At 71.5% G+C, this 88,953-nt stretch carries 82 protein-coding genes, 1 tRNA gene and 1 rRNA gene (1 of these 84 only partly in view); 18 read left to right on the top strand and 66 right to left on the bottom strand.

Annotation, left to right across the window (positions count from 1 at the left end):
• The 4 genes from ITJ54_RS10790 to ITJ54_RS10775 all read right to left on the bottom strand — a co-directional run.
• Positions 1–291, bottom strand: a 16S ribosomal RNA gene (locus tag ITJ54_RS10790); the annotation flags it as partial.
• Between the two features lie 550 nt (positions 292–841).
• Positions 842–2,086 (bottom strand): 23S rRNA (adenine(2503)-C(2))-methyltransferase RlmN, encoded by a 1,245-nt coding sequence (gene rlmN / locus ITJ54_RS10785; RefSeq protein WP_194628099.1) that lies wholly within the window; start codon positions 2,084–2,086, stop codon positions 842–844.
• Positions 2,087–2,187: 101 nt separating this feature from the next.
• Positions 2,188–3,150, bottom strand: a complete 963-nt coding sequence (locus tag ITJ54_RS10780) for a C40 family peptidase (RefSeq protein WP_194628098.1) — start codon at positions 3,148–3,150, stop codon at positions 2,188–2,190.
• A gap of 172 nt (positions 3,151–3,322) precedes the next feature.
• Entirely contained in the window at positions 3,323–4,219 is an 897-nt protein-coding gene (locus tag ITJ54_RS10775) for an AraC family transcriptional regulator (protein WP_194628097.1), read from the bottom strand.
• A 123-nt stretch (positions 4,220–4,342) separates the two neighbouring features.
• Here ITJ54_RS10775 and ITJ54_RS10770 point away from each other — a divergent pair, with 123 nt between their 5' ends.
• The gene (locus ITJ54_RS10770; protein WP_194628096.1) at positions 4,343–5,140 is read left to right on the top strand and encodes an SDR family NAD(P)-dependent oxidoreductase; all 798 of its coding nucleotides are present in this window, start codon (positions 4,343–4,345) and stop codon (positions 5,138–5,140) included.
• Positions 5,141–5,242: 102 nt separating this feature from the next.
• On the opposite strand, the gene ITJ54_RS10765 is transcribed toward ITJ54_RS10770, so the two are convergent.
• The gene (locus ITJ54_RS10765; RefSeq protein ID WP_194628094.1) at positions 5,243–6,001 is read right to left on the bottom strand and encodes an SDR family NAD(P)-dependent oxidoreductase; all 759 of its coding nucleotides are present in this window, start codon (positions 5,999–6,001) and stop codon (positions 5,243–5,245) included.
• A gap of 125 nt (positions 6,002–6,126) precedes the next feature.
• Here ITJ54_RS10765 and ITJ54_RS10760 point away from each other — a divergent pair, with 125 nt between their 5' ends.
• Positions 6,127–7,686, top strand: coding sequence for a hypothetical protein (locus ITJ54_RS10760; RefSeq protein ID WP_194628092.1), 1,560 nt, complete (start codon positions 6,127–6,129; stop codon positions 7,684–7,686).
• Here the strand turns inward: ITJ54_RS10760 and ITJ54_RS10755 are convergent.
• The 6 genes from ITJ54_RS10755 to ITJ54_RS10730 all read right to left on the bottom strand — a co-directional run bounded on the left by ITJ54_RS10755 (position 7,676) and on the right by ITJ54_RS10730 (position 13,896).
• Positions 7,676–8,590, bottom strand: a complete 915-nt coding sequence (locus tag ITJ54_RS10755) for a phosphogluconate dehydrogenase C-terminal domain-containing protein (protein WP_194628090.1) — start codon at positions 8,588–8,590, stop codon at positions 7,676–7,678. The genes ITJ54_RS10760 and ITJ54_RS10755 overlap by 11 nt on opposite strands.
• Positions 8,587–9,432 (bottom strand): sugar phosphate isomerase/epimerase family protein, encoded by an 846-nt coding sequence (locus ITJ54_RS10750; RefSeq protein ID WP_194628088.1) that lies wholly within the window; start codon positions 9,430–9,432, stop codon positions 8,587–8,589. The genes ITJ54_RS10755 and ITJ54_RS10750 overlap by 4 nt, the downstream gene beginning before the upstream one ends.
• Positions 9,429–10,232, bottom strand: coding sequence for a triose-phosphate isomerase family protein (locus ITJ54_RS10745; protein ID WP_194628087.1), 804 nt, complete (start codon positions 10,230–10,232; stop codon positions 9,429–9,431). Before ITJ54_RS10745 ends, ITJ54_RS10750 begins: the two co-directional genes overlap by 4 nt.
• Positions 10,229–10,711 carry a ribose-5-phosphate isomerase gene (locus ITJ54_RS10740; RefSeq protein WP_194628085.1) on the bottom strand — a complete coding sequence of 161 codons (483 nt, stop codon included), beginning with the start codon at positions 10,709–10,711 and terminating at the stop codon, positions 10,229–10,231. The genes ITJ54_RS10745 and ITJ54_RS10740 overlap by 4 nt, the downstream gene beginning before the upstream one ends.
• Before the next feature lie 66 nt (positions 10,712–10,777).
• On the bottom strand, positions 10,778–12,499 hold the full coding sequence (locus ITJ54_RS10735) for a dihydroxyacetone kinase family protein (protein WP_194628083.1): 1,722 nt from the start codon (positions 12,497–12,499) through the stop codon (positions 10,778–10,780).
• On the bottom strand, positions 12,496–13,896 hold the full coding sequence (locus ITJ54_RS10730; RefSeq protein WP_194628081.1) for an MFS transporter: 1,401 nt from the start codon (positions 13,894–13,896) through the stop codon (positions 12,496–12,498). Before ITJ54_RS10730 ends, ITJ54_RS10735 begins: the two co-directional genes overlap by 4 nt.
• 138 nt (positions 13,897–14,034) lie before the next feature.
• Here ITJ54_RS10730 and ITJ54_RS10725 point away from each other — a divergent pair, with 138 nt between their 5' ends.
• Positions 14,035–14,781, top strand: a complete 747-nt coding sequence (locus ITJ54_RS10725) for a FadR/GntR family transcriptional regulator (RefSeq protein ID WP_071270945.1) — start codon at positions 14,035–14,037, stop codon at positions 14,779–14,781.
• Positions 14,782–14,939: 158 nt separating this feature from the next.
• Positions 14,940–15,650, top strand: a complete 711-nt coding sequence (locus ITJ54_RS10720) for a class I SAM-dependent methyltransferase (protein ID WP_194628080.1) — start codon at positions 14,940–14,942, stop codon at positions 15,648–15,650.
• Positions 15,651–15,663: 13 nt separating this feature from the next.
• Here ITJ54_RS10720 and ITJ54_RS10715 read toward each other — a convergent pair whose 3' ends face one another.
• From ITJ54_RS10715 to ITJ54_RS10695, 5 genes are all read right to left on the bottom strand, one after another.
• A complete protein-coding gene (locus tag ITJ54_RS10715) occupies positions 15,664–18,162 on the bottom strand; it encodes a glycosyl hydrolase family 95 catalytic domain-containing protein (protein WP_194628065.1) in 2,499 nt (832 codons plus the stop codon).
• On the bottom strand, positions 18,159–19,046 hold the full coding sequence (locus ITJ54_RS10710; RefSeq protein ID WP_194628176.1) for a sugar phosphate isomerase/epimerase family protein: 888 nt from the start codon (positions 19,044–19,046) through the stop codon (positions 18,159–18,161). The genes ITJ54_RS10715 and ITJ54_RS10710 overlap by 4 nt, the downstream gene beginning before the upstream one ends.
• 32 nt (positions 19,047–19,078) lie before the next feature.
• Positions 19,079–20,284 (bottom strand): DUF993 family protein, encoded by a 1,206-nt coding sequence (locus ITJ54_RS10705; protein ID WP_194628062.1) that lies wholly within the window; start codon positions 20,282–20,284, stop codon positions 19,079–19,081.
• Positions 20,281–21,495 carry a Gfo/Idh/MocA family protein gene (locus tag ITJ54_RS10700; RefSeq protein WP_228509281.1) on the bottom strand — a complete coding sequence of 405 codons (1,215 nt, stop codon included), beginning with the start codon at positions 21,493–21,495 and terminating at the stop codon, positions 20,281–20,283. Before ITJ54_RS10700 ends, ITJ54_RS10705 begins: the two co-directional genes overlap by 4 nt.
• Positions 21,496–21,648: 153 nt before the next feature.
• Positions 21,649–22,680: a LacI family DNA-binding transcriptional regulator gene (locus tag ITJ54_RS10695; RefSeq protein WP_194628061.1), complete on the bottom strand. Its 1,032-nt coding sequence runs from the start codon at positions 22,678–22,680 to the stop codon at positions 21,649–21,651.
• 268 nt (positions 22,681–22,948) lie between these two features.
• Here ITJ54_RS10695 and ITJ54_RS10690 point away from each other — a divergent pair, with 268 nt between their 5' ends.
• From ITJ54_RS10690 to ITJ54_RS10670, 5 genes are all read left to right on the top strand, one after another.
• A complete protein-coding gene (locus tag ITJ54_RS10690) occupies positions 22,949–24,229 on the top strand; it encodes an extracellular solute-binding protein (RefSeq protein ID WP_194628059.1) in 1,281 nt (426 codons plus the stop codon).
• Positions 24,230–24,367: 138 nt separating this feature from the next.
• Positions 24,368–25,342 (top strand): sugar ABC transporter permease, encoded by a 975-nt coding sequence (locus ITJ54_RS10685; protein WP_323741683.1) that lies wholly within the window; start codon positions 24,368–24,370, stop codon positions 25,340–25,342.
• Positions 25,339–26,274 (top strand): carbohydrate ABC transporter permease, encoded by a 936-nt coding sequence (locus ITJ54_RS10680; RefSeq protein ID WP_228509089.1) that lies wholly within the window; start codon positions 25,339–25,341, stop codon positions 26,272–26,274. The genes ITJ54_RS10685 and ITJ54_RS10680 overlap by 4 nt, the downstream gene beginning before the upstream one ends.
• Complete coding sequence (locus tag ITJ54_RS10675) at positions 26,274–27,995, top strand: hypothetical protein (protein ID WP_194628057.1); 1,722 nt, start codon at positions 26,274–26,276, stop codon at positions 27,993–27,995. Before ITJ54_RS10680 ends, ITJ54_RS10675 begins: the two co-directional genes overlap by 1 nt.
• Positions 27,992–29,989 carry a DUF6807 family protein gene (locus ITJ54_RS10670; RefSeq protein WP_194628055.1) on the top strand — a complete coding sequence of 666 codons (1,998 nt, stop codon included), beginning with the start codon at positions 27,992–27,994 and terminating at the stop codon, positions 29,987–29,989. The genes ITJ54_RS10675 and ITJ54_RS10670 overlap by 4 nt, the downstream gene beginning before the upstream one ends.
• Before the next feature lie 287 nt (positions 29,990–30,276).
• On the opposite strand, the gene ITJ54_RS10665 is transcribed toward ITJ54_RS10670, so the two are convergent.
• The 3 genes from ITJ54_RS10665 to ITJ54_RS10655 all read right to left on the bottom strand — a co-directional run bounded on the left by ITJ54_RS10665 (position 30,277) and on the right by ITJ54_RS10655 (position 33,956).
• Positions 30,277–32,361, bottom strand: a complete 2,085-nt coding sequence (locus ITJ54_RS10665) for an ATP-binding protein (protein WP_194628053.1) — start codon at positions 32,359–32,361, stop codon at positions 30,277–30,279.
• A gap of 205 nt (positions 32,362–32,566) precedes the next feature.
• The gene (locus ITJ54_RS10660) at positions 32,567–33,232 is read right to left on the bottom strand and encodes an SDR family NAD(P)-dependent oxidoreductase (protein WP_194628051.1); all 666 of its coding nucleotides are present in this window, start codon (positions 33,230–33,232) and stop codon (positions 32,567–32,569) included.
• A 25-nt stretch (positions 33,233–33,257) separates the two neighbouring features.
• The gene (locus ITJ54_RS10655; protein WP_194628049.1) at positions 33,258–33,956 is read right to left on the bottom strand and encodes an SGNH/GDSL hydrolase family protein; all 699 of its coding nucleotides are present in this window, start codon (positions 33,954–33,956) and stop codon (positions 33,258–33,260) included.
• Between the two features lie 83 nt (positions 33,957–34,039).
• Between ITJ54_RS10655 and ITJ54_RS10650 the strand changes: the two genes are divergently transcribed.
• Both ITJ54_RS10650 and ITJ54_RS10645 read left to right on the top strand, forming a co-directional pair.
• Positions 34,040–34,765 carry an alpha/beta fold hydrolase gene (locus ITJ54_RS10650; protein WP_194628047.1) on the top strand — a complete coding sequence of 242 codons (726 nt, stop codon included), beginning with the start codon at positions 34,040–34,042 and terminating at the stop codon, positions 34,763–34,765.
• A gap of 91 nt (positions 34,766–34,856) precedes the next feature.
• On the top strand, positions 34,857–37,358 hold the full coding sequence (locus ITJ54_RS10645) for an excinuclease ABC subunit UvrA (RefSeq protein WP_194628045.1): 2,502 nt from the start codon (positions 34,857–34,859) through the stop codon (positions 37,356–37,358).
• A gap of 31 nt (positions 37,359–37,389) precedes the next feature.
• Here ITJ54_RS10645 and ITJ54_RS10640 read toward each other — a convergent pair whose 3' ends face one another.
• From ITJ54_RS10640 to ITJ54_RS10625, 4 genes are all read right to left on the bottom strand, one after another.
• Positions 37,390–37,695, bottom strand: coding sequence for a hypothetical protein (locus ITJ54_RS10640; RefSeq protein WP_194628043.1), 306 nt, complete (start codon positions 37,693–37,695; stop codon positions 37,390–37,392).
• A gap of 141 nt (positions 37,696–37,836) precedes the next feature.
• On the bottom strand, positions 37,837–38,253 hold the full coding sequence (locus ITJ54_RS10635; protein ID WP_194628041.1) for a phage holin family protein: 417 nt from the start codon (positions 38,251–38,253) through the stop codon (positions 37,837–37,839).
• 94 nt (positions 38,254–38,347) lie between these two features.
• Positions 38,348–38,692, bottom strand: coding sequence for a YciI family protein (locus ITJ54_RS10630; protein WP_194628039.1), 345 nt, complete (start codon positions 38,690–38,692; stop codon positions 38,348–38,350).
• Positions 38,693–38,823: 131 nt separating this feature from the next.
• A tRNA-Pro gene (locus ITJ54_RS10625) sits at positions 38,824–38,897 on the bottom strand.
• Between the two features lie 147 nt (positions 38,898–39,044).
• Here ITJ54_RS10625 and ITJ54_RS10620 point away from each other — a divergent pair.
• Both ITJ54_RS10620 and ITJ54_RS10615 read left to right on the top strand, forming a co-directional pair.
• The gene (locus ITJ54_RS10620; protein WP_194628037.1) at positions 39,045–40,517 is read left to right on the top strand and encodes a hypothetical protein; all 1,473 of its coding nucleotides are present in this window, start codon (positions 39,045–39,047) and stop codon (positions 40,515–40,517) included.
• A gap of 110 nt (positions 40,518–40,627) precedes the next feature.
• Positions 40,628–42,838, top strand: coding sequence for a RecQ family ATP-dependent DNA helicase (locus tag ITJ54_RS10615; RefSeq protein WP_228509087.1), 2,211 nt, complete (start codon positions 40,628–40,630; stop codon positions 42,836–42,838).
• Positions 42,839–42,841: 3 nt separating this feature from the next.
• Here the strand turns inward: ITJ54_RS10615 and ITJ54_RS10610 are convergent, their stop codons facing one another.
• The 16 genes from ITJ54_RS10610 to ITJ54_RS10535 form a co-directional block, all read right to left on the bottom strand.
• A complete protein-coding gene (locus ITJ54_RS10610) occupies positions 42,842–43,324 on the bottom strand; it encodes a hypothetical protein (RefSeq protein WP_194628036.1) in 483 nt (160 codons plus the stop codon).
• Positions 43,325–43,408: 84 nt separating this feature from the next.
• Positions 43,409–43,615: a hypothetical protein gene (locus ITJ54_RS10605; RefSeq protein ID WP_194628035.1), complete on the bottom strand. Its 207-nt coding sequence runs from the start codon at positions 43,613–43,615 to the stop codon at positions 43,409–43,411.
• A gap of 109 nt (positions 43,616–43,724) precedes the next feature.
• The gene (locus ITJ54_RS10600; protein WP_194628034.1) at positions 43,725–44,186 is read right to left on the bottom strand and encodes a hypothetical protein; all 462 of its coding nucleotides are present in this window, start codon (positions 44,184–44,186) and stop codon (positions 43,725–43,727) included.
• A 74-nt stretch (positions 44,187–44,260) separates the two neighbouring features.
• Positions 44,261–45,784: a hypothetical protein gene (locus ITJ54_RS10595; protein ID WP_194628033.1), complete on the bottom strand. Its 1,524-nt coding sequence runs from the start codon at positions 45,782–45,784 to the stop codon at positions 44,261–44,263.
• Positions 45,777–46,661, bottom strand: a complete 885-nt coding sequence (locus ITJ54_RS10590; protein ID WP_194628032.1) for a hypothetical protein — start codon at positions 46,659–46,661, stop codon at positions 45,777–45,779. Before ITJ54_RS10590 ends, ITJ54_RS10595 begins: the two co-directional genes overlap by 8 nt.
• On the bottom strand, positions 46,658–47,209 hold the full coding sequence (locus tag ITJ54_RS10585) for a hypothetical protein (RefSeq protein ID WP_194628031.1): 552 nt from the start codon (positions 47,207–47,209) through the stop codon (positions 46,658–46,660). Before ITJ54_RS10585 ends, ITJ54_RS10590 begins: the two co-directional genes overlap by 4 nt.
• Before the next feature lie 65 nt (positions 47,210–47,274).
• Complete coding sequence (locus ITJ54_RS10580) at positions 47,275–47,571, bottom strand: WXG100 family type VII secretion target (RefSeq protein WP_071270879.1); 297 nt, start codon at positions 47,569–47,571, stop codon at positions 47,275–47,277.
• 50 nt (positions 47,572–47,621) lie between these two features.
• Positions 47,622–52,118: an FtsK/SpoIIIE domain-containing protein gene (locus ITJ54_RS10575; protein ID WP_194628030.1), complete on the bottom strand. Its 4,497-nt coding sequence runs from the start codon at positions 52,116–52,118 to the stop codon at positions 47,622–47,624.
• Between the two features lie 152 nt (positions 52,119–52,270).
• Positions 52,271–53,146 (bottom strand): oxidoreductase, encoded by an 876-nt coding sequence (locus ITJ54_RS10570; protein WP_194628028.1) that lies wholly within the window; start codon positions 53,144–53,146, stop codon positions 52,271–52,273.
• 115 nt (positions 53,147–53,261) lie between these two features.
• On the bottom strand, positions 53,262–53,588 hold the full coding sequence (locus ITJ54_RS10565) for a hypothetical protein (RefSeq protein WP_194628026.1): 327 nt from the start codon (positions 53,586–53,588) through the stop codon (positions 53,262–53,264).
• Between the two features lie 9 nt (positions 53,589–53,597).
• Positions 53,598–54,113 (bottom strand): hypothetical protein, encoded by a 516-nt coding sequence (locus ITJ54_RS10560; RefSeq protein WP_323741682.1) that lies wholly within the window; start codon positions 54,111–54,113, stop codon positions 53,598–53,600.
• Positions 54,110–54,679, bottom strand: coding sequence for a hypothetical protein (locus ITJ54_RS10555; protein WP_194628024.1), 570 nt, complete (start codon positions 54,677–54,679; stop codon positions 54,110–54,112). Before ITJ54_RS10555 ends, ITJ54_RS10560 begins: the two co-directional genes overlap by 4 nt.
• A 97-nt stretch (positions 54,680–54,776) precedes the next feature.
• Entirely contained in the window at positions 54,777–56,303 is a 1,527-nt protein-coding gene (der, locus tag ITJ54_RS10550; protein WP_194628022.1) for a ribosome biogenesis GTPase Der, read from the bottom strand.
• A gap of 41 nt (positions 56,304–56,344) precedes the next feature.
• Positions 56,345–57,040 (bottom strand): (d)CMP kinase, encoded by a 696-nt coding sequence (gene cmk, locus ITJ54_RS10545; RefSeq protein ID WP_194628164.1) that lies wholly within the window; start codon positions 57,038–57,040, stop codon positions 56,345–56,347.
• 158 nt (positions 57,041–57,198) lie between these two features.
• Complete coding sequence (locus ITJ54_RS10540) at positions 57,199–58,323, bottom strand: prephenate dehydrogenase (protein ID WP_323741681.1); 1,125 nt, start codon at positions 58,321–58,323, stop codon at positions 57,199–57,201.
• Positions 58,324–58,392: 69 nt separating this feature from the next.
• The gene (locus tag ITJ54_RS10535; RefSeq protein WP_228509267.1) at positions 58,393–59,178 is read right to left on the bottom strand and encodes a pseudouridine synthase; all 786 of its coding nucleotides are present in this window, start codon (positions 59,176–59,178) and stop codon (positions 58,393–58,395) included.
• Positions 59,179–59,343: 165 nt separating this feature from the next.
• Here ITJ54_RS10535 and ITJ54_RS10530 point away from each other — a divergent pair, with 165 nt between their 5' ends.
• On the top strand, positions 59,344–60,552 hold the full coding sequence (locus tag ITJ54_RS10530) for a hypothetical protein (RefSeq protein ID WP_194628178.1): 1,209 nt from the start codon (positions 59,344–59,346) through the stop codon (positions 60,550–60,552).
• Positions 60,553–60,595: 43 nt separating this feature from the next.
• On the opposite strand, the gene scpB is transcribed toward ITJ54_RS10530, so the two are convergent.
• From scpB to ITJ54_RS10485, 9 genes are all read right to left on the bottom strand, one after another.
• On the bottom strand, positions 60,596–61,312 hold the full coding sequence (gene scpB / locus ITJ54_RS10525) for an SMC-Scp complex subunit ScpB (protein ID WP_194628021.1): 717 nt from the start codon (positions 61,310–61,312) through the stop codon (positions 60,596–60,598).
• Positions 61,302–62,156 (bottom strand): segregation and condensation protein A, encoded by an 855-nt coding sequence (locus tag ITJ54_RS10520; RefSeq protein ID WP_194628019.1) that lies wholly within the window; start codon positions 62,154–62,156, stop codon positions 61,302–61,304. Before ITJ54_RS10520 ends, scpB begins: the two co-directional genes overlap by 11 nt.
• On the bottom strand, positions 62,140–63,018 hold the full coding sequence (locus ITJ54_RS10515) for a ParA family protein (RefSeq protein ID WP_071271005.1): 879 nt from the start codon (positions 63,016–63,018) through the stop codon (positions 62,140–62,142). Before ITJ54_RS10515 ends, ITJ54_RS10520 begins: the two co-directional genes overlap by 17 nt.
• Before the next feature lie 109 nt (positions 63,019–63,127).
• Positions 63,128–63,940 (bottom strand): SseB family protein, encoded by an 813-nt coding sequence (locus tag ITJ54_RS10510; protein ID WP_194628017.1) that lies wholly within the window; start codon positions 63,938–63,940, stop codon positions 63,128–63,130.
• A gap of 2 nt (positions 63,941–63,942) precedes the next feature.
• Entirely contained in the window at positions 63,943–64,689 is a 747-nt protein-coding gene (gene priA / locus ITJ54_RS10505; RefSeq protein WP_071270858.1) for a bifunctional 1-(5-phosphoribosyl)-5-((5-phosphoribosylamino)methylideneamino)imidazole-4-carboxamide isomerase/phosphoribosylanthranilate isomerase PriA, read from the bottom strand.
• Between the two features lie 135 nt (positions 64,690–64,824).
• Complete coding sequence (gene hisH / locus ITJ54_RS10500; RefSeq protein ID WP_194628015.1) at positions 64,825–65,457, bottom strand: imidazole glycerol phosphate synthase subunit HisH; 633 nt, start codon at positions 65,455–65,457, stop codon at positions 64,825–64,827.
• Positions 65,454–66,056, bottom strand: coding sequence for an imidazoleglycerol-phosphate dehydratase HisB (gene hisB / locus ITJ54_RS10495; RefSeq protein ID WP_194628013.1), 603 nt, complete (start codon positions 66,054–66,056; stop codon positions 65,454–65,456). Before hisB ends, hisH begins: the two co-directional genes overlap by 4 nt.
• Positions 66,053–67,159, bottom strand: a complete 1,107-nt coding sequence (locus ITJ54_RS10490) for a histidinol-phosphate transaminase (protein WP_194628011.1) — start codon at positions 67,157–67,159, stop codon at positions 66,053–66,055. The genes hisB and ITJ54_RS10490 overlap by 4 nt, the downstream gene beginning before the upstream one ends.
• A gap of 51 nt (positions 67,160–67,210) precedes the next feature.
• A complete protein-coding gene (locus tag ITJ54_RS10485) occupies positions 67,211–67,603 on the bottom strand; it encodes a LysM peptidoglycan-binding domain-containing protein (protein ID WP_228509085.1) in 393 nt (130 codons plus the stop codon).
• 238 nt (positions 67,604–67,841) lie between these two features.
• Here ITJ54_RS10485 and lexA point away from each other — a divergent pair, with 238 nt between their 5' ends.
• Positions 67,842–68,486, top strand: coding sequence for a transcriptional repressor LexA (gene lexA, locus ITJ54_RS10480; RefSeq protein ID WP_194628009.1), 645 nt, complete (start codon positions 67,842–67,844; stop codon positions 68,484–68,486).
• A 90-nt stretch (positions 68,487–68,576) separates the two neighbouring features.
• Here lexA and hflX read toward each other — a convergent pair whose 3' ends face one another.
• Positions 68,577–70,100 (bottom strand): GTPase HflX, encoded by a 1,524-nt coding sequence (gene hflX / locus ITJ54_RS10475; RefSeq protein WP_194628007.1) that lies wholly within the window; start codon positions 70,098–70,100, stop codon positions 68,577–68,579.
• Between the two features lie 61 nt (positions 70,101–70,161).
• Between hflX and ITJ54_RS10470 the strand changes: the two genes are divergently transcribed.
• Entirely contained in the window at positions 70,162–70,776 is a 615-nt protein-coding gene (locus ITJ54_RS10470; protein WP_194628005.1) for a class I SAM-dependent methyltransferase, read from the top strand.
• A gap of 192 nt (positions 70,777–70,968) precedes the next feature.
• Here ITJ54_RS10470 and dapF read toward each other — a convergent pair whose 3' ends face one another.
• From dapF to ITJ54_RS10400, 14 genes are all read right to left on the bottom strand, one after another.
• Positions 70,969–71,859, bottom strand: a complete 891-nt coding sequence (gene dapF / locus ITJ54_RS10465; protein ID WP_194628003.1) for a diaminopimelate epimerase — start codon at positions 71,857–71,859, stop codon at positions 70,969–70,971.
• A complete protein-coding gene (gene miaA / locus ITJ54_RS10460) occupies positions 71,856–72,794 on the bottom strand; it encodes a tRNA (adenosine(37)-N6)-dimethylallyltransferase MiaA (protein WP_194628001.1) in 939 nt (312 codons plus the stop codon). The genes dapF and miaA overlap by 4 nt, the downstream gene beginning before the upstream one ends.
• Entirely contained in the window at positions 72,781–74,274 is a 1,494-nt protein-coding gene (miaB, locus tag ITJ54_RS10455) for a tRNA (N6-isopentenyl adenosine(37)-C2)-methylthiotransferase MiaB (RefSeq protein ID WP_194627999.1), read from the bottom strand. Before miaB ends, miaA begins: the two co-directional genes overlap by 14 nt.
• 50 nt (positions 74,275–74,324) lie before the next feature.
• Entirely contained in the window at positions 74,325–75,335 is a 1,011-nt protein-coding gene (locus ITJ54_RS18320; RefSeq protein WP_194627998.1) for a regulatory protein RecX, read from the bottom strand.
• Entirely contained in the window at positions 75,332–76,396 is a 1,065-nt protein-coding gene (recA, locus tag ITJ54_RS10445) for a recombinase RecA (protein WP_071270830.1), read from the bottom strand. The genes ITJ54_RS18320 and recA overlap by 4 nt, the downstream gene beginning before the upstream one ends.
• Positions 76,397–76,655: 259 nt before the next feature.
• Positions 76,656–76,880, bottom strand: coding sequence for a DUF3046 domain-containing protein (locus ITJ54_RS10440; RefSeq protein WP_194627997.1), 225 nt, complete (start codon positions 76,878–76,880; stop codon positions 76,656–76,658).
• 80 nt (positions 76,881–76,960) lie between these two features.
• Complete coding sequence (locus ITJ54_RS10435) at positions 76,961–77,269, bottom strand: helix-turn-helix domain-containing protein (protein WP_071270824.1); 309 nt, start codon at positions 77,267–77,269, stop codon at positions 76,961–76,963.
• 152 nt (positions 77,270–77,421) lie between these two features.
• Positions 77,422–77,922, bottom strand: coding sequence for a nicotinamide-nucleotide amidohydrolase family protein (locus ITJ54_RS10430; RefSeq protein ID WP_323741680.1), 501 nt, complete (start codon positions 77,920–77,922; stop codon positions 77,422–77,424).
• Positions 77,919–78,554, bottom strand: a complete 636-nt coding sequence (pgsA, locus tag ITJ54_RS10425; RefSeq protein WP_194627996.1) for a CDP-diacylglycerol--glycerol-3-phosphate 3-phosphatidyltransferase — start codon at positions 78,552–78,554, stop codon at positions 77,919–77,921. Before pgsA ends, ITJ54_RS10430 begins: the two co-directional genes overlap by 4 nt.
• 5 nt (positions 78,555–78,559) lie before the next feature.
• Positions 78,560–81,454, bottom strand: a complete 2,895-nt coding sequence (locus ITJ54_RS10420; RefSeq protein ID WP_194627995.1) for an FtsK/SpoIIIE family DNA translocase — start codon at positions 81,452–81,454, stop codon at positions 78,560–78,562.
• A gap of 184 nt (positions 81,455–81,638) precedes the next feature.
• Positions 81,639–83,315 (bottom strand): ribonuclease J, encoded by a 1,677-nt coding sequence (locus tag ITJ54_RS10415; protein WP_194627994.1) that lies wholly within the window; start codon positions 83,313–83,315, stop codon positions 81,639–81,641.
• Between the two features lie 46 nt (positions 83,316–83,361).
• Entirely contained in the window at positions 83,362–84,339 is a 978-nt protein-coding gene (dapA, locus tag ITJ54_RS10410) for a 4-hydroxy-tetrahydrodipicolinate synthase (protein WP_194627993.1), read from the bottom strand.
• 57 nt (positions 84,340–84,396) lie between these two features.
• Complete coding sequence (locus ITJ54_RS10405) at positions 84,397–84,867, bottom strand: dihydrofolate reductase (RefSeq protein WP_267237999.1); 471 nt, start codon at positions 84,865–84,867, stop codon at positions 84,397–84,399.
• Positions 84,868–84,902: 35 nt separating this feature from the next.
• Positions 84,903–85,733: a thymidylate synthase gene (locus ITJ54_RS10400; RefSeq protein ID WP_323741679.1), complete on the bottom strand. Its 831-nt coding sequence runs from the start codon at positions 85,731–85,733 to the stop codon at positions 84,903–84,905.
• 106 nt (positions 85,734–85,839) lie between these two features.
• Between ITJ54_RS10400 and ITJ54_RS10395 the strand changes: the two genes are divergently transcribed.
• Complete coding sequence (locus tag ITJ54_RS10395; protein ID WP_228509083.1) at positions 85,840–86,763, top strand: TIGR01777 family oxidoreductase; 924 nt, start codon at positions 85,840–85,842, stop codon at positions 86,761–86,763.
• A 24-nt stretch (positions 86,764–86,787) separates the two neighbouring features.
• Here the strand turns inward: ITJ54_RS10395 and ITJ54_RS10390 are convergent, their stop codons facing one another.
• Positions 86,788–87,237, bottom strand: a complete 450-nt coding sequence (locus ITJ54_RS10390; protein WP_194627989.1) for a tetratricopeptide repeat protein — start codon at positions 87,235–87,237, stop codon at positions 86,788–86,790.
• Between the two features lie 13 nt (positions 87,238–87,250).
• A complete protein-coding gene (locus ITJ54_RS10385; RefSeq protein ID WP_194627987.1) occupies positions 87,251–87,997 on the bottom strand; it encodes a 4-hydroxy-tetrahydrodipicolinate reductase in 747 nt (248 codons plus the stop codon).
• A gap of 22 nt (positions 87,998–88,019) precedes the next feature.
• Between ITJ54_RS10385 and ITJ54_RS10380 the strand changes: the two genes are divergently transcribed.
• On the top strand, positions 88,020–88,508 hold the full coding sequence (locus ITJ54_RS10380; protein WP_194627985.1) for a GNAT family N-acetyltransferase: 489 nt from the start codon (positions 88,020–88,022) through the stop codon (positions 88,506–88,508).
• A 3-nt stretch (positions 88,509–88,511) separates the two neighbouring features.
• On the opposite strand, the gene ITJ54_RS10375 is transcribed toward ITJ54_RS10380, so the two are convergent.
• A protein-coding gene (locus ITJ54_RS10375) for a histidine phosphatase family protein (RefSeq protein WP_194628142.1) crosses the window boundary here: on the bottom strand, positions 88,512–88,953 show its 3' portion. The gene runs 161 nt beyond the window's last position; the window shows 442 of its 603 coding nt (coding positions 162–603); its start codon lies off the right edge, out of view; it ends in the stop codon at positions 88,512–88,514.

Below are 88,953 nucleotides of genomic sequence, written 5' to 3'. Positions count from 1 at the left end.
GCCGGCTACCCGTCGTCGCCTTGGTGAGCCATTACCTCACCAACAAGCTGATAGGCCGCGAGTCCATCCCCAACCAAAAAATCTTTCCACCACCAGACCATGCGGCCGGCGATCATATCCAGTATTAGACGTCGTTTCCAACGCTTATCCCAGAGTCAGGGGCAGGTTACTCACGTGTTACTCACCCGTTCGCCACTAATCAACCCAGCAAGCTGGGCATCATCGTTCGACTTGCATGTGTTAAGCACGCCGCCAGCGTTCGTCCTGAGCCAGGATCAAACTCTCCGTAAAAAATTACAACCAACACCGAAGTGTCAGCGAGTTGATTCTGACTGTTGACTGTCTACTGACAATCTTCAATCCAAAAGGAATTGTCTCCGACACCGAGCAAGCTCGGCGACGAGGTCAATAAATTGGCATTGACAATGTGCACGCTGTTGAGTTCTCAAGGACCAGACGCACTCCCCGCTCGACCCGTGAAGGATTCCGCCAGAGAGGCATTCGTTCTTGGTTGACCACCGGTGACGAACACCAGTGGTGGTTGCCTGACCGGGACCCCGTCCGGACTGCGTCTCAGGGTGTTCACCCTGTGACCGTCTCGGCCGTTCCGTTCTCCGCATCAGCGGCAACGAGTGATTACTTTACACACGGCCCCAGGGCCCCGCCAACCGTCGTCGCACCCGGGCGTGTCGCGCCGAGGTGAACGGCAGGAGGACCCCGCGACACCGGCGGAGATCCGGGGGTTGAACAGCGCGCGCTGCCCGGGAACGACGGAAGGCACGGTGCCTGAGCACCGTGCCTCCTGCATCGAGCGCCGAGGGAGGACCCCGACTCCAGCCAGCTACTCCGCCGCGGCCAACTGCCCGCAGGCCCCGTCGATCTCCTTGCCGCGGGTGTCGCGGAGGGTCGTCGGGATGCCGGCAGCGTTGAGTCGGCGCACGAACTCGTCCTGCACGTGGACCTCGGACGACGTCCACACGGAGCCGGGCGTCGGGTTGAGCGGGATGGGGTTCACGTGCACCCACCCCTTGCCGCGCTTGTTGAGCTTCTCCGCCAGCAGGTCGGCTCGCCAGGCGTGGTCGTTCATGTCCTTGATGAGCGCGTACTCGATCGACACCCGCCGCCCGGTCTTCAGGTAGTAGTTGTGGGCGGCGTCGATCGCCTCGTCGGCCTTCCACTTCGAGTTCACCGGGATGAGCTCGTCGCGGAGTTCGTCGTCGGGCGCATGCAACGACAGCGCGAAGGTCACCGGGATGCCCTCGTCCGCGAGCTTGAGCATCGCGGGCACCAGCCCCACGGTCGACACCGTGATGCCACGGGCACTCATGCCGAGCCCGTTCGGCTGGGGAGCGACCATCAGGCGGACGGCGTCCATCACGCGCTTGTAGTTGGCGAGCGGCTCCCCCATGCCCATGAACACGATGTTCGTCACGCGCTCGGCGTCGACGCGGTCCTGCCCGCCCTTGCGCGGGTCACCACCGAGCTCCCCCGCGGCGATGGCGGCGTTGGCCCGGACGATCTGCTCGATGATCTCCGCCGTCGACATGTTCCGTGTCAGACCGGCCTGCCCCGTGGCGCAGAACGGGCAGTTCATGCCACACCCGGCCTGCGACGACACGCAGAGGGTGATCCGGCCGGGGTAGCGCATCAGCACCGACTCGACCAGGGCACCGTCGTGCAGCTTCCAGAGGAACTTGATCGTGTCGCCCTTGTCCGTCGCCAGCCGTCGGGTCTCGGTGAGCAGCGGCGGGAGCATGCCCTGCACGAGCTGCTCGCGCTGGGCCGACGGCAGGTCGGTCATCTTCGCCGGGTCGGATGTGTAGTGCGTGAAGTAGTGGGTCGCGAGCTGCTTGGCCCGGAACTTCGGCAGGCCGAGGGCCACGACGGCGGCCTCGCGTTCCTCGGTGGTCATGTCGGCGAGGTGCACCGGCGGCTTGCCCCGCTTCGGCGACGCGAACTGCAGCAGGGGCCGACCGTCGGTGTCGGTCGCCTGCTTCCAGCCCTCGGTGCGAGGGCGCACCTGCGGTCGGGCAGAGCGTGCTGCTGCGCTCTGCTCCTCGAAGGGGGTGCGGATCTCGGTGGCCATCACTCCAGCTTACGGGAGGCTCGCCCCCACTCGGCAGTGCGGCCGTCGGCCCGGTGGCCCCTGGGCTCCAGGGCACGCCGGGTGCGCCCGACGCGGCGGCGTCAGGAACCGGCGGGCAGGAGCCGGGTGAAGTGGTGCGCTGCCGAGTACATCGGGACGATGTCCACGACCTCGCCGGGGTGCGGGGCCTGCAGCACGAGGCCGTCGCCGAGGTACAGCCCGACGTGGTCCTCGTTGTCGTAGACCACCATGTCGCCCGGCTTGGCCTCGGACGCGGGGATCGTCGTCGCGGCGGCGTCCTGCGTCGGGACGTAGTGCGCGAGCGGGATGCCGACGGCCTGGTACGCCACCATCGTCAGCCCGGAGCAGTCGATGCCGGCGTGGCTCGCACCGCCCTCGACGTACGGGTCCCCCATGTACGCCAGCGCCGTCTGCAGCACGGTGGCCCGGTCGCCACCGGGCGACAGCGCAGCGGACAGGGCGGCCTGGGCCTGCGCGGTGGTGACGCCGAAGCGGAGCACGAGGGTGGGGTACGACACGACGGAGGTCGTGGTCATGCCGTCCGAGGAGATGATCGGGACCTCGACGTCGTGGGCGACGGTGAACGTCTGCAGGGGCTCGGACGTCGTCGTCGCGTGCACCGGGGCGGCGTCTTGGGTCGCGGCGTTCGCCGGGATCGACAGCGACAGGGTCGAGGTGATGGCCAGGGCCGGAGCGAGCAGGAGCGCGGCGCGCTTGGCGTTGGCGGCGCGGCGGACGTGCCGCGGGTCGACGGCACGCTCGGCACGGAGCGCGGCGTTCCGGGAGACCGTGGCGACGGCGGACGGTCCGGCAGCAGACGGTGCCACGGCGAGCGGTCGTGCCGCACGGGTCGGTGCGAGGGCGACCACGCGGGCCGGCTGCTCGTGCTCGACGAAGGTGGTGCGGGCGAAGGCCGGTCCTGCTGCGGAGCGACGGCCACGGGCGCGCGGCGCCGGGGCGGTTGCGGGTGCGGTGGAGCTGGGGACGGGGGTGGGTGCGGGTCGACGGTCGTCGTCACCTGCTGGCAGTGCGTGGCGTCCCATGGTTCCTTCCGGGTCAGAACCGCCCGTCTCGTGCGGCGACTCGGGAAGATAACGTATTGGTCACGAACCTGATCCCGGCTGGGGAACGGCGGGGAGTTCCTGCGGCCCGTCACAGACTCGCGCTGGTCTGACGGTGTCCTGCCAGGCCGGGGTGAGCCTCCTGTCCGTCGGGTCAGGCCGGGACGAGCGCGAGGTGCGTGCGCGCGACGGCCGCGTCCTCGGCCGGTGGTCGCCCGTAGGCGGTGCGGTAGTCCCGCGAGAAGTGCGAGGCGCTGCGGTAGCCGACGGCGGAAGCGGCCTGGGCCGCGGTGTCGCCGTGGACGACCATCCGGCGCTTGGCCTCGCCCAGGCGGAGCCGTTTCAGGTACTGCATCGGCGACATCCCCGTCGCGCTCCGGAACCGGGCGTAGAGCGTGGACTCGCTCGTGCGCACGGCGTCGGCGAGCGTGGTCATCGACCACGGCTCGGCGGTCCGTTCGGTGAGCAGGCGGGTGGCGGCGACGACGACCTCGGCCTCGCCGGTGCCGATCGCGGCGAGGATGCGCGGCGCCTGGTCGGTCTGCAGGAGTCGGAGCACGACCTCCCGGCTGATGAGCGGTGCGAGGACGGGGACGTCCTCGGGCGTGTCCATCAGCGCGACGAGCCGAGCGAAGGCGTCGGCGAGCGCCGGTGTCCACGTGCCGAGGCGCGCCGGGTCCTCGGTCGACGGGGCCGGGCGCGCCATCGCACCGGCGACCTCGGCCACGACCGCCGCGTCGAGCTGCCAGACGGCGGACACGAAGCCGACCTCGGGCTCGGTCTCGACGACCCCGGCGATCACGGGCAGGTCGACGGGCGTGATGATGAAGTGCTCGCGGCCCCACACCTGGTCGTCGTCCCCCACGACCGAGCGCTTGCGGCCGGCGAGCACCACGGAGAGCGACGGCGTGTACCGCTGGTAGCCGAGCGGGGTGGTGTCGTGCACGCGGGACAGCGTGAGGCCGAGCTCCGGCACCGTCCGGCGGTCCTCGACACGGCGGAGCGCGGTCGCGAGGGCGCGGTCGAGGTGGTCGCTGGTGCCGTGGTCCATGTCCTCATCCAACCCCGCCCGGCCCTGGACGGCGGCGCCGGGGAGCAGCACGTGCGGGATCGGGCAAGGACCTCGCGGATCCGGGCAAGCCGACGAGCGTCCCCCGCCCGGAGGCTGGACGGCATGCAGACCAACGAAGCAGTCCTCGACTCCCTCCCCCGTGACGACCGGCTCGCCGGCCGCACCGCCCTGGTGACCGGCGCGACCAGCGGCATCGGCGAGGCGATCGCCCGTGTCCTGGCGGCCTCCGGTGCCCGCGTCGCCGTGTCCGGCCGCAGTGCCGAGCGCGCCCAGCGGGTGGTGGACGCCATCACCGCGCAGGGCGGCGACACGGTCGCCGTCCGCGCCGACCTGTCCGACGGACCCGACACCGTGCGCGACCTCGCCGCACGAGCCACCGAGGCGCTCGGTGGCCGGGTGGACGTCCTGGTGAACAACGCCGGCGTCTACCCCGGCGGCCCCACCGCGACCGTGTCCGACGCGGCGATGCAGGAGCTCTGGGCGACGAACGTCCGGGCGCCGCACGTGCTCGTCGCGGAGCTCGCCCCGGCGATGGCGGCGCGGGGCTCCGGCGTCGTGGTGAACGTCGGGTCGTGGATGGCCCGCGTCGGGGTGCCCTTCATGGCGCTCTACCCCGCGACGAAGGCCGCCGTCGAGCAACTGACCCGGGCGTGGGCGGCCGAGTTCGGCCCGAGCGGGGTGCGGGTGAGCACGGTGGCGCCGGGCGCGACGGCGACGCCGGGGAACGCGGACTCCGCGGACGCCCTGGCGGCGATGACGGCCGGGACCCCCGCCGGGGTGCCCGTGCGGCCCGTCGACATCGCGTTCGCGGTGCGGTGGCTCGCGTCGGACGAGGCCGTGTTCGTGCACGGCGGCACCATCGACGTGGACGGCGGGGTGGCCTCGACCCGGATGGCCTGAGGCCCGCCAGCGTGGTGCGAACTCGACCACCCCGTGCGCGGCTGGCGGCCTGCACGGGGTGGTCTCCCTCGCACCAGCCGAGGGACAGCGCACCGTGCCGGCCTACAGGCTCGTCATGCCGCCGTCGACGCGGAACTCGGCACCGGTCGCGAACGACGACTCGTCGCTGGCCAGGTAGACCATGATCCCGGTGACGTCGTCGGGCGTGCCGGCGCGGCCGAGCGGCGTGCGCGCGACGATGGCTGCCCGCGCTTCCGGGTCCGTCGCGATCGTCGACACCAGGCCGGTCTCGGTGTAGCCGGGCACCACGGTGTTCACCCGGATGCCGTCGGACGCGTACGCCATGGCCGTCGAGCGGACGAGCGCGTGGATGCCGCCCTTCGTCGACGAGTACGCCGCGAACGTCGAGCCCTCGCCGTTCAGGCCCGTCGGGCTGCCCGTGCAGATGACCGAGCCGCCGCCGCGGGGTCGCATCGCCCGCACGGCGTGCTTGAGCGTGAGGAACGTGCCCGTCAGGTTGACCGCGAGCGTGCGTTCCCAGGCCTCGAGCGGCACGTCGGCGACGGCGGCGTCCTGGCCGAAGAGCTGCACACCGGCGTTGGCGACCACGACGTCCGGCACGAGGCCGTCCGCTGCGAGCGCCGCGAACCCGTCAGACACGGACGGCTCGGACGCGATGTCCATCGTCAGCGGGACGGCGAGGTCGCCAGCTGCTGCGGCCGCCGTGGTCGCCCCGGCGGTGTCGCGGTCGGCGTAGACCACGCGGGCCCCCTCGGCGACGAAGCGGTCGGCGATCGCCCGCCCGATCCCCGATCCCGCGCCCGTCACGAGCGCCACCTTGCCGTCGAGTCGCCCGGTCATCGCATCTGCCCCGTCCCGCGGGGCGCCGTCGCCCCGTCCGTCCGCTCAGCGTACCGATCAGACCGGAATGGTCAACCGGTTGGCCGGTACTGGCGGTCGGACACAGGACCAGGTTGACTGGCGTCGTGATCGACGACGACGCACGCGCGGACGCCTGGCCGGACGCCTCCCCCGACGAGGTCGTCGCAGTCGGGCCGTGGCGCCTCCGACTGCGCGGGACCGAGGTCGCGGACCTCACCCACGACGGCACGCCGGTGCTGCGCGCCGTGCGGTTCGTCACGCGGGACCACGACTGGCGGACCGCCGAGGACACCCTGGTCGCCCGGACCGTGACGCCCACGAGCGCCGGCGTGGACGTGCGGATCGCCGCGCGGAGCGGGTTCGACGGCGACGACGCGCTCGAGTACACGCTCGTGGTGCGGATCGAGGGCGACGTCCTGCGGGTGGACGGGTCCGCGACGACGCTCCGTCCGTTCCGCCGCAACCGCATCGGCCTGGTCGCGCTGCACCCCGCCGGGCTCGCCGGGGTGCCCCTGGTCGTCGAGCACCCCGACGGCCGGCCGTCGATCACGTCCTACCCGCTCTGGATCGCCCCGCACCAGCCCGCCGTCGACGTGGTCGGGTACCGCTGGACCGCCGGCTCCATCGCGGTCGCGATGACGATGACCGGGGACGTCTTCGAGATGGAGGACCAGCGGAACTGGTCCGACACGTCCTTCAAGACCTACTCGACACCGCTCGCGGAACCGTTCCCGGTCGCGCTCGAGCCCGGCGCCACGGTCCGGCAGGCGCTCACCCTGCGCTCGGCGCACGTGCAGACGGGAGGCTCGGTGACGGTCCTCTCGGACGTCCCGCCCGTCGACGACCCGGCCGCGGAACCCGTGGCCGGTCCCGCCCCGGTGCTCCAGCTGCTCGCGTCCTCGGCCCCGGCAGCGCTGCGCCCGCCGGACGACGCGCTGCGACCGGGCGTGCCGGTCCTGGTCGAACCGGTCGTCGGGTCGCCGAACGTGGCCGCGGTGCTGGCGTCGGCTCGCCGGGACGCCGTCCACGCGCCGCTCGACGTCCGCTTCGTCACCGACGACCCGGTCGCACTGCGTGCCGCGATCGACGACGTGCTCGGCAGCGGCGCGGTCGTCCGCGTCGGGGCGTTCGACCCGCGCACCCACGTGACGACGCCGGCGCTGCAGCAGGCGCTGCGGGAAGCGGCCCGAGCGGACGGCGGCCTCGAGGTCGTCGCCGGGACCCGCGCGCACTTCACCGAGCTGAACCGGAGCATCGAGCTCTTCCGGGACTGGGACGGGCCCCTGACCTTCAGCGTGACGCCACAGATGCACGACCGGTCCCGTGCCCAGGTGACCGAGGCGGTCCGGATGCTGCGCTGGGTGGCGATGAGTGCCTCCAGGCTGGCCGCCGGCCGATCGCTCCACGTCGGGCCGGTGACCCTGCGTCCCCGGTTCAACGCGGTCGCGACCTCGGCGCCCGTACCGGTGACGCGCGCCGACGTCGAGGACGGCCACGGGCCGCAGTTCGTGCCGGACGCGACGGACCCGGAACAGCAGTCCCCCGCGGCGGACGCGTGGTTCCGCCGGGCCGTGCACGCACTACGGGCCCCAGGCCTCGTCAGCATCACGCTCGACGAGGCCTGGGGCCCGCGGGGGTCGACCGGGCGGTCGCTCAGCGCTTGATCGCGTCGATCTTCAGCATCTTGGCGATGACGCTGTCGAGCTCGCTGTCGTCGAAGACCTGCTTCCAGTCCTCCTTGATGAGCTTCTCGCGGCCGTAGCCCATCGCGATGTGGCAGGCGTCCGAGAACGGGTTCGAGCCGCGGAGGCCGTTCGTCAGCGCGATCCAGGTGTGGCCGTAGAGCATCGCGCGGGCGGCCTCGCGAGGCACGCCGACGCCGTTGACGGTCTCCTCGAGGGCGTCGTGGAGGAAGTCGCCGATCATGCAGGCGATGGTCTCGACGAGGGTCGGCTCGAGCACCGCGAGCTGCTTGACGGTGACCCAGTGAACCTGGATGACCGGGGCGTACATGGTCGTGATGACGGCCTCGGCGATCGCCTTGGCACGGTCACCCTCGTCACCGAGCGACTCGGAGGCGTCGAAGGCCGCGATGACCTCCTGCGGGGCGGCGATGCCACCGAAGGTGTCGTCCCACTCCTCCTTGCTGGTCCGCTCGAGGAACACGGACGGGTGGCACGGGTGCGCCACGGCGTAGTGGATGTCCTCGCGCTTGGCGAGGAGGCCCGCGTAGGCCGCGGCGGGGTCGAGCGTCAGGATCGTGGCGCCGGCGCGCATCTCGGGGACGAGCTGCTCCGAGACGGTGCCGAGCAGGACGTCGGGCACGGCGAGGATGACGACGTCGGCGACCTTCGCGGCCTCGATGCTGTCGGTCAGCTCGCGGCCGAGGTCCTTGATGCGCTCCTGGCCGGCGGGCGAGGCCTCGCTGTAGCGCGTCGTGTACTCGCTCTTGGCGAAGTTGTTCGAGACGCGGGTGCCCATCTTGCCGCCGGCGCCGATCACGGCGACGGTGACGTCGGCGGTGCCCGAGCCGGCTGCGGTGGTGTGGCTGATGGCGGTGTCGGTCATGATTCCCTGCTCCTGGTGTACTCGATGGTCTGTTCGGTCCACGCCGCCTCGATGCGGGTGGTGGTCTGTGCGGGTGTCTCGCCGGGCTCCGGTTCGGCGGCGACGGTGGCGTCCTGCCACGGCAGCCAGAACTCGATGACGCGGTTGATCCCCCGGGCCTGCGGGTCGATCGCGTCCCGGATCCGCAGGTGGTCGATGCGACCGGTGCCGATCGGCACGCCGGTGTACTGGAAGCCGACCCAGCCCGGGGACCGGGTGAAGGCAGCGTCCTTCACGTGCCAGTTCACGACGTACGGGGCCGTCATCGCGACGACGTCCGACGGGTGCTCGAGGGCCGCCACGGTGTTCGCCGGGTCGAGGCAGATCCCGAGGTGGTCGGACCCGATCCGGGCGACGACGGCCACCAGGTCCGCGGTGGGCACGACCTCGTAGGTCTCGAGGGCGAGCGTGACGCCGGCGGCCTCGTACGCGGGCAGGGCCTGGCGGAGTCGCCGTTCGGTCTCGGCTGCGTCGGGCCGGTCGTCGCCGCTCGTCCACATCGACCGGACGAGCGTCGCGCCGAGCTGCTCGGCGACGTGCAGGTACCGGGCGAGGTGCTCGGGCGCGGTGCCGCGGGTGCCGACCTCGAGCACGAGGCCGAGGTCGTCGGCCAGGGTCTTCAGCTCGTCCAACTGCTCGTCCGACGCGGTGTCGAGCGGCAGGTGGTCGCAGATCTGGACGAGGTCGACGCCGTCGTGGGAGGCGGCGTCGCGGAGGACGTCGTCGAGGGACATCGGCGCGGGGACCCGGTCGGACATCCGCCAGAAGTAGGCGTACGTCGAGAGTCCGAGGAGGGAGGTCATGCGTCGGCCCCCAGCTGCTCGGCCTCGTCGAGGATCGTCCGGATCGCCGCGGGGTCGTGCGCGAAGCGGCCGAGGAACAGCCCGCCGATGCGCCCCCCTCCACGCGTCAGCAGACCAGGGCCGGCACTGCCGCCGTAGATGACGACACTGCCGGCGAGCTCCGGCCGGGTGGCGAGGTGGGCCTCGATACCGGCGAGCACCGCGACGATGTGGTCGTCCGGCGCGGGCGCCGGTGCGCCGATGGCCCAGACCGGCTCGTACGCCACGATGACGGGGCCGGCGATGCCGTCCGCCACCGCGGTCTGGACGAAGCGGTCGAGGTGGGCGGTCACCTCGGCGATCGCGTCGGTCACCTCTCCAGGCCGGGAGGCGCGGGTGGACTCGCCGACGCAGATGAGGGGACGCAGGTGGTTCCGGAAGGCGGCGTGCACCTTGCCGGCGACGTCCTGGTCGGACTCGTGGAACAGGGAGCGCCGCTCGGCGTGCGCGATCTCGACGAGGTCGACGCCGATCTCCGCGAGCTCACGGCCGGAGACCTCGCCGGTGAAGGCCCCCTCGTCCGCCCACGCCAGGTCCTGTGCGCCGAGGAGCACGCCGGAGCCGTCGAGCGCTGCCCGCACCGGGACGAGCGACGGGAACGTCGGGATGACGAACAGCTCGACGCTGCCGCCGGTCACGGCCGGGTGCGTGCGGGCGATGTCGGCCACGGCTTCGGCCCACGCGATCGTGCGGGCGTGGCCGAAGTACATCTTCAGGGACACCCCGATCGTCAGTCGGGGCGTCGCCGTGGCCCGGGTCATGCGTCGGTCCCGACCGGGGCGCTGCCGTCGTACGCGCAGATGGCGTTGACCTTCTCGGCGCTCGCGCTGCTCTGGTCGAAGGTGTAGCCGAGCCACTCCTTCGCCATCCGCCGTGCGACCTCGACGCCGACGACGCGCTGGCCCATGCAGAGGACCTGGGCGTCGTTCGACAGGACCGAGCGCTCGACGCTGAAGGAGTCGTGCGCGGTGACGGCCCGGATGCCGGGGACCTTGTTCGCGGCGATCGCGACGCCGAGCCCGGTGCCGCAGATCAGGATCGCGCGGTCGGCCTCGCCGTTCGCGACCCTCCGGGCGGCGTCGACGGCGACGTGCGGGTAGGCGGTGTGGCCGTCCGCGTCGACGCCCACGTCCACGACGCTGGCGACGCGCGGGTCGGCCTCGAGGTCACGCTTGATGACCTCCTTGTAGTCGAAGCCGGCGTCGTCGGAACCGATGACCAGACGGAACTGCTCGCTCATGCGGGTGCCTCTCTCGTGGTGCTGCTGGTGCTGCGTGCTGGTGGTGGTGCTGGTGCGGCGTCGTGCTCAGGCCGGGACGTCGAGAGTCCGGAGGACCGCGGCGGTGATGAGGGCTAACGACACGGCACCCGCGTCTGGGGTGCCGACCGCGTCCTCGCCGTGCGTCCGGGCCCGACCCATGCGGGGCAGGAGCGCCGCGGTGGCGTCGGCGGCGCGCTGGGCCGCGTCGGACGCAGCCGTCCACGCCGTGACGAGGTCGTCGCCCGCGGTGACCCGGGCGGTGAGCGTGTCGTCGAACGGGACGAGGGCGTCGACCATGGTCTTGTCGCCGACGACCGCGCCGAAGGCGAGGACCGCGTCGGTGGCGGCGTGCACCGCGCTCTGGACGGTGGCCGGGTCGGGCCGGTCGGTGTCGCCGAGGACGCGACCCAGAGCCTCCAGGGCGGCTCCCCAGATCGCGCCGGACGTGCCGCCGGCCTTGTCGGACCAGGCGTCCCCGGCGATGGCGAGGACGCTGCCGGCTCCGGCGCCGCGGTCGGCGGCGTCGCGTGCGGCGGCGTCCGCGGCGGTGGAACCGCGCTGCATGCCGATGCCGTGGTCCCCGTCGCCGGCGACCGCGTCGATGCGCCCGAGTTCGTCGGCGTGCTCGTCGAGCGTGGCGCGGATCGCGGTGACCGCGTCGGCGACGATGCGGGCGGACGCCTGCGAGTCCGGGGTGCCGGGGGTGACCGGTGCGGCGACGTGGGCGGCGAGGACGTCGTCGGGCAGGCGCTCCTGCGGGACCGCGCCGCCCTTGCGGTACGCGGGGGTGTCCGCGGGCGCTGCCCAGAGCTGCTCGAGTTCGGCGTCCGGCCAGAACAGGGTCAGGGAGGCGCCGGCCATGTCGAAGCTCGTGACGAGTTCGCCGACCTCGGGCTCGACGACCACGGCGCCCGCGTCCGTGAGCAGGCGCTGGACGGTGGCGTAGACGACGAAGAGCTCCTCGTACTTCACGCTCCCCAGGCCGTTCAGGATCGGGACCACGTGGGCGCCGTCAGCCGTGACGCCGTCGGGGAGCTCGGTGAGGAGGCGCTCCACGAGGAGCCGGGCCAGGTCCGCGGCGCTCGGGACGTCGGCTTCGTCGATGCCGCGTTCACCGTGGATGCCCATCCCGATCGCCATGCGGCCCTCGGGGACGGTGAACAGGGGCTCGTCGGCGCCGGGGAGGGAGCAGCCGGAGAAGGCGACGCCGAAGGACCGGGTGCGGTCGTTCGCTCTCGTTGCGATCGCCGTGACCTCGTCCAGGGTCATGCCCTGCTCCGCGGCGGCGCCGGCGACCTTGAAGACGCAGAGGTCGCCCGCGATGCCCCGCCGCTTGGCGGCCTCGGTGGCCGGGGCGGACGCGATGTCGTCGGTGACCCGGACCGTGCGGACGTCGATGCCCTCGGCACGCAGGGCGCGCTCGGCGGCGTCGAAGTTCAGCACGTCGCCGGCGTAGTTGCCGTAGGAGAGCAGCACGCCGCCGCCGTGCTCGGACGCCTTCGCGACGGCCGTCACCTGCTGCGCGGACGGGCTGGCGAACAGGTTCCCCATCGCTGCGCCGGCCGCGAGCCCGTGGCCGACGAGTCCGCCGAACGCCGGGTAGTGGCCGGAGCCACCGCCGACGACCAGCGCGACCGTGCCGTCCGGGCTCGCCGTGGACCGGGCGACGCCGCCGTGGACCTTCCGGACGCGGGCGTGGTTGGCGGCGACGAAGCCGTCGACCATCTCGTCGGCGAAGTCCGCCGGGTCGTTGAACAGCCGGGTCATCGTCCTGCCTCCGTGCTGACCGCGCGCTCGGCGTCGGTCGTGGTGGTTCCGCTGGTCGTCGCGGTGCCGGTGTCGCCACGGTGCTGGCGAGACACGATGACCATCAGGATGCTCGAGAGGACCATGAAGAAGCCGACGATGAACATCGGCACCTGGTAGCCGCCGGTCCACTCGCTGACGATGCCCGTGATGTACGGGGCAGCGAAGCCGCCGAGGTTGCCGATCGTGTTGATGAGCGCGACGCCCGCGGCCGCTGCGGCCCCGGTGAGGAACTGCGTCGGCATGGTCCAGAAGTTCGGCAGGGCGGCGAAGATCGCGCAGGCGGTGACCGCGATGACGGCGACGGTGGCGGCCGGCGAGTTCATGAACAGCGCCACCGGGATGCTGAGCCCACCGACCAGGGCGGGGAGCGCGATGTGCCAGACCTTCACGCCGCGGCGGAAGGCGTCACGCGACCAGAAGTACAGGACGACCGCCGCGGGGACGTACGGGATCGCGGTGATCAGGCCCTTCTGGAACAGGTCGAACGAGGTGCCGAACTGCTCCTGGAAGCCGTCGATGATCGTCGGGAGGAAGAAGCTCAGCGCGTAGAGGCCGTAGATGAAGCCGAAGTAGACGAACGCGAGCATCCAGACGCGGCCGTTGCCGAACGCGGAGCGCAGAGCGCCCTTGCCGTGACCGTCGTTCTTGCCCTGGGCCTCCTTCGCGAGGGCGGTCTCCAGCCAGACCTTCTCGTCCTCGTCGAGCCACTTCGCCTGGGAGGGCTTGTCCTTGAGGACGAAGAGGCACAGGACGCCGACGATGATCGCCGGGATCGAGACGCAGAGGAACATGAAGCGCCAGCCGGCCAGGCCGCCGAGCAGCCCTTCGTGGGTCATCAGCCACCCGGCGAGCGGGGAGCCGATGACGCTGGTGAGAGGCTGCGCCAGGTAGAACAGCGCGAGCATCTTGCCGCGGTGGCGTGCGGGGACCCAGGTGGAGAGGAACAGGATCGCGCCCGGGAAGAACCCGGCCTCGGCGATGCCGAGCAGGAAGCGCAGCCCGACCAGCTGCGGGTAGTTCTGCACCCACGTGAAGAGCAGCGAGACGATGCCCCACGTGATCATGATGCGGGCGAGCCAGATCCGGGCGCCGAACTTGTGCAGTGCGAGGTTCGACGGGACCTCGAGCACGAGGTAGCCGATGAAGAAGACCCCGGACGCGAAGCCGAACTGTGCGGCGGTCAGGCCGAGGTCGGCCTCCATGCCGTTCGGGGCCGCGAAGGAGATCGCGGTGCGGTCGAGGAAGTTGATGAAGAACATCAGCGCCACGAACGGCACGATGCGGATGGCGATCTTCCGGATGGTCGTCTTCTCGACGACCGAGGTCGGGATGCCTCGGGTGGCGGGGATGTCCACGGTGACTCCTGCTGGGGGAACGACGTTGTCGGGGTTGGAACGCGGACCATCCTGCGCCGTTCCGATCTGGTTGTCAACCGGTTGACCGGTTTGTGTCCAGAGCCGTGGAGGTGGACCCGGCACCGCTACGCTCGGCACATGCCCGCGTTCAGCGAGAACGACCCCCTCAACATCCGGCTCGAACTCGAGTCGGTGCCGGTCGGGTCCCCCGCGTCCGAGGTCGCCCGGCAGCTCGTGTCGCTCCTCACCGCCGGCGACCTGGCCCCCGGGTCGCGTCTGCCGTCCGAGCGTGTGCTCGCCGAACGGCTCGGCGTCGGTCGGTCGGCGGTGCGCGAAGCACTGGCCGCGCTGGAGATCCTCGGCATCGTGCAGATCCGACCGGGCTCGGGCACGTACCTGCGCGGCGGGATGTCGGACCTGCTGCCGACGACGCTGTCGTGGGGGCTGATGCTCGCGTCGAACCGCACGCGGGAGCTGCTCGAGATCCGGTCCTCGCTGGAGCGCACCGCGGCGATCCTCGCGGCACAGCGCGCGACGGACGAGGAGCTCGACGCGCTCGGCGACCACCTGGACCGGCAGGAAGCCACCCTCGACGACCCCTCCGCGTTCATCGAGGCCGACGTCCGCTTCCACGTGCAGCTCGCGCGGGCAGCCGACAACGACGTGCTCGCCGACCTGCTGCAGAGCCTCCGGTCGATGCTGAGCGTGTGGGTCGGCCGCCGGGTCAGCACGCGCGAGGCCACCGAGGCCGCGTACAACGAGCACCGGGCGATCTACGACGCCATGCGGACGCGGGACGTCGCCGCGACGCTCCGGGCGATGGACGAGCACATGGCCACGGCGAGCGCCCGCATCGAGCACGCGGACGCGGTGCCGACGGAGTAGCGGGCGCGCGCCGGTGCGAGGTTGACCTCCCCGTGCGGCACTGACGGGGCGCACGGGGTGGGCAGGCTCGCACGGGCCGGGGGAACCCGCACGGTGCGAGGTTGCCGAACCGGCAACGGAACTCGCGTCCGGGCGGTGCGGTGTGCGTCACTGGGCGGATGCACACGCACGAGCACGAGCACGGCACCGACTCGCCCGCCGAGGCACTGCCCGACGCGGCGACCTACTGGGAGGCCCGGTACGCCGACGGGGACCGGATGTGGTCGGGCCGGGTGAACGCCGTCCTCGCTGACGTCGTCACGTCGCTCGAGCAGCAGGGGCCCGTCGGCTCCGCGCTCGACCTGGGCTGCGGCGAGGGCGGCGACGTGCTCTGGCTGGCGTCGCGGGGGTGGCGGGCGACGGGTGTGGACCTCTCCCCCACGGCCGCTGCCCGAGGTCGCGCGGCCGCCGAGGACGCTGGCGTCGCGGACCACGTGCGGTTCGACGCGGGCGACCTGGCGACGTGGGACACCGAGGAGCGCTTCACCCTGGTGACCGCCTCGTTCCTGCAGTCGTGGCCGGTCGAGATCCCCCGCGCGGCGATCCTGCGCCGGGCGACCCGGTTCGTGGCACCCGGCGGGCACCTGCTGGTGACCGCGCACGCGGCCCCGCCCGGCGAACTGCCCGAGGAGCTGCGGTCCTACCGGTTCCCGACGCCGGACGACGACCTGGCCGCGCTCGGGGTGGGACGCGGCGACGGTGCTGATGCCGAGGGTGTCGACGGTGACTGGACGGTCGTCACGGCCGAGGTCCGGCCGCGGTCGGTCCCCCGCGACGACGGCACCGTGCACGACCTGCTCGACAGCGTGGTGCTCGTCCGCCGCCGCTGACCCGGCACCGGCTTCAGACCGCGGGGAACACCACCGGGACGCGGACGCCGACCGCGGTGAGCCGGGCCAGGACCTCGCGGCCGCGGTGCCGGACCACGTGGTCGCCGAGTGCCCTCGGGGTCCGTGCCCGCAGGTCGGCGTGCAGGAGTTCGGCGCCGTCCTCGTCCACGGCACCCCACGTCACGTCGACGTCGATTCCGGGTCGTGCGACGAGCCCGCGGACGGACCCGTGCGCGAAGGCCGCGGGCACGGCGGGGAGCAGGTCGAGACGACCGCGGTGGGACTGCACGAGCATCTCGGCCACCGCGGCGACGAAGCCGAGGTTGCCGTCGATCTGGAACGGCGGGTGCGCAGCGAACAGGTTGCGGTAGAGCCCGCCGCGCTGCCCCTCGTCGTCGACGCCGTCCATCGTGCGGAACACGAGCGGCAGGAGCCGGCCGATCGCGGCGGTGTCCCCGAGCCGGGCACGGAGCGCGAGTTTCCACGCCAGCGACCACCCGGTGGAGTCGTCGCCGCGGGCGTCGAGCGTCCGGGTGACCGCCGCGGCCATCGGCCCGTCCAGCGGTGTCGTGCCGGGGTAGACACCGACGAGCGAGGACACGTGGCGGTGCCCTGGTTCGGCGTGTCCACGGTCCGAGCGCCACTCCGGCACGGCCCCGTCGGCGCCGGGCTCGATCGGCGGCAGGGCGTCGGCGAGCGCCACGAACCGCGGGTCCGGCGTCTGTCCGACCCGCGCCGACAGCCGTCGGTACGCGGACACCGTCATGCCGATGAGTGCGAGGTCCATCGCGGCGTCGGTGTCCACGGAGCCGGGAGCACCCGTCGCGGTGACGAAGTGGTTCTCCGGCGAGGTCGAGGGGACCGTGTGCCGCAGGCCGTCGTCACCGGTCACGAGCCAGGCGTCGACGAACGCGAGCGCGCCGGACACGAGCGGCAGCAGCACGTCACGCACGAAGGCGTCGTCGGCGCCGTGGTCGGCGTGCGCCACGAGCGGGTCGAGCAGCCAGAGCGCGCCCGTCGGCCAGAACGCGTACGCGGGGTCGTGCTGGCCCTCGCCGATCGGCTGGGTGTAGCCCCAGGCGTCGGTGTTGTGGTGCGCCACCCACCCGGGAGCGTCGTACAGCCGGGCAGCGGTCTGCTCACCGCTACGAGCGACCGCCTGGACCAGCGCGACGAGCGGTTCGGCGGTCTCGGGCAGGGCGGTGACCTCGGCGGGCCAGTAGGCCATCTCGAGGTTGACGTTCGTGGTGTAGTTCGCGCTCCACGGCGGCCGGAGCGCAGCGTTCCAGATGCCCTGCAGCGTCGCGGGCAGGCCCCCTGGCCGGGACGAGCAGATGAGCAGGTAGCGCCCATACGCGACGAGGAGGGCGGCGAACCCGGGGTCCGTCGCGATGCCCTCGGCAGCGACCCGGGCGAGGCGCTCGTCGGTCATGACGCCGGCGTGGTCGCCCTCCGGCAGCGTCAGGGTGAACCGGTCGAACAGGGCGGCGTGGTCCGTGCGCTGGGCGTCACGGACCCGGTCGATGCCCGTGGCGATGGCGGCGTCGACCGTGCCGAGCGCCGTCGCGGCCGCGTCCGCCGCGGTGCCTGAGGGCTCGCGACCGGCGCCGCGTGCCGTCGTCGCGGTGCCGAGCACCACGCGCACGGTCCCGCGCGCGGGGACGCGAACGCTCGCGTGCACCTGCTGCGCGGAACGAGGCTCGTGCTGCGCGACAGGACTCGCGGCATCCTGCCCGAGGGGTGTCGCGGGCCACGAGCCTCGTGCACGCCCGGGGTCGGAGGCGGAGGCGGGGGCGGACGCGCCGGCGATGGGCCGGCCGTGGCCGTCGACCACCCGGAGCACCGCAGCGCCCTCGAGTGCTGGGCCGTCCCAGCGCACCGGGTCCGGCACGTCGCCGTCGTGGGGCGGCCAGACGTCGCTCGGCAGCCGGACGAGGAGCGCCGCATCACCCAGGACTGCGCCGGCGGCTCCGTCGAGCGGCGCGTGCAGCAGCGTCTCGAGCGTCAGGTCGACGACCCCCACGCCCGACTCGGGGAACACGAGTTCGTGCACGAGCACCCGGTGCGGCCAGGATGCCCAGGTCGCGGTGTGGACGGGCTGGCCGTCGAGCACGAAGGACGTCGTCGCGGTGGCGGTGGCCAGGTCCAGCGTCCGCTCGTGGTCCTGCACGAGGCCGTCCCCGCCGGGGGTGGTCGTCACGAGCAGGTCGACGAACGGCATGTACGCCTGCGTGTGCCGGTGCTGCACCCGTCGGAGGGCGTCGGCGGCGTCGTCGAAGCGCTCCTCGGCGATCGCGGCGCGGGACTCGGCGAGCGCTGCCCGGACGGTCTGCGGGTCGAGCGGATCGACGTGCTCGGTCGCCACCGTGCCGGACCAGGCGGACCCGTCGTTGATCCCGAGGCGGTCGACGAGGGCGCCACCGTGGCACATCGCCCCGAGCAGACCGTTGCCGACCGGGAGCGCGTCGGTCCAGGTGGTCGCGGGTCCGCGGTACCGGAGCACGGCGCTCATGCGGGCCCCAGCGGGACGTGCGCGGCGACGCTCCGCACGACCCGGTCGACGACGACGGCGGGTGCGGTGTCCCACACGGACTGGTTGAAGATCTCGACCTCCACGTCTCCGGTGTACCCGGCTGCGGCGACCGCGGCACCGATCGGGCCAAAGTCGATGTGCCCGTCGCCCGGGTAGCCCCGCGAGAGCAGGGGGTCGGCGGCGAGCGGGGTCACCCAGTCGCACACCTGGTACGTCGCGATGCGGCCGGCCGCTCCGGCGCGGGCGATCGACGACTCGAGCGCCGGGTCCCACCACACGTGGAAGGTGTCGACGGCGACGCCGACCGCCTCGGTCGGGAACGGTGCGGCGAGGTCGAGGGCCTGCGCCAGGGTCGACACCACGGCACGGTCGGCTGCGTACATCGGGTGCAGGGGCTCCACGGCGAGCTGGACCCCGACGTCGAGGGCGTGCGGCACGAGCTCGGCCAGGGCGTCGGCGACCCGGGCACGTGCGGCGCCGAGGTCCTTCGAGCCGGCGGGCAGTCCCCCGACGACGAGGACCAGCACGGGTCGGGACCCCGGGGCGCCGGCGTCGGCCAGCGCGGCGGTCTCGTCGATCGCCCGGCGGTTGTCGTCCATCGCCCGTCGGCGTTCGGCACCGTCGGCCAGGGTGAAGAACCCGCCCCGGCAGTGCGTCGACACGCGGAGCCCGGAGTCGCGGACCATCCGCACGGCCTCGTCGAGCCCGACGTCGGCGACCGGCTCGCGCCACGTCCCGATCGCCTCGACGCCCGCCGCGGTGATCGCCGCGATGGCCTCAGCCAGGGAGGCGCGCTTCACCGTCGCCTGGTTCAGCGAGAGCCGAGCCGCGCCCGCCGCGGGCGAGAGCCGAGCCTCGCCCACCGCTGCCGACGGCCGGGCCGGAGCCGGGGCGCTCACGCGACCGACTCGGGGACGGGAGCGACGTCGGCAGCCGAGCCGAGCCTCCCGGCCGGCTCCTCCACCCCGTGCACCGCGAGCAGCGCGAGCCAGCGCGAGGCGGCGAGCTCCGGCTGCTCCAACGCACCACAGGCGTTGGCGAGGCGGACCGTCTCCGACAGGTGCGGCAGGCTGCGGCCCGCGTGCAGCCCACCGACCATCGCCGGCGAGGGCTGGTGACCGTTCAACCAGGCCAGGAACGCGATCCCGGTCTTGTAGAACCACGTGGGGGCGGCGAAGACGTGGCGTGCGAGCGCCTCGGTCGGACCGAGGACGGCACGGAACGCGGCCTCGTCCGGCAGGGCACGGACGGCCGCAGACGCGGCCGGCCCGACGGCGGCGAAGGCCCCGAGCAGCGCGTCCGAGTGCGCGGACCCGTCGCCCGCGATGAGGTCGACGTAGTGGAAGTCGTCGCCCGTGTACATGCGGGTCCCCTCGGGCAGGCGGGCGCGCAGGGCGACCTCGGCCGACGCGTCGAGCAGGCTCATCTTGATCCCGCCCACCCGCTCGCCGGCGTCGCGCATCACGGCGAGCACCGTCTCGGGCGCCGACCGCTCGTCGCCGAAGTAGCCGGCGAGCGCGGGGTCGAACGCGGCCCCCAGCCAGTGCAGCACGACGGGGGCGCCGGCGCGCGCGATGACCCGCTCGTAGACCCTTTGGTAGTCGTCGGGCCCGGACGCAGCACGTGCGAGGTGGCGGCTGGCCATGAGCACGACGTCCGCGCCGGCGTCCTCCGCGTGGTGCAGCTGGCGGACGTAGGCGTCGACGATCGCGTCGAGGCTCGCGTCCTCGGACGCCAGGTCGTCGGTGTTCACCCCGACGACGATGCGGCCGCCGACGCTCGCGGCCTCGGCGGCGCTGCGGTTCACGAGCTCGCGGGTCGCGGCCGAGTCGAGGCCCATGTTGCGCTGGGCCGTGTCCATCGCGTCGGCCACGCCGAGGCCCCAGGACCACAGGTGGTGCCGGAACGCCAGGGTGCGGTCCCAGTCGAGGTCGGCCGGAGCGCCGGGCGTGGTGTCGGACCCGACGCGCGGCACGACGTGGGCGGCGGCGTACACGACGCGCTCGGTCAGCGGGCCGTCGGGCCTGGTCCAGGTGGGCGCCGGCTGCAGGGGCACCGTCCGGGTGGTGCCGTCGGCGGCGAGCAGGGTCAGGTCCGTCATGCGGAGACCGCCTGGAGGCTCGGGTCGGCTCCGGTGGGCGTGGCGGCGGTCCGGTCGTCCGTCCGGTCGTCGGTCCGGTGCGGCTCGGGCAGGTGGAGCTCCGGCAGGTCGATGCGGCGGCCCTCGGCGCTCGACCGCAGGCCGGCCTCGGCGAGCGCGACACCGCGGGCGCCGGAGAGCAGGTCGTACGGGTGCGGGCGGCCGGCGACGAGGTCGCGCACGAAGTCCTCCCACTGCGCACGGAACCCGTTGCCGTACTCGTCGTTGTCCGGCACCTCGAGCCACTGGCCGCGGTAGTCGCGGTCGTCGCGGAGGTCCGGGTTCCACACCGGCTTCGGCGTCGTCGTGCGCGGCTGGACCCGGCAGCCGAACAGCCCGACGACCGCGCTGCCGTGGGTGCCGTCGACCTGGAACTCGACGAGCTCGTCCCGGTCCACCCGCACCGCCCAGCTCGAGTTGATCTGCGCGGTGATCCCGCCGGCCAGGTCGAACACCCCGTAGGCGGCGTCGTCCGCGGTCGCCGGGTAGGCGTGGCCCTGCTCGTCCGTGCGCTCGGGGATGTGGGTCACGGCACGGGCGTACACCGACTCGACGCGGCCGAACAGCTGCTCGAGGACGTAGTTCCAGTGCGGGAACATGTCGACGACGATGCCGCCGCCGTCCTCGCGGCGGTAGTTCCAGCTCGGGCGCTGGGCGTCCTGCCAGTCCCCCTCGAAGACCCAGTAGCCGAACTCGCCCCGGACTGAGAGCACCCGGCCGAAGAACCCGGAGTCGATGAGCCGCGCGAGCTTGCGCAGGCCGGGCAGGTAGAGCTTGTCGTGCACGACGCCGTTCGGCACGCCGGCCTCTGCGGCCAGGCGGGCGAGCTCGAGGGCCTCGGCGGAGGTCTCCGCGGTGGGCTTCTCGGTGTAGACCGCCTTGCCCGCGGCGATCGCGCGGCGGATGGCGTCGGTGCGGGCACTCGTGACGGCGAAGTCGGCGAAGACGTCCCAGCGCGGGTCGGCGAGCGCGGCGTCGAGGTCGGTCGTCCAGTGCTCCAGGCCGTGGCGGCGGGCGATGTCCTCGAGCTTGGCGGCGTTCCGGCCGACGAGCACCGGTTCGAGCTGCACCCGGGAGCCGTCCGGCAGCAGCACGCCGCCGTCCTGACGGATCGCGAGCACCGAGCGGACGAGGTGCTGCCGGTAGCCCATGCGTCCCGTGACGCCGTTCATGATGATGCCGAGGGTGCGGGTGGTCAACGCGTGCTCCTTTGCTCGCCGAGCAGCTCCCGCCGGTGCGGAAAGCGCTTGCCCGGCACCGTACACCAAGCAGCGGCCGGAGCGCAGCCCCCGGGTCGGCGGCCGGTCGGGGCGGTGGCGGCAGGGTCAGCGCGCGGTGCTCGCGCGCAGGACGACCTCGCCGTCGACGTCGTCCGCGTCGTCGTCCGTGCCGAGCGCCCGGCGGACCGCCCGCGCCCCGATCTCCTCGAGGGGCAGCCGCACGGTGCTGAGCGCCGGCACCACGTCGACGAGCATCCGGACGTCGTCGAAGCCCGCCACGCCGATGTCGACTCCGGGGACCAGGCCGCGTTCGCGGATCGCCGTGAGCGCCCCGACCGCCATCAGGTCCGTGACGGCGAACACGCACCGCGGCGGCGTCCCCGCGTCGAGCAGCTGGGTCATGGCCTGGTAGCCGCCGTCCCGCGAGAACGCCGAGGGGACCACGGCGCCGTGGTCGAGCCGGATGCCGTGGGCGGCGAGACCGGCGACGAAGCCCTCGACCCGGGCGTGCGCCGTGACGAGGTCCGGCTCCCCCGCCAGCACCGCGAAGGACCGGTGCCCCTGCTCGACGAGCGCTCCGGCCAGGGCCGCGGCCCCGCTGAGGTTCCGGACGACGAGCGCGTGGACGCCCTCGACCCCCGCCGCCGCCCCGTCCACGTCGGACACCAGCGCCGAGACCCCGGCACCGCCGGCGACCAGGGCGGCGATCCCGTCACGGACCGCGTCGCCGTTCCCGCCCAGGTGACGGCTGACGGCGAGCACCACGGCGCGGGGGCGGAGGCCGGCGACGACGTCGAGCACCTCGCGCTCGCGGGAGGCGTCCCCGCCGGTCGAGGTGATCGTGACGACGAGACCGGCCTCGTCGGCGGCGCGGATCGCACCGGCGGCGATGGCGGCGAAGTACGGGTCGGCGATGTCACCGACGACGAGGGCCAACGAGGTCGTCGTGCCGCGGGCGACCGCCTGGGCCTGCACGTTGGCGGTGTAGTGCAGCTCGCGGGCCGCGACGTGCACGCGCTCCAGGAACTCCGGACGGACCCGTCGGGCGCTGCCGTTCAGCGCGCGGGACGCGGTCGCGAGGGAGACCCCGGCGCGCTGTGCCACGTCCGCCAGGGTCGCGGTGCTGCGGTCCGACACGGGGGCGTCCTCTCCGGTGCGCGCTGCCGTGCGCGTCCGGCGTCAGGCTAGCGGTTTCCCGGGCCCGGACGCCGGAACCAGCCACGTCGAGGAGCGGGCAGGTCCACCTGGGTGAGCCGGGCCTCCAGGCCGACGTCGATGTGAGGACAAATGTCGGAAAGCGCTTGCCCATCTGCCGGTCGGTCGTGTAGACCTTGGACCCTCGGCCGAGACATCCCGAATGCTCGTCCACGGCGAACAGTCCGTGGCCCGAACGAAAGCAGTGACGATGAAGTCATCCAAACGAGTGCTCGCACTCGCCGGCGGCCTCGCCGCCCTCGCGCTCCTCTCCGGCTGCGCCTCCGGAGGTTCCGGGGACGACGGCGGGAAGGTGGACAAGCTGACGTTCTGGCTGTCGACCTCGACCGCGCAGGAGAAGGGCTACCAGGACCTGGCGACCGCCTACGAGAAGGAGTCGGGGGTCAACGTCCGGATCGTGAACCTGCCGTACGACGGCCTGCAGACGAAGCTCCGCGAGTCCGCCCAGGCGAAGTCGTTGCCGGACGTGGTCCGTGCTGCCGCCATCGACCCGATCTGGACGTCGCAGACGGTCGACCTCAGCTCGATCACCAACACGAAGGCCAACGGCATCAACCAGGACCTCGTCGCGAAGGCGAAGGACGGCAAGGTCCTCTCGATCCCGTCCGACATCACCGCGGCGGGCCTGTTCGTGAACAAGTCGCTGTTCGAGAAGGCGGGCGTCAGCTACCCGACCGACCCGGCGAAGGCGTGGACCTGGGACGAGTTCCTGAAGGCCGCCGACGAGGTCAAGGCGAAGACCGGCGCGAAGTACGACCTGACGTTCGACGCCTCGCCGTCGCGACTGCGTGCGTACATGTACACGAAGGGCACGACCTTCCTCGAGCAGCAGAAGGACGGCTCGTTCGAGAGCAACGCGAAGATGGTCGGTGCCCTGCAGGACTTCGCGGACATGAACGACGACGAGACCATGCCGAAGTCCGTCTGGGCCAGTGGGCAGGACCCGAACGCGCTGTTCAAGAGCGGCCAGGTCGTCGCGTACTTCTCCGGCGTCTGGCAGACCTCGGACTTCGCGTCGAACGTCGACTTCGACTGGGCGAGCGCCGCGACCCCCGCCGACCCGACCCACGCCACGGAGATCAACTACGGCGGCAACATCGTCGGGTTCGCGAACTCGGACGCCCGCGGTGCCGCTGCGGAGAAGTTCATCGAGTACATGTACGAGCCGGCGAACTACACCAAGCTCTCCGCGACCAACGGCTTCCTGCCGGTGGAGAACGGGCTCGACATCGACTACCCCTTCACCTCCCAGGCCGCCAAGGACTCCTTCGCGCTGTACACGAAGGAGATCGAGGCCGCTGACCCGATCTCGAGCGCCTACGCCAACGAGGCCGCCACCTGGGCGATCGACGGCAAGGAGCTCGGCACCGACCCCACCACCACCGAGGTCGGCAAGCTCGTCAACGGGCAGCAGTCGGCGAAGAAGACGCTCGACACGATCACGAAGTACTACGAGGAGCAGGTCGGTTGACGACCCCGGCCGGGTGCGCGCACCGCACCCGGCCGGCGTCCGCCGGGTGCCCGCACCGCGGCCGGCCGCCGGTCACCGGCTGCCCGCACCCGGTGGCCGTCCCTCCCCCACCCCGCACGACGAACGAAGAGGATCATCGTGAGCACCAGCACCGCAGCGGGTGACGTCACCGCCACCGCGGCCGTCCCACCCGGCCCCGCCCGGTCGGGCACCCCCGGCCGACCTCGCCGTCGCCGCTCCCGCGTCAGCCGCCCGGTCCTCGCACCGATCGCCTTCGTCGCGGTGAACGCCGTGCTGTTCGTGGTGTTCTTCGTGTGGCCCGCCGTCATCGGCCTCGGCTACTCGTTCACCGACTACAACGGCGTGAGCGACCCGAAGTTCATCGGCCTGGAGAACTACACCGAGCTCTTCGGCGACTCCACCTTCTACGCGGCGCTGGTCCGCACCCTGATCTACGCGGTCGTCGCCGTGCCGCTCGGCTTCGTGCTGTCGCTCTCGATGGCCCTGATGCTCACGAGCCCCGCCGCGAAGGGCCGGAGCGTCGCCCGCATCGTGTTCTTCGTGCCGTGGCTGATCTCCCCCATCGTCACCGGCGTCATCTGGCGGTGGATGTTCGGCGAGAACTTCGGCCTGGCGAACTTCGTCGTCGAGTCCCTCGGCGGCAAGGCCGTGCCGTGGCAGTCGAACGCCGACCTGTCCCTGCTCGTGGTCATCTTCGCCACCGCCTGGGCCGGCGCCGCCTTCAACATGCTGCTGTTCGTCGCCGCGATCCGGAACGTCCCGCAGTCGTACTACGAGGCCGCCTCGCTCGACGGGGCCGGCGCCTGGCACCAGTTCCGCTACATCACCCTGCCGAGCATCGCGCCGACGTCGTTCATCGTGGTGCTGCTGTCCTCGCTGGGGGCGTTCAAGGAGTTCGCCACGATCCAGGCGCTCAACAACGGCGGCCCGGGCACCGACAACACCCTGCTCGTGCAGTACATCTACACGAACGGGTTCCAGAACGCCCACATCGGCTACGCGAGCGCCGCGTCGATGGTCCTCATGCTGATCCTCATGGCCATCGCGCTGATCCAGCTCGCCATGAACCGCCGGACGGAGTCACGCCGATGACCGACACGACCCTCCCCACCACGCCGGCCGGAGCCGCCGCGACGACCGCCGCCGCCGTCACCGACCAGGTGACCAAGCGCCACGGCCGCACCGGCGGCCCCGACCGCACCCGCGTCCCGCGCGGCAAGGCCGTCGCCGCGACCGCCCTGCTCTGGGTCTTCATCATCGCGTTCGGGTTCCCCGTGCTCTGGTTCGTCCTGAGCGCCTTCAAGCCGGGCAGCGAGCTGTTCTCCTACCCGCTGACGCTGCTGCCGAAGCAGTGGTCGGTGTCCGGCTTCACCGAGGCCTGGTCGAGCTTCGACTTCGCCCGGTACTTCGGCAACACGATCATCGTCGCGCTGGTCACCACGGTGCTGACGGTCCTGGCGAGCGCCTGCACCGGCTACGCCCTGGCGAAGTACGACAACAAGTGGCTCAAGGTGTTCTTCGTCTGCATCCTCGCCACGACGATGCTCCCCACCGAGGTCATCCTCGCCCCGACCTTCATCGTGATCCGCGACCTCGGCCTGTACGACTCGCTCGCCGGCATCATCGTGCCGTCGGTGATCACCGCGACCGGCATCTTCATGTTCCGCCAGTTCTTCCTGACGGTCCCCGACGACCTCGTCGAGGCCGCGCGCATCGACGGCGCGAGCGAGTTCGGCATCTTCGTCCGGATCATGCTGCCGATCTCCCGCCCGATCATGCTGACCCTGGCGATCTTCTCGTTCCAGTGGCGCTGGAACGACTACATCTGGCCGCTGCTCGTCCTGAACGACCCGCACCAGTTCACGATCCAGATCGCCCTGCAGAGCATCGTCGGGGCCGAGAACGTGAACTGGACCGTGCTCCTCGGGGCCTCGGTCATCTCGATCCTGCCGCTGCTGCTGCTGTACCTGGTGTTCCAGAAGTACGTGAACGGTGCCGACCTCAACGCGGGGCTGAAGGACTGATGAGACCGACCTTCCTCGAGGCCCTCGGCCCGGCCGCCGACACCGCGGTCCGGGACCTGCGGTCCAGCACCGACGACCCGGCGACACTGGAGCACCGGGAGCTGATGGCACGCGCGCTCACCCTGGTGGGCGCGTGGGTCCGGTCTGGAGGCCCGGCCCAGGCCGACGAGACCGACCTCGCCACCGCGCACGGGTACGTCCGGCACCTCGCCGCCCGGCAGTCGGCGCACGGGACGTTCGTCGGTGGCGACAACGTCCTGTCGCCGCCGGACTCAGCGTTCACCGTCAACGACTGCTGCGACGCCCTCGAGCTACTCGCTCCCGTCCGTGCCGAGTCCGACGTCGCGGGTGCCCTCGCCGAGGACCTCGACCGGATCGTGCTCCGCGCCGCCCCGGCCCTGCGCACCGGCGGTGTGCACACGCCGAACCACCGGTGGGAGATCTCGGCCGCCCTGGCCCGGATCCACCGTCTGCACCCGGACCCGGCGCTCGTCGACCGCATCGACGAGTGGCTGGCCGAAGGCGCGGACATCGACGCCGACGGGCTGTGGTCCGAGCGCAGCCCGAACTACGCCGTCGCCGTCTCGTGCCCGTCGTTCCTCGTGCTCGCCGAGGTCCTCGACCGTCCCGAGCTCCTCGAGCCGGTCCGCCGGAGCATCGACGCCGTCCTGGCCCTGCTGCTGCCCGACGACACCGTCGAGACCGTGCAGTCGCGCCGCCAGGACCAGTCCCGCCCGTTCGGCATCGGCCCGTTCGCGCCGCTGCTCTGGCACGTCGCGGTGCGCGACGACCGCGCCGACGTCGCCGCTGCCGCACGGCGTGCGGTGACGCTCGAGATGTGGCAGCCGGGTGCCGTCGCCGCGCGGGCCATGACGGACCCGCTGCTCGGTCGACCGCTCCCCGACCGTGGCGCCCCCGCCGCTCCCGCCGCTCCCGCGCGCGAGGTGCACCACTTCGCCGACGCCCGACTCGTGCACGTCCGCGAGCCGCGCCGGAGCGTCGTCGTCTTCGCGGGGTCGGACGTCCCAGCGCAGGGCCACGTCCGCTCCGGCCTGGCGAACAGCCCGACCTTCCTGCGGGTGCTCGCCGGCGACGTCGTGCTGTCCGACGTGCGGCTGTCCCGCGAGTTCTTCGGCCTGGGGCCCTTCCGCCCGACGACCCTCACGACGCTGGACGGCGACGGTGTCCTGCGCTTCCGGCTCACCGAGTCGGTCGAGGCCGGGTACCACCAGCCGCTCCCGACCGCACGCCGACGCCCGGACGGCGCCTACGACCTGCGCGACGAGGGCCGGTTCTCCGCCGCGATGGACTTCGGCGACCGGATGGTGGACACCGTCACGCTGACGACGACCGTCGACGTGACCGTGCTGCCCGACGCCGTCGTGCTCGACCTCGACCTCGACGGGGCGGACGTGCCGTGGGCACTGCAGCTGACCTTCCGCGCCGGGGGTACCGTCACCGGCATGGACCAGGACGCCGAGGGCAACACCGTGCTCGCCAGCGGGACCGGCACGTACCGGGTCGGCGACGACGTCGTCACCGTCGGACCGGGCAACGGATCGGGTCCCGGGCAGCCGGCGTTCTACGCGCCCGGCCAGGACTACGCGTTCCTCGGCGGCACCGACCGCCCCGACGGCGAGCACGTCTTCGTGACGGGTCGGGCTCCGGGTCGGGCACGGATCACGATCGGCACGGGCGGGTCCCCCGGGACGTCGGCGTGACACCCGCGGGCACCGACGAGGGCACGACGGACGCGGCCCTGCCCGGCGTCGTGCTCGTCGGTGCCCGCGGGTACGGCCTGCACCACCGCGCGAACGTCGACCGGCTCGTCGCCGCCGGTCGGTGCACGCTCACCGCGGTCCTCGACCCGGCGCTCGAGGGCCCCACGGACGGCGGCGTCCCCGTGGTCGCCGACCTCGCGGCTGCCCAGGCGCACGGTCCCGTCGACGTCGTCGTCGTCGCCGCCCCGATCGCCGCGCACCTCCCGCTGACCATGACGGCACTCCAGGCGGGCGCGGACGTGCTCCTCGAGAAGCCACCAGTGACGACCCGGCAGGCACTGGCCGAGCTGCTCGACGCCGAGCGCCGCACCGGGCAGGTCGTCCAGGTCGGGTTCCAGAGCCTCGGGTCCGACGCGCTCGGTGCCCTGCGGGACGGCCACGTCGTCGGCGCGGTCCGCTCGGCGGCGGCCGTCGGCACCTGGCGCCGTGACGACGCCTACTGGCAGCGGTCCGCGTGGGCCGGCCGGCGGCGGCTGCACGGCGTCGACGTGCTCGACGGCGTGGTGACGAACCCCCTCGCCCACGCGGTCGCCACCGCCCTGGCCGTGGTCGGTGCCCGCCGTGCCGCCGACGTGGCTCGCGTCGAGGTCGAGCTGTACCGGGCGAACGCGATCGAGGGCGACGACACGTCCACGGTGCGCGTGACGACGGCGTCGGGTCGCGAGGCCACGGCCGCGCTGACCCTGTGCGCCGCCGAGGAGACCGTGCCCTCCGTGCGGGTCGTCGGCGCGGACGGCACCGCACGGTTCGACTACACGCTCGACCACGTCACGCTGCCCGACGCCCCCACAGCGCACCACGGCCGGACCGACCTGCTCGAGAACCTCCTCGACCACCGCCGCACGGGCGCCGACCTGCTCGTCCCCCTGGTGTCGACGGGCGCGTTCGTCGAGGTGCTCGAGGCCGTCCGGGCGACGCAGCCCGTGCAGATCGACCACCCGTTCGTCACCTGGCTCGGCGAGGGGCCTGACCGGCACCCCGTGGTGCAGGACGTCGAGTCACTCGTCGAACGAGCCGCCGAGGAGCTGGCGCTGTTCTCCGAGGTCGGCGCACCGTGGGCGCACGCCACCCGCGACGAGGTGCTGCACCGCTTCACGGTCCCGACCACCGACGGCACCTCGACCACCGGCGGCACCCGGTCCGAGGTCGCGACCATGCTCGACGGCGCCGGCACCATCCCGACCTCGGTCCCCCGGCCGTACTTGCACCCCGTGCGGACGCTCGCCGGGATCGTCGTCAGCGCGCACCACCCACCCGACCACGACTGGCACACGGGCGTCGGCCCCGCGGTCCCCGACGTCGGCGGCGCGAACTGCTGGGGCGGTCGCACCTACGTCCACGGCGAGGGCTACGTCTGGCGCGACGACCACGGCACGGTCACGGTCGACCGGGAGACCGTCGAGGGCGACACCCACGGCATGGAGCTGCAGTGGCGCGGACCCGACGGGCGACCACGCCTGCACGAGGACCGCACGACGTCGACCCGGCCACTCGGACCCGACGCGTGGGAACTCCGCACGACGTCGTCCTTCAGCACCCCGGGTGGCGCGGACGTGCGGCTCGGCGGCCCCGGCAGCAACGGCCGCGTCGGTGCCGGGTACGGCGGGTTCACCTGGCGTCTGCCGCCGTGCACGGACGTCGAGGTCCGCACCCAGACGGCGACCGGGGAGGCCGCGGTGCACGGCTCCGTCGCACCCTGGGTGTCCTGGAGCGCCGACGTCGAGGGGCGGCCGGTCACGATCGTCCTCGAGGCACTCGGGCACCGCGACCCGTGGTTCGTCCGGGTCGCGGAGTACCCGGCGATCGCGTCGGCCCTGGCGTGGTCGACCCCCGCGACGGTGCACGCGGGAGAGGCGCTCGTCCGGGCCTTCCGCGCGGTCGTCGCCGACGGTCGTCACGACCCGGTCGCGCTGCTCGCCCGACGACCGGCCTGACCAGGCAAGCCCTCACTTTCAAGCCGAACTTCCGCAGCGGAAGGTGCTCCCGGTCTATCGCCCTTTCGACGTCCGAAGATGAAGATGAAGATGAAGATGAAGATGACGCGAGATTACAGACGACTCTGACCGCTCGCGCCATCTCCCTCTACCTATCTAAAGGTTCATAGACCCACTCATCGAAGCCCTCTGGCGGGACAAAAATATCAGACAAGAAAGCAAACGTGAAACCAACCGTACCGTCACCTTTGAATGATTGATGACGATTTGATTTCCCCCAATGGTCATCAATCAGCTTTAAGGTGCTTCGAAATGAACGTCTCCGTATTAATGATCTTCTCACAGAACGGCGTTAAAGCAGTGTAGGGATCATTCGAACTGAGCGCCCCCCATGATAGGCCCCGCTCACCGAGAACCTGGAGATCCAAGTAATACTGAGCACCAGATCGTTTGATAACTCCCAATTCCACCAGCACGTCACGAACCGTCTGTGCAACGCCGTTACCACCGATCAGCACGCGATCTACTTTGTCGGCTGAGACAGCCGGCGCATCCACAGAGGAGCCGTGAAACGACAACAAGAGCTTTCGAACAGATATGACTACCTGCGCTCCGAGACTCCGAGGTACCGCTTGCGCCGCAGGTACCGAGGAAGGCGCATATTCCTTCCACTGATGCCAAGCGTTTGGCCAGGACGCCATGAACCCGCCACTTGAATGGGAAATCACTCGAAGATCCTTGCCATGCTCAACGTTCTCTCGAACAATGATTCCTGAGAACGTACTAGCATCGTTAGAAGCCAAGATCTGGAAGGATGACCCGTCGATCTGCAGCTCGCTGGCCACTATGAGAGCGTCAGGACCATAGTCAATCTGCCCGTTCGTTCCGGATCGCAGGATGACACCATACTGGCTGACAATGGAAATCCTCGTCAAAGGCGCTCGTAGCACAAGTACGCCTAGAGGCTCCTCAATCTCGAAGACGACCTCCGCCGCTGCCACCTGTTCGTCCTCATCGAACAACTGGAGCCGCGCACCCTTGCCCTCGATATGAGTATAAAGCGCACGAGACCTAACCGATCCGATTGCGTTCGAGCGAATCGCATCGTCAACCAGGTCCTCTGGGATCAGTGCAGGCTCACCAGCTGGGAGGAGCGCTTCAAGAAATATTGCGAAGAATGGACCAACTCGAGGCAGCGAGGCCAGGAAGCCTGGCCGGTCGCTTGTATCGATCCCGCTTTGAGGAGAACTAATTGCCCAAGCGCGGAGATAGTCACTGAAAACTTCATTGGCGAAAGCCGCGTCTCGGATAAAGGGATGATCCGCAACAAAGCCTTCGATGAGCTCTTCGTAGCGCGATCTATCCGAATGGTCAAGATGCGCTGGCCGGTCAAGAACGACGTTTTCCACTCCACTCATATGCAGGAGCCTTGCCGCTTGCTCCTCGCGCCCATAGAGCGTTTTACGAAGCGAGTCCAACGGTGCCAAAGCCAAGGAATCCCCCACTGACGCCTGTACCTTACTGGCTTCGCGATCGAGAATATCCTCGACGATCCCTCGCAGTATGTCTCCTCGCTGCCGCCGCTCTTGTAGATCCGGCAATGCCTCTAATTTTGAGAGCTCCGCTTGAGGATTCTTCACGGCCAGCCGCTCGCTGAGCGCCTTGAGGACCGGAGGGTAGCCAACGAAAGAGTCTGTTTCCGACCAATGTCTCTCGAGTGAGGCGCGCGATACTTCAGCACCGAGGAGCGCGGCTGCCAGGCTCGCGAGCATCGCTTCACAAAGGCGAATGAATGGCTCCGGCTGCTCTCTGTGCACGGAATAATGGGTTCTGTCAAGCATAGATTGCATGAACTGACTGGCGGCCACCCGGCCGAGCGGTGCTAGACGAGTCGAAACGAAACTCTTATCCGCCACACTGAGGGCGATCTCCGTGATTGATATCGAGTCTGTGCGCCCGAGGAGAATGACTTGCGGCTGCTTGAGATCGGTATTGATAAGCCAGTCGAGATCGGGCAAAAATTCAAAGTAGTTTGAAGAACCGCTTCGGAGTTGCGCTTCATCGGTGCTGTCTAGGACGAGTATGGCTCGACCCGCTCTTACTTCATCCCGTAGATTTTCTGCCCCGCTTGCCCCGAAGGCTTTGACCAGTTCCCCGACGAGAGAACCCGTTCCGACTGTAAGTTGCGCGAGGTTCACATAGGGAGCTTTGAGGGCTGATGCAATATTGCGTGCCGCTTCTGACTTCCCCATTGCCCCTGGAGCTCCGACAAGCATGATTGGGGAAGTGAAACCGCCGTCAACATCGACGTCTACGTCTAACTCTGGCCAAACGTAGCCCGTGGTTGGCAACACCGACCCGTTGATCGCCACGTGCGGGCTCGATTGGAACGGTCCTTGTTCGTTCGTGGGCAGGGATTCGACTACTTGAAGAAGAGGAACTCTCATTGCTGGATTGTCTGGCACGTCTTGGGACGAGGTCAAGCATTCCGGCGTGACGCTCAGGTTCCAGTTGAGCCGCGACGACTTCTGTGCGCAGGAGCGCCTAGAGATCTGAACGATGGGCGGTGCCGGGCTCCTAGCCGGGCATTGCCTCCGCGTACACGCGGAACTCGCCGCGGTCGGTGTGCATGCTCCACAGGCGCTCCGCCAGCGACTCGGCGGAGTGCGCGTCGTCGCCGTCGTCGATGCCGAACGGGATGATGATCTGGCCGACGTGGATCGACTCCTCGGCGAGCGCGTCGTGCAGGAGCTGGGCGTAGGCGCTCTCCCCCGCGAACGCGACCGAGGTGCCGGTGACGCGGGCGCCCGGGCGGACGGCACTGCAGCCGTTGACGAACAGGAGCGTGCCGTGGCCGATGGCCCGCATGCCGGGGATCACATGGCGTGCGGCGGCGACGGGGCCGTAGACCGAGAACTCGATCGGGCCGACGAGGTCCGCCTCGGTCGTCTCGAGCACCGGGCGCATGAACTCCTTGGCGGGCAGTGGACTGTACTGCAGCACCTCGATGGGCCCGAGTTCGGCACTGGCACGTTCGAGTGCGGAGCGGATCGAGTCGCCGTCGCGGACGTCGGCGGTGTACCCGGCGGCGGTGTGACCCTCGGACTGCAGGGTGACGGCGAGGTCGTCGACGCGGCCCTGGTTGCGGGCGACGAGGGCGACGGCGAAGCCCTCGCGGGCGAAACGGCGGGCGACGGCGAGGCCGAGGCCCCGGCCGGCGCCGATGATGGCGATCGTGGTCATGGGCCCAGTGAACTCCGCTGCCGGATCAGAGGTGGACGCCGGCGCGTCGCAGGTCCTTCACGATCGTCGTCACCAGCACGCGGTGTCCGGCGACGGTCGGGTGCTCGCTGTCGTCCTGCAGCAGTGCGGCGTGGCCCTTGAGGGGCTGGCCGATGTCCACGAACGTGCCGTGCACGGCGCGGACGGCCCGACGGAGGCTCGCGGTGCTCTGCCCGACCTCGGCCGGCACGGCGCCCGGCTGGTCCCACAGCGTGTTCATGCCGACGATCTGCGCCTTCGGCAGTGCCGCGTGCAGGGCCCGCACGGTCGCTCCGGTCGCGGTCTCGATCGACGCGGCACTCTGGCCGATGTCGTTGTCCGTCGACTGCACGATGACGATCGACGGGTGCGCCGCGGTCGCCTGGCCGATGAGCCCCGCGAAGTCCGTGCCGCAGGCGCCGACCGCCAGGAAGCCGCCGCTGCTGCACCCGAGGTTCGTCACGCGGACGTGGTCCGCCCGGGCGAGGAGCGCGGGCCACGCCTTCGTCGTGTCGTCGAGGCCGTACCCCGCCATGATCGAGTCGCCGATCGCCACGACCGACGTGCCGGCGCGGGGGCCGGTGATCGTCGGGCTCGGTTCGGCGCTCCCGAGCGCCGGGTGTGCGGCGACGGCCACCCCGACCGCACCGAGCGGGATGCACACGCCGAGGGTGACGGCGACGACGACCGTCCGGAACCTGCTCATGCCTCCACCGTAGATCGCCGGGGCTGATCACGCCGTGGGCGAACCGGGCCGCGGGCAGGCTGCCCCGGTCGTAGCGTAGGCGCATGGAACTCCTCTTCGTGCACGGTGCCCTGGTCCGCGACGGCGCCTGGTGGTGGCAGCCCACCGCCGACCTGCTGCACGAGACCACCGGGATCCGCAGCCGATCCTTGGCCCTGCCGTCATGCGGCGAGGCCGAGCCGACCCAGACAGGATCCGGCACGCCCGCGGGCGGCCTGGTGGAGGACGCCGCAGCACTCCGACGAGCGCTCGACGACGTCGACCCCGACGGCGGCGTGATCCTCGTCGGACACTCATACGGCGGCACCGTCATCGCCGAGGCGGGACACCACCCCGCCGTCCGGCACCTCGTGCTCGTGTCGTCGTACCTGCCCGCGGTCGGACAGGCGCAGGCCACGATCATGAGCGGCGAGTCCGACCCCGTCGCCATCGCGGACCACGGCGACGGCACGCTCGGCGTCAGCGGGTACGACGCGGACTCCTTCGGTGCCCGGTTCCTGCAGGACGCGGACCGCGCCACCCAGCAGGCCGCCTGGGAGCGCGTCACCACGCAGTCCGCCGCCGCGTTCGTCACGCCGACGACCGAGGCCGGCTGGCAGGGCGTCGACTCCACCGCTATCGTGTGCGCCGACGACCGCAGCACCTCGGTCGCGCTGCAGCGCGAGCACGCGGCACGTGCGACGCGCTCCGTCGAGCTGCCCACCGGACACCACCCGTTCATCACCCGACCGGACCTGGTGGTGGAGCAGCTCACGGCCCTGCTCGGCTGAGCTGTCCCGGCCGGGAGGCTCGGGGCGGCGCCGCCACGAGCCCCCCGTCCGGTGGTCGCCGCGTCCGGTGCGCGCGCCTAGTCTCGAGGGGATGCCCACTTCGAGAACCAGCCCTGCCGACCACCCTGGGCACGACGACTTCATCCGCGTCCGCGGTGCCCGCGAGAACAACCTGCGCGACGTCGACGTGGACGTCCCACGCGACCGGATCGTCGCGTTCACCGGTGTGTCCGGGTCGGGCAAGTCGTCGCTCGCGTTCGGGACGGTGTTCGCGGAGGCGCAGCGGCGCTTCCTCGAGTCCGTCGCGCCGTACGCGCGGCGGCTCATCGCGCAGGGGTCGACGCCGCACGTGGACTCGATCACCGGGCTGCCGCCGGCGGTCGCGCTGCAGCAGCGTCGCGGTGCCCCGAGTGCCCGGTCCACCGTCGGCACGCTGACCACCCTGTCGAACTCGATGCGGATGCTGTACTCCCGCGCCGGCACCTACCCGGACGGGGCAGACCGGTTGGAGTCCGACTCGTTCTCGCCGAACACCGTCGCCGGTGCGTGCCCGCGCTGCCACGGGCTCGGCACCGCGCACGAGGTGACCGAGGCCTCTGCCGTGCACGACGACTCCCTCAGCATCCGCGACGGCGCGATCACCGCCTGGCCCGGCGCCTGGCAGGGGAAGAACCTGCGTGACGTGACCGCGGGGCTCGGGTACGACATCGAGCGGCCCTGGCGTGAGCTGAGCCGCGAGGACCGCGACTGGCTGCTGTTCACCGAGGAACAGCCCGTCGTCGAGGTGCACCCGAAGCGCGACCGCGTGGCGAAGCCGTACAAGGGACGGTTCTGGAGCGCGCGGCAGTTCGTGCTGCACACCCTGGCGGACTCGCAGAGCGAGACGCAGCGGAACAAGGTGCTGCGGTTCGTGGAGTCCGGGCCGTGCGGGCTGTGCCACGGGACCGGGCTCACGCGTGCTGCCCTGGCCGTGACCGTCGGCGGACACTCCATCGCGGGGCTGAACGGGCTGCCGCTGACCGACCTGGCCGACGTGCTGCGACCGATCGCGGCGATCACGGACGCGTCCGCGGCGACGTCGAAGGCGTCCTCCGGCGAGCGCTCCTCGGTCGCCGTGGCCATCGCCGCAGATCTGCTCACGCGGGTCGAGGTGCTGACGGGGCTGGGGCTCGGGTACCTGGCGCTCGACCGGTCGACGCCCACGTTGTCGCCCGGCGAGACCCAGCGCCTGCGGATCGCGACGCAGCTGCGCTCGGGGCTGTTCGGGGTCGTCTACGTGCTCGACGAGCCGAGCGCCGGGCTGCACCCCGCCGATGCCGAGTCGCTGATGGAGGTGCTCGAGGACCTGCGTGCGAGCGGCAACAGCGTGTTCGTGGTGGAGCACGACATGAGCATCGTGCGGCGGGCGGACTGGATCGTCGACGTGGGACCCGGTGCTGGTGCCGGGGGCGGGACCGTGTTGTACAGCGGGCCGGTGGACGGGCTGGCGTCGGTCGAGGAATCGGTGACGCGGCGGTACCTGCGTCCGGGGTCTGGTTCTGGTGCTGGTGATGGTGCTGGTGGTTCTGGTTCTGGTTCTGGTTCTGGTTCTGGTTCTGGTTCTGGTTCTGGTTCGTCTGGTGGTTCGTCGTCGGTTCGGGAGCCGGTCGGCACGCTGGCCCTGCGCGGGGTCAGCCGACACAACCTGCAGGACATCGACGTCGACCTGCCGCTCGGGGTCCTCACCGCGGTGACCGGGGTCAGCGGGTCCGGCAAGTCGTCGCTCGTCGGTGGGGTGCTGCCGGCGCTCGCCACGGACCACCCGCTCATCGACCGGGTCGTCGTGGTCGACCAGAAGGCCATCGGCCGGACGCCCCGCTCGAACCTCGCGACCTACACCGGGCTCTTCGACGCGGTCCGTGCGGCGTTCGCGGCGACGCCCGAGGCCCGTTCACGAGGGTGGACCGCCGGACGGTTCTCGTTCAACGTCGCCGGCGGCCGCTGCGAGGTGTGCCAGGGCGAAGGCTCCGTCTCCGTCGAGCTCCTGTTCCTGCCCGGCAGCTGGGCGCCGTGCCCCGAGTGCCACGGCACCCGGTACAACCCGTCGACCCTCGAGGTCCTGTGGCAGGGCGCGTCGATCGCCGACGTCCTGGCGATGACCGTCGACGAGGCGGCACCGTTCCTCGCTCCCCTGCCCGTCGCCGCGCGCGGGCTCGAGACCCTACGCGAGGTCGGGCTCGGGTACCTCCGGCTCGGGCAGCCCGCCCCGGAGCTGTCCGGCGGCGAGGCGCAGCGCATCAAGCTCGCCACCGAGCTCCAGCGGGCACGGACCGGGCACACGCTCTACCTGCTCGACGAGCCCACCACCGGGCTGCACCCGGCGGACGTCGAACTCCTGGCAGCACAGCTCGGCCGGCTCACCGACGCGGGCAACACCGTCGTCGTGGTCGAGCACGCGATGGACGTCGTCGCCGGAGCGGACCACGTGATCGACATGGGACCGGCTGGAGGCGACGCCGGTGGGCAGGTCGTCGCCGTCGGGACCCCGCGCGAGGTCGCCGGGTCCACGGTCAGCCGGACGGCGCCCTACCTGCGCGAGCAGCTCGGGATCTGACCGGCACTGCCGTTCGTCGGTCGGTTGCGCGTCAGGTGTTCAGGGCGAGGCCGACGAACGGCGAGACCAGGAGCGCGAACCCGACGCTCACCAGGAACCCCCGGTAGCGCCGAGTCAGCAGTCCGCAGACGAAGAGCGTGACGACCGCGAGCGGGACGCCCAGGATCGCGAGGCCGAAGGCGAACTCGCCCGACGCACCGGCGTCGATGGCGTGCCCGAGCAGGTAGACCACGTCGATCGCGACGACGATCCCGATGACGCCGCCGATCCACGCGGCGACCCGCTGTTCGCCGATGCTGCGCGGGCCCTGGTCGTGCTGGTCGTTGCCGTCGGCCATGTCTGTTCCCCCCGAGAGACCTCCACCGTACCGGGCTGCTCGCCGGGACCGAGGTTCCCGAATCGACGCGTGACGGATCCGGTTCGCAGAACCCGCACGACGCCGACCGGATTCGTCAGCTCGCCGTCGACCCTGTCGCCGCTACGAGCGGTCGGTCAGGCGGTCCTTCGCCGCGCGCAGCGTGTCGGACGGCACGGGCGGGACACCACGGCGGATGCCGCGCAGCCCGAGGACGAGCAGCACCGCGGTCACGATCGCGAACACAGCGAACGTGATGCCCGCCGCCGCCCACACCGGCAGCACCAGCGCCAGGAGCGCGACGACGAAGCCCGCCAGCACGACGAGGGTCGTCAGCGCGAACCCGACCGCCACGCCCGTGAGCAGCAGCCCCGCCTTCGCACTTGTCGCCCGCTCGCTGATCTCCCGTCGAGCAGACGCGATCTCGTCCCGCACGGCACGCAGCACCGGTTCCAGTGCCTTCTGCGCCAGACCCGCGGTGACGGTGTCGCGGAAGGACGGCCGGCTGGTCGTGGTGTCGTCGTGGTCGGTGGTGCTCATGGTGTCTCCTGTCCGGGCACGGGATGCCGCGCCCGTGAACGGGACGCGACGACTCCGATGATCGTCACGCCGGGTCTGACGCTGCTCGGGCACTTCACAGCAGCGGGCGCAGCTCGATCTTCCGGTTGCAGGCGCTGGAGGCCTCGGCAGCGACCGCCCGTGCCGTCTCGATGTCCGCGAGCTCGAGCACCCAGAACCCCGCGACGTACTCGGCCGCGTCGACGACCGGTCCCGCGGTGACGACCGCGTCCCCACCGCGGGCATCGGCGACGACGCTGTCGGTGGGCGCGGCGAGTCCGCCGGCGAACAGCCACCGGCCGTCCGCTCGGAGGCGGTCGTTCAGGGCCTGCACCGCCTCGGCTTCAGCAGCGGTGGCGGAGTGGGTCCGGCCGGCGGCGTCGGCTTGGCCGTCGTCGATCACGTTGACGAGGAACTGCATGACGCATCATCTCCTGAGTGCGGTGCGACCCATCGTCCTCGCTCGACGAGCGGTTGGCACGGCCGGACGACGAGCGGTCCCGAGAACGTGAGAAGCCCCGACGGGACCGTGGTTCCGTCGGGGCTTGTCGGTCGGGCTGACAGGATTTGAACCTGCGACCCCTTGACCCCCAGTCAAGTGCGCTACCAAGCTGCGCCACAGCCCGCGAGTTCCGGAGAACTCGGAGTCCCGAGGGACTCCGCCACCCGCACCCGACCGAGCGCGGAGCAGCCCGACAAGCATAGCGGACGACGAGCCCTCGCCGCGCCACCCCGGTTCGACCTGTCCAGCGCGGCTCCCCTAGGGTGGCCCGATGCGTTCCCGTTCCACCCGTTCCGTCGTCGTGCTCGCTGCTGCAGGACTCCTCCTGGGGGCGGCCGGCTGCACCGGGGCAGCACCGTCCGAGACTCCCGCGACCCTGACGAAGGCCTCCGCCGACGCGGTCACCGTGGCGACGCAGCGGGATCCCGCCGAACGAGCGATCCGGGCGAGTCGTGCGCTGTTCGCCTCGGCGCCGGGCGCAGTCCTCGCCCCCGCTGACGACGCCCGGTCGATCCGGGAGGCGGCGAGCGCCGCGCGCAGCGCCCACGTCCCGGTGCTGCTCGTGGACGCCGAGCGGCGCCGGGCAGTGGCGCACGAGCTGGAGCGCCTCGACGCGAGCTGGTACCGCACCGTCGGCACCGTGCACATCGACACGTCGGTCGAGAAGCGGTCCGCGTCGGAGGAGACCGGCGAGGCGGACGCACCCCGAGCCTCCCGGCCGGCGACCGTGCTGGTGGCGGACGCGTCGGACGACGCTGCCGTCGTCGGGACGGCGAAGGCGGCGGGCGCGACGGTGGTGACCATGCCGGAGGGCGTGACCGACCCGGCCGCCGCACCGGACGTGATCCGCGCGCTGCACGAGCACGAGGACGCGTCGACGGTCCTGGTGGGTGCGGCGTTCGCGGGCCTCGGAGACCCGCGGTGGACCGTCCGTGCGGCAGCGAACGGCTGGCAGCTGCCGCACGGCGGTCAGCGCCCGTTCGACGGCCACCGGTACGTCGCGATGTACGGCGCTCCGGGAGCGCCGGTGCTCGGAGTGCTCGGCGAGCAGGACCCTGCAGCATCGGTGACGAGGGTGCGCGACCTCGCGGCGACGTATGACGGTCTGACCGAGGAACCGGTGTCGCCCGCGTTCGAGCTGATCGCGACGGTCGCCGCCGGTGACGCGGGTGCCGACGGCGACTACTCGACCGAGCTGCCGGTGTCGACGCTCGAGCCCTACGTCGACGCGGCGCACGACGCGGGCATGCCGGTGGTCATCGACCTGCAGCCCGGGCGCTCGGACTTCCTGTCGCAGGCGAAGCGCTACGAGTCGCTGCTGAAGCGCCCAGGAGTGTGGCTCGCGCTCGACCCCGAATGGCGACTCGGACCGGACCAGGTCCCGCTCAAGCAGATCGGGTCGGTGAGCGCCGCCGAGGTGAACGAGGTGTCCACGTGGCTGGCCGACCTCGTTCGATCGGAGGACCTGCCACCGAAGGCCCTCGTCCTGCACCAGTTCCGGCTGTCGATGATCCAGGACCGCTCGTCGCTGCAGTCGCACCCGGAGCTCGACATGCTCGTGCACGACGACGGGCAGGGGTCCCAGCCGGACAAGCAGGCGACGTGGAAGGCGCTCCACGTCGACGCGCCCGAGGGCATCCACTGGGGCTGGAAGAACTTCATCGACGAGGACACGCCCATGCTGTCGCCGTCCGAGACGATGTCGCAGGTGACGCCGACGCCGTCGCTGGTCACGTACCAGTAGCGGGGATGGTCGGGCCGTTCCCGACCGGTTCGCTCTCCACATCCTCCGGTCTGTCCACAGGTTGGAGGCTCGGGGCACGGACCGTCGGTCGGTGCTGACAGCATGGGGGCATGTCCTCTCCTGTGCTCGGCTCCGGACCGTCAGTCCCGTCTGCGTCCGTCGCTGCTCCGCCGACGTCCGCGCTGGGCGCGGCGGAGCCCACGGCTCCGCCGTCGGCCGAGCTCGCGACGGAAGCGCGTGAAGCCCTCTTCGCCCTGACCGGACGCCCCGATGCGGTCTTCCACCCCGGGCAGCTGGAGGCCATCTCGGCCCTGGTCGAGCACCGCCAACGCGCGCTCGTCGTGCAGCGCACCGGGTGGGGCAAGTCGGCGGTCTACTTCCTCGCGACCCTGCTGCTCCGCCGCCGTGGCGGTGGTCCGACGGTGCTGGTGTCGCCGCTCCTGGCCCTCATGCGGGACCAGGTCGCGGCCGCGGCGCGGGCCGGCGTCCGGGCCGTGTCGATCAACTCGGCCAACGCGCACGAGTGGTCGGAGACCCAGGCGAAGCTGGCGCGGGACGAGGTCGACGTGCTCCTCGTCTCCCCCGAGCGACTGAACAACCCGAAGTTCCGCGACGAGCAGATGCCGGCACTCATCGCCCGGATGGGGATGCTCGTCGTGGACGAGGCCCACTGCATCTCCGACTGGGGCCACGACTTCCGACCCGACTACCGCCGGCTCGCCGAACTCATCCGCTCCCTGCCGCACGGTGTCCCGGTGCTGGCCACCACTGCGACCGCGAACGAACGCGTGGTGGAGGACGTCGCCGAGCAGCTCACCGCCGGCCCCGCCGACCCGGTGTTCACCATCCGTGGTTCGCTCGCTCGGGCGTCGCTGCGCCTCGGCGTGCTGACGCTGCCCGACGCCCGGGCTCGACTTGGCTGGCTCCTGGCACACCTCGGCGACCTGCCCGGCAGCGGCATCATCTACACGCTGACGGTCTCCGCGGCCGAGGACATCGCGCGACTGCTCCGTGAGAGCGGCCACGCGGTGCGCGCCTACACGGGGCGGACGGACACCGACGAACGTGAACAGCTCGAGCAGCAGCTCAAGAACAACGAGCTGAAGGCCCTCGTCGCCACGAGTGCGCTCGGGATGGGCTTCGACAAGCCCGACCTGGGGTTCGTCGTGCACGTCGGGGCACCCTCCTCCCCCGTCGCCTACTACCAGCAGATCGGTCGCGCAGGCCGTGCGACGGACAACGCCGACGTGATGCTGCTGCCGGGGCGCGAGGACCGCGAGATCTGGCAGTACTTCGCCAGCGCCTCGATGCCCACCCAGTCCCGTGCGACCGCGGTGCTCGACGCCCTCTCCACCGAGTCCGCGATGTCGACCGTGGCGCTCGAGGGCCTCGTCGACATCAAGCGCTCCACCCTCGAGCTCCTGCTCAAGGTGCTCGACGTCGACGGCGCCGTCCGCCGTGTCACCGGCGGCTGGGTGTCGACCGGGCAGCCGTGGGAGTACGACGAGGCCCGCTACGCCCGCGTCGCCGCTGCCCGCGCCGCCGAGGCCGCCTCGATGCTCGATTACGAGTCGACCGACGCCTGCCGGATGCAACTCCTGCAGCAGGACCTCGACGACCCCTCTGCGGAGCCCTGCGGGCGCTGCGACAACTGCGCGGGAGTCTGGTACCCCACCGACGTGCCGGGCGCTGCCGCCGAGGGTGCGTCCTCGGCGCTCGACCAGGTCGGCGTGGAGATCGCACCGCGAGCCCAGTGGCCGTCCGGCATGTCAGCGTTGGACGTCCCCGTGCGCGGCAAGCTCAGCCCGGGCGAGGTCGTCGCTCCTGGTCGTGCTGTCGCGCGGCTGACCGACCTCGGCTGGGGCGGTCCCCTGCGCGCCCTGTTCGCCACCGGGGTGCCAGACGCACCCGTGTCCCGGGAGCTCCTGGACGGCTGCATCCGTGCGCTGCGCGACTGGCCGTGGGAAGCCCGTCCGACCGGCGTCGTCGCGATGTCATCGCGGTCGCGGCCGCAGCTCGTCGCGTCCCTGGCGTCGGCACTGTCGTCGATCGGCAAGCTCGAGTTCCTCGGCTCGCTCGACCGCGACGGTGGCGTGCCGCGAGGGGACGGCGCGACGAACAGCGCCTACCGCCTGAGTGGCGTGTGGGACACCTTCACGGTCGGACCGGAACTCGGGGCGGCGCTGCAGTCCCACCAGGGGCCGGTGCTGCTCGTGGACGACCTCGTCGACAGCCGCTGGACGATGACGGTCGCAGGGCGAGAACTCCGCCGTGCGGGGGCCTCTGCCGTGCTGCCGTTCGCGCTGGCCACGGTCGCCTGACCCTCAGCCGCGGGCGGGCGACGTCGGGAACCCGTGAAGTGGCCATCGCCCGAGCTGTTCGTCGAGCTTCTCCGCGGCGAACGTCGCTTGGAAGCCGACCTTCTGCAACAGTGCCGGGTCGGACGGGTACCCCACGTCCTCCCAACCCGCCTGCTCCGCAATCGGCCCGATGGGCAGCTGTGGCGACGTGTGGAGTCGAAGGACCACACCGCCGTCAGGGCGAGTTCCATCGACAGACCACGCCACGGGCAGCACTCTTCCGATGAGGTCCGCGACGCGAGCCCGCGAACTGCCCAACTCCGGCGCTCCGATGTCGACAGCCACAGCATGACGCTTCGTCGTTCCGTCGGTCGTCGTCTCGATGGTGACCGCTGCAGTCCTCACGTCGGGCAGCGCGGCGATCTGCTTGGTCGCCCGTTTGACAGCGTGGGTCGTGTCGCCGACTGGTGGCGACGATGCACACCCGCGGAGCACGACGACGGTCACCAGGGCCACGATCCCGGCCATGCCGCGCCCGATCCGGCGAACACGGATCGGCGGACGTGCGCGCCGCGTCTTCATCCGAGGCATTCAGTGCTCCTCGCGGAACGCTCGAGGCCGTGCGCCCGGCCACGCTCCGCGCTTCGCCTCGAGCGAGGCGCGCGGCACGACGACCAGGCTCGCCAGACGCTCCGGCGATTGGCGGTACTGCACATCAGCCCACGACGGCTCGAGCAGGCGTCCCACGACGAGGTCACGTTGTCCGCTGGGCAACGCCATGTCCGTCGTGTTCGCCACCCAGATGCGTCCTTGCGTGTTGATCTCGAAAGCGCCTGGTTCACCTCCACCGAGGTGTGAGCGAGGTCACGCAGCGCTTCGCATTCGGCGCTGACGGATGACCAGCGGATCACTTGCTCAGGTCGCTCGCAGACGGCACTGGACCTGGCCAGGCCCCGAAACGCGCACGCACGGATGCTTCGGGGAGCAGCACCAGCTGCTTGAGTCGATCGGTCGAGGTCGAGTAGGCGGCGTCCTTCCAGCCGTTCTGCTTCGCGATGTCGCCGATGACCGGCTGCGGCGACACCTGCAGCCGCACGTAGACACCTGTGTCGGGCTCGTCCTGGTTCACGGACCAGCCGAGCTGCGCCAGGTGATCGATGAGCGCCGGGAGGTCAGCAGACGCGTCTGCAGTGGCCTTGACGAGCACCTGATGGTGCTTGTTGAGCCCCGACACCGTCTCATCGACCTCGATCGACGTGGCACTGAGTCCGGTGATCGACTTCAACTGGGCCTTTGCCTGGGCGACGGACTGCCCACCGTCACGGCCGCTGGAACTCGACGGCTTCGCCGTACCGGCTGGATCGTCCACGGTGCTGCACCCTCCGACGGTTCCCACCACGACGAGGGCCGCAGCGATCAGTGCGAATCGTCGACGTGCTGAGCTCAATTGGTTCTCCGGACTTGGTAGTCGGTGACGGTGGTCTGATTCCCAGTTCCGCCGAGGAACTGAGTGATCGCCCCGTCTCCGTTCACCGTGGGGTTCTGGCCGGCCATCACTGCGTACCGGTTGGCGTCGTGGGCATCCGCGATCGTCGGGACGGAACCTTCGCCGATCTTCGTCGGCGCTGCGCCCCCGACGGTCGTCCAGGAGGACGGGTTCGGCGTTCCGTCGAGCGCCGCGATGGGGTCCTTCGTCGACTCGAACGCCGCGACGTTCGTCGACGATGGGATGTGCATGGCACCGATCGGCGACCCGGCAGTGACGACCTGCTGCACGTTGTAGCCCTGCGGGTCGGCCGCGATGGCCCCCGCGGTGATGCCGCCCAGGCTGAAGCCGGTGAGCATGACCGGTTCATCGGTGATGCCGGCCTGCTTCATGGCGTCCAGGACCCCCTGGGACAGCGCAGTGTTGTTGCCGTACCGCATCGCCATCACGTCAGAGGTGAGGTCGTTCGGTGCCTCCCCCGCAGCGGGATCCCAACTCTGCGTACTCGGGATCTGCACGGTGTACCGGGTGACGCCGTCCTCACCGACGGTCTTGAAGATACGGACGTTCGCGAAGTCGTCCTGCCCCATGTTGTCGATCTGGCTCGAGCTGGCGAACAACGAGCTGACGTTGGTCGGGATGATGTTGCCGTCGGCGTCGGTCTTCAGTGACTGCCCGGTCTGGGCGATGCTCGCGGCCAGCGCGGTGTCGCGACGATCTGCCAGCTTGTCCGGGTCGATGGCCTGGTCGACGATCGACGACGTTCCGTCGTCGAAGAGCCCGAAGCGATGCCCGTCGGCGATGAGCGTGCTGAGCAGGTCGTTGTACGTCCCCGAGCCCCGCAGGTCTCCGAGGGCGTTCTGCTCCACCTGCACGATCTTCGGGCTGAGCGCCGGCAGCGCCGCCATGAAGTTGTCACCGAAGTTGTTGCCGGTGGCGGTGGCGAACACGACGAGGCGCTGCGCGAGTGTGCCGTTGCCGTCCATCGCGGTCCGGAGGGCTTCCTGCATCGACTGCCCGGCGATCCCCGCGATGTCGCTGACCAGTCCGGTGTCGATGGCCTGCTTGACGATCGCCGTGACCGCGGTGACGGTGTAGACGACCGTCTGCACGCCGAGGACGACGTCCGTCACCACCCGAGCCGTGACCACCACAGCCTCTGCGACCTTGGCTTCGATCGCAGCAGCAGCGGCAGCGATTGCCGTCTCCGCAGCCTCGTAGACCTTCACGATCGAGCCGGTGATCAGCACCAAGGCCTCGGTCGTCACCATCGTCACGCCGAGCTGCGCCGATGCGCTGAGCACCGCGCCCTCGGCGGCGACGGCCGTCCCCGGCGACAGGATCGCCGAGGCGAGCAGGTCGCCGTCAGCCGACAACGCCCCCACCTTCGGCACGAGCGGCAACGCGTAGGCGTTGAGGTTGGTCAGCCCCGTCACCATGCGGTCGATCTCCGCGAAGTCGACCTTGAGTCCGTCAGACATCGCTGCCCCCGATGACATCCCTGTCCTTGATGAGTCCGGCGACGAGGCTCAGCAACTCCGTGCGGATGTCCTCGTCGGTCTGCGCCGTCACGGTGACCGTGCCGGCGTCGGTGATGGTTTCGGGCGTGACCTCGCCGGTCCGTGCAGCGGCGTCGAGACCGACGCTCATCCGCAACCACCCGGTGCTGGTGCCGAACCAGTTGCCCGCGAACACCGGACCACTGTCCAGCGTGAAGGCCTTCACGCGGAACCCGTGCCGCACCGGCTCGGCGAGCCCGCGGAACAGCGGGACCGCGTCGGCCGGGACGTGCAGCTCCTTGACGACGGCGTCGAGCACGCGGGCGTCGCGCCCCGCGATGGCGTCGACGATGGCCTGGGACGCGACGGTGCTGACCGTCGTGGTGCCGCGAACACGGTCGACGACCTGGAGCTCCGGGACCAATGACGCGAGCGTCTGCCAGGCGAGGTCGAGGACCGTCCCCCGGACCCGTGCACGTGCGTCGCCGTGGTCCGCGCCGGTCCACACGGTCAGGTGCGACGCTGCGGTGGCCTGGATGACCGTCGAGTGCGCAGTGGTCGAGGTCGGCGTCCAGGCCGAGACCTGGATGACGATGGCACCGGCGTTCTGCAACGCCAGTGTCATCAGGAACGGTGCATCGAGGTCCTCGGACCACGACTCGGCGGCGGGCGTCGGCATCGCCGTCAGCACGCCCTTCGCGACGAGGACGTCGACGAGACCGGCATCAGCCGTGGACGTGCCCTCTGGTACGAACGACGGCAGGACGAGCCCCGGCAGGTGATCATGCACCGCGCGGAGCTCGTCGAGGGAGAGGTCCCACTCGACGACGTCGGTGGTGGCGTCCGGCGCGGGCGTCATCCGATGCCGTTCCGGCTGGCCGCGCTCCGGACGTCGATCCAGTCCTTCGACCCCGATGCCGGCGGTGCCGGGACCTGGGCGATGAAGGACTGCGCGCTGGAGACCTGCGAACTCGACACTTCGCGCCCGCCGGCCATGAACACGGACACCTGGATCTGGTCCGGGTTGCCCGACATGGCGGCACCGAGCACGTTCATGAAGCCGTTCACGGCGGTGCTCGCGACGTCCTTGACGGTGTTCACGACGTTCGCCACCAGGTGCGAGGCCTGGTTCCAGAGGTCGCGCGCGATGCGCTCGGCCTCGGCGATCTGGGCCTTCACGGCGTCCACCGCGTTCGCGTGGGCCTCGAGCGCCGCAGCGGCGTCGTCCAACAGCTGGGCCTTCTTGCCGAGCTCAGCGCCGGACTCCCGCACGCGAGCGCGGACGCCCTCGACGGCCTTCGACGACGACGACAGCGCCTCGGCCTGCGCCACGAGCGCGGATGCTCGTGAACGCAGGCCGTCGGCGTCATCGCGGAGCGCCCGGGCCTTGGCCCGAAGGTTCGACATCTCCCCGTACACAGTTCACCCCCTGAGGACCTCTGCCGAAGCAGCGGTCCTCCCCCGAGATTGCGTCAGCGACCGAGCTTGGAAGCCAGCTGCTGGTCGACGTCGCCCAGCGTGGTCGCGGTGGTGCGGAGGAACTGGGCCAGGTCATTCAGGCCACCGATGGTGTTCTGCGCACCGGAGGTGAAGCGCTGGTACGCGTCGTTGTACGCACCGGACGAGCGGTCGGTCTGGAACCCCGCCTGCGTCAGCGACGCGATCTGCGCCTGCAGCTTCGACAGCGTCGCGTTGATCTCGTCACGCCCTGCGAGCAGCCGGTCGGCGTTGCCGTTGAGCTCCTGGTAGGACACGTTGATGTTCGGCATGGTGATTCCCCGTTCAGTTGGTCGTTCTCGTCGTCAGCCCCTCCGACGACTCATGCCACGGTAGCACCACCGGTTCGTTCATCACCCATGCGATGTGAACCCCTGTGGACAGGCAGGGCGACCTGGACGCGGGTGATGCGGCCGGAGTCGACCATGAAGCCGCGCCCGAGCGGGAAGTCCGACCGCGTGCACCGCGGGAACGCCGTGCGGAAGAGCGTCAGGCCGTCGGTCTCCTCGGGCTGCAGCGCGATGCCGGCGCGGGCGGTCTTGAGCTCCCCGAAGAGCTGCCACGCACTCGGAGCCGTGACGGTGTCCGCCTCGGCGAGCACGAACACCCCGGCGCGACGCGCAGCCTTGATCAGCCGCGCGACCTGCGACTCGGCCGGCAGCCCCTCGAAGTCGCCGACGTTCTCGATCACGATGAAGGGCTCCGGTCCGGCGACGCCGCCGGTCTCGAGCGCCGTCGCGAGCCGCCCGGCGAGCGCGTCCGCCGAGTCGGAGTCCGCGGCGAGTTCGGCCCAGTCGGCTGCGTCGCGGAGCGCACTGCGCCGCCCGACGACCAGGTAGGCCGGTCGGTCGGGGAACGTGGCCGCGACGGACCCGATGAGGGTGCGCATGGTCGTGCTGCGACCCGAGCCGAACGGGCCGGTGACGACGAAGAGCCCGTCGGTCGGGATGCCGACGGCGGCGAGGGTGTCGTCAGCCAGGCCGATCGTCGGACGGCCGCGCACGGACGATCCGAGCGTCGTGGCGTCGACCACGGACGGCAACCGGCGGATCTCCGGGGTGCGCGGCACGCGACGCTCGACGAGCGACTCGGCGAGGGCCTCCACCGCTGCCGCCTGCACCACGAGGTCGGCACTGCCCGCTGGCACCGCGACCTGGAGCTCGTGCTCGTCCACGAGCCCGCGCCCGGGGACGGCGTCGTCCAGGACGTCGGCCGGCACGTCCGCCGCGTTGTACTCGATCTCGCTCGCGAGCCGCAGCACGATCCGCTCGCCGATGTTGGCCTGCAGGTTCGTCGGGAAGGCCCCGACCCGGTCTGCCGCCATCACCAGGTGGATGCCGAGCGCACGACCGGTCGAGGCCAGGGACAGCACCTGGTCGAAGAGCTGCAGGGTGCCGGGACGGAACTCGTACTCGTTCCGGAAGGCACCCATGCCGTCGATGAGCACCAGGATGCGCGGCTCCGCCTTGCCGGACACCGCGCGGTACTCGGTGAGGGACGCCGTGCGGGCGGCCGCGAACCGCGTGGACCGGTCGGCGATCGTCGCTTCGAGGTCGGTCAGCAGCCGCGTGATGCGCTCGTCGTCCGGCCCGCTGATCACGGAGCCGACGGTCGGCAGGGCCTCGAGCATGGACAGCCCGCCACCGCCGAAGTCGAGCGCGTGGATCTGCACCGGGTGCCGATCGGCCACGGCGGACGCGGCGACCGCCACGGCGCGGAGCGTGGTGGACTTCCCCGAGCCACCCGCGCCGATCACGGCGACGTTGCCCGCGACGTCCATGTCGAGCGCGTACGCCGACTGGCGCTGGTCCTCGGGGACGTCGAGCGTGCCGATGACGAGCGCCGCACCGGTCGACGGTGCCAGCGTGCCGAGGTCGACGGTCTCGCCGAGCTGGTCGAGCCACGGCTTGCGCGGGATGGCGAGCGCGCGGCGGTCGGCAGCGGCCGCGATGGTGCGCGCGAGCCGTTCGATGTCCTTCGCCCTGGTGGTGTCCCGCGGGGCCCGGACGGCGCTCGGCCACATCGTGCCGGGGCCGAACGGGAAGTCCTGCACGTCGACGTCGGGTTCGTGCACGACGACGTCGTCGGAGCGGCCGCCGAGGTAGGCGGTCTGGAAGTCGAGCACGCGCCCCGGGCCCGTCTTGGCCGCGGCACGTCCGGGGGTCCCCGGGTCGAACCAAGCCGCGTCGGGGACGCCGAGGACGTCGGAGCTGTCGACCTCGTCCGCGACCCGGAGGGCGATGCGGAGGTTCGTGTTGGCGCGGAGCGAGTCCTTGATGACCCCGCTCGGGCGCTGGGTCGCCATCACCAGGTGCAGGCCGAGCGAGCGCCCGCGCTGGGCGACGTCGATCACGCCGTCGATGAACTCCGGGATCTCGGACGCGAGCGCCGCGAACTCGTCGATCACGATGACGAGCGCGGGCGGGGCAGCCGGGTCACCACGCTGCTCGAGCGTGACGAGGTCCTTCGCACCGCGCTCGTTGAGCAGGTGCTCGCGGTAGCGCAGTTCGGCCCGGAGCGAGGTCAGCGCACGCCGCACCAGGTGCGGGTTGAGGTCGGTGACGAGGCCCACCGTGTGCGGCAGCCCGACGCACTCGGCGAACGCGGCACCGCCCTTGTAGTCGACCAGCAGGAAGGTCACGCGGTCGGGGGCGTACTCGGCCGCGATGCCCATGATCCAGGTCTGCAGGAACTCGCTCTTGCCCGAGCCGGTGGTGCCGCCGACGAGCGCGTGCGGTCCCTGGGCGCGGAGGTCGAGCGCGAGCGGCTCGCTCGGCCCCTGCCCGATGACGGCCCGGATGCCGCCGGCTTCGCGGCCGGCTCCGGGGACCCAGTCCGCGGTGAGGCTGTCGTTCTTCGACCAGCGGCTCACGACCGCGGCCGGGTCGCCGGCGAGGTCACCCTCGTACAGGTCGACGAACGCGACGCTGTGCGGCAGGTCGGTCTCGTCGAGCACGCGGGCGCCGGTGTCCTGCACGGGGGCGATGGCACGGGCGACGACGGCGGCTTCGAGCGGGTCGACGCGGTCGAGTTGGTCGAGCTCGACGGCCTGGCCGGTACGCACGAACCCGACGGTCGCGGTGCCGGTCTGGCGGTCGAGGGTGATGTAGGTGCGGCACACGACCGGCAGCGCCTGCTGCGTCGGTGCGAGCCAGAGGACGAACACGCCGAAGTCGGGGCCCTCTTCTGCGAGCGCCACGAGCCGCGCGCGGTCGGCCGGGGCCTCGGCCGTGACGACGACGAGCACCGCCGGGGTGGCCGGCAGCCGGTCGACGGACTCGCCGTGCTCCTCGTCGAGGGCGCGGGACTCGTCGAGCCGCGACCGCACGTGCTCACCACGGCCGGCGCCGGCGTCGCGGCGGGTGGCCACCAGGCCCTCGAGCTCCGCGAGGAGCGTGGACGCGCCCGCGAAGTCGCGGACGAGGCCGCCGGACCGCAGCGGGCTGTAGGGCGAGTCGACGTGCGGCAGCCACTTCAGCCAGCCCCACTGGTCGGTGGTGGTGCCGCCGGCGAACGCGGTGACGACGAGGTCGGCCGGGCTGTGCAGCCCCACGAGCTGCACCACGAGCGACCGGGCGACGTCGTCCGCCGCCAGACCGGTGCCGGCCACGCCGATCGCACCGGCGCGTTCGAAGGTCTCGATCACGGGGACCGGGCCGACCGTGGCGTACTCGTCGGCGAGGTCCTCGGCACGGTTCCAGTCGTCGACGCTGCCCGAGTTCTTCGACGGCATCGTGATGGTGGCGCGCGAGGGCAGGGTGCCGGCACCGAACCGGACCTCGAGGAACGTCGTGTGCTCCGGCTTGCGCGTCCACAGCAGCTCGGAGCGCGAGCGCATGGCGGCGGTCACCACCGCGGGCGACGGGGACTCGGCGACCCTGGCCTGGACCTCGCGGTCGCGCTCGGCGGCGAGCCGCGTCCGGGTGTCGGCGAGCGACTCCTCGAACCGCTGGCGTTCGTCCCGCTTGCGCCGCTTCACCTGGACACGCTGGTCGATCCAGGTGCCGATCATGATGACCGGCGAGAGCGCGATGAAGATCAGCGTGTACGGCTGCTTCGTCACGAGGAAGAGCACGGCACCGAGCACGATCGGCGCCAGGATCGCGAGGATCGGCAGCCGTGGCTTCTCGCCGGGCACCGGGATCTCGGGCAGGGTGAACTGCTTGCCGCGGTGCGCGGGGTCCACGCGTGGGGACCGAGAGAACGCGTCGTGCGCCGGCGACCCGACCGACCCCGGCACGACCGGCACACCGGGTGCCGCGAGCGGGACGATCCGCAGACGGGACTCCCCCACCTGGATGGTCGTGCCCGGATCGACGAAGGCCCGGGCGACGAGCCGGCCGTCGACGGCGACGCCGTTGGCGGAGTTGAGGTCCACGACCTCGATCGTGTCGCCCACCATCACCGACGCGTGGCGCCGGGAGACCTCGTGGTCACCCGACAGGTACACCTGCGCCATGGCGTCGCGACCGATCAGGTTGACGCCCTGCGTGAGCGTGTACTCGTGGCCGGCTTCCGGCCCGGAGAGCACCTGCACGATCGCCGCGGGGGCGTCCTCGACGTCGTCGCCGCGTCGGCGTTCCGTCGCCGGCACGATCTCGACCCGGCAGCCCGAGCGCAACGAGGACTCGTGCACGGTCGCGGACGGGTTGAGCAAGCGGGCCTGCGGCCGGTCCGGGAACTGCACGCGCAGCGTCAGTGGGACGTCGCCCCCCGGGCTGCCCGTGGCGAGCCGGTTGGCCAGGCTCCCGATGGTCGCCGTCACGTCCGCCGTCACGACGACGTCCTGCTCGGTCCCCGCCGTGTCCGCGATGGTCATCTTGAGTTTCACACGTCACCCCCGTGCCGACCATCGTAGAGGACCGCACCGACGCTCTGCGGACTTCTCCACAGGCCGGACGGGAGGCTCGTCGCGGCGCCGCCACGAGCCTCCCGTCCGTCGTCGGTGCCGGCCGACCCGCGTGGTGCCGCCTACGCGCCGGTCCCGATCGCGTCGAGTTCCGCGACCGCGTCGGCCGGCAGGGTGAAGCCGGCCGCCGCGACGTTGTCGCGGAGGTGCGCGACCGACGAGGTGCCGGGGATCAAGAGGATGTTCGGCGAGCGCTGGAGCAGCCAGGCCAGCGCGACGGTCAGGCGCGGCACGTCCAGGCGGGCCGCGACCGTGTCGAGGGCCTCGGACTGCAGGGGCGAGAACCCGCCGAGCGGGAAGTACGGGACGTACGCGATGCCCTGCTCGGCGGTCAGGTCGACGAGGGCGTCGTCCTCGCGACGCGCGAGGTTGTAGAGGTTCTGGACGCACACCACGGGGGCGATGCCCTGCGCCTCAGCGAGCTGTTCGGCGGTCACGGTGGAGACGCCGAGGTGGTTGATCAGGCCCTGCTGCTGGAGCTCGGCGAGTGCCTCGAACTGGGGGGCGATCGAACCCGGCTGCGGCGCGTCGAAGCCACCCATGCGGAGGTTCACGACGTCGAGGCGCTCCACGCCGAGCCGCTCGAGGTTGCCGTGCACCTGCTCGACGAGCTCGTGCGGCTCGCGGGCGTTCGGCCAGCCGCCCTTCGCGTCGCGTCGGGCGCCGACCTTGGTCACGATGCGGAGGTCCTCCGGGTACGGGTGCAGGGCCTCGCGGATGATCTCGTTCGTGACGTGCGGACCGTAGTAGTCCGAGGTGTCGATGTGGGTGATGCCGAGCTCGACGACCGTGCGGAGGACGCGGATCGCCTCGTCACGGTCGGCCGGGGGTCCGAAGACCCCCTTGCCGGCCAGCTGCATCGCGCCGTACCCGACGCGGGTGAGTTCGAGGTCGTCGGCGAGGCGGAAGGTGCCACCGGGGAGGGTCGTGTTCGTCATGGTGACCACGATGCTCCGCTCGCGCTGATCGTGGCAGGCCCTGTCGGTCCTGGGACCCGTGGTCCCTGGGCTGGGGTCCGGCGCGGTCCCGGGAGCCGTGGTCCTGGGCTCGGCGTCAGGCGCGGTGGCCGACGACGCGGCGGACGGCGTCCTCCACCCGTCCGCGGCGGACGTCGAGGCCGACGGGCTCGCGCAGTGCGGCAGCGGGCAGGGACGTCTCCGCGATTACGAGGGCCAGGACGTACGCCAGGAGCTCCGCGGGGTCGAACTCGTCCGGGTCGACCGCTCCCCCGCCGGACCCGGCCAGCAGCTCGACCGCGTGCACGAAGGCCGCGTCGTCGACGGTCGGCACGCTCGCGCCGCCGAACGCCCGCGCCGCCAGGTCGCCCGCGAACCGCGGGAGGTCGTCCGGGTCGAACCGCACACCACCGAGGATCACCATGGACCGATCCTACGGAGCCGGCCGGCGGACGGGCTTCGGGAACGTGGAGCGCATGTGGTCGGAGGTGAGGACGTCCCCGATCCCGACCATGAGGACCGAGAACAGGATCTGCTCGACGACCATCCAGAACGGGTACAGGCCGGGGATCGCCGCGATGATGAGCGTCACGATCGGGAAGACCCGGCTGAACAGCCGCAGCCGCTGGTAGGCCCAGTAGTAGCCGAGCTGCGCCCGCCAGGCGAAGACGTAGAGCGTCAGGGTGATGAGCAGCACCACCGTCGCTCGGAACCACACCGCCCACGGCACCGTCTGGCCGACGTGGGTCAACACGATCGCGATGACGATCGCCGCCAGGCCGACGACGGTCTCCGCGACGAGCAGCCAGCGGATCCACCGGAACGAGCGCACGGTGTCGGGGTGCGCGAGCATGTCCTGCCGGATGACGTAGCCAGCCTGGCGACCGCCGGCGAGACGGTCGAGCCGGAGTCGGCACCACACCCGGTCGGCGAGGGAAGGCAGCGTCACCCGACCATCGTGCCGTATCCGGGGAGCAGTTCCGCACCACCCATGATCGTGGTGGTGTTCCAGTCGAGGACGACGAGCGAGTGCACCGGGTCCGGCAGGATCTGCGGGAGGCGGACGTCGATCACCACGGAGGTCGCGCCGTGTGGGACGACCCCGACCTCGACCGGGTCGCCGTCCGGCACCCAGCGCGCACCGCGCCGACCGGTGACGACGTCACCGGCGGTCAGCTGCACGCGGATGTCGGCCGTGGTCAGGTCGGTGGCGAAGTCGGTGATCGTCACCCGCACGCTCCGCTCCCCCGACCGGACGACCTCGACGCGTCCGGTCGTCTCCGCGCCGATCGGCACGATCTCACCCTCCACGGGCAGGCCGGTGCGGTACCAGGGCTCGTCCACCGGTGGCAGTGTCGGGGCCGTCGTCGGGGTCTCGCGGACGAGGGGCTCCGGGACGGAACGGCCGGTCGGGACCGGGATCGAGAGCAACACGGACGCGGCGACGACACCCACGAAGACGCTCACTCCGACCGCGATCCGGCCGGCACGCGCGGAGCCCGACGGCGGTGACATGCACGGATCGTACGCCGGACCGGGGACCACCGGGCCGGGTACGACGACGGCCGCCGGGAGCACTGCCCCGGCGGCCGTCGTGTCGTGCTGGATCGGATCAGGTGCGCTTCCGCCGCTCGCGCACACGCATGTTCACGGTGATCGGCGTGCCAGCGAAGCCCCAGACCTCGCGCAGGCGCCGCGTGATGAAGCGGCGGTACTGCGGGTCGAGGAACTGGGTCGTGAAGAGCACGAACGTCGGCGGCTGGCTCGCGGCCTGCGTGCCGAACAGGATCCGCGGCTGACGCCCACCACGGACGGGGTGCGGGTGCTCCTGCACGAGCTCGGCGATGAAGGCGTTGACCTTGCCGGTCGGGATGCGGGTGTCCCACGACTCGAGGGCGGTCTCGAGTGCCGGGACGAGCCGCTCGAGGTGACGACCGGTGCGCGCGGAGATGTTGACGCGCGGAGCCCACGACACGTGTGCGAGGTCCTGCTCGATCTCGCGCTCGAGGTAGCGGCGGCGCTCGTCGTCGAGGAGGTCCCACTTGTTGTAGGCCAGGACGAGGGCGCGACCGGACTCGAGGACCAGGTCGATGATGCGGAGGTCCTGCACGGAGACGGGCTCGGTGACGTCGAGGACGACGACGGCGACCTCGGCCTTCTCGAGCGCGGCCGTGGTGCGGAGCGAGGCGTAGAAGTCGGCGCCCTGCTGCAGGTGCACGCGCTTGCGGATGCCGGCGGTGTCGACGAACCGCCAGACGCGGCCACCGAGTTCCACCTGCTCGTCCACCGGGTCACGGGTGGTGCCGGCCAGCTCGTTCACGACGACCCGCTCTTCACCGGCGGCCTTGTTGAGCAGCGAGCTCTTGCCGACGTTGGGCCGGCCGAGGATCGCGACGCGGCGGGGGCCGCCGAGCTCCTGCTTGGCGACGGCCGAGATCTCCGGCAGCGTCGAGATGATGAGGTCGAGCAGGTCCGCGACGCCACGGCCGTGCAGCGCCGACACGGGGTGCGGCTCGCCGAGCCCGAGGTTCCACAGCTCGAAGGCGTCGAGGTCACGGCGCTCGTCGTCGGACTTGTTCGCCACGACGATGACGGGCTTGTCGGTGCCGCGCAGCATCTTGACGACGTGCTCGTCGGTCGCGGTGATGCCCACGGTCACGTCGACCACGAAGAGGACGGCGTCGGCGAGGTCGATGGCGACCTCGGCCTGGAGCGCCACCGAGGCGTTGATGCCCTTGGCGTCGGGCTCCCACCCGCCGGTGTCGACGAGGGTGAAGCGCCGGTCGTTCCACTCCGCCTTGTAGCTGACGCGGTCGCGCGTGACGCCGGGGACGTCCTGCACGACGGCCTCTCGGCGACCGAGGATGCGGTTCACGAGCGCTGACTTGCCGACGTTCGGGCGGCCGACGATCGCCAGCACGGGCAGTGCGGGCAGGTAGGCGATGCCGTCCGGGCCGAGCTGCGCCGTCTCGAGGAGGGCGACGTCCTCCTCGTCGAGGTCGTAGTCCTCGAGCCCGGCGCGGAGCGCGGTCGACCGCTGCTCGGCCTCGGACTCGTCGAGGCTCGCGAGTCGCTCGCCCAGCGACTCGTCGTACTCCGGGAAGTCGTCGTGCTCTGGTCCGTTGTCCGGTTGCGCCATGGTGGGTTCCTTGCCGGCGACCCTGTGGTCGCGTGTCTGTGTCAGTGCCCGGCCGTACGGGCCAGGTCGACGACCGCCTGGACGGTCTGGTCGAAGTCGAGGTCGGTGGAGTCGAGCGTCGTGACGCCGTCCGCGGCGTTCATGAAGTCGACGACCTTCGCGTCGGCGGCGTCTCGTCGGGCGAGTGCTGCCGAGGTGTCGGCGGCCGACTGGGTCGTGACCTCTGCCGAGCGCCGTGCCATCCTAACCTGTTCGTCGGCGGTCAGCAGGATGCGGACCTCGGCGTCGGGCGCGACGACGGTCGTGATGTCGCGGCCCTCGGTGATGATGCCCTGGGCGTCGGTCTTGCGCATCACGGTGCGGAAGAGCTGCACCAGGCGCGCGCGGACCTCGGGGAGCTTGGCGATGTGTGCCACCGCAGCGGTCACGTCGGGGGTGCGGATGGCGTCGGTCACGTCGGTGTCACCGACGCGGACGAAGTAGGCGTCGGGATCGGTGCCGATCGTGTAGTCGAAGGTGTCCCAGCTCGCGAGGACCGCCGCCGGGTCGTCGAGGTCGACCTGCTGCTGCAGTGCGTGCCACGCCAGCGCGCGGTAGGCGGCGCCGGTGTCCTGGTACCCGAAGCCGAGCACCCGGGCAGCGGCGCGGGAGACGCTCGACTTGCCGCTGCCGGCGGGACCGTCCACCGCGATGACGAACTTCGCCACGTAGGCGCCGTCCGCCAGCCCGGCGGGCATCGGGTCGCGGGTCAGACCCGGCTCGCCGCCACCCTGCCCGTCGGTGCCGCCGGTGGGTCCGGTCGCCGGCCCCGGCTGGTCGCCGGGGGTGGGGAGTCCGGTGTCGGGGCCGCTCGGCCCGCCGGTGATCCCGGAGTCGTTGGTGCGTCCGTCGTCGTTCAGGCCCATGCTGCTGCGATCCTCCATCCGCGGCCCTCGAGTTCCTCGATGAGCCGCTGTTCCTGCTCGGGGACGACCGACACCTCGACGATGCCGATCGGTGCGCCCGGTGAGTGCTCGAGGCGCAGGTCCTCGAGGTTGATGCCGATCTCGCCGATGGTCGTCAGGAGATCGGCGATCTGCCCGGGTCGGTCGTCGACGAGGACGACGACCTGGGCGAACCGTCTGGTGGTGCCGTGCTTGCCCGGCAGGCGTTCGACGCCGCGGTTGCCCGACGCCATCGTCTCGGCGATGGTCCGTGGTGCGCCGGGGGCGTCCGGGTCGTCGAGGGCGTCGATCAGCCGGGCGAGCTCGCTCTGCAGGTCGACCAGGACGGGCCGGATGTGCGCTGCGTTCGCCCCGACGATCTGGACCCAGAGCCCGGGGTCGCTCGACGCGACGCGGGTGACGTCGCGGATGCCGCCGCCGGCCAGCCCGAGTGCGGCCTCCGGGGCGTCGCGGAGCCGGGACGCCATCAGCGTGGACACGAGCTGCGGCACGTGGGACATGATCGCGACGGCCTGGTCGTGCGGGCCGGGCTCCATCGGGACCACGGTCGCGCCGAGGTCGAGCGCGAGGTCCTCGACCACTGCGGCACGACGGTAGGTGATGTCGTCGTGGCCGGCGATGACCCAGGGCCGGCCGATGAACAGGTCGGCGCGAGCGGCCGTCGGACCGCTGCGTTCGCGCCCGGCCATGGGGTGGGAGCCGACGTACCGCGAGACGTCCGCACCGGCCGCCCGCAGGCGCTCCAGCGGGACCGACTTGACGCTGGCGACGTCGGTCACCACGGCGTCGGGGTGGGCGAGGAGTTCCCGGGCGACGACCTGCGCCGTGACGTCCGGCGGGACCGCGACGACGACGAGCTCGGGGGCGTCACCGTCAGCGGGGCGACGACCGGCGCCGTAGTCGACGGCGAGCGCCAGGGCGGCCGGGGAGACGTCGTCGAGGATGACCTCGACGCCCTGCTGCCGGAGGCCGAGGCCGATCGACGCGCCGAGCAGACCGGTCCCGACGACCCGGACGGGTCCCCGCAGACGGCGGTCGACCTCGGGGGTCGGGTCGTGCTGGGGCGCCTGGGTCACGCGGCAAGCCTACCGACCGAGGCCGGACGCGCAGCGTCCGGCCTCGGTCGTCGCGACGACGACCGTCGGTCAGTCGGTCGTGTCCTCCTGGGAGGAGTCCGGACCCGAGCGCGCGTTCGCGCCGGCGCTGCGGGCGATGCCGAGCAGGCCGCCGAGCTCGACACCGCTCAGCTCACGCGTCCGACCGCTCGGCAGGGTGCCGAGGTGGAGCGGACCGAACGAGCGTCGGACGAGCTCGAGGACCGGGTGGTCCACGGCGTCGAACATGCGCCGGACGATCCGGTTGCGGCCGGAGTGCAGGGTCAGCTCGAGGAGGGACTCCCCCCGGGACGACTCGAGCAGGCGCACCTTGTCGGCGGCGATCCGTCCGTCCTCCAGGTCGACGCCGTCGAGCAGCTGCTGCACCGTCGCCGGGTTCACGTTGCCCGCGACCTTCGCGACGTAGGTCTTCGCGACACCGAAGGACGGATGCGCGAGCACGTGGGCCAGTGCGCCGTCGTTCGTCAGCAGCAGCAGGCCAGCGGTCTCGGCGTCGAGACGCCCGACGTTGAACAGGCGTTCCTCGTACTTGTCGACGTACTGCGACAGGTCCGGGCGGCCGCGCTCGTCGAGCATGCTCGACACGACGCCCGTCGGCTTGTTCAGCAGGACGTACCGCCGTGAGGTGTCGATCTGCACGGGGACGCCGTCCACCGTGATCTCGTCCTTCTCGGCGTCCACACGACGACCGAGCGCCTCGACGACCTCGCCGTTGACCGAGACCCGGCCCTCGGCGATCAGGTTCTCGGCGACGCGACGGGACGCGACACCCGCGGCGGCGATGACCTTCTGCAGGCGCTCGCCCTCGGGCTGCAGCTCCTCGGGGGCAGCAGCGGCACCGTCGGCGTCCCACTCGGGGATGATCGGGCGTTCTGGCGTGCCCTCGAGCGGCGCGCCGTGGTCGTCGCGCTGGCCCGCGGGGCGCGGGGTCGTCGCCTTGTTGCGGACGGTGGCCGTCCCGCCGACGTAGCGGCGTCCGTTGTGCCAGACACGGCTGGCGTCGCCGCCCTCCCGTGCACCACCGCGACGGTCGTCACGGCGGTCGCGGTCCTCGCGGCGGTCGCGCTGGTCCTTGTCCGACGAGCTCCACCGCGGGCGCTCGGTCCGTCGGTCACCGGTCGACGCCGGACGGCGGTTCCCCGAAGGGGCTCCGCGGTCGTCACGACGGGGAGCGCCACGGTCGTCCTGACGCGGACGGTACCCACGGTCGTCGTCGCGACGGGCGGGGCCGCGATCGGCGGCACCACGGTCGTCACGGCGGGGAGCGCCACGGTCGTCCTGACGCGGACGGTACCCGCGGTCGTCATCCCGGCGGGGAGCGCCACGGTCGTCCTGACGCGGACGGTACCCACGGTCGTCATCCCGGCGGGGAGCGCCACGGTCGTCCTGACGCGGACGGTACCCACGGTCGTCATCGCGGCGGGGAGCGCCGCGGTCGTCACGGCGCGGAGCACCACGGTCGTCCTGACGCGGACGGTACCCACGGTCGTCATCGCGGCGCGGAGCGCCACGGTCGTCCTGACGCGGACGGTACCCACGGTCGTCGTCACGGCGCGGAGCGCCACGGTCGTCACGGCGCGGAGCACCACGGTCGTCCTGACGCGGACGGTACCCACGGTCGTCATCGCGACGGGGAGCACCACGGTCATCGCGGCGCGGGCCGCCACGGTCGTCACGACGGGGACCGCCACGGTCGTCGTCCCGACGGACGAAGCCACCGTCACGACGGGCACCACGGTCATCCTCACGACGGACGAAGCCGCCGTCACGACGGGGTGCGCCGCGGTCGTCCCCACGAGGGGCACCACGGTCGTCCCGACGGGGACCCCCGCGGTCGTCCTGACGCGGGCGGTACCCCCGGTCGTCGTCACGGCGTCCCTGCGGGCGGTCGTCGCGACGGCCGTACCCACGGTCGTCGCGCTGCCCACCGCGGTCGTCGCGCTGACCGGGGCCTCGGTCGGGAGCGCCGGAACGGCCGCCGTACCCACCACGGTCCGGAGCGCCACGGTCCGAGCCGTACCCACCGGACCGGCCGGCAGGAGCGCCGGAGCGCCCGCCGTACCCGCCACGGTCCGAGCCACCACGGTCCGAGCCGTACCCTCCGGAGCGCCCGCCGTCGCGACCGGCACCGCCGGAGCGACCAGCACCACCAGCGCGACCCGGTCCGCCTGCGCGGTCCGAGCCTCCTGACCGGTCTGGGCGTCCGCCGGACCGGCCGTCGTCTCGTCCGTCCTCATACGCGGCCATCGGGGATCCCTTCGTTCTGCTCGAAGCCGTCGACGCCGTCCTCCAGGAGGGGCGAGATGAGCGGCAGTTCCTCGAGCGAGTTGATGCCGAGCTGCTGCAGGAGCAGGTCGGATGTGACGTAGTTGATGGCTCCGGTCTCGGAGTCGGTGAACGACTCCTCGATGAGACCGCGGGCCACGAGGGTGCGGACGACGCCGTCGACGTTGACGGCGCGGATCGACGCGATCTGGGAGCGCGTGATGGGCTGCTTGTACGCGACGACGGCGAGCGTCTCGAGCGCGGCCTGTGACAGGCGGGACGGTCGCTCGGCCTCGACGAACTGCTCGACGACGTCGTCCAGGTCCGCTCGGACGTAGAAGCGCCAGCCGCCACCGACCTCGCGGAGTTCGAACCCGCGGCGGACGGTGCCGTCCACACCGTCGAAGTCCGCGACGAGCCGTTCGACGGCCTGGCGGACGACGGGGACGGGCGCGCCGACGGCGGTGCCGAGTGCGACGAGCGACTGGGGTTCGTCGGCGATCATCAGGATGGCCTCGAGCTGACGGTCGACCGCGACGTCGACGGTGCCGTCTGCGGCGGCGGCCACGGCGACGTCCGGCTTCGCTGCCTGCGCCCGCATCGCGTGCTCGATCGCCCGGGCGTCGTCGAACTCGTCCGCCCCACCGGGTTCGGCGCTGGAGACGTCGTGGGCGTCATCCGTCATAGTCGGCTCCAAGATTGGCGAGGCTCTCGTCGGTCCAGTGCTCGGCGGTCCACCGCAGGGTGAGCTCTCCCAGCGGTTCGTCCTGCTCGAAGGTGATCGACGCCGTTCGGTACAGCTCGAGGATCGCGAGGAAACGAGCCACAACGATACCCGCCGTGTCGACCCCGGCGACCAGTTCCCGGAACGCGACGTCCGGATCGCCCGACTCGGCGCGGGTCCGCAGGATCGACACGACGACCGCCGCCTGCTCCCGGATGCTCACGAGCGGGGCGTGCAGGTGGTCGAGTCCGACCGTCGGGATCTCCCGCGGGGCGAAGGCCAGCGTGGCGAGCGCGGCGAAGTCCTGCACGGTCAGGGTCCAGACGAGTTCGGGCGTGCGGGCTCTGAACCGTTCCTCGAGCCGGACGCTCCGCGCGTGCCGACGCGACTCGGTGCCCCAGCGCGCGCCGAACCAGTCAGCGGCCTGCTTGAACGCCCGGTACTGCAGGAGCCGCGCGAAGAGCAGGTCCCGCGCCTCGAGGAGGGCGACGTCCTCGGCGTCCACGAGTTCGCCTTGCGGCAGGAGCCCGGCGATCTTCAGGTCGAGCAGGGTCGCCGCGACGACGAGGAACTCACTCGCCTCGTCGAGTTCGTCGACCGACTCGGCCTGGCGCACGTACGCGATGAACTCGCCGGTGACGACGCCGAGGGCGACCTCGGTGATGTCCAGCTCGTGCTTGGTGATCAACGAGAGCAGGAGGTCGAACGGCCCGTCGAAGTTCCGCAGGCGGACGCGGAACCCGGCGGGAGCGGGGGCGCCAGCGGGACCAGCGGCGCTGGCAGCGGGATCAGGCGACGGCGCCACGCTGGACGAGCTCCCGTGCGAGCTGCCGGTACGAGTGCGCCGCGGCGTGGTCCGGCGCGGTCTGCGTGATGGGGCGCGCCGACACGGTGGCGTCGGGGAACTTCACGGTGCGGGAGATGACGGTGTCGAGCACGCGGTCGTCGAAGGTGTCGACGACGCGCTCCATGACCTCGCGGGAGTGCAGCGTGCGCGAGTCGTACATCGTGGCGAGGATGCCGTCGAGCTGCAGGGCGGGGTTCAGGCGGTCGCGCACCTTGTCGATCGTCTCGATGAGCAGGGCGACACCGCGCAGGGCGAAGAACTCGCACTCGAGCGGGATGAGCACCCCGTGCGCGGCGGTGAGCGCGTTCACGGTGAGGAGCCCGAGCGACGGCTGGCAGTCGACGAGGATCACGTCGTAGTCGCCGGCGACCTTGCGCAGGACGCTGGCGAGGATCTGCTCGCGGGCGACCTCGTTCACCAGGTGGACCTCGGCGGCCGACAGGTCGATGTTCGCCGGGATGACGTCGAGGTACGGGGTGTTCGTCGGCTGGATGACCTGGTTCGGGTCCTTGATCGAGCCCATCAGCAGGTCGTAGACCGTGGGGATGTCGTGGGTGCGCACGCCGAGGCCGGCGGACAGCGCGCCCTGCGGGTCGAAGTCGACGGCGAGGACCTTGCGGCCGTACTCCGCGAGCGCGGCGCCGAGGTTGATCGTCGTGGTGGTCTTGCCCACGCCGCCCTTCTGGTTGCACAGGGCGATGATGCGGGCCGGGCCGTGACCGTCGAGCTCCTCGGGGATGGGGAACGCCCGAACGGGCCGGCCGGTCGGACCGTAGGTGGTCTCGCCGGTGCCGGACTGGGTCGTCGGGTTGGTGCTCACCTGGTCATCATACCGGCGCACCACGCCGACACCGGGCCCGCACCGCCGTGCCGCGGCTGGTCGACACCGGGCTCGCACTGGCCGTGCGGCCGCACGGGCCAGCCGCGGCTCAGGCTGGCCGCAGCGCCACCCGCATACTGTCCACCCGCTCCGCGATGACGGCGTCGGCGGTCCACCGCTGCTGCAGCCGCCCCACGAGCGCACCGACCTGCTCGCGGTCGAGCCCCGGGTGCAGCGCGAGCCCGACGGTCAGCTCCGGCCCGGCGAAGCGCCCGAGCGGGTCCCCCGCCGAGAGCTCGACCCGTGCCACGGCCGGCTCCCCCGTGACCGAGTCCGCGAAGGCCTGGCCGACGGCGGGGTCCTCGAAGCACGGCGTCCAGGGGAGGTCCTGTCCGATCGCCCAGACCGCGGGGCGACGGAGCACGTACTCGCTCGTCGACGTCGGGTCGAGCACGACGAGCTGGGTGTCCTCGCTCGCGGCGGCCATCGCCACGCGGCGGGACTCGACGGGGATCGGCCGGGCGGTCGCGTCCCAGGCCTGCATCGCCTGGACCGACGTGAACGCCGGCATCACCGTGCGCCCGTCCGGTCCGGCGACCGTCACGATGGACAGCTCCTGCGTCTTGTCGACGAGCCGGCCGTCGGGGGTCTCCCCGACCTCGCCAGCCTCGGCGACGAGCGGGATGAGCAGGCGGGCGGAGCCGAGTGCCGATACCACTGCGGCTTGCGATCCACCATCCTCCAGGCCGGCGATCGCGGCCAGGACCGCCGGGTCGGCCAGGCCGTCGTCGTCGGCGAAGGCGTCGTCGTGGCTGTCGAAGGTGCGTCCGGCCCACGGGAAGCCCGCGGAGTCCGCCGGCGCGTGCCCGTGGTCGTGCGCGTCCTCGGGTGCGCCGCCGCGGCCGTTCGAGATGCCGGCCACGACTACTCCGAGGCGATGTCGAGCGCGGCGGGCAGCGTGAACGCGCCGGAGTAGAGCGCCTTGCCGATGATCGCGCCCTCCAGGCCGTGGGGCACGAGCTCCCGCAGGGCGACGAGGTCGTCGAGCGTCGAGATGCCGCCGGACGCCACGACGGGCTGGTCGGTCCGGTCGCACACCTGGCGCAGCAGCTCGAGGTTGGGTCCCTGCAGGGTGCCGTCCTTCGTGACGTCGGTCACGACGTAGCGCGCGCAGCCCGCCTCCTCCAACCGGTCGAGGACCTCCCACAGGTCGCCGCCCTCCTTGGTCCAGCCCCGGCCGGACAGCGTCGTCCCACGGACGTCGAGCCCGACGGCGACCTGGTCGCCGTACTCACCGATGACGCGGGCAGCCCATTCCGGGTTCTCCAGGGCAGCCGTACCGAGGTTCACCCGGGCGGCACCGGTCGCGAGCGCTGCCCGCAGCGAGGCGTCGTCGCGGATGCCGCCCGACAGCTCGACCTGCACGCCCTCGACCTCGTGGATGGCCTTCGCGATCACCCGGCGGTTGTCGCCACGGCCGAACGCGGCGTCGAGGTCGACGAGGTGGATCCACTCCGCACCCTGGTCGCGCCAGGTGCGGGCGGCGGCCACCGGGTCGCCGTAGCCGGTCTCACTGCCGGCCTCGCCCTGGGTCAGACGGACGGCCTGCCCGTCGACGACGTCGACGGCGGGCAGCAGGACGAGGGGCGGGGTCGAGGTCAGCTCGGTCATGGTCCTGTCGGTTTCGTCGTTGATGGATCTCGGGCCGGTCGGAGGATGCGAGCGGCTCCGGCACGTGGTCGCGCAGCACCGGCCGGGAGGCTCGGCGCAGGTCCGCCCCGAGCGTCGCCGCCGCCGCGGCGCGGGTCAGAGCGAGTCGACCCAGTTGCGCAGCAGGCGGATGCCCGGTTCCCCCGACTTCTCGGGGTGGAACTGCGTGGCGGTGAGCGGGCCGTTCTCCACGGCGGCGATGAAGCGCTGCCCGTGCTCTGCCCAGGTGAGCTTGGGCGCACGGAACGGGCCGTAGGCCTCGAGCGGGAAGTCGGTGACGCCGAACGAGTGCACGAAGTAGAACCGCTCGTCGTGCAGGCCGTCGAACAGCACGGAGTCGGTGGGAGCGTCGACGGTGTTCCAGCCCATGTGCGGCAGCACCTCGGCCTGCAGCTGGTCGACGGTGCCGGGCCACTGCGCGAGGCCCTCGACGTCGGCGCCCCGCTCGACCCCGCGCGAGAACAGCACCTGCATGCCCACGCAGATCCCGAGGACCGGGCGGCCACCGGCGAGACGGTGGTCGACGACCTCGCCGCCCTGCACGCTCTCGAGCTGGTCGATCACCGCGCCGAACGCGCCCACGCCGGGGACCAGGAGCCCGTCGGCCTCGAGCGCCGCGCGCTTGTCGGAGGTCAGCGTCACGTCCGCACCGGCACGCTCCAGGGCCTTCGCCGCGGAGTGCACGTTGCCGGAGCCGTAGTCGAGGACGACGACGTTCTTGCCGCTCACAGTGCGCCCTTCGTCGAGGGGATGCCGTCGACGCGCGGGTCGAGCTCGACCGCGCGGCGCATGGCCCGGGCGAACGCCTTGAACTCGGCTTCGGCGATGTGGTGGGGGTCGCGTCCGCCCAGCACCCGGACGTGCACGGTGATGCCGGCGTTGACGGTGATCGCCTCGAACACGTGGCGCACCATCGACCCGGTGAAGTGGCCACCGATGCGGTGGAACTCGAAGCCCTCGGGCTCCCCGGAGTGCACGAGGTACGGCCGACCGGACACGTCGACGACGGCCTGGGCGAGCGCCTCGTCGAGCGGGACGAGGGCGTCGCCGTAGCGGCCGATGCCGGCGCGGTCGCCGAGGGCCTGCTTGAGCGCCTGGCCCAGCACGATGCCGGTGTCCTCGACCGTGTGGTGCACGTCGATGTCGGTGTCGCCGGTGGACCGCACCCGCAGGTCGATCAGCGAGTGCTTGCTGAACGCGGTGAGCATGTGGTCGAAGAACGGCACGCTCGTGCTGATGTCGGAGGTGCCGGTGCCGTCGAGGTCGAGCGACAGGGACACGCTCGACTCGCTCGTCGAACGGGTGATCTCGGCGGTGCGGGCGGTCATGCTCCAACCCTAACCGGCGGCTGTTCGGCGGCGACCCGGCGCATGGCGTCCAGGAACGCGGTGGTCTCCTCCGCCGTCCCCGCGCTCACCCGGAGGTGGTTCGGGATGCCGAGGTCGCGGATGATGACGTCCTGGTCGAGCAGCGACTCGAACGCAGCCTGCGGGTCGGCCACGCCGCCGAACAGGACGAAGTTCGACCACGTCTCGTGCGGCGTGTAGCCCATCGCGCGCAGCTCGGTCACCATGCGGTCCCGCTGCCCGCGGATGTCGTCGACCATCGCGAGCATCTCGGGCGCGTGCCGGAGCGCAGCCACCGCTGCCGCCTGGGTCAGCGCCGACAGGTGGTAGGGCAGACGCACCAGGCGCAGGGCGTCGACCACGGCCGGGTGCGCCGCGAGGTACCCGACGCGGGCTCCGGCGAAGGCGAAGGCCTTGCTCATGGTGCGGGAGACCACGAGGCGCTCGCGTCCGGGCAGCAGGGTGAGCGCCGTCGGCTGTCCCACCGGCATGAACTCGGCGTAGGCCTCGTCCACCATCACGATGCCGTCGGTGGCGTCGTAGACGGCCTCGATCGTCGCGAGGTCGAGGGGCGTGCCGGTGGGGTTGTTCGGCCCGCACAGGAAGACGATGTCGGGCTGGTGCTCGCGCACGGCAGCCGTCGCGGTCTCCGGGGAGATCCGGAACTCAGCGTCCCGTTCCGCGGGGATCCAGCGTGTGCCGGTGCCCGAGGCGATGATCGAGTGCATCGAGTAGGTGGGCGGGAACCCGAGGACCGAGCGGCCCGGACCGCCGAAGGCCTGCATGAGCTGCTGGATGACCTCGTTCGAGCCGTTCGCGGCCCAGATCTGCTCCGCGTCGAGACCGTGTCCGAGGTACCCGGCGAGGGACTCACGCAGTTCGGTGAACTCCCGGTCCGGGTAGCGGTTCACCGTGCCGAGCGCCCGGCGGACCGACTCGACGATGTCGTCGGCGACGTCCTGCGGGACGGGATGCGTGTTCTCGTTGACGTTGAGCTGCACGCGCACGTGCTTCTGCGGAGCGCCGTAGGGGCTCTGACCGCGGAGGTCGTCTCGGATCGGGAGGTCTTCGAGCGTGAATGCCACCGATCCATCGTAGAGCGGTCGGGCGGCTCAGCGCCCGGCCGTCTGGACGGACTACTTCGTGTCGGCGTACTTCGCGGGGATCGCGAGCTGCTCGCCGGCCTGCACGCCGGAGCCGTCGAGCGCGTTGAGGCTCACGACGTCCTGCACGAAGTCACGCGGGTCGGCGTTCGGGGCAGTCTCTTCGGCCAGCTGCCACAGGGTCTCCCCCGGCTGGACCGTGACGGTCTGGAAGTGCACGTCCGCGGAGGTGTTGCCGGCCGAGGCCTGCCCACCGTTCAACGCGAAGACCGCGACACCGACCAGCACCGGCAGCGCTGCCAGCGTGGTGAAGACCATGCGCCCACGACGGGTGAGGCGCAGCCGTGAACGAACGACCGTGCCGTGCATGCCAGCGAGGCCGCTGCCGCTGATCGTGCTGCCGTTGATGACGCCGATGGTGCTCATGTCGTTGTGCCTTCCTGCTCGGGAGAACCGAAGCCCTGTACCGAACATACGTTCGAACGGTGCGACGCACAAGTCCCCTGGGGCAGATCGGGGCCGTTTTTTCGTGCGACACGCTCGAACAGGTGTTTGTCCGGCAGAGTGCGGTCGGATACTGTTTCGACTGACTTGGACAAGTCTCACGGGGACCACCGACATTCCTGGGACGGCCATCCACGGTCCGACGAGAAGGCGAGACGACGTGGCGGACGAACTGCGGGTCCAGAAACCGCTGACGGCGAAGCAGCAGGCGATCCTCGACGCGATCCGAGCGTCGATCGCCAGCCGGGGCTACCCGCCGAGCATGCGCGAGATCGGCGACGCCGCGGGGCTCTCCTCGCTGTCGAGCGTCTCCCACCAGCTCGGACAGCTCGAACTCGGCGGCTGGATCCGTCGCGACCCGAACCGCCCGCGGGCGCTCGAGGTCCTGGTCGACGAGCCCACGCCCGACGTCGACGGCCCGGACGTCGACGCCACCACGCTCGTGCCCCTGGTCGGCCGCATCGCCGCCGGTGTCCCCATCACCGCCGAGCAGCACGTGGACGAGATCATCCCGCTGCCCCGACAGCTCGTCGGCACGGGCGACCTCTTCATGCTCAAGGTCGTCGGCGAGTCGATGATCGACGCCGCCATCTGCGACGGCGACTGGGTCGTCGTCCGTGCACAGCAGACCGCGGAGAACGGCGACATCGTCGCCGCGATGCTCGACGAGGAAGCGACCGTCAAGGTCTTCCGGCAGCGGGACGGCCACACGTGGCTGCTCCCCCGCAACACCGCGTTCGAGCCCATCCTCGGCGACGCCGCCACGGTGCTCGGCAAGGTCGTGGCGGTCCTCCGCTCACTCTGAGCGCGCTGGTCACCGGACGCAACCCAGAACGGCCAGGAGGCTCGCCCTGCGGACGCAGGTCGGGCCTCCTGGCCGTTCGGCTGGTCTGGGTCAGACGGACGCGACCGGCGCGACCACGTAGGGGTCGAGCTCGGAGACCTGCCGCTGGAAGACGCGGACCCGCAGGCGCGTGCCGTTCTCGACGTAGTCGACGGACTCGACCGATCCCGCGTCGTGCAGGTGCGAGACCAGGTCGCCGCGGTCGTACGGCACCACGACCGTGAGCTCGACGTCGGGCTCGGGGAGCCGGTCCTCGATCGCGCGCAGCAGCTCGGGGATGCCCTCGCCGGTGCGCGCGGAGACGAACACGGCGTCCGGGGCGAGCCCGACGAGCACCATGCGCTGCGTGTCGTCGATGAGGTCGGCCTTGTTGAAGGCGACGATCTCGGGGATGTCACGCGCTCCGACGTCGCCGATGACCTCGCGCACCGTCGCCAGCTGGGCCGCGGGGTCCGGGTGCGACCCGTCGACCACGTGGACGATGACGTCGGCCTCGCCGACCTCTTCGAGCGTGGAGCGGAAGGCCTCGACGAGCTGGTGCGGCAGGTTGCGGACGAAGCCGACCGTGTCGACGAACGTGAACTCGCGGCCCTTGGTGCTCTCGGTCCGGCGGACCGTGGCGTCGAGGGTCGCGAAGAGCTGGTTCTGCACGAGCACGCCCGCGCTGGTCAGGCGGTTCAGCAGCGAGGACTTGCCGGCGTTGGTGTAGCCGGCGATGGCGACGCTCGGCACCTCGTTGCGGTTGCGGTCGGCGCGCTTGGCCTCGCGGGCCGGGGTGAACCCGGCGATCTGCCGACGGAGCTTCGCCATCCGGGTGTGGATCTTCCGACGGTCGAGCTCCATCTTCGTCTCACCGGGACCACGGGAACCCATGCCGGCACCGCCGGAGACCTGTCCGCCGGCCTGCCGGGACATCGACTCACCCCAACCACGGAGACGCGGCAGCAGGTACTCGAGCTGCGCGAGCTCGACCTGCGCCTTGCCCTCGCGGGTGGATGCGTGCTGACTGAAGATGTCGAGGATGACGGCCGTCCGGTCGATGACCTTGACCTTGACCACGTCCTCCAGCGCACGGCGCTGCGACGGTGCGAGCTCGGTGTCGGCGATCACGGTGTCGGCGCCGGTGGCCTTGACGACCATCGCGAGCTCTTCGGCCTTGCCCTTGCCGAGGTACGTCGACGGGTCGGGGTTCGGCCGGCGCTGCAGGAGCCCGTCGAGGACGACGGCGCCCGCGGTCTCGGCGAGGGCGGCGAGCTCGCGCATGGAGTTCTCGGCGTCGGCGGTGTGGCCCTGCGAGTAGACGCCGATGAGGACGACCTGCTCGAGCCGGAGTTGCCGGTACTCGACCTCGGTGACGTCCTCGAGCTCGGTGGAGAGGCCCGCGACGCGACGCAGCGCCGCGCGGTCCTCGCGGTCGTACTGGTCGCCGTCACCGGACCAGCCGTGGTCGTCGACCGATCGGGTCTGGATGGCCTGCGCCGGGGCGAAGATGGACGAGCTGGCTCGCGAGTCGGCGTTGCGCAGCACGCGCTCGACGACGCCGTCGCCTTCAGCTGGGTTGTTGGGTTCCGTCATGCTGTCCACAGGGTACCTCCGGCGCCCTCGGGACACACGGGGTTCCCGGTACGGTTCTTCCATGGCGAACGACCACTACTTCTCGGCCACCCCGGAGAGCCAGGCGCGACCGCGGCAGATCGAGGTCACGCTGGCGGGGCGTTCGCTGTCGCTGACCACCGCCGCCGGGGTCTTCAGCCCGGACGGGCTCGACCGCGGCACCCGGGTGCTGCTGAACGCGGTGCCGGCTCCTGCTGCCGACGGCGCCCTGCTCGACGTCGGCTGCGGCTGGGGGCCGATCGCGATCACCATGGCCCTGCGTTCTCCGGACACGCAGGTGTGGGGCGTCGACGTCAACGAGCGGGTGCTGGACCTCGCGCGGCAGAACGCGGCGACGGCCGGCGCATCGAACGTGTCGATCGCGCTGCCGTCCGAGGTCCCTGCTGACCTGCGCTTCCGCACGATCTGGTCGAACCCGCCGATCCGTGTGGGCAAGGACGAACTCCACGCGATCCTGCTGACCTGGCTCCCCCGGCTCGAGGTCTCGGGCGACGCCTGGCTCGTCGTCTCGAAGGACCTCGGCGGGGACTCCCTGCAGAAGTGGCTGCACGAGGCACTCGGGGCGTCGTACGAGGTCACCCGGGCGACGACGGACAAGGGGTTCCGCGTGCTGCGGGTGCGGCGCACGGCGGAGTAGCGCGGCTGCGGAGCAGCGCGGCTGCGGCTCGCGCGTCGGCTCGGGCGGGCGGCAGCACCGTGCGTGATCGCTCAGCCGGTGCGAGCTTGTGCACCCCGTGCGCCACGGCGGCCTCGCACCGAGTGCGGGACCGCGCACCACGCGGACCAGGCGGCACCGTGTGCGACGCCCGACAGCCCGGCCGCCCGCCTGTCAGACCGTCAGGTCCCCCGAGAACACCAGCTCGGCAGGACCGGCCAGCGACACGTGCTCGCCGTCCTCCGCCGCGAACATCCGCACGGTCAGCACCCCACCGGGGACCCGCACGCGCCAGGTGTCCGGTGCCGACGACCCCGCCCAGTGCCGCGTCGCCAGGGCAGCCGCCACGGCACCCGTGCCGCACGACAGCGTCTCGCCGCTGCCCCGCTCGTGCACCCGCATCGTGATCTGTCCGATGCCGTCCTGCACCAGGGGCTCGCCCGGCAGCACGAACTCGACGTTCGCCCCGGCGGCCGGCGCGGGGTCGAGCACGGGGATGAAGGTCAGGTCGAGGTCGGCGAGCTCGTCCTCGGTCGCCACGGCCACGACCACGTGGGGGTTGCCCACGTCGATGCCGAGACCGGGCCGGGCACGGTCGAGGTTCTTCGCGCGCACGAGCACGTCGTCCGCACCGCCGCCCTCGATCCCCAGGCCCCATCGCCCGAGGTCCGCCGCGAACCCGTTCGCTTGCCGCTGGACGTCGACGACGCCCTTGCGGCTGCCGACCGACAGCGTCTCACCGGGCTGCAGGTCGACGAGCCCGGACTCGGTCAGGTACCGCGCGAACACCCGGATGCCGTTGCCGCACATCTCCGCGACCGTGCCGTCGGCGTTGTGGTAGTCCATGAACCAGGTGGCCTCGGGGGCCTGCGCGAGGACCGCCCGGCCCTCCGCGATCGCATCGGAGCGCACCGCACGGATGACACCGTCCGCGCCGACGCCGAAGCGCCGGTCGGCGATCGCGCGGATCCGGTCCGGCGTCAGGTCGACGGTGGCGTCGGGGTCGGCGAACAGGACGAAGTCGTTGCCGGTCCCCTGGCCCTTGGTGAAGTGCAGCTCGGTCACGGCACGATCCTACGGGCCACCGCCGTCAGGCCGTCCCGGTCCGCCCCCGTCACGTCGAGCTCCTCGGCCTCGGCGTACCGACGGAACCACGACACCTGCCGTCGCGCGTACTTCCTGGTCGCGATGCCGGTGGCCTCCACCGCGTCCTCGACGGTCGCGTCACCGCGGAGCACGTCGAGCGCCTGCGCGTAGCCGATCGCCGCCCGTGCGGTCCGGCCCTGTTCCAGTCCGCGGTCGCGCAGGGCGGCGACCTCGTCGACCAGGCCGCCCTGGAACATGCGGGCGGCGCGCGCGTGGAGGGCGGCGACGAGCTGCTCGCGGTCACGCCGCAGGTGCAGCACCCGGGCCGGTCGCCAGGCGCGGGGCGCGGACGGGAGGCTCGTGGTGACGCGGTCCGACCGGCTCGCGATCTCGACGGCGCGGATCAGCCGCCGCGGGTTGCGGGCGTCTATGGTCGCGGCCGCCGCGGGGTCGAGGTCCCGCAGCCGGGCGAGCAGCGGGGCCGGCCCGTGGTCCTCGTGTTCCTGCTCGAGCGCACGGCGGAGCTCCGGGTCGGTGCCCGGGAAGTCGAGGTCGTGCAGCACCGAGGACACGTACAGGCCGCTGCCGCCGACGAGCACGGCGACGCCACCGTCGTCCAGCACGCGGGCGATCGTCGTCCGGGCGTCGCGCTGGTAGGCGGCGACGCTGGCCTCGTCCGTGACGTCGAGCACGTCGAGCTGGTGGTGCGGGATGCCGTGCCGCTCGGAGACGGGCACCTTCGCGGTGCCGATGTCCATCCCCCGGTAGAACTGCATCGCGTCGGCGTTGACGATCTCGGCCGGACGGCCCTGGTCGCGGTGCCGGTCGGCGATCGCGATCGCGAGGTCGGACTTGCCCGTCCCGGTGGCCCCGACGACCGCGATCAGCCGCCCTGTTGTCTCAGCGTCCGACACGGAGCGACGGCAGGCCCAGCGAGACGGGCTTCGGTCCGCTGCCGGGTGCCACGGGCGTGGGGACGCCGCAGGACTCGGCCGCGGCGCGGTCCCAGGCCTCGCCGGCACGGGTACGGCGGATGCGCAAGGGTGCGTCACCGTCGGCGATGAGGAAGTGCGGCGCCGACCGGGTGACCTCCACCGTGACGACGTCGCCCGGTCGGGGGATGTCCGAACCCGCCGGGACGGCGAAGTGCACCAGACGGGAGTCCTCGGCGCGGCCGGAGAGCCGTCGGGTGGCCTCGTCCTTCTTGCCCTCCCCCGTCGCGACGAGGACCTCGACCGTGCGACCGACCTGCTTCGCGTTCTCCTCGGCGGTGATCCGCTCCTGCAGCGCCACGAGCCGCTCGTAGCGCGCCTGGACGATCTCCTTCGGGAGCTGGTCGTCCATCGTCGCCGCGGGCGTGCCGGGGCGGATGGAGTACTGGAACGTGAAGGCCGTCGCGAAGCGCGCCGCCTCGACCACGCGGAGCGTGTCCTCGAAGTCCGCCTCGGTCTCGCCGGGGAAGCCGACGATGATGTCGGTCGAGATGGCCGCGTGCGGCATCGCCGCGCGCACCCGGTCGAGGATCCCCAGGAACCGCTCGCCGCGGTAGCTGCGCCGCATGGCCTTGAGGACCCGGTCGGACCCCGACTGCAGCGGCATGTGGAGCTGCGGCATCACGTTCGGCGTCTCGGCCATCGCGTCGATGACGTCGTCGGTGAACGCCGCAGGGTGCGGGCTCGTGAAGCGCACGCGTTCGAGGCCCTCGATCTGCCCCGTGGCACGGAGGAGCTTGCCGAACGCCTGGCGGTCCCCGAACTCGACCCCGTAGGAGTTCACGTTCTGCCCGAGCAGCGTGACCTCGATCGCGCCGTCGTCGACGAGGGCCTGGACCTCCGCGAGGACGTCCCCGGGGCGACGGTCCTTCTCCTTGCCGCGGAGCGACGGCACGATGCAGAACGTGCAGGTGTTGTTGCAGCCGACGGAGATCGACACCCAGCCGCTGTGCGTCGACTCGCGCTTGGTCGGCAGCGTCGACGGGAAGACGTCGAGCGACTCGAGGATCTCGAGCTGCGCCTCGCCGTTGTGCCGCGCCCGCTCGAGCATGGTCGGCAAGGAGCCCATGTTGTGCGTTCCGAAGACGACGTCCACCCACGGCGCCTTCTCGAGGATGACGGCCTTGTCCTTCTGCGCCAGGCACCCGCCGACCGCGATCTGCATGCCGGGGTGCTCGCGCTTGATGCCGGCGAGCAGCCCGAGGTTGCCGTAGAGCCGCTTGTCGGCGTTCTCACGCACCGCGCAGGTGTTGATCACGACGACGTCGGCCTGCTCGCCGTCGGCGGCCACGTACCCGGAGGCCTGCAGCGACCCGCTGAGCCGTTCCGAGTCGTGCACGTTCATCTGGCACCCGTAGGTGCGGACTTCGTAGGTGCGCGGGCGCGCTGCGACGGTGGCCATGGTCGTCACAGTGTAATTCGCAGGCACCCGACCATGGCCGCCGTCCGTCGCTACTCGAACCGGACGGTGCCCCGGGGCCCACCGGGCTTCGGACCGCCGCCGTCGAGCGCGCGTTCGACCGCGATCCGGACCACGCCGCCGTTGTAGCCCTTGCGCATGAGGAACCCGGAGAGTCGTCGCTCTGCCGTGGCGCGGTCGAGTCCGCGGAGCTGGCCGATCCGCTTCTGCGCGAGTTCGATCGCCCGGACGAACTCGTCGTCCTCGTCGTCCGTCGCGGCATCAAGCGCCGCGTCGATCGCCTCGGCGCCGATGCCCCGGCGCCGGAGTTCCGCGACGACGCCCTGCCGGCCGAGGCCCTTGCGGTCGTGCAACCGGTCCACCAGGTCGGTGGCCAGCGCCACGTCGTCGAGCAGCCCCACCCGGGTGAGCCGTTCGACCTCGTGCTCCACGACGTCGGGGTCGAGGTCGCTGCCCCGGAGCATCGTCCGGAGCTCGGACTCGCTCACGCCCTTGCGTCCGAGCGCACGCATGCTGAGCCGTTCGGCATCGGCGCGCTGCTCGTCGAGTGGACGGGGTGCGTCAGCGGGGTCGATCTCCTCGCCCCCGCTGATCGAGAAGACCGAGGCGGTCGTCGCGTCGGCACCGTCGTCGTCGTACCCGGACTGTTCGGCCCGGGCGGCACGACCGGAGCCGTCCCCGACGACCGGCGACACCCAGGTGGCCTGCCCGCGGGGTCCCCCGATCGGCACCGGGCTGTCCGCGTCGGCGTCCATCGTGTCGTCGACGTCGGCATCACCGTCGTCGAGCACGGGAGCACCGGCGGGGTCGATGCCGGAGATGTCGGCGACCGGAGCGATCCGGGACGACGATGACGCCGGGCGTGACGGCGACGCATGCGACGACTCGGACAGAGGAGACGACTCCGACGGAGGTGCCGACTCCGACGACACCGGAGCCGTGTCGTCCTGGGTGCCGGACGCCCCCGCGCGACGACGGGACCTCGCACCGAACAGGTCAGTGACCGGTGCGAGGTCTGCGTCGTCGTCGTTGCGGCTGGTCACGCGCCCTTGCGTGCGAGCTTGGGCTCGATGGACTCGACCGGGGCGGCGTCGGCGGCGGGCTTGGCCCCACCGATGCCGAGCTTGGCGAGGATCTTGCCCTCGATGTCAGCGGCGATCTCGGGGTTCTGGATCAGGAAGGACCGGGAGTTCTCCTTGCCCTGCCCGAGCTGGTCGCCGTCGTAGGTGTACCAGGCACCCGACTTCTTGACGATGTTGTGGTCGACACCGAAGTCGAGCAGCGAGCCCTCGCGGGAGATGCCCGTGCCGTACAGGATGTCGAACTCGGCCTGCTTGAAGGGCGGCGCCATCTTGTTCTTGACGACTTTGACGCGCGTGCGGTTGCCGACGGCGTCCGTGCCGCTCTTCAGGGTCTCGATGCGACGGATGTCGAGACGGACCGACGCGTAGAACTTGAGCGCCTTGCCGCCGGAGGTGGTCTCGGGGGAACCGAAGAACACACCGATCTTCTCGCGCAGCTGGTTGATGAAGATCATCGTCGTCTGCGTCTGGTTGAGCCCACCGGCGAGCTTGCGGAGCGCCTGCGACATCAGGCGGGCCTGCAGACCGACGTGCGAGTCACCCATCTCGCCCTCGATCTCAGCGCGGGGCACGAGCGCCGCGACGGAGTCGATGACGATCAGGTCGATGGAGCCCGAGCGGACGAGCATGTCGGCGATCTCGAGGGCCTGCTCGGCGGTGTCCGGCTGCGACACCAGGAGGGCGTCGATGTCGACACCGAGGGCCTTGGCGTACTCGGGGTCGAGCGCGTGCTCGGCGTCGATGAAGGCGGCGATGCCACCGTTGCGCTGGGCGTTCGCGATCGCGTGGATCGTGAGCGTCGTCTTGCCGGAGGACTCCGGGCCGTAGATCTCGATGATGCGGCCACGGGGCAGCCCACCGATCCCCAGCGCGACGTCGAGGGCGACGGAGCCGGTCGGGATGGTGGCGACGGGCGCGCGCTCGTCCGAGCCGAGGCGCATGACAGCACCCTTGCCGAACTGCCGGTCGATCTGCGCGAGTGCGGTCTCGAGGGACTTCTCGCGGTCTGCGGGTGATGGCATGGTGGTGGTCCTTCTGCTCGGTGTCTGCCGCCTGTAGGCTGTCCGATCCCCCGCGGCCGGTGGTGCAGGGCCAGGGGTTCTCGGACAAGGCTTCGGGTGTTCCCGATGACTCCGAACCTAGGGCGGGCCACCGACATCACTGCCGGTCACCACGCTGCCTGTGGAGGGAATCCATCGGGTACGCCGCTGTGGAGGAAGCTACCACCGGTCGAACACGCGTTCGAGCGACACGCCGAACGTGTGTTCGGCTCCGTCGCCGTCAGTCCGGCGGGTCGATCAGGCCCTTGCCGTGGCGACGGTCGAGCGGGACGTCCTGCGAGTCGCAGAGGGCGTCCCAGACCTTGCGGGTGTCGATCCCCGCGGCGATGGCGTCTGCGGCAGACCGACCGCCGAGTTCCTCGAGCACGACGTCCCGCGCGACGACGGCCCCGTAGGCCTCCCCGAACACCTGGTCGACGGCTCGCCAGAACTCACTCACGCGCATCCGTCCAGGGTAGACCGAGCCCCGGACGACGAACGCCCCCGCCGGCGGACCGGCGGGGGCGTTCGGGAGGGCAGTGCGACTCAGCGCACCGCGAGGTCGTTGTCGAACTCGGCGACGAGCTCGTCCGGGAGCGTGTCCGGGACGGCGGTCAGGCCCTCCACGACGGCGAGACGGTCTCCCACCTCGCGCATGATGGTCGAGATCGGGGTGTCCAGCGCGTCCGCGACGGATGCGAGGATCTCCGAACTGGCTTCCTTCTGTCCGCGCTCGACCTCACTGAGGTACCCGAGTGCGACGCTGGCCTTGGACGCGACCTGACGGAGGGTCCGGCCCTTCTGCAAGCGGAAGTCCCGCAGGACATCGCCGATTTCCTGACGAACGAGAACCATGAGAACTCCTCCTCTCTGTCGTCTCCGCGCCCGGCCGATCGGGATGACCGGTTCGGGTTCAGCAACTGCGCGTTGCCGGTTGCAGCATGCTAGCCACCTGGGCTGCCGTCCTGCTGGAGATTGCGTGAGATGTAACCCGGTGGTAACGCGGGTCATTCCCCGGTCTCGAGCCGGATGGACAGTCGTGTCAGGAGTTCGGAGACCGAGGCCGTCCGGATTGCCTCCCGGTCACCGTCGAGGTGCAGCGCGAAGGCCTCGGCGCCCGCCTCGGACGCGATCCCGACGAAGACCGTGCCGACGCGCTGGCCGTCCTGCGGGTCCGGTCCGGCCACGCCCGTGGTGCTGATCCCCCACGTGGCGGGGACGCCGTCGACCGCCAGGGCATGGCGCACCCCGCTGGCCATCTGCCGCGCGACCTCTGGGTCCACGGCCCCGTTGGCGGCCAGCAGCTCCGCGGAGACCCCGAGCACCGACGTCTTGACCGGGGTCGCGTAGGCCACGACACCACCGCGGACGACCGCGCTCGCGCCCGGCACCGCGACGAGTTCGGCGACGACGAGGCCGCCGGTGAGCGACTCCGCCACGGCGACCGTCTCACCGCGGACTGTCAGTTCCGCGACGAGCGACGGCGCGATCCGGACAGCGTCCGTCACGCGGCGGTCCGGTTGTGCTTCCAGGCCTGGTACAAGTAGTCCAGCCCGCTCAGCACCGTGGCGACGACCGCTGCCGTCATCAGGATGCCGTTCGTCCAGTGCGCGACGTCCCCGGCGAAGTCCCACCACGGGAACAGCGCCAGGCTGATCGCCACGGCCTGCAGGACGGTCTTGATCTTCCCGCCGCGGCTGGCCGGGATGACCCGGTCGGAGAGCACCGCGAACCGGAACACGGTGATCCCGATCTCGCGGACCATGATCAGCACGGTCACGTACCAGGGCAGCTCGCCGAGGATCGACAGGGCCACGAGCGCACCGCCGATGAGCACCTTGTCTGCGATCGGGTCGACGAGCTTGCCGAAGTCCGTGACGAGCCCCTGACGCCGGGCGATGATGCCGTCGGCGCTGTCGGTGACGATCGCCACGACGAAGACCACGGCCGCCCAGATGCGCACACCGGTGTCGTGGCCGCCGTCCGACAGGAGCAGGACGAAGAACAGCGGCGCCATCAGGATCCTGATGACGGTGATGATGTTCGCCACGTTGGCGGTGGACGCGGGGCCCGGGCCCTTGCGGATCAGTCGTCCGCGCCACGGGAACCGCTTGGTCGTGGTGCCGTCGGAGGTGGTCATCGTGTTCACTCCCTGCCCGTGAGGCCCCAGGCGTCCTCGTCGGGTTCGTCGTCCACCGCATCGTACCCGCGGGTCATGTCGCCGACCGGGTCGGCGCTGTACCGGTCTCCGCCGTCGTCACCAGGCGTCGGCGCCACGGGGGCCGCAGCGGCAGCCGCTGGCGGTTCCTCGCCGCGGAGCTTCGCCAGCACCGAGGGCAGCTGGTCGGCGGTGACGAGCACGTCGCGGGCCTTCGAGCCCTCCGACGGGCCGACGATGTCGCGCGACTCCATCAGGTCCATCAGGCGTCCGGCCTTCGCGAAGCCGACGCGGAGCTTGCGCTGCAGCATCGACGTCGAACCGAACTGCGTCGAGACGACCTGCTCGACGGCGGCGAGCAGCAGCTCGAGGTCGTCCCCGATGTCGGCGTCGACTTCCTTCCGCTCCACCACGGCGGCGACGTCCTGGCGGTACTCGGGCTGGGCCTGCCGGGTGACGTGCTGGACGACCTCGGCGACCTCGCTCTCCTGCACCCACGCACCCTGCACGCGGACGGCCTTCGACGACCCCATCGGCAGGAAGAGCCCGTCGCCCTGGCCGATGAGCTTGTCGGCACCCGGCTGGTCGAGGATGACGCGGGAGTCGGTGACGCTCGTCACGGCGAAGGCGATCCGGGACGGCACGTTGGCCTTGATCAGCCCGGTGATGACGTCGACCGAAGGACGCTGTGTGGCGAGCACCAGGTGGATGCCGGCAGCACGTGCGAGCTGGGTGATGCGGACGATCGACTCCTCGACGTCGCGCGGGGCGACGAGCATGAGGTCGGCGAGCTCGTCCACCACGACGAGCAGGTACGGGTACGGCTTGAGCTTCCGCTCGCTGCCCGCGGGCAGGATGATCTCGCCGTTCTCGATCGCCTTGTTGAAGTCGTCGACGTGGCGGAACCCGAACGAGGCCAGGTCGTCGTACCGCATGTCCATCTCCTTCACGACCCACTGCAGCGCTTCCGCCGCCTTCTTCGGGTTCGTGATGATGGGCGTGATGAGGTGCGGGACACCGGCGTAGATCGAGAGCTCGACGCGCTTGGGGTCGACGAGGACCATGCGGACCTCGGACGGCTTCGCGCGCATGAGCAGCGACGTGATCATCGAGTTGATGAACACCGACTTGCCGGAGCCCGTGGAGCCGGCGACCAGCAGGTGGGGCATCTTCGCGAGGTTCGCGACGACGAAGCCGCCCTCGACGTCCTTGCCGACACCGATCGTCATCGGGTGCTTCGACTTCGTCGCCGCGCTCGAGCGGAGGACGTCACCGAGGGAGACGATCTCGCGGTCCGAGTTCGGGATCTCGACGCCGATCGCGCTCTTGCCGGGGATCGGCGAGAGGATGCGGACCTCGTTCGACGCGACCGCGTACGACAGGTTCTTCGACAGCGCCGTGACGCGCTCCACCTTGACGCCCGGGCCGAGCTCGATCTCGTACCGGGTGACCGTCGGACCGCGGGAGAAGCCCGTGACCCTGGCGTCGACCTTGAACTCGGTGAGCACGCCCATGATCGAGGCGACGATGTCGTCGTTCGCCTGGCTGCGCGCGACCGACGGCGTGCCGGAGCTCAGCGTCGTCGCCGCCGGCAGTCGGTACGGGCGGGAGGGGTCGTCGTCCGACGCGGTCGCCGGCAGGACGGCTCCGGCTGGTTCGTCGTCGGGGAGCGCGGGCGACACGAGGGGCACGTCCTGCGCCGGACGGATCACGGCGGTGGCGTCGTCGGGCACCGGGGCACCGAAGTCGCGCAGGGCCTGCTCGGCTCGCTCGAGCTCGGCGGCGACGTCCTGCTCCGCGGAGTCGTTGAGGTTCACCGACACGGGTTCGGCCGGGGTCAGGTCGACGAGACCGGCAGCGGCGCCCACGGTGGGGACCGGTGCGGGCGTCGGGACCGGCGCCGGAGCGGCTGCCGGAGCAGCGGCAGTGGCCGGCGGGATGACGGGGGTGTCGTACGCCGGGTCCTCTTCACGACCCGTCTTGTTCCGCCGCCACCACGGGGTCTGGTTCTCGGCGCCCTCTGCCGCCTGCTCGTCGTCCTCGAAGCCGAGGTCCTCGAACAGCTGCAGCCCCTGGGAGTCCGTCTTCGTGGCACGCTTCCGGGTCGGCCTGGTCGGCTCGGCCGGGCTGTCGTCGAGGTCCTCGGCGGCGGGGGCCGGTGCGCCGAACAGGTAGGCGTAGAGCTCGTGCAGGCGACGCCCGACCTTGTTCGGCGGGGTCTTCGTGATGATGAAGAGCGACAGCAGGAGCAGCACGATGGCCACCGGGACCGCCACCCACGCAGTGGCGACGGCGACGAGCCAGCCGATCACGACCCAGCCGAGGACACCGCCCGCCGCGGCGAGGACCGGCATGCCGTCGGACGCGCTCGGCTGGCCGCCGAACACGTGGCAGAGCGAGGAGATCGAGACGAGCAGCAGCCCAAGGCCGATCCCGATGCGGGTGTTGTCGTGCACGGACGCCGGGTGCCGGAACAGCCAGCCGGCGAACACGACCATGATCACGGGCAGCGCGAAGGCCAGCCGCCCGAACAGCCCGCCGAACGTGTAGGCGTCGAGCGCGACGGACACCCCGTTGGTCGGGTTGAGCCACTCCACGACCGCGCCGACGATCGCCAGCACGAACAGGAAGAAGGGGAAGCCGTCGCGGCGCTGGTCCTTCTCGAGGGTCTCCTTGCCGAGCAGCCGGAACATCGCCCCGACGGCGTGCGCCATGCCCATCCAGACGGTCACCAGCGGGTTCGGCCCGTGGAACTCGACCGGCGGCGTGGCCTGCGGCAGCTTCTTCGTGGTGGCCTGGGTGCGCGACGAACCACGCGCCCCACTCCCGCGGGACGACGTGGACGCGCGTGAGCGCGTGGTCGACTTGGTGCCTCCGGCCATGCGCAGAACCCTAACCGGTCCCCACGACGAACCGAGGGAGGCGCGCACGGCTGTGGACGGCCAGGAGGCTCGGTGCCGGTCCGTCACGGACCTGCACCGAGCCTCTCCCCACCGGCACGGCCGCCCCGCCGCTGGCGCGTCGCGTCGGAACCGGCGGCGTGGGCCCAGCTGAACTGCGGCCCGGCTAGGCCTCGATGATCACCGGGACGATCATCGGACGACGGCGGTGCTTCGTGTTCACCCAGCGACCCACCGTGCGGCGGACGACCTGGCTGAACGCGTGCTGGTCGCGCGTGCCGTTGGCGGCGGCCTCGGAGAGGGCGCGGGCGATCTGCGGGCGCACGTCGTCGAAGACGGACTCGTCCTCGGCGAAGCCGCGCGAGGAGATCTCCGGCCCGATCACGCACTGGCCGGTGGCGAAGTCGATCGCGCAGACGATCGAGATGAAGCCCTCCTCGGCCAGGACGCGGCGGTCCTTGAGGTCGGCGTCGGTGATCTCGCCCACGGTGGAGCCGTCGACGTAGACGTAGCCGATGTCGAGCTGACCGACGACGCTGGCCAGGCCGTCCTTGAGGTCGACGACGATGCCGTCCTGCCCGAGGATGACGTTGCGCGGCGGCACGCCCGTCTGGATCGCCAGGTCGGCGTTCGCGTAGAGGTGGCGGTGCTCGCCGTGGACGGGCAGCACGTTGCGCGGACGCAGGATGTTGTAGCAGTAGAGGAGCTCACCGGCCGAGGCGTGCCCGGAGACGTGCACCTTGGCGTTGCCCTTGTGCACCACCTTGGCGCCGAGCTTGGTCAGCCCGTCGATGACGCGGTAGACGGCGTTCTCGTTGCCCGGGATCAGGGACGACGCCAGGATGATCGTGTCGCCCTCGCCGATCTCGATCTGGTGCTCGAGGTTCGCCATGCGGGCGAGCACGGCCATCGGCTCGCCCTGCGACCCCGTCGACATGTAGACGATCTGGTCGTCCGGGACGTTCTTGGCCTTCTTCGTGTCGATCAGCACGTTCTCCGGCACCCGGAGGTAGCCGAGCTCGGCGGCGATCGTCATGTTGCGGATCATCGAGCGGCCCATGAACGCGACCTTGCGGTTCGCGGCGGCGGCGGCGTCGAGGACCTGCTGGACGCGGTGCACGTGCGAGGAGAAGCTCGCGACGACGACCTTCTTGCGCGCCCGCATGATGATGTTCTCCAGCACCGGGCCGATGTCGCGCTCGGGGGCGGTGAACCCGGGGACGTCGGCGTTCGTCGAGTCCGGCAGGAACAGGTCGACGCCGGCCTCGCCGAGCCGCGCGAAGGCGCGGAGGTCGGTGATCCGGTCGTCGAGCGGGAGCTGGTCCATCTTGAAGTCGCCCGTGTGCAGCACACGCCCGGCGGGGGTCGTGATCGCGACGGCGAGGGCGTCCGGGATGGAGTGGTTCACCGCGACGAACTCGAGGTGGAACGGGCCCATCTGCTCGGTCTGGTCCTCGGCCACGACGAGCGTGTACGGCTTGATCCGGTGTTCCTTGAGCTTGGCCTCGACCAGTGCGAGGGTCAGCGTCGAGCCGATGAGCGGGATGTCCGCGCGCAGCTTCAGCAGGTACGGCACGGCGCCGATGTGGTCCTCGTGACCGTGCGTCAGCACGACGCCGAGGACGTCGTCGAGGCGGTCCCGGATCGGCGAGAAGTCCGGCAGGATCAGGTCGACGCCCGGCTGGTGCTCCTCGGGGAAGAGCACGCCGGCGTCGACGACGAGGAGCTTGCCCTCGTACTCGTAGACGGTCATGTTGCGACCGATCTCGCCGAGTCCCCCGACGGGGATCACACGGAGGGTGCCCGGCTCGAGGGGCTGGGGTTCGGAGACTTGCGTGGGCATTCGGTCCTGACTGCTTCGGCGGCGCGCACCCGCGCGCCGCGGTCGATCAACGGGTGGTGCCTGGCACCTTCGGAAGCGCACCGCCGGCGGCCGCGTTGCGGTCCGGGCGGAAGTTGGAGAAGTCGGCGCCGGGGATCCCGTGCACGGCTTCGAGCGAGGTCTCGATGGCGTACGCCTCGGAGTCCTCGGGGCCGACGAGCGGCAGACGGACGCGCGGGCTGCCGATGCGGCCGAGCCCGTGCAGGATGTACTTGGCCGCGACGGTGCCGGGCACGTGCGTCATCACGGCGCGCACGAGCGGCTCGAGGCGCTGGTGCTCACGCGTGGCGGTCGCCAGGTCGCCGGCGTTCACGGCGTCGACGATCGCACGGTACGGCGCGCTGGTGATGTTCGCGGTCACGCCGATGAGCCCGGTGGCGCCGATGGACAGGTGCGGGAGGACGTTGGTGTCGTCGCCGGAGAAGTACATCAGGTCGGTGTTGTTCAGCACACGGGAGACCTCGGCGAAGTCGCCCTTGGCGTCCTTCACGGCGAGGATGTTCGGGTGCTTCGACGCCCGGAGGATGGTGTCGTAGGTGATCGGGATGCCCGTGCGGCCGGGGATGTCGTACAGGATCACCGGCAGGTCGGTGGCGTCCGCGATCATCCGGAAGTGGGTCAGCACGCCCGCCTGGGTCGGCTTGTTGTAGTACGGCGTGACGATCATCACGCCGTCGGCGCCGGCCCGCTCGCTCTGCTTGTACAGGTGGATGGCGTGTGCGGTCTCGTTCGAGCCACCGCCCGTGATGATCTTCGCGCGACCGGCCGCGACGGACTTCCCGACCTCGACCAGGCGGAGCTTCTCCGGGTCGGTGAGCGTGGAGGTCTCGCCGGTGGTGCCGGTCACGACGATGCCGTCGGCGCCGGCGGTGATGCAGTCGTCGATGTGCCGCTCGACACCCGGCCAGTCGACTTCGCCGTCGGCGGTGAACGGGGTCACGAGGGCGACGAGGACCTGGCCGAAGGGATTCTCACGCGTGGACACGGGCACCAGCGTACCGGGGATGCTCGTCGAGACCGCCGTCCGGACAGACGGTGGACCTCAGGCTCGGCGGCACCACTCGAGGAACCGGAAGCGCAGGCCCGCGCGCGACTCCTGCCACGGGCCGCCGTCGACGAGGTCCCAGCCGTCCGCGAGCACAGGCACGACGGTGTCGCCGTCGACCTCGACGTCGATCACGGTCTCCGACACCCGGTCGGCGAAGGGCAGGGCTGCTGCGTACACCTGACCGCCGCCGATGACCCACACGGGCTCGTCGGTGTCGAGCGCCGTCGCGAGGTCGTGCACCACGACGGCACCCTCGGCCCGCCACGCGGCGTCGCGGGTGAGCACCACGTTCCGGCGGCCGGGCAGCGGACGGAAGCGCTCAGGCAGCGAATCCCACGTCCGGCGGCCCATCACGACGGTCGACGAACCGGTCACCTGGCGGAAGTGCGCGAGGTCCTCCGGCACGTGCCAGGGCATCCCGCCGTCGGCGCCGATGACGCCGCCCACGGACCGTGCCCACACCATGCCGATCCCCCGGACGGGCTCGGACCACGCCGCCATCAGACCGCGACCGCGCCGGAGATCGCCGGGTGGTGGTGGTAGCCGACGACGGAGAAGTCCTCGTACCGGTAGTCGTCGATCGAGTCCCGCGGGGCGAGCTCGAGCGTCGGGGGCGCGTACGCGGTCCGGGACAGCTGCTCGCGGACCTGCTCGACGTGGTTGTCGTAGATGTGGCAGTCGCCGCCGGTCCAGACGAAGTCCCCCACCTGGAGCCCGGTCTGCGCGGCGATCATGTGCGTGAGCAGGGCGTACGAGGCGATGTTGAACGGCACGCCGAGGAACATGTCCGCGCTCCGCTGGTACAGCTGGCACGAGAGCTTGCCGTCGTTGACGTAGAACTGGAAGAACGCGTGGCAGGGCGCCAGGGCCATGTCCGGGATGTCCGCGACGTTCCACGCGGACACGATGAGCCGGCGGGAGTCCGGGTTGGCCTTGATCTGCTCGATCACCTGGGCGATCTGGTCGACGTGCTCACCGGACGGCGTCGGCCACGAGCGCCACTGCACGCCGTAGACCGGGCCCAGGTCGCCGTCGGCGCCGGCCCACTCGTTCCAGATGCGGACGCCGTGCTCCTGCAGCCAGGTGGCGTTGCCGTCGCCGCGCAGGAACCAGAGGAGCTCGTACGCGATCGACTTGAAGTGCACGCGCTTGGTCGTGACGAGCGGGAAGCCCTCCGACAGGTCGTAGCGGAGCTGCGCGCCGAAGACGCTGCGCGTTCCCGTGCCGGTGCGGTCGCCCTTGGGGGACCCTTCTTCCAGCACGCGCCGCAGCAGGTCCTCGTACGGGGTCGAGACGGAGGCGTCGGGCAGGACGGTCGCGGTGTCGGTCACCAGATGATCGTAAGCGCGACCACCCACACCCGCGCGACCACCCACACGCGCGAGACGAAGGCCGGACGCGTGCCGAGCCTCCAGGCTGCTGAGTACCGTGGCTGCCATGGAGGCCCACATGGCGGAACAGCCGCTCTCGATCCTGGTGGCCGGCGCGTCCGGCTTCATCGGGACCCCTCTGGTCCGCGCCCTGCGCGAGGCCGGTCACCACGTGTCGACCCTGGTCCGGCGCGAACCACGCACCCCCACGGAGTTCCGGTGGGCGCCGGGCGAGCGGCCGCTCGATCCCGCCGTCCTCGACGGCGCGGACGTGGTGGTCAACCTCGCCGGCGCGAACATCGGCAAGCTCCCCTGGACGGACGCCTACAAGCGGGAGATCGAGCGCTCCCGCGTCGACGCCACGACGACGCTGGTCGAGGCCATGCGCCATGCGACGACGCCGCCGCGCCTGTTCCTGTCCGGGTCCGCGTCGGGTGTCTACGGCGACCGACCCACCGACGTGCTGCAGGACGACGACGCTCCCGGCAGCGGGTTCCTCGCGGACGTCTGCACCGCGTGGGAAGCCGCTGCGGCGGAGGCGCCCGAGGGCGTCCGGGTGGTCATGCTCCGCACCGGCATCGTCGTCGGCCAGGGCGGCGGTGCACTCGCGCCGCTCATCCCGCTGACCCGCTTCGGCCTGGGCAGCCGCCTCGGCACCGGCGGCCAGTTCTGGCCGTGGATCGCGCTCGAGGACGAGGTGGGCGCGATCGTGCACCTCGCGACGGCCGCGTCGGCGTCCGAGGTCCGCGGTCCGGTGAACCTCGCCGGACCGGAGCCCGCCGTCGCCGAGCGCATCACCAAGCGCGTCGCGGAGGACCTGCACCGACCGTACGTGTTCCGCCTGCCGGAGTTCGCGCTGCGGGCGGTGTTGCGGGACGCAGCCGACGAGATGCTCCTGTCGAGCCAGCGGATGGTGCCGACGAAGCTGCTGGAGTCGGGCTACGTGTTCCGGTTCACGCAGGCCGAGATCGCGGTCGACGCCGCGTTCTGAGGCGTGCGGGGCACGTGGACGGGCTCAGGCCCGCCCGGCGTGTGCGAGCGCGGTCCGCATCGCCGCCCGCGCACGCTTCCGGTCCCCCGCCGCGTCGTACACGACCCCCAGGCGGAACCACGCACGCCAGTCGTCCGGTGTCGCCTCGACCTCGGCCTTGTACCGCGGGAACAGCTCGTCCGCAGCGGCGCGGTCGGGGCGCCCGGACGGTCGGAGGGGCACGACGTCGGCGGGCGTGCCGTGCTCGCGTTCGAGCCGGGCGCCGAGCCGGGTGATCCGCAGGCCGAACCGGAACTCCAGGACGAGCAGGAGCGCCCCGATCACCGCGAACACGGCGAGGGCGACCCCGATCGCGATGCCGATCGGCAGACCGGTCGCGATGAACGCCACGGCCCGCTGCCCGACGAGCACGATGTAGAGCGCGAGCAGCAGGGCCATCAGGGCAGCGCCCCAGAACGGCGAACGGAGACGCATCAGCGGCGCCGTCCTAGCCGATGCCGAGCACGGAGCCGAGGCCGACGGTGAGTCCGCGCATCGCGCCGACCGCGGCCAGCGCAGCACGGATGCCCGGGGCGTAGGCGACGTCGTCGGTGGTGTCGTGGCGGATCGTCAGGGTCTCCCCCGGCCCGCTCAGCACGACGTCCTGCAGCGCCTTGACGCCCGGCAGCCGCAGCGAGTGGATCGGCACGCTGGCGACCTGCTGCCCGCGGGCACGCTGGTCGACGTGCGGGGCCTCGACGGGGCCGACCTCCCGCCGGGCCTCGGCGATGAGCTCGGCGGTGCGGACGGCCGTGCCCGACGGCGAGTCGACCTTGCCGGCGTGGTGGGTCTCGACGATCTCGATCGACGGGAACCACGGCGCGGCGATCGTGGCGAGGTGGGTGCCGAGCACCGACCCGATCGAGAAGTTCGGCACCACGAAGGCGCCCTGCTCCGGTCGGTCGGCCAGCGACGTCCGGAGCGAGGCCAGCCGCGCGGCGGACCAGCCCGAGGTGCCGACGAGCACGTTCGCCCCGCTCGCCAGGGCGTGCTCGACGATCGCGGGGCTGAGCGCCGGGACGGTGACGTCCACGACGACCGCGGCGCCGTTGAACACCGCCGGCCCGGCCTCGTGGGCGCCGTCCTTCGACGACAGCCGGGCGACGAGCTCGAACTCGGGGAGGTCGTCCACCACGGCGGCCACGAGGCCCCCCAGACGACCGGTGGCGCCGACGACGGCGACGGGAGTGACCATGCGCCCATCCTAGGATCGACGCATGTCCCTCGATCGCATCCCGGTCACCGTGCGCACCGTCCCGGCGGACCTGCCCGAGGTCGACGCCCTGCTCGACGCCTACCTCGACGAGCGCGAGGCCACCTTCCCGAGCGCGCAGGGCGCCTACTCGCGGAAGCGCACCCCGGCCGAGGAGTTCACCCCGCCGCGCGGCGTGTTCGTCGTGGCGTACGACGGCGACGCCCCCGTCGGGTGCGGCGGGCTCCGCCGGATCGCGGACGACGGCGCCGACGTGCGGTTCGAGGTCAAGCACGTGTTCGTGACACCGGCCGGCAGGGGCCGCGGGGTCGCGACGGCCGTCATGGACGCCCTCGAGCGCGCGGGCGCGGAGCTCGGCGCATCGGCGATCGTGCTCGACACGAACGACTCGCTCGTCGCCGCGGGGGCGATGTACCGGAGCCGCGGCTACGACCGGGTCGCGCCCTTCAACGACAACCCGAACGCGACCGCCTGGTACCGGCGGGGCGTCTGAACGTTAGAGCGGCTGCTCCACCGGCAGGCCGGTGCGGAGCTCGACCGGCAGGTGCGCCGTGTCGTTGAGCGTGACGAGCTCGGCGGGCTTCGCGGAGCGGATGCGGATCACGGTGAGCGCGGTGTGGGCGACGTTCGTGCCCATCCAGCGCCACTCGGGGGCCTGGAAGACCTCGCGGACGAACCAGCCGATCACCGCGTTGTGCGTGATGACGAGGTCGTGGCGGTCCTGCATCGCCGGGGTGAACCACTCGGCGACGGCGTCGCCCATCTGGGCCTGTCCGGCGATGATCTCCTCTTCGGTGATCCCGCCGTAGAACTTCTTGTACGCCGTCGGCATGTCCGGCGTCGGTCCGGACGGGATGCAGTCGAACAGCAGCGTCGACGGCTCCGGCTGGATCGCGGGCAGGCGCTGGGCCAGGAACGACGCGGTCTCGCTCGGGGCC

It is taken from the genome of Curtobacterium sp. VKM Ac-2865, assembly GCF_015350905.1.
Taxonomy (GTDB): Bacteria; Actinomycetota; Actinomycetes; order Actinomycetales; family Microbacteriaceae; genus Curtobacterium.
This window is presented reverse-complemented; position numbering and strand designations above follow the sequence as displayed.

What these genes read in the sequence shown, in the direction of transcription:
- ITJ54_RS10690 (WP_194628059.1), top strand. Translation starts at nt 22,949, where the DNA reads ATGAAGTCATCCAAACGAGTGCTCGCACTCGCCGGCGGCCTCGCCGCC.
- recA (WP_071270830.1), bottom strand. Translation starts at nt 76,396, where the DNA reads ATGCCATCACCCGCAGACCGCGAGAAGTCCCTCGAGACCGCACTCGCG.
- ITJ54_RS10640 (WP_194628043.1), bottom strand. Translation starts at nt 37,695, where the DNA reads ATGGCCGACGGCAACGACCAGCACGACCAGGGCCCGCGCAGCATCGGC.
- der (WP_194628022.1), bottom strand. Translation starts at nt 56,303, where the DNA reads ATGGCGCAACCGGACAACGGACCAGAGCACGACGACTTCCCGGAGTAC.
- ITJ54_RS10745 (WP_194628087.1), bottom strand. Translation starts at nt 10,232, where the DNA reads ATGACCCGGGCCACGGCGACGCCCCGACTGACGATCGGGGTGTCCCTG.
- ITJ54_RS10650 (WP_194628047.1), top strand. Translation starts at nt 34,040, where the DNA reads ATGGAACTCCTCTTCGTGCACGGTGCCCTGGTCCGCGACGGCGCCTGG.
- ITJ54_RS10380 (WP_194627985.1), top strand. Translation starts at nt 88,020, where the DNA reads ATGTCCCTCGATCGCATCCCGGTCACCGTGCGCACCGTCCCGGCGGAC.
- hisB (WP_194628013.1), bottom strand. Translation starts at nt 66,056, where the DNA reads ATGACCGCCCGCACCGCCGAGATCACCCGTTCGACGAGCGAGTCGAGC.
- ITJ54_RS10765 (WP_194628094.1), bottom strand. Translation starts at nt 6,001, where the DNA reads ATGACCGGGCGACTCGACGGCAAGGTGGCGCTCGTGACGGGCGCGGGA.
- ITJ54_RS10720 (WP_194628080.1), top strand. Translation starts at nt 14,940, where the DNA reads ATGCACACGCACGAGCACGAGCACGGCACCGACTCGCCCGCCGAGGCA.
- ITJ54_RS10620 (WP_194628037.1), top strand. Translation starts at nt 39,045, where the DNA reads ATGCGTTCCCGTTCCACCCGTTCCGTCGTCGTGCTCGCTGCTGCAGGA.
- priA (WP_071270858.1), bottom strand. Translation starts at nt 64,689, where the DNA reads ATGACCGAGCTGACCTCGACCCCGCCCCTCGTCCTGCTGCCCGCCGTC.
- ITJ54_RS10675 (WP_194628057.1), top strand. Translation starts at nt 26,274, where the DNA reads ATGAGACCGACCTTCCTCGAGGCCCTCGGCCCGGCCGCCGACACCGCG.
- ITJ54_RS10770 (WP_194628096.1), top strand. Translation starts at nt 4,343, where the DNA reads ATGCAGACCAACGAAGCAGTCCTCGACTCCCTCCCCCGTGACGACCGG.
- ITJ54_RS10630 (WP_194628039.1), bottom strand. Translation starts at nt 38,692, where the DNA reads ATGCAGTTCCTCGTCAACGTGATCGACGACGGCCAAGCCGACGCCGCC.
- ITJ54_RS10755 (WP_194628090.1), bottom strand. Translation starts at nt 8,590, where the DNA reads ATGACCGACACCGCCATCAGCCACACCACCGCAGCCGGCTCGGGCACC.
- ITJ54_RS10700 (WP_228509281.1), bottom strand. Translation starts at nt 21,495, where the DNA reads ATGAACGGCGTCACGGGACGCATGGGCTACCGGCAGCACCTCGTCCGC.
- ITJ54_RS10750 (WP_194628088.1), bottom strand. Translation starts at nt 9,432, where the DNA reads ATGACCTCCCTCCTCGGACTCTCGACGTACGCCTACTTCTGGCGGATG.
- ITJ54_RS10655 (WP_194628049.1), bottom strand. Translation starts at nt 33,956, where the DNA reads ATGAGCAGGTTCCGGACGGTCGTCGTCGCCGTCACCCTCGGCGTGTGC.
- ITJ54_RS10715 (WP_194628065.1), bottom strand. Translation starts at nt 18,162, where the DNA reads ATGAGCGCCGTGCTCCGGTACCGCGGACCCGCGACCACCTGGACCGAC.
- scpB (WP_194628021.1), bottom strand. Translation starts at nt 61,312, where the DNA reads ATGACGGATGACGCCCACGACGTCTCCAGCGCCGAACCCGGTGGGGCG.
- cmk (WP_194628164.1), bottom strand. Translation starts at nt 57,040, where the DNA reads ATGCCCGCCGGGCTGGCGGACGGCGCCTACGTGGCGAAGTTCGTCATC.
- ITJ54_RS10420 (WP_194627995.1), bottom strand. Translation starts at nt 81,454, where the DNA reads ATGGCCGGAGGCACCAAGTCGACCACGCGCTCACGCGCGTCCACGTCG.
- ITJ54_RS10470 (WP_194628005.1), top strand. Translation starts at nt 70,162, where the DNA reads ATGGCGAACGACCACTACTTCTCGGCCACCCCGGAGAGCCAGGCGCGA.
- ITJ54_RS10725 (WP_071270945.1), top strand. Translation starts at nt 14,035, where the DNA reads ATGCCCGCGTTCAGCGAGAACGACCCCCTCAACATCCGGCTCGAACTC.
- ITJ54_RS10485 (WP_228509085.1), bottom strand. Translation starts at nt 67,603, where the DNA reads ATGAGCACCATCGGCGTCATCAACGGCAGCACGATCAGCGGCAGCGGC.
- ITJ54_RS10645 (WP_194628045.1), top strand. Translation starts at nt 34,857, where the DNA reads ATGCCCACTTCGAGAACCAGCCCTGCCGACCACCCTGGGCACGACGAC.
- pgsA (WP_194627996.1), bottom strand. Translation starts at nt 78,554, where the DNA reads ATGACCACCTCCGACGGCACCACGACCAAGCGGTTCCCGTGGCGCGGA.
- ITJ54_RS10705 (WP_194628062.1), bottom strand. Translation starts at nt 20,284, where the DNA reads ATGACGGACCTGACCCTGCTCGCCGCCGACGGCACCACCCGGACGGTG.
- ITJ54_RS10615 (WP_228509087.1), top strand. Translation starts at nt 40,628, where the DNA reads ATGTCCTCTCCTGTGCTCGGCTCCGGACCGTCAGTCCCGTCTGCGTCC.
- ITJ54_RS10570 (WP_194628028.1), bottom strand. Translation starts at nt 53,146, where the DNA reads ATGACGAACACGACCCTCCCCGGTGGCACCTTCCGCCTCGCCGACGAC.
- ITJ54_RS10395 (WP_228509083.1), top strand. Translation starts at nt 85,840, where the DNA reads ATGGAGGCCCACATGGCGGAACAGCCGCTCTCGATCCTGGTGGCCGGC.
- ITJ54_RS10565 (WP_194628026.1), bottom strand. Translation starts at nt 53,588, where the DNA reads ATGGTGATCCTCGGTGGTGTGCGGTTCGACCCGGACGACCTCCCGCGG.
- ITJ54_RS10415 (WP_194627994.1), bottom strand. Translation starts at nt 83,315, where the DNA reads ATGCCCACGCAAGTCTCCGAACCCCAGCCCCTCGAGCCGGGCACCCTC.
- ITJ54_RS10780 (WP_194628098.1), bottom strand. Translation starts at nt 3,150, where the DNA reads ATGGGACGCCACGCACTGCCAGCAGGTGACGACGACCGTCGACCCGCA.
- miaB (WP_194627999.1), bottom strand. Translation starts at nt 74,274, where the DNA reads ATGGCCACCGTCGCAGCGCGCCCGCGCACCTACGAAGTCCGCACCTAC.
- ITJ54_RS10440 (WP_194627997.1), bottom strand. Translation starts at nt 76,880, where the DNA reads ATGCGCGTGAGTGAGTTCTGGCGAGCCGTCGACCAGGTGTTCGGGGAG.
- ITJ54_RS10740 (WP_194628085.1), bottom strand. Translation starts at nt 10,711, where the DNA reads ATGAGCGAGCAGTTCCGTCTGGTCATCGGTTCCGACGACGCCGGCTTC.
- ITJ54_RS10735 (WP_194628083.1), bottom strand. Translation starts at nt 12,499, where the DNA reads ATGACCCGGCTGTTCAACGACCCGGCGGACTTCGCCGACGAGATGGTC.
- ITJ54_RS10585 (WP_194628031.1), bottom strand. Translation starts at nt 47,209, where the DNA reads ATGTCGAACCTTCGGGCCAAGGCCCGGGCGCTCCGCGATGACGCCGAC.
- ITJ54_RS10595 (WP_194628033.1), bottom strand. Translation starts at nt 45,784, where the DNA reads ATGTCTGACGGACTCAAGGTCGACTTCGCGGAGATCGACCGCATGGTG.
- hflX (WP_194628007.1), bottom strand. Translation starts at nt 70,100, where the DNA reads ATGACGGAACCCAACAACCCAGCTGAAGGCGACGGCGTCGTCGAGCGC.
- ITJ54_RS10385 (WP_194627987.1), bottom strand. Translation starts at nt 87,997, where the DNA reads ATGGTCACTCCCGTCGCCGTCGTCGGCGCCACCGGTCGTCTGGGGGGC.
- ITJ54_RS10390 (WP_194627989.1), bottom strand. Translation starts at nt 87,237, where the DNA reads ATGCGTCTCCGTTCGCCGTTCTGGGGCGCTGCCCTGATGGCCCTGCTG.
- ITJ54_RS10575 (WP_194628030.1), bottom strand. Translation starts at nt 52,118, where the DNA reads ATGACCATCGCGGACACGGCGGGGACCGAGCAGGACGTCGTCGTGACG.
- ITJ54_RS10435 (WP_071270824.1), bottom strand. Translation starts at nt 77,269, where the DNA reads ATGGTTCTCGTTCGTCAGGAAATCGGCGATGTCCTGCGGGACTTCCGC.
- ITJ54_RS10680 (WP_228509089.1), top strand. Translation starts at nt 25,339, where the DNA reads ATGACCGACACGACCCTCCCCACCACGCCGGCCGGAGCCGCCGCGACG.
- ITJ54_RS10555 (WP_194628024.1), bottom strand. Translation starts at nt 54,679, where the DNA reads ATGTCACCGCCGTCGGGCTCCGCGCGTGCCGGCCGGATCGCGGTCGGA.
- ITJ54_RS10660 (WP_194628051.1), bottom strand. Translation starts at nt 33,232, where the DNA reads ATGACCACGATCGCCATCATCGGCGCCGGCCGGGGCCTCGGCCTCGCC.
- ITJ54_RS10775 (WP_194628097.1), bottom strand. Translation starts at nt 4,219, where the DNA reads ATGGACCACGGCACCAGCGACCACCTCGACCGCGCCCTCGCGACCGCG.
- ITJ54_RS10405 (WP_267237999.1), bottom strand. Translation starts at nt 84,867, where the DNA reads ATGGTGTGGGCACGGTCCGTGGGCGGCGTCATCGGCGCCGACGGCGGG.
- ITJ54_RS10580 (WP_071270879.1), bottom strand. Translation starts at nt 47,571, where the DNA reads ATGCCGAACATCAACGTGTCCTACCAGGAGCTCAACGGCAACGCCGAC.
- ITJ54_RS10635 (WP_194628041.1), bottom strand. Translation starts at nt 38,253, where the DNA reads ATGAGCACCACCGACCACGACGACACCACGACCAGCCGGCCGTCCTTC.
- rlmN (WP_194628099.1), bottom strand. Translation starts at nt 2,086, where the DNA reads ATGGCCACCGAGATCCGCACCCCCTTCGAGGAGCAGAGCGCAGCAGCA.
- ITJ54_RS10590 (WP_194628032.1), bottom strand. Translation starts at nt 46,661, where the DNA reads ATGACGCCCGCGCCGGACGCCACCACCGACGTCGTCGAGTGGGACCTC.